Source organism: Lederbergia citrea, from assembly GCF_018343525.1.
Lineage (GTDB): Bacteria > Bacillota > Bacilli > Bacillales > Bacillaceae_C > Lederbergia > Lederbergia citrea.
The window spans coordinates 922,743-1,038,085 of the sequence record NZ_JAGYPH010000002.1; the positions used below are offsets into that span (position 1 = coordinate 922,743).

Here is a 115,343-nt window from a genome sequence, read left to right on the forward strand (position 1 = left end):
CAGGAACATTCGGTTGCAAGTCATTCGTTTAAGGTGACAAAAATTGCCCAGTTTCTTGGAACCGTAGAGGAACAGGGTGGAGAAAAGGTCGATTGGCGCCTTTTATACGAAAAAGCATTGAACCATGATTATGCTGAATTATTTACGGGCGATATCAAAACGCCGGTCAAGTATGCTTCAAAAGAATTAAAGCGGCTATTTAGTGAAGTTGAGGAAGAAATGACGAAGAAATTTATCGAAAAAGAATTCCCACCTGAATTTCGTGACGTATACTTAGAACGGTTCAAAGAGGGCAAAGATGAGACATTGGAAGGGCGAATCTTGGCTGTAGCGGACAAGATCGATTTGCTGTATGAATCATTCGGCGAAATTCAAAAGGAAAATCCTGAATCTTTGTTCCTTGAAATTTATGAGGAAGCACTTAGCACAATCTTACTTTTCAAAGATATGGTATGTGTAAAATATTTTCTCGAAAATATTTTACCAGATATGCTGCTTGAGCGGTTTATTGAACAAAGTGAACTGGCAGTGATTACGGAAAAAATGATCAATGAAAGTGGCGGGAATCTATGAAGTACTGGGTGGAAAAGCTTGCAATTTTCAAGCTTTTCGGAAAGACTATACATAGAGACTGGACCTGAGGTGGACTTAAAGTGATTGATAAAGTATTATCTGCGATATTTTTGCCAGCTTTGCTGATGGTTTTTTTCACAAGAATTACTTATAGCCGTATTGTTGGGTTCATCCTTACCGTCGCATTAATTATCGTTTCGGCGTATAAAGGGTATATACATATGTGGTGGCTCATTGTGATTGAGGCGGCATCACTTACGGTAGGTTTGTATTTCGCAAATCAAATGCGAAGGAAAAAAAACGAACAGAAAAGCGCTTCATGAGCCGGCGTATGCGGGTGGCATGAGGCGCTTTTTTTGCTTAGAAAAGTAATTTCCTGTAGCGAATTTTCAGAATCGGTAGTAAAGTGTTCATTATCGGTAATAAAGTATGAAAGATCGGTAGTAAAGCATCCGTAATCGGTTGTAATGGGGCCCTGATGCCTTCGCCCGTATCGTTAATTGGCATGTTCCTTGTTGTAGCGTGTATGATCTTGCATAGTTTTGTTTCCATTGAAAAGAAAGAAAGCAGTAACGAAATCCATATATAATTTTTATTAAAAAGGAGCTATCCAAATGTTAATGCCTAAACTATCTATCGAAAAAAAGCGTGAAATGATTCATGAAATCCAAGACTTTTTCCTAGAAGAGCGTGGAGAGGAAATTGGGGAATTGGCCGCGGAAATGTGTTTTGAATTCATTAAAGACCGTCTTGGCCCCGTATTTTATAATGCGGCTATCCGTGATGCAAGAGAAATTGCTGAACAAAGAATGCAGACGCTTGAAGAAGATTTATACGCTTTAGAAAAGCATCTTTAATAAGGGATTAGTTGAATTGTGCGATCTACAATTCAACTAATCCCTTATTTCTACTTTACCGAAAATACGTTCGCTTTTTACTGGTTATTAGCATAAAGTTTGTGGTAAAATCAAGTATACGGCAATTTTAGTATTAAAGTTGTCCATAATCGTAGTTGAAGAGAATTTTTATATAGATAGAATCACGATGAACGGGAGGGTGCACGCTTGAAAAATCAGTTTGATCTAGTTTCGAAATACAAGCCTGCTGGCGACCAGCCCAAGGCCATTGAACGACTGATCGATGGATTTCGATCAGGGAAAAAGTATCAGACACTGCTCGGTGCAACAGGAACGGGAAAAACATTCACCGTCTCCAACGTCATTACGGCGGTAAATAAACCTACGCTTGTCATTGCGCATAATAAAACACTTGCTGGTCAGCTGTACAGTGAGTTCAAGGATTTTTTCCCAAATAACGCCGTGGAGTATTTTGTCAGCTACTATGACTATTATCAGCCAGAAGCATATGTACCTCAGACAGATACATTTATCGAAAAAGACGCCAGTATTAATGATGAAATTGACAAGCTGCGGCACTCGGCGACATCGTCATTGTTTGAGCGGAAAGATGTCATCATTATTGCCAGTGTGTCGTGTATTTACGGTCTCGGTTCACCTGAGGAATATCGGGAGCATGTCCTTTCTCTTCGTGTAGGCATGGAAATTGAGAGAAATCAGCTTTTGCGGAAGCTTGTCGATATTCAATATGCTCGTAATGATATCGACTTTCAACGAGGGACTTTTCGCGTCCGTGGAGATGTAGTGGAGATTTTCCCTGTTTCACGCGATGAGCACTGTATTCGAGTCGAATTTTTTGGAGATGACATTGATCGAATTAGAGAAGTGGATGCTCTTACCGGTGAAATTATCGGTGATCGTGACCACGTAGCTATTTTCCCAGCTTCTCACTTCGTTACCGGTGAAGACAAAATGAAAATTGCCATAGAAAATATAGAAAAAGAACTGGAAGAGCGTCTCGCTATTTTGCATGAAAATGATAAGCTGCTCGAAGCCCAGCGCCTTGAACAACGAACCCGTTATGATCTTGAAATGATGAGAGAGATGGGCTTTTGTTCTGGGATTGAAAACTATTCGCGTCATTTAACCTTGAGGCCCCCTGGTGCAACGCCTTATACGTTGATTGATTACTTTCCAGACGATTTCCAAATCATCGTGGATGAGTCGCATGTAACATTGCCGCAAATCCGCGGAATGTATAATGGCGACCAGGCAAGAAAACAGGTGCTTGTCGACCACGGCTTCCGTCTGCCGTCTGCATTGGATAATCGTCCACTTAAATTTGAAGAATTCCAGAATCATATCAATCAGATTATCTTCGTATCAGCGACCCCGGGTCCATTTGAACTTGAACATACACCGGATATGGTAGAACAGATTATCAGGCCTACAGGTTTGCTTGACCCGACGATTGATGTTCGCCCAATTGAAGGCCAGATTGATGACCTATTGGGAGAAATCAATGAGCGGGTGGCTCGCAATGAACGGGTACTGATTACAACGCTTACGAAGAAGATGTCGGAGGATTTGACGGATTATTTAAAAGAAATTGGGGTAAAAGTCCAATATTTACACTCGGAAATAAAAACGCTAGAGCGAATCGAAATTATCAGGGATTTACGAGTGGGTACCTTTGATGTATTGGTCGGGATTAACCTTCTGAGGGAGGGACTAGATATCCCTGAAGTATCTCTTGTAGCGATTCTTGATGCTGACAAGGAAGGCTTCCTTCGCTCCGAACGCTCACTTATTCAAACGATGGGAAGGGCAGCACGGAATGCACACGGCCAAGTCATTATGTATGCCGATAAAATGACTGATTCGATGGAAAAGGCAATTAGTGAAACGAAGCGCCGTCGCTCGATTCAGGAAGAATATAATCGAAAACACGGTATTACACCTACAACCATTCAAAAAGATATTCGTGATGTGATTAGAGCAACGGTTGCAGCAGAAGAAACGAGTGAATACGAAACAAAATATAAGAAACTAACAAAAAAGGAAAAGGAAAAGCTAATTTCCTCAATGGAAAAAGAAATGAAAGAAGCTGCAAAAGCGCTTGATTTTGAAAGGGCGGCACAGCTTCGCGACGCCATTTTGGAGTTAAAAGCGGAAGGATGAGCAGTGATGGCACAGGATAAAATTATCGTACAGGGCGCAAGAGCCCATAATTTAAAAAATATTGACGTCACGATTCCAAGGGATCAGCTTGTCGTTATCACCGGCTTATCTGGTTCAGGTAAATCGTCACTCGCCTTTGATACGATCTATGCGGAAGGTCAGCGCAGGTATGTGGAATCACTTTCCGCTTATGCCCGCCAATTTCTCGGCCAAATGGATAAACCAGATGTAGACGCAATCGAAGGGCTTTCGCCTGCCATTTCAATTGATCAAAAAACTACGAGCAGAAACCCACGCTCGACAGTTGGAACGGTCACAGAAATATATGACTATTTGCGCTTACTCTTTGCACGGGTAGGCAGGCCAATCTGCCCTGTTCACGGCATTGAAATCACTTCCCAGACAATCGAACAGATGGTGGATAGAATTATGATTTATCCAGAACGTACGAAGCTGCAGGTGCTTGCACCGATTGTTTCAGGCAGAAAAGGAACACATGCAAAAGTGCTTGAAGATATAAAGAAGCAAGGCTTCGTCCGCGTACGTGTAGATGGAGAAATGCATGATCTTGGTGAGGAAATAAACTTAGAAAAAAATAAAAAACATTCAATTGAAGTGATCATTGACCGTATAGTTGTAAAAGCCGGCGGAGAAACAAGGCTTGCGGACTCACTGGAAACCGCACTAGGTCTTGGTGAAGGCAAAGTAATCATCGATGTGATTGGTGAAGAGGAACTATTATTCAGTCAAAATCATGCGTGTCCGCAATGCGGCTTTTCTATCGACAAATTGGAGCCGCGGATGTTTTCTTTCAATAGTCCATTTGGTGCTTGTTCAGACTGTGATGGATTAGGTTCTAAGCTGGAAGTTGATCCAGAGCTCGTCATCCCGGATTGGAGTCTATCACTCAATGAAAATGCGATTGCCCCTTGGACTCCGATTAGCTCTCAATATTATCCACAGCTTTTGAAAACGATATGTAAGCATCACAAAATTAATATGGATACACCAGTCCAAGATTTACCGAAAAAGGATATGGATATCATCCTTTACGGAAGTGGGGAATTAATAACATTCCGCTACCAAAATGATTTTGGCCAAGTGCGGGAAAGTAAAATCAAGTTTGAAGGTGTTATTCGTAATGTGGAACGCCGCTATCAAGAAACAAGTTCAGACTATATACGTGAACAAATGGAAAAATACATGGCGCAGCAACCGTGCCCGCGTTGCAAAGGGTATAGACTAAAGGAAGAAAGCTTAGCTGTAAAAGTCGACGGACGCCATATTAGCGAAATTACGGAGCTATCCGTCATTGAAGCCGATCAATTTTTTTCACAATTAAACTTATCAGAGAAAGAAATGACGATCGCAAAACTTATTTTGCGGGAAATTGGCGAGCGGCTTGGATTTCTCGTCAATGTAGGTTTAGATTATCTCACATTAAGCCGTGCTGCCGGTACATTATCCGGCGGTGAAGCGCAGCGAATTCGGCTTGCGACGCAAATCGGTTCGAGGCTGACAGGCGTTCTGTATATATTGGATGAGCCTTCCATTGGGTTGCATCAGCGGGACAATGACAGGCTGATCAGTACGTTAAAAAATATGCGTGATATTGGCAATACCTTGATCGTTGTCGAGCATGATGAAGATACAATGCTTGCTGCCGACTATTTAATTGATATGGGCCCAGGGGCAGGTGTCCATGGCGGGGAAGTCGTCGTGAGCGGAACACCGGAAGAAGTCGCGTACAATCCAGCCTCATTAACCGGACTTTATTTATCTGGGGAGAAATTTATCCCGCTTCCTTTGGAACGCCGGAAACCAGACGGCAGATATCTCGAAATTAAAGGGGCAAAAGAAAATAACTTAAAAAATGTCAATGTGAAATTACCATTAGGAATGTTTATCGCAGTTACTGGTGTATCAGGTTCAGGGAAAAGTACTTTGATCAATGAAGTTTTGCATAAATCCCTTGCCCAGAAACTTCAAAAAGCAAAGACAAAACCAGGGGCCCATAAGGAAATCAATGGTATCGAACAATTGGAAAAAGTGATAGATATCGATCAATCACCAATTGGGCGAACACCTAGATCCAACCCAGCAACATATACAGGTGTATTTGACGATGTTCGTGATGTGTATGCATCAACAAACGAAGCAAAAGTACGGGGCTACAAAAAAGGGCGTTTTAGTTTTAATGTGAAGGGCGGGCGCTGTGAAGCCTGCCGCGGCGATGGAATCATTAAAATCGAAATGCACTTTTTACCAGACGTTTACGTACCTTGTGAAGTATGTCACGGCAAAAGGTATAACCGCGAAACGCTTGAAGTAAGATATAAAGGGAAAAATATTGCTGATGTTTTAGATATGACGATTGAAGACGGATTGGAATTTTTTGAAAACATCCCAAAAATAAAACGCAAGCTGCAAACGATTGTCGATGTTGGTCTCGGGTATATAAAGCTTGGGCAGCCTGCAACAACATTATCTGGCGGTGAAGCACAGCGGGTAAAGCTTGCCTCCGAATTGCATCGCCGTTCCAATGGCCGTTCACTATATATTTTGGATGAGCCGACTACAGGCCTTCATGCCGATGATATTGCCCGGTTGCTGTTAGTATTGCAGCGCCTTGTTGAAAACGGCGATACAGTCCTCGTGATTGAACATAATCTTGATGTGATCAAAACAGCTGATTACCTAGTAGACCTTGGTCCAGAAGGTGGAGATAAAGGCGGAACGATCATTGCTAAGGGAACGCCGGAAAAAGTAGCGGAAAGCCCAATCTCATATACTGGGAAATATTTGAAGCCTATTTTGGAGCGTGACAAGGAACGAATGAAGAAACGGATCGCTGAACATGAGCGGGTGGAAGAAATGGTTGCGAAACATTAAAATTCTGTTTGTAGACAATATGATGAAACTTATGCTGACTTGAAAACGTAAACCTTTTTAGAATCAAAAAAGGAGGAAGTCGACATGAATCAAGAACGGAAACGAATACTTGAAATGGTACAGAACGGAAAACTCTCTGCCCAGGAAGCGATTATCCTATTAGAAGCACTCGAGGACGAATTAGTAGAGGAAACTTCAGCTGTTGAGAAAACAGATCTTAGCGCCAAACAGGACGCAGAAAAGGAAGAAACGAAAGAGAAATCTAAGGAGAAATCCGAGCAGCAGTCGTATGAAAAGAACGAAGATCAAAACGATGATTCGTTTTATTCACAGTTAGAGAGTGCAGGCGAAAAAATCTTTGATTTTGTTAACACTGCTCTTCGCAAAATCAAACATATCGATTTGCAATTTACTCAGTCTGTAGATATCCCCCATGTTTTCCAGCAAACAGATGCTGAATTTGAAAGAATCGATGTAGATATAGCTAACGGTCCTGTGAGGATTACCACTTGGGATCAGCCAGAAGTGCGAATTGAATGTCAAGCAAAGGTTTATCGTTCAGAAGATCGCGAAGATGCAAGAAATTATTTTATAGATAACACAGTATTCTCAATTGAAAATGGGCTTTGCATTTTCGCTACCCAGTCGAAATGGATGCGAGTGGAGACGGTTGTCTATGTTCCTAAAAAGCAATATAAAAAGATTGCCGTCCGCATCTTCAATGGCGGTCTAACAGGTGAACGGCTAAATAGTGATCATTTATCTGTAAAAACGACCAACGGAAAAGTAGAACTTGCAAACTTAGTAGGCGAAAATTTTAATCTTGAAACAGTTAATGGACAAATCAAATTAACAAATTCAAATGCCAATCAGCTAGAAGCGGAAACTGTGAATGGTGCAGTTGAAATTTCAGGGACTTATCAAAATGTCGAGCTACAGTCTTTTAACGGTAATATTACATGCACATTACCTGAGACGGGTACAAATAAAATTGAAGCGAAAGCAGTAACAGGAAACATTCATTTAAATCTTCCGGAAACGGCTACGATTGACGGGGATGTCCGTTCCAATTTAGGTAGCTATAAGCTTGATTTAGAAGGCATTGATGTCATGCATGAAAAGAAAGAAATCATTCAGAAACAAGTTAAGTTTAAAAGAACAGGAACCGATGAGCGTGTCATCTATCTCCTCGCAGACACAAAAACAGGTTCGGTTCATATAAGAAAAGCGATATCGCCGGGTGAATAATGTATGAAATGGTTAATAGGAATTTTAATCAATGCTCTCTTATTCATTGCTTTTGCGGGGTATTTTGAGGGATTTGTAGTATCTAGTTTCGGAGCGGCTGTTGGAGCTAGTATCGTTTTATCGATATTAAATATGCTTGTAAGGCCGATTCTTATCATTTTGACCTTGCCAGCAACCTTACTTACTTTAGGTTTGTTTTTGTTTGTCATTAATGCTATTACGTTATTAATGACAGATGCAATCATGGGCAGCAAATTTGAGATTTCTGGATTCGGGCTGGCTCTTCTCATTGCAGTCATCATGTCAATCGTTAATTTAATCATTCAAAAGACGGTATTAGAGCCTAAAAAGAAAAAATAGAAGCGAAAAGTCCGATCCCGATCATATAGGGGCGGACTCAGACTGTAGACAAACTCGAAAAAACGAGTTGTCTACAGTTTTTTATTTTTATTTAGGATAGAGCGGGTTTTCCGAAGCTTACCGCTCGCTTTCCGCGGGAGTCGAGCGGACGCTTCTCCAAACCACTAAAATTCTTCATTTTACTTTTGTAATAAAGGTATCAAAACCTTTTGCTCTAAGCTCATTTGCTAATTTTTCAGCTGATTCATAATGTGAAAATGCCCCTGTTTGAACTTTATAAATAACATTTTTACTAGAACCTTGAATTTTTGATTTCAATTTATAATAATCTTTGATACTTGAAGCAATCGATACCGCACATTTTTTTCGATATTCCATTGAACGGAGCAGAGCTGCTTCCTCCTTATTTGTCATAAAGCCGCATTCAATCAAAATCGCGGTCATTTTTGTTTCGCGAAGTACATGGAAATCAGCTGTTTTAACACCTCGATTTTTCCTCCCTGTTGTTTTAATCAGACTTGCTTGAATGATATTTGCAAGCTGATATGCCTCGTGAGGTTTGCTAGAATGAACAAACGTTTCAATACCTTCTGCAGAATTCCAGCTCGTTCCATATGCATTAGCATGAATGGAAAGATAGCAATCTACACGAAGTTCATTCGCCTTATCCGTCCGTTGTTTTAATGGTATATCTGACATATTCGAATGCACATGAAAAACGGAAACACCTGATAGTTTCTCTAGTTCTTCTGTTAAAAACACCGCAACAGCTGCATTAAATTCAAATTCCCTCATCCCGTCGGGTGTACGTTTTCCTTCCGTATTCGGACCATGGCCAGCATCAATCATAATCTTCAATTTATTTCCCTCCAATTCTTTTAATAGTTGAGCAAGATAAGTGATCTACATACAATGCGTCCGCCTGCCACCGTTGATTTCCGTTCCAGGCGGACGCGTTCCGGGGGGCGTGAGGTGAGCCTCCTCAGTCGCTTCGCGCCTTGCGGGGTCTCACCTGTCACGCTGATCCCCCAGGAGTCGCCGCCTTCCACTCCAATCAACTGGGATATTCTTTTGCTCATAGTAGAGAGACTGTTCATATCTTGCTCTCAAATGTCTCCTGGTGGGATCCCGAGTTGTCCCGCTGGTTTGAAAATGAAATCAAATGAATACGACAAATCCCAAAATAGGCAAAAATTGCGGTCCTCTAGCTTGCGGAAAAAAAAGCACTTGCGAGAACCTTCGCTCCGCTGCCAAATATGGAAGAACGTTTCATACATTTAGGAAGGAGAATCTGCGATTGTTACCAGAACTCCTAGAACGTCTGAAAAGTGGCAGCTCATATACAACATCGTACATCCGTAGAACGATCAAACAAAAGGGGAAAAGTGGATTACGACTTGGAGTCTGGTAGGCATCGCTCCACAAAAATGTGGTACATAAGGACATATCCCATCAGGATGGGTCAACACATTGACGTTTGGCATTTCTGGTTTTGAAAACAAATACCAAATATCCAATAAAGTTTAATCCTTGGTAGGTTTTCGGAAATTCGGCAGATTTACGTCTAGAAATTCCGAGAGTCTATTTTAATTTCATCTATAATGATATAAACTTTGTTCAAAATTAGACACCGTTATATGCAGATGTCCAATATAAAATAGTTTGAAAGGTAGAGTTTCCTCATATTAAAGTGCTAAAATAGAAAAATGAATGTTTTGTCAGCATACAGCTGGCATTGAGTGATATAGAAAACGAGGAGTGATTCAGTTGGCGAAAGTCCGTACAGAAGATATCATTAAGCAATTTGATTTAGAATTAATCAGCGGGGAGGAAGGAATACATAGACCAATCATTACGAGCGATATTTCTCGTCCGGCTCTGGAATTAGCGGGCTTTTTCAACTTCTACCCTGCAGAAAGGGTTCAGCTGCTTGGAAGAACAGAGGTTAGTTTTGGCGAACGACTACTTGAGCATGAAAGAAGAGAGCGGATGGAACTGTTATGCAATGATACAACTCCGGCGATTATCGTTTCTCGCGGTCTTGATATCCCTGAAGGATTAATCGAATCCGCGGAACGTAATAGTGTGCCCCTCCTTCGGACAACGATGAAAACTACGCGTTTTTCCAGTAAGCTGACGAATTACTTAGATGGCAGGCTAGCTCCAACAACGGCTGTTCACGGGGTGCTCGTAGATATATATGGAATCGGTGTCCTCATTACCGGTCAAAGTGGCGTCGGTAAAAGTGAAACCGCACTTGCACTTATTAAGAGAGGTCACCAGCTCGTCGCTGATGATTGCGTAGAAATTCGTCAAGAAGATGAAAATGTCCTTGTCGGAACAGCACCTGAATTACTCGAGCACTTATTGGAAATTCGTGGACTGGGCATCATTAATGTAATGACTTTACTTGGGGCAGGGGCTGTTAGACCGAGTAAAAAAATCACTCTATCTATTCATCTAGAGCTATGGGATGAGAATAAACATTATGACCGGGTAGGACTTGATGAAGAGAAATTGAAAATTATAGATACAGAAATTACAAAGTTGACGGTTCCTGTCCGCCCTGGCAGAAACTTGGCAGTTATTATCGAAGTGGCAGCGATGGACTACCGCCTGAAAAAAATGGGGGTAAATGCGGCACAACAATTTACAGAACGGCTTTCTCAGGTCATTCAAGGTGGTCAGGACGACGATATTTAATGAGGAAAAACTATGTAATTTTATAAAATTGCTACTGCTAATCACTTCAAAAAGGAGTTGCATTTATGGAATCCGGCATTCATCCAATTAATCCGGTTGCATTAAAGCTGGGCCCATTGGCCATCCACTGGTATGGAGTCATCATTGGGCTGGGCATCGCACTCGCACTATATTTAGCTATACGCGAGAGTGAAAAACATAAACTCGACAAGGACACGTTCACAGATCTCATGATTTGGGCCATTCCGATCGCTATTATTTCGGCCCGAATTTATTATGTTTTTTTTCAATGGGAATACTATGCACAAAATCCAGGTGATATTATTAAAATTTGGGAAGGCGGAATCGCCATCCATGGAGCCTTGATTGGTTCCGTTTTAACTGCCATCATTTATACGAAGCGAAAAGGAATTTCTTTTTGGAAAGTGGCTGATATTGCCGCACCTAGCCTTATACTCGGGCAGGCAATTGGCCGCTGGGGAAATTTTATTAATCAGGAAGCCCATGGTGGTGAGGTAACAAGGACTTTTCTTGAAAACTTACATTTACCTCAATTTATCATTGACCAAATGTACATAAAAGGTACTTATTACCACCCGACTTTTTTATACGAGTCTATTTGGGATATTCTTGGCTTTATCATTTTGATCCTTTTAAGAAAAACAAACCTTAGACGCGGAGAGATCTTTTTAAGCTATGTCATTTGGTATTCAATCGGGCGCTTCTTTATTGAAGGTCTGCGAACAGACAGTTTGATGTTGACGGAAAGTTTGAGGATGGCTCAAGTTATTTCTCTTGTTTTAATAGCCGGCGCTATTATTATGTGGACTTACCGTAGACTCACAGGTCAGGCTAAACAGAAGTATTACGAATAAATAATCAACCGTACGGGAGAGAATCAACATGTGGCAGTCTTCAATTAAGAATGGAGTAAAGACAGGGTTAAGAACTACTTGGACGCTAGGGAAAGTTATTTTTCCGATTACATTAATTGTTTCCATGTTGCAGCACACGCCCGTATTACCATGGATCATTAACATCATCGAACCATTTATGGGGCTTATTGGCTTATCCGGAGATGCAGCAATTCCCCTTGTATTCGGAAATTTTCTTAATTTATATGCCGGTATAGCGGGGATTTTATCGGTGGAGTTAACGGTAAAAGAAGTCTTTATCATTGCCGTCATGCTGAGCTTCTCTCATAATCTCTTCATAGAATCTGCTGTGGCCACAAAGGTCGGTGTAAAGATATGGATTATGTTTGTAGTCCGCATTGGATTGGCTATTACCTCGGCAATCATTATTAACCTCGTTTGGAACGGTGGTCAGGAAATAGCACAATATGGAGCGATTGGCGTTCAAGATGAACAGGTTTCAGGATATATGGCAATAGCTGTATTGGGGTTAAAAAAAGCAACCTTTGGAGTGGCGCAGCTTGCGCTCATCGTCATCCCATTGATGGTTGGCATCCAACTTCTGAAAGATTATCAATGGTTAGCCATATTTTCTCGGTGGATGGCTCCTTTTACACGTTTATTGGGAATGAAAGAAAATACATCTACGACTATGGCGGCTGGACTGATGTTTGGTCTTGCATACGGAGCGGGCGCGATGATCCAGGCCGTCAAAGAGGACGGAGTCAGTAAAAGAGATGTGACATTGGCATTTATTTTTCTCGTGGCCTGTCACGCTGTCGTTGAGGATACTTTAATCTTCATTCCTCTTGGCATTCCAGTACTCCCGTTGCTTATCATCCGATTAATTACAGCCGTCATCCTGACGTTAGTTGTGTCAGCTGTATGGAGACGATTGGAAATTAGAGAAGAAAGGGAAATAGCCTAATGAACAAAAAAATCACTACTTTATTGTTTGACTTAGACGGTACTTTAATTGATACGAATGATCTTATCGTTTCTTCCTATCTACACACACTTGGACAGTATTATCCGGGCAAATATGGAAAAGAAGATGTGTTACCGTTTATGGGACCTACACTTCATGAAGTTTTTACGGGCATTGATCCCGAAAAAGTAGAAGAAATGATTGCAATTTATCGAAAATACAATGTTGAGCATCATGATTTACTTGTAAAAGAATTTGACGGTGTATTCGAGACGATTCGGACGCTTCATGAAAATGGCTATAAAATGGCCATTGTGTCAACAAAAGTTCGGAATGTAGTATTAAAAGGTTTAGTCCTTACAAATTTAGATCAATTTTTTGACGTTGTCATATCCCTTGATGAGGTGGAACGTGCGAAGCCGGATCCTGAGCCACTGGAAAAAGCATTGGCGGCACTTGGCTCGACACCTGAAGAAGCAATGATGATTGGAGATAATCATCACGATATTTTAGGCGGGAAAAATGCAGGAACAGCCACTTGCGGTGTGGCCTGGTCATTAAAGGGAAGAGAATATTTGGAAGAATATCAACCTGATTATATTCTAGAGAACATGGCTGATTTATTGGATATTGTTGGAGTCGGAATAAAATGAGAAGAACGGAGCGGTTTCCGGTAGCAGGGGCAAACTCCCTTTGGCATGTATATAAAACGGTACCGTTCTGGAAGGTTGTCCGTAACTTTATCATCATCCAATTGGCGAGATATACGCCCTTTTTAGCTTTGAAAAGCTGGATGTATCGAGTGTTTTTGCGGATGAAGATTGGTGAAGAGACATCGGTTGCCCTCATGGTCATGCTCGATGTCATGTTTCCTGAAAAAATTTCCATTGGTCGCAACACAGTGATTGGCTATAACACGACAATTTTAGCCCATGAGTATTTAATTAAAGAATATCGGCTTGGGAATGTGGAGATTGGCAATGAAGTCATGATTGGTGCCAATTCGACCATTTTACCAGGAATCAAAATTGGCGATCATGCCATTGTATCTGCTGGCACACTTGTTCATAAAGATGTTCCAGCGGGCGCTTTTGTCGGGGGAAATCCGATGCGCATTATTTACACAAAAGACGAACTGAGTGAGCGATGGCAGGACGATCCCATATACGGAAAAAACCCCAAGAAACCTTGATGCCTAGAAATGGCGTCAAGGTTTCTTTTAATAGGGGATAAATTTTTATAAAAAATTCTTCTTTAAAATTTACCCTAGCTCCAGTGCCCAGCGACAACGTCGCTTAACGAGCGCCTTCCGCTTTTCGTGACCTCTTACAGATTTTGTCATTATTAAGATTAAGTGTTTCTACAAACCGGCTTTTGAGTATGATATACTACAAAAAGCGACAATGGAACACGACAACGGAGGATCTCGATGTTTAAAGAATCGAAAGCACTATATAAGAAGGCTAAAATATTCCCTTTTATACCGACTGGTGAATATTATTTTAATAAAGGCATTAAAGCGTATGATCGTTTTGATATAAATAAAGCAAAAAAATATTTAAAGAGAGCACTCGAATTAGAACCTCATGAACCAATGATTGCTTGCCAGCTTGCACTTGTTCATACGGAGGCAGCAGAATATGCTGAATCTAATAAGCTTTTATACGAGGTGCTGAACGAGCTAGATGACAGAATGACAGAATGCCATTATTTTCTGGCAAATAATTTTGCCTACCTTGGCTTGTTTACAGACGCTTATAAGCATGCCCGTCTTTATCTTGACTTAGATCAAACGGGAGAATTTCAAGAAGATGCCGAGGAATTATTAGAACTGATTGGTCTAGAAGACGATGAAAATATTGACGACTTAACAGAACAAGAAGAAATCATTAACCAACAAGATACAGCGAGAAAACTTCTTGAATCAGGTGACTTCGCGAATGCAATTGAAATGCTTGAAAAAGCGGTAGAAGACCATCCGAAGTTTTGGCCCGCACATAATAACTTAGCGCTGGCCTATTTCTATGAAGGTAAGACAGAAAAAGCCGCGGGAGTTTTAGAAAATGTTCTTGAAAAAAACCCGGGTAATTTACACGCATTATGCAACTTAGCGGTTTTCCTTTACTATGAACGACAAACCGAACAGCTTGAAACGCTCCTCACTGCGCTTGATAAGGTACAGCCTCTCCTTTTTGAACAGCGCTATAAATTAGGTGCCACATTTGCTTTAACAGGCAAATATGATCAAGCCTATTTTTGGCTGCGCCAAATTCAAAAATATGGCTTTGACGGGGATGCAGGCTATTATTATTGGCTTGCGAAATCAGCGTATTTTACCGGAAATGAAAAAGTAGCTCATCAAGCATGGAAACAGCTATCGAAAATTAATCCGGAAAAAGCCGTGGTTGAGCCTTGGAGTGAAAAGGAGCAACCAGATCCGCGTAATGGAGAAGATGATGTAGCCATTATGAAAATGCTCCGTAGTGACCGCTTGGAAGAAAGGCTTTATGGAATATTTTTAATCTCGGTATCTGGGCGCCAACAAGAGTTAATTACACACTCTGAATTTAAGCCTCTAGATGACTTTTCACTAACGGAAAAAATTTACTTAGCACATATATTACATTCTGGAAAGAAGGAAAAAATTGATCCGGACGGATTTGTTGAAAAAGGTCATGAAATCGCCCTTCTACTTTTTAACCGGTATAAGGCCCATGGAATGCCAACAAGACCATTACTTATAACATGGTTTTCCATTTTTTTGAAGGCTTTAAAGTCTGGCACAGCGTTTACGAATAAGTCTGCAATCGCTGCCGCTGCTGAGTATATTTGGCTGAGACAAAGTAATAATAAGAAAACCCAAAAAATATTAGCTGAAGAATATGGGATATCACAATCTACATTAAGAAAATATATTCGACTTTTGGAATTACATTCAGATTGAGCATATATTTGGACTCGGCGTCTGTTGTTTAATACGATAGTTATAAAGATTTATGATTAATTACCAACTCGAGTGTTGTCATGATCTCGAGCTGTTTCATTCATAAAAGGAGTGTTACAACTATGTCAGAAGAAAAATTATATGATGTCATTATCATTGGAGCGGGTCCTGCTGGTATGACTGCCGCTGTTTATACGTCAAGAGCCAATTTATCTACCTTGATGATTGAGCGCGGTGTTCCGGGCGGACAGATGGCCAATACCGAAGATGTGGAAAACTATCCAGGTTTCGATCATATTCTTGGGCCTGAGCTATCGACAAAAATGTTTGACCATGCAAAGAAATTTGGCGCAGAATATGCGTATGGTGATATAAAAGAAGTCGTTGATGGTGAAGAGTTCAAGACAGTTAAAGCAGGCAATAAAGAATATAAAGCACGTGCTGTCATTATTACGACTGGGGCTGAATATCGAAAAATGGGCATCCCGGGAGAAAATGATTTGACAGGCCGAGGTGTCTCTTATTGTGCGGTCTGTGATGGAGCATTCTTTAAAGGCAAAGAGATTGTTGTTGTCGGAGGCGGGGACTCTGCTGTTGAAGAGGGAGTGTTCTTAACGAGATTTGCCGAAAAAGTGACGATTGTCCATCGCCGTGATGAGCTGCGTGCGCAAAAGATTTTACAAGATCGCGCGTTTGCAAACGAAAAAGTGGATTTCATTTGGAACCATACTGTAAAAGAAATCAATGGGGAATCCGGAAAAGTTGGTTCTGTGACACTTGTATCAACTGAAAATGGGGAAGAAAAGAATTTTAAAACGGATGGTGTCTTTATTTATATTGGTATGGATCCATTAACTGAACCATTTGCTCAATTAGGTATCACAAACGAAGCTGGATATATTGAAACGAATGAAAATATGGAGACAAGAGTACCAGGTATTTTCGCTGCAGGAGATGTGCGAGACAAGTTGCTTCGTCAAATCGTAACCGCTACAGGTGATGGTAGTATTGCAGCCCAAAGTGCCCAAATTTATATTGAAAATTTGATGGAGCAATTGGCCGTTAAATAAGTAGTAAATAAGTACCGTTCCAAACGGTCTGAATGAACAAAAACGTAACGGGGTCTTAATGATTTTGTAACAGTGGTGAAATGATTTTCGGTTACATTAGATATATGAGATATTGACCCCCTTTTTATACAATATCCCTTTCTGGAAGCACGGGCTATGCCTGTGCTATTTTTTTGTTCTTTCTATGGGCTGTTATTTAAGAAGTGTAAATAGTATAATATTAGGAATAAGACACATGGGAAGAATTTTGCTAGTAATGAAATAGGGGTGGAATAAATGAATGCTATTGCAGCAGATGAAATACAATTAGTCATTATTACAGGAATGTCCGGAGCTGGAAAAACTGTAGCAATCCACAGCTTTGAAGATTTGGGCTTTTTTTGTGTGGATAATTTGCCCCCGGCTCTCATGCCCAAGTTCCTTGAATTAATGAAAGAATCTGGAAATAAAATGAATAAAGTTGCACTTGTTATGGATTTACGGGGCAGGGAGTTTTTTGACACACTTGTACGAATTATTGACGAACTTTCTGATTCAACCTGGGTAACGCCACAAATTCTTTTTCTTGACGCAGATGACGCTGCGCTCGTTCGAAGATATAAAGAAACACGCAGATCACATCCACTTGCACCTGCAAGTTTACCTTTAGAAGGCATTAAACAGGAGCGCATTCTTTTGGATGAATTAAAAGGGCGCGCGCAGTTGCTTTATAACACATCGAGCATGAAGCCAAAGGAACTTCGGGAAAAGATCATTGAGGAGTTTTCCGCTAATAAACAGACGATCTTTACAGTGAATATCATGTCATTTGGTTTTAAACACGGTATTCCGATTGATGCTGATCTTGTCTTTGATGTACGTTTTTTGCCCAATCCGCATTATATAGACCATATGCGCCCTAAAACAGGACTCGAAAAAGAAGTGTCCAGCTATGTTTTAAGATGGAATGATACGCAAAAGTTTCTTACAAAAACAATTGATTTACTTACATTTATGCTTCCTTTATATAAAAGGGAAGGGAAAAGTCAACTCGTTATTGCGATTGGCTGTACTGGCGGCCAGCACAGGTCTGTTGCACTCGCTGAGCATATTGGGAATTTTTACAAGAATGATTATCGGATTCAAGTTACACACCGAGATATTCAGAAGAGAAAGGAATTGGCCTGATGATACAGGAACCTTCAAAACCGAAAATCGTTGTCATTGGCGGAGGTACAGGGTTGCCGGTGCTTTTGCGGGGGCTTAAAAAGTATCCCGTTGATATTACCGCAATTGTAACGGTTGCTGATGACGGTGGAAGTTCGGGAAGAATAAGAACTGAGATGGAAATACCGCCTCCTGGCGATATAAGAAATGTGCTAGCAGCCTTATCCGATGTTGAGCCACTTGTAGAAGAAATGTTTCAGCACCGTTTTAACACAACAAATGAGCTTTCGGGCCATTCCTTGGGCAATTTGATTATTGCTGCTCTAACTTCAATTACCGGTGATTTTGTCCATGCGGTACAGGAAATGAGCCGGGTCCTAAATGTTCACGGAAAAGTTCTGCCGGCAGCCAATCAGAGCGTTGTCCTCCATGCTGAGATGGAAGACGGTACGATTGTAAGTGGGGAATCAAAAATTCCTTTTTCGGGGAAGAAAATTAAACAAGTGTTTTTAACGCCGGAAATTATTAAGCCACTTCCTGAGACAATCCGGGCTATTCGGGAAGCCGATTTAATCGTTGTAGGGCCTGGCAGCCTTTATACAAGTATCCTCCCTAATTTGCTCGTACCCGGCCTTGGTGATGAAGTATGCAAAGCAACAGCAAAGAAAGTGTATATTTGTAATTTGATGACTCAAGCTGGTGAAACACTCGGCTTTACGGCCAGCAACCACATAGAAGCACTTTATGATCATATGGATTGTAAGTTTATCGACGTTGTTCTAGTTAACAATGAACCTGTACCGGTGCATTTGCAAAATCGTTATCAAGCTGAGCTTGCTCAACCAGTACTATTTGATGTCGACCGGTTAATCGCACTCGGAATGGAAGTCATTTACGATCAAATTATTAGCTATGAAAATGGATTAATCCGACATGATACGGAAAAGGTAGCGAATATCATCTACTCCCTTTTGGGTGGAGAATCGAATCAAATTGCCCAAACATAAAAGTGATTATTAAAGGCTTGCGGAGGTGAAAGGGATGTCGTTTGCATCAGAAACGAAAAAAGAGCTCACCAATCTTGAAGTCAAAGATTGTTGTGCCCAGGCTGAACTTTCAGCTCTTATCAAAATGAATGGTTCTTTGTCTTTTTCCAACCGGATTCTAATCGTAAATATTCAAACTGAAAATGCGGCGATTGCTCGGAGGATTTATACATTAATTAAGAAGCTTTATAACGCGGAGGTAGAATTGCTCGTCAGGAAAAAAATGCGTTTAAAGAAAAATAATGTGTATATTGTCCGATTGAAGAAAAATGCGGAAAAAATACTGCGTAAATTAAAGATTCTCGGGGAAGGCTTCATCTTTATTCATGATATTGAAAAGGGTTTAATCAAAAAGAAATGCTGTAAACGATCTTATTTACGAGGTGCATTCCTAGCGGGCGGTTCCGTCAATAACCCTGAAACATCATCTTACCACCTGGAAGTATTCTCACTTTATAAGGAACATAATGACTCGCTTTGTGAACTAATGAACGATTTTGAATTGAATAGCAAAACACTAGAAAGAAAAAATGGGTTTATCACTTATTTAAAAGAGGCCGAGAAAATAACCGAATTTCTAAATGTAATCGGTGCTCATAACGCATTGCTTCGCTTTGAAGACGTGAGAATTGTCCGTGATATGCGTAACTCTGTGAATAGGCTCGTCAATTGTGAGACAGCTAATTTAAATAAGACGATCGGGGCTGCCCTTAAACAAGTGGAAAATATCCGCTATATTGAAGCGTCAGTTGGATTGGATATTTTACCCGATAAGCTGCGAGAAATAGCTGAACTCCGAGTTGCCCACCAAGATGTGACACTCAAAGAGTTAGGGGAAATGGTTTTAAGCGGACCGATCAGTAAATCTGGAATCAATCACCGCTTGCGGAAAATTAATGAGATTGCAGAAAAACTTCGCACCGGAGATAAAATAACATCAAAATAAAAATAAAGGAGTGAAAAATCTTTGGCACAAAAAGAAGTGGAAGTAAAATTAAAAGCTGGTTTGCAAGCACGTCCTGCTGCCCAATTCGTCCAAGAAGCAAGCCGGTTTTCATCGGATATTTTTCTTGAAAAAGACGGCAGGAAAGTAAATGCAAAAAGCATTATGGGACTAATGAGCCTCGCGGTTGCACCGGGATCGGTTATTACCCTTCACGCAGAAGGCAATGATGAAGACGAAGCTATTGCTACACTAGAGGATTTAGTAATAAGGGAACATTAAAAAAAGTTCCCGAATCGGAGTGTTAAATAAAAGTATTTAGCGCTCCTTTTTCATTTTGAAACAATTGTTTCGCGAAGGAGAATGTGGATGCTAAAACGATTTTTTTCATATTATAAGCCGCATAAGCGTCTATTTATTATTGACTTTTCAAGTGCTGTTGTTGTCGCCATTCTTGAATTGGCCTTCCCGGTAGCCGTCCAATGGTTTATTGATAAACTGCTGCCGAGCGGCGATTGGAATACGATTGTGACGATAGGCGTGCTATTGCTGATCGTTTATTTAGTCAGTACAGTGCTTCAATTTATCGTCAGCTATTTAGGTCATAAACTAGGAATTAATATTGAAACAGACATGCGTGAACAATTATTTACCCATGTACAGCGCCAGTCTTTCAGATTCTTTGATAATACGAAAACCGGCCATGTGATGAGCCGCATTACGAATGATTTATTTGACATCGGAGAGCTTGCACATCATGGTCCAGAAGACTTTTTTATCGCCATCATGACTTTCATCGGTGCATTTTTAATTATGTTCAATATCAATCCCGAACTTGCTATCATCGCAATTATTATGGTGCCGTTTCTTGTTTGGCTTGTGACGTTTTGTAACGTAAAAATGAATCATGCCTGGAAAAATATGTACAGTAAAATTGCCGATGTTAACGCAAGAGTTGAAGACAGTGTTTCAGGTGCTCGGGTTGTCCAGTCGTTTACGAATGAAGAGTTTGAAATTAACCGATTTAAAAAAGATAATGGTAGTTTTCGACTCGCAAAGCTTGTAGCTTATAAAGTAATGGCCGGAACCCATTCAAGCATTTATATGATGACTCGGCTCGTAACACTAGTAGTTTTAGTAGTCGGTGCGTGGTTCAGTTTTAATGGTAAGCTTACATATGGAGAGCTTGTCAGCTTTGTTTTATATGTAAATGTATTGATTAAACCTGTTGATAAAATCAGTGCACTTCTTGAGCTATACCCGAAAGGAATGGCTGGTTTCAGGCGTTTTCTTGATTTAATTGATCAAGAACCGGAAATTAAGGATCGCCCCGACGCTGAAGCTGTAAATGGCTTAATGGGGGATATTAGGTTTAATGATGTTCATTTCAGATATGATGAACATAAAGCAGTACTTGAAGGAATCAACTTAAATATCCGTGCTGGCGAAACGATTGCCTTTGTTGGTCCATCAGGTGCAGGAAAAACTACCATTTGTTCTTTAATTCCACGCTTTTATGATGTGAATGAAGGGGCTATTTCGATTGATGGCATTGATATTCGCGATATGACAAAGCATTCGCTTCGTTCTCATATCGGTATCGTCCAACAGGATGTGTTTTTGTTTACGGGAACAATTAAGGAAAATATCGCGTATGGAAAGAAAAATGCCAGTGAGGAAGAAATCTTTGAAGCTGCTCGAAAAGCCCATCTAGTAGATTTCATTGCCTCGCTTCCTGAAGGCTATGAAACACAAATTGGAGAGCGTGGTTTAAAATTATCCGGTGGGCAAAAGCAGAGACTTGCAATCGCCCGGATGTTCCTAAAAAATCCGCCGATCCTCATCTTGGATGAAGCCACTTCGGCACTTGATACGGCAACCGAAAAAATTATCCAGCAAGCATTAAACGAATTGGCTGCAAATCGGACAACCCTGGTGATTGCACACCGATTGGCGACCATCCGTAATGCAGATAGGGTAATCGTTGTGACAGAAGAGGGGATTGCGGAAGACGGGACATATTCAGAGCTGGTCAATCAAGGCGGCATCTTTGCAAAGCTACATCACATTCAATTTCAGGAAGTTTAAAAAATAAAAAACGCTTGGTGAATTTCATTCACCAAGCGTTAATTAATTATTTTTTAGATGCCATGTCATCGTTTCTGTTAATAATCTGGTCGATTAAGCCGTATTCTTTTGCTCTTTCAGCTGTCATGAAGTTATCGCGGTCAGTGTCGCGGCTGATCACTTCAATCGGTTGCCCAGTACGGTCTGCTAAAATTTGGTTTAGCTTTTCGCGCAAGAAGAGAATTCGTTTTGCAGCGATTTCAATCTCAGTCGCCTGACCTTGTGCCCCACCAAGTGGCTGGTGAATCATTACTTCACTGTTTGGCAGTGCATAGCGTTTACCTTTCGTACCTGCGGCAAGCAAGAATGCTCCCATTGATGCAGCCATCCCAATGCAGATTGTTTGAACGTCAGGCTTGATGAATTGCATCGTGTCATAGATTGCCATACCCGCTGTAATACTTCCGCCCGGGCTATTAATATAGATTGATATATCCTTTTCTGGATTCTCAGCTTCTAGGAATAAAAGCTGTGCAACAATCGAGTTAGCTACATTGTCGTCTATTCCGCTTCCAAGCATGATAATCCGGTCTTTCAATAACCGCGAATAAATATCGTATGCGCGCTCCCCACGGTTCGTTTGTTCAATAACTGTTGGAATTAAATTCATACTCTTTCTCCTCCTTTATTAACCGGCCTTTATGTAATGGCCGAATGCCTACTAATACTGTATGTAGTTTAATAATACAATGATGGTCAGTAAAGGTCAAATAACAAGCTATTATTTTATACATATTAACCATCTCACTTTATTTTAAACCATAAAAGGCTTGCAAAGGGTAATTAATTGTCTTATAATCATATATCGTACGGTAAAAAAAACGTGCCCTCGTAGTGTAACGGATAACACGTAAGATTCCGGTTCTTGAGATGTGGGTTCGATTCCTGCCGAGGGCGTAACTTAATCAAGGCATTAGCTGACCTAGAGAGAGCGTAAATTATATCAATAATTTACGCTCTCTTTTTATGTCACCAATAATACCTAGCCTCCCAAAGGTATTCTTCACTTTATATTCACAAGAACACAAATAAAAGAGCGCCCGGCGAAGCGCTCTTTCAGGTGAGGACAAATAAAAATGGACACAAGCAGAATTTGGTTACTTTACCTTTTAGATAAGGCGGGGAGACTAACTAATAAACAAATGCTGTGCCGACAATAATCAACAAAATGAACAGTACAACGATTAAAGCGAATGAAGTACCATAGCCACCACCATAGCCACCGCCATAGCCGCCATAACCACGACCACAGAAGCCCATAAATAACACCACCTTTCGAAAGGTTAATACATTTTATGCAAGTTACAGTGAAACGAGCTAGGGATTAGCGGACAAGAAAAAAAATGGTTGTATTTATTAATTAGAGTAGAAATGTTGGGCCAACGTTTATTTTTTTAATATTTGGGCTAAAAAGATGTTTACAAACTCTTCGTTCATGGATATAATTACCATTGAAGTGAAAATTCTTAAAGGAGGTCGAATGAAATGATCAAATCAATTAAAACAGTAAAAAATCAAACGCAATTAAATATTTTACCAATTCGACCTACAGGGAATGGATCGATTAATTTCTAACTATACAATATCCATGCCGCAGGGAGAATTGTGCCTCTGCGGCTTTTTTATGCCTATTTAAAGCCGCGGGAGCAGTGTCTCTTTGCGGCTTTTTTATGCCCATTTTTAGCCGCAGAAGGATTGTCTTTTTGCGGTTTTTGTGTTGGCTGGATGCAGACGCCCAGTGCACGGATATTAATTAATTTGAGGAGGTGATACAAATGACATTAAATATTTTATTTATGACGATTACGATTAAAAAACGTAAAATGACTGTTGAAGAAGCACTTCATCATCGAGAGGTACAGAAGATTTATGACGAAAATAGAGACCGTCAAATTTCTTTATATCGTCCATACTAATTTTTTAATAAAAACTTGAAAGGTGGTATTATATATGATTTTTCTTATCCAAGGTCGTCAATCAATTTATGGGGTCTATAAAGATACAACCTAACGAGGCATCGCTATCCCCCTTCACTGAAAAGGTGAAAAGGGGGATTTTGTTTGTCATTATTGATATAATAAATCAAAAGCATGAAGGAATGATGGTGTGGAAATTATAATCTATACACGCAAACAATGTCCGCTCTGTGAAGATGCGATAGCAATCATACAAATGCTTCAAAAAGACCATTCTTTTAAAATTATTGAAAAGGATATTGAGACAAATGATGAATGGACGGAGAAATATGGAATCATGATCCCTGTTGTTGAAATTAAGGGAGAGGTAATCCAATATGGGATCATTGACCCTGTTGCAATTGAAGAAAGATTGAGAAAACATATGAATTGAAAATTTTTTTTCTTCATGATAATATAAGGAAGTGTTGGGGATATTTTTTTTAGCGGCAACGGGACATATTTTGTCTTACTGGGACGCAAAGTGACCTACGGTTTTAGAGGAGCAATTATATGCACACTTTCTTGAAGACTCAATCTCAAATAGTACCTGATATGCTGGAAGTCATGCAGAAGCGCTATCAGATCCTTCGCTCCATTCGCTTAACAGAGCCCGTCGGAAGGCGAACGCTTGCAGAAATGCTCGGTACGACCGAACGGATCCTTAGAAGCGAAGCTGAGTTTTTAAAATCACGCCAGTTGATTGATATTAAAACTGCAGGGATGATGGTTACTTCAAAAGGGAATCGGCTACTGCTTGAACTAGATGAGATGATGAGGGAAATCACTGGCATTAAACAATTGGAACGCCGATTAAAGGAAATACTTCACATTGCTGAAGTCGTAATCGTACCGGGAGATAGTGATGAAACTCCGCTTGTCAAGGAAGAGATTGGAAAGGCTTGTGCTGAAAAATTATATAGCTCCTTTTCCGACGAGGATATCATTGCAGTGACCGGTGGGACAACGATGGCATGTACTGCCGAGATGCTTTCCGCTCATATGGGAGAAGAAAGAAATCTCCTCTTTGTACCGGCACGTGGCGGTATTGGAGAAGATGTCAAAAATCAGGCAAATGTTATTTGTGCAACAATGGCAGAAAAAACGGGTGGGTCTCATCGTGTCTTATATGTTCCGGATCAAGTTGGTCGAGAAGTGTACGAGTCACTTCTCAAAGAACCTGCCATCACGGAAATTTTGAGCATTATTAAATCAGCTAAAATCGTTCTTCATGGAATAGGGGATGCCATTACGATGGCAGGCAGACGAAGAACAAATGAGGCAACAATGAAAAAAATAATAGAAGAAAAAGCAGTTGGTGAAGCATTTGGCTATTATTTTAATGAAAATGGGGAAATAGTACATAAAGTCCCCACAATTGGCATTCAAATTTCCGATTTACATGATGGGCGAGTTGTAATTGCTGCAGCTGGAGGGAAATCTAAAGCTAAGGCAATAAAGTCTTATATGAAGAGTGCGCCACATTCAACCATTCTCATCACAGATGAAGGCGCAGCAAATGAGTTTTTAAAAGGACATCTATAAAGGATGCAACCTTTTAAATATAGATTTAATGTTTTATTAAAAGGAGGAAATTAACATGGCAGTAAAAGTTGGTATTAATGGTTTCGGAAGAATCGGAAGAAACGTTTTCCGTGCAGCACTAAATAATCCTGATGTGGAAATCGTGGCGGTCAATGACTTGACAGATGCTAACATGCTTGCACATTTGTTGCAACATGACACAGTTCACGGTTCACTACCAGAAAAAGTAACAGTAGACGGCGACACAATCGTTGTTGGCGAACACCGTATTAAAGTTCTTGCTGAGCGGGATCCTGCTGCACTTGGTTGGGGAGACTTAGGTGTTGAAGTTGTAGTTGAGTCGACTGGCCGTTTCACAAAACGTGAAGATGCTGCGAAACATATTGAAGCAGGTGCTAAAAAGGTTATTATTTCTGCTCCAGCTAATGGTGAAGACATCACAATTGTTATGGGTGTTAACGAAGACAAATATGAAGCTGCAAACCATCACGTACTTTCAAACGCATCTTGTACAACAAACTGTCTTGCTCCATTTGCTAAAGTATTAAATGATAAATTCGGCATTGTGCGCGGAATGATGACAACTGTTCACGCATATACGAATGATCAGCAAATCTTGGATCTTCCGCATTCAGATTATCGTCGTGCTCGTGCAGCAGCTGAAAATATCATCCCTACAACTACTGGTGCTGCAAAAGCAGTTGCGCTAGTATTGCCTGAATTGAAAGGTAAATTGAACGGGATGGCAATGCGCGTTCCTACGCCAAACGTTTCAGTTGTAGACCTTGTTGCTGAACTTGAGAAAGATGTTACGGCAGAAGAAGTAAACGCGGCGCTTAAAGAAGCTGCCGAAGGCGAATTGAAAGGCATTATGGCTTACACAGAGGAGCCGCTTGTATCTTGCGATTACAACGGTGACACTCATTCTTCAACAATCGATGCACTTTCTACAATGGTTCTTGAAGGAAACATGGTTAAAGTTCTTTCATGGTATGACAACGAAACTGGTTATTCAAACCGCGTTGTAGACCTAGCTGCATATATTGCTAAACAAGGTCTATAAGATTTAAAAAATGAGCACCCGCCTTTATTCGAGCAAATATTGGATAAATCACGGTGCGACATTTATAATAAAGGAATGAAGGGGGAGCGGGGAACAATCCCCCTCCCTTTATTTATATAAAAAAGGAGGCTTGCGCGATGGAAAAGCAATCAATTAAAGATGTGGATGTTAAAGGAAAGCGTGTTTTTTGCCGTGTCGACTTCAACGTTCCGATGAGTGAAGGGAAGGTAACGGATGACACGAGAATCCGTGCAGCATTGCCAACAATCCAATATTTGTCTGAACAAGGCGCCGTAGTTATTTTAGCGAGCCATCTCGGTAGGCCTAAAGGTGAAGTTAAGGAAGAATTAAGACTGACGCCTGTAGCTAAACGGCTTGGAGAATTACTTGGCAAGGATGTTAAAAAAGCAGATGAAGCATTTGGCGACACTGTAAAAGATCAAGTTTCATCACTTCAAGATGGGGACATTATCCTTCTGGAAAACGTTCGTTTTTATCCGGGCGAGGAAAAAAATGATCCGGATCTTGCGAAGGCATTTGCGGAATTAGCAGATTTATATGTTAATGATGCATTTGGAGCCGCTCACCGTGCACATGCATCCACGGAAGGCATTGCAAAATATCTTCCATCCGTAGCTGGATTTCTTATGGAAAAAGAGCTGGAGGTTCTTGGAAAGGCATTATCCAATCCGGAACGTCCGTTTACCGCAATCATTGGCGGAGCTAAAGTAAAAGATAAAATAGGCGTCATTGAACATCTTCTTGATAAAGTAGACAATCTCATTATAGGCGGCGGACTTGCTTATACGTTTATTAAGTCGCAAGGACATGAAGTTGGAAAATCTTTATTGGAAGAAGATAAAATAGAGCTTGCACAATCATTTATAGAAAAAGCAAAAGAAAAAGGCGTTAAATTCTATATGCCTGTAGATGTCACTATTGCCGATGACTTCTCCGAAAATGCCAATACAAAAACGGTCTCAGTCGAAGAAATTCCAGCAGACTGGGAAGCATTGGATATTGGCCCGAAAACAAGGGAAATCTACAAGAGTGTCATTCAAGATTCCAAGCTTGTCATTTGGAATGGACCGATGGGTGTATTCGAATTAAAACCATTTGCTCATGGAACAAAAGCAGTGGCAGATGCGCTTGCGGAAGCAAAAGATACATACTCTGTCATTGGCGGCGGCGACTCAGCTGCAGCAGTGGAACAGTTCGGGCTTGCAGATCAGATGAGTCACATTTCAACAGGTGGCGGTGCATCACTCGAGTTTATGGAAGGTAAAACCTTGCCGGGCGTTGCCGCGCTTGACGATAAATAAAATCCGCTTTTCTTATACGGATAATGGAAGGATGGATATTTAATGCGAAGACCAATTATCGCTGGTAACTGGAAAATGAACAAAACACTTCAGGAATCACTAGATTTTGCTAAAGAGGTAAAAGCTGCAGTTCCTGCCAAAGACAAAGTTGATGCGGTCATTTGTGCACCTGCATTATTTCTAGGACAACTGAGTGCAGAAGTCCAAGGGTCTGATGTAGCTATAGGAGCGCAAAATATGCACTACGAAGAAAGCGGTGCTTTTACAGGAGAAATTAGTCCTGCTGCGCTTCAAGATTTAAACGTATCATATGTTATTCTTGGCCATTCAGAGCGTCGGGAAATGTTCAATGAAACAGATGAAGGGGTCAATCAAAAAACACATGCTGCATTCAGTCATGGCTTGACGCCAATTGTTTGTGTGGGCGAAACGCTTGAACAAAGAGAAAACAATCAAACGACACAACTTGTAGGAGTTCAAGTTGAAAAGGCGTTGCAAGGACTTTCGGAAGAACAAGTAAAACAAACTGTCATTGCTTACGAACCAATCTGGGCGATTGGAACAGGCAAATCTTCCTCAGCAGCAGACGCAAATGAAGTTTGTGCACATATTCGTCAAGTAGTAGAAAAAAGCTTCTCTAAATCTGCTGCAGATGCAATTCGGATTCAATATGGTGGGAGCGTGAAACCGGAAAATATTAAAGAATATATGAATGAACCTGATATTGACGGTGCGCTTGTTGGCGGTGCCAGCTTAGAAGCTCAATCTTTCCTCCAGTTATTGGAGGCGGCTGCAAATGAGTAAAAAAGCACCAGTTGCCCTGATTATTCTGGACGGTTTCGGCTGTCGCAAAGAAAAACAAGGTAATGCTGTTGCCCAAGCAAAGAAACCTAATTTTGATCGATACTGGAATGAGTTTCCTCATAATCAGCTTACAGCTTGTGGTGAAGCTGTGGGTCTACCTGAAGGCCAAATGGGAAATTCAGAAGTAGGGCATTTGAATATTGGGGCAGGCAGAATTGTTTATCAAAGTTTAACCCGAGTAAATGTCGCCATTCGAAGCGGTGAATTTGAACGAAATGAAACCTTTCAATATGCCATTGACCATGTAAAGAAAACGGGCAAGAAACTTCACCTTTTCGGTTTGCTTTCAGATGGCGGTGTCCACAGTCATATTGATCATCTTTACGCTTTATTAAAGCTTGCAGCTGATCAAGGTGTAAAAGATGTTTTTGTCCATGCCTTTCTTGATGGTCGGGATGTTGGACCGAAAACAGCAGAAAAATATATTAAAGCTACACAAGAAAAGATGGAAGAATACGGTGTCGGACAGTTCGCAACAATTTCTGGGCGTTTTTATTCGATGGACCGTGATAAACGCTGGGATCGTGTTGAAAAAGCATACCGCGCGATGGCTTACGGTGATGGCCCGCTTTATACAGATCCATTGACAATGATCAGTGATTCTTATGATCACGGGATATTCGATGAATTCGCTATTCCTTCCGTGATGACAGATGAAGATGGACAGCCGATTGCAACTGTCGATAGTGAAGATGCAGTCATTTTCTATAATTTCCGTCCTGACCGGGCTATTCAAATTTCCAATGTATTTACTAATGAAGATTTTACGGCGTTTGACAGGGGCGAAAATCGTCCGAAGCATTTATATTTTGTTTGTATGACTCATTTTTCTGAGACTGTAGATGGCTATGTTGCCTTTAAAACGGTCAATTTGGATAAAACGCTTGGACAAGTGATTTCTGAAAATGATATGTCTCAGCTCCGAATTGCGGAAACAGAGAAATATCCGCATGTTACCTTCTTTATGAGTGGTGGCAGGGAAGAAACATTCCCTGGAGAACAACGAATTTTAATTAATTCGCCAAAAGTTGCCACATATGATTTAAAACCGGAAATGAGTGCTTACGAAGTAACGGAAGCTCTTTGTGAGCAAATCGCTGACGACAGGTTTGACGCGATTATCTTAAATTTCGCCAATCCTGATATGGTTGGTCACTCAGGTATGCTTGAGCCAACGATTCAAGCGATTGAAGCCGTTGATGAGTGTCTTGGCAAGGTTGTTGATTTGATTCTTGAAAAGGGCGGAACAGCAATTATTACGGCTGATCACGGAAACTCTGATGAGGTCGTTACGCCGGAAGGTACGCCAATGACAGCTCATACAACGAACCCAGTTCCTGTAATTATTACGAAAAAGGGTATAGAAATACGTGGTGGCGGCATTCTTGCTGATCTCGCACCAACCATGCTTCATTTATTGCGACTTAATAAGCCTGAGGAAATGACAGGTAATACATTGATTATAAGTGAATAATAGCGTGTAACTGATCGAAATAAAATTTTAAGGAGAGATTTTCATGCCATTCATTACACAAGTTTATGCACGTGAAGTACTTGATTCCCGCGGGAATCCAACAGTTGAGGTAGAAGTATACACAGAAACAGGAGCTTTTGGCCGCGCATTGGTGCCAAGTGGAGCATCGACAGGGGAGTACGAAGCAGTTGAGCTTCGTGACGGAGATAAAGACCGCTACCTTGGTAAAGGCGTAGAAAAAGCTGTTAGTAATGTAAATGACGTAATTGCTGAAGAAATCATTGGCTTTGATGTTACAGACCAAGTTGGCATTGATAAAATGATGATTGAACTTGATGGAACAGATAATAAAGGTAAACTTGGCGCTAACGCGATTCTAGGTGTATCCATGGCGGCAGCTCGTGCAGCAGCTGATTTCCTTGGATTAGAACTTTATCAATACTTAGGTGGCTTCAATGCGAAGCAACTTCCTGTTCCAATGATGAACATTTTGAATGGCGGCGAGCATGCTGATAATAACGTTGATATTCAAGAGTTTATGATCATGCCAGTTGGCGCTCCGAATTTCAAAGAAGCGCTACGCATGGGAACAGAAATTTTCCATAGCTTACGATCTGTTTTAAAAGAAAAAGGCTTAAATACGAGTGTTGGTGATGAGGGTGGGTTTGCTCCAAACTTGAAATCTAACGAAGAAGCACTTGAAACAATTATGGTTGCAATCGAAAAAGCGGGTTATAAAGCAGGCGAACAAGTTAAGCTTGCCATGGACGTTGCTTCTTCCGAATTCTACAGCAAAGATGACGGCAAATATCACCTAAGCGGTGAAGGAATCGTTAGAACGTCTGAAGAGATGGTTGATTGGTATCAGCAGTTAGTAGAAAAATACCCAATCGTTTCAATCGAAGACGGTTTGGATGAAAACGACTGGGCTGGCCATAAACTATTGACTGAGCGTATCGGTAAAAAAGTTCAACTCGTTGGAGACGACCTATTCGTAACAAATACGGAGAAACTCTCACGCGGAATCGAAGAAGGCGTTGGGAACTCAATCCTTATTAAAGTAAACCAAATTGGTACATTGACAGAAACATTTGATGCGATTGAAATGGCGAAGCGTGCAGGTTACACAGCTGTTATCTCCCACCGCTCTGGTGAAACGGAAGATAGTACAATTGCAGACATCGCGGTTGCGACAAATGCTGGGCAAATTAAGACTGGTGCTCCATCACGTACAGACCGTGTTGCGAAATACAACCAGCTTCTTCGTATCGAAGATCAACTCAATGACACTGCTCAATATTTGGGCGCTAAAACATTCTACAACATTAAACAGTAATATAAATTAACGGGGCGTGTTCCCCTGGGGTCAGACCCCAGGGAGGACACGTCCAATTTTCATCTTGTACAGAGTTTCGGTTTATGGTACATTTAGAGTACATATTTTGGACTTAGATTACTGGCTAGCTTCAGGCGCCATCGGCTCGAGGTCATAAGCTAATCTGTCAAGAAGGTAAAAACCAACCTTCCTGCCAGCTTGTCTTATGCTTGTCGCCTAAAACTGAGCGCCTTACGCTTTTCGTTATCAGGAGGTGTACTTCGGTGCATGCATTGGCTATTACATTATTGGTTATAGTTTCAATTGGTCTTATTATTGTCGTTTTATTGCAGTCAGGAAAAAGTGCGGGTCTTTCAGGCGCCATATCCGGTGGAGCTGAACAGCTATTCGGGAAGCAAAAAGCACGAGGAATGGATTTAATCCTACATCGTATTACAGTCGTATTAGCGGTGTTATTCTTCCTTTTAACAATTGCAGTTGCATTCTTTGCAGCATAAACAAACAACTTAACCTGGCCTCAAGGCCGGGTTTTTTTGTTGCCCTTCGACAAGTGACAGGCACCACCCGAATTTTGTCGAATGAAAATCTAATTTGTGGATTGTTATGCCGGTCTTTGTTAAAAATAGAAGTATAAGAAGTAAAGGAGTTATCATCTATGAAAATTAAACTTCCACAGCCGTTTACGTTTAAAGCGGGGGAGAGGGCGGTACTGCTTCTTCATGGCTTCACGGGAAATAGTGCTGATGTAAGGATGCTCGGAAGATTCTTAGAGAAAAACGGTTATACATGTCATGCACCTCAATATAAAGGACATGGTGTCCCACCTGAAAACCTTGTGCATACAGGGCCTGATGATTGGTGGAAAGATGTTATGGATGGCTATAATCATTTGAAAGAATTAGGACATGAAGAAATCGCTGTTGCAGGCCTATCTTTAGGCGGGGTATTTTCTTTGAAACTAGGTTACACTGTACCTGTAAAGGGAATTATACCAATGTGTGCACCGATGTTTATTAAAAGTGAAGAAATCATGTATCAGGGCATCCTTGATTATGCTCAAGAATTTAAAAAGTTCGAAGGTAAGTCTGACGAAGAAATTTCTCAGGAAATGCAGGAATTTAAAAAAACACCAATGAACACTTTAAAAGCACTTCAAGGATTAATTGCTGATGTTCGCAATGATGTCGATATGACCTACGCTCCACTCTTTGTCGTTCAAGCAAGGAATGACAGGATGATAAATACAGATAGTGCTAATATCATTTATGAACAAGCGGAGTCAGTACATAAAGATTTGAAATGGTATGAGAAGTCAGGTCATGTTATTACACTTGGCCCTGAAAAAGAAGAGCTTCACACTGATGTATACCATTTTCTTGAGAAACTAGACTGGTCGGTGTAAGCATTAAAGGAGGGAACAAATAGATGGATGAGAACATAAAAGCGCACGTAGACAAGGTTTTGGCCTATATGAAAGAGGAAGCATATAAGCCGTTGACCGTGAATGAATTAGAAGAGGCGTTTGAGATAAATGATGCATTAGAATTTAAGGACCTTGTCAAAACGCTTGTTCAGATGGAGGAGAAAGGGCTCGTAGTCAGAACAAGAAGCAATCGATATGGACTTCCCGAAAAGATGAATCTTGTACGTGGTACATTGTCAGGTCATGCAAAAGGCTTTGCTTTTCTACTTCCTGAAGAAGTTGGACTCGATGATATCTTCATCCCTCCACATGAAAAAAATGGCGCGATGCATGGCGATAAGGTTTTGGTCAGAGTTTCAGCTAATAGCTCAGGAACACGCCCTGAAGGTGCAGTCGTACGTATTTTGCAGCGTGGAGCGGAGCAAATTGTTGGAACTTATACAGAAAGCAAGCACTTTGGATTTGTCATTCCTGATGATAAGAAAATTGCCGATGATATCTTTATTCCGAAAAACGCGGATATGGGCGCGGTCGAAGGTCATAAAGTAGTTGTAAAAATTACTTCTTTTCCTGAGGATCGCAAAAATGCTGAAGGGGAAATTATTCAAATTCTTGGGCATAAAAATGATCCGGGGGTCGATATTCTTTCAGTTATTCATAAACACGGTTTGCCACTTGCTTTTCCTGATGAAGTAATGGACCAGGCAAATAGTGTTCCGGAAACGATAGATGAGTCCGAAATTCCAAACCGGAGAGATTTGCGCGGCGAAACAATTGTCACTATTGACGGCGCAGATGCAAAAGATTTGGATGATGCTGTAACGGTTACGAAGCTGGATAACGGAAACATCAAGCTTGGCGTCCATATCGCTGATGTGAGCCATTATGTAACTGAAGGTTCTCCGATAGACAGGGAAGCATATGAACGTGGAACTAGTGTTTATTTAGTAGACAGAGTGATTCCGATGATTCCTCATCGTTTATCGAACGGTATATGTTCCCTTAACCCGCAGGTAGATCGCTTTACTCTTTCCTGCGAAATGGAATTGAATGCACAAGGAGAAGTGGTTAATCACGAAATTTTCCAAAGTGTGATTAAGACAACCGAACGGATGACATATTCCGATGTTAATAAAATATTGATGGACAAAGACGAAGACTTGCGCAAAAAATATGAGAATCTTGTTCCAATGTTTGAATTGATGGAGGAATTACAAGGAATTCTGCAAAATAAGCGGATGAAACGCGGTGCCATTGATTTTGATTTTAAAGAAGCAAAAGTGATTGTAGATGAGGAAGGCAAGCCAACGGATGTCGTGATCAGGGAACGTTCAATGGGGGAACGGATAATTGAGGAGTTCATGCTTTGTGCAAACGAGACCATTGCAGAACATTTTCATTGGCTGGATGTACCATTCATCTATCGTATCCATGAAGATCCAAAGGAAGAAAAACTGCAGCGCTTCTTTGAATTTATTACGAATTTTGGGCTGATTGTCCGTGGTACGGCAAATTCCGTCCATCCCCGCGCATTACAGGAAATTATTGAAGCAGTGGAAGGCAAGCCTGAAGAAATGGTCATTTCCACATTGATGCTGCGATCAATGCAGCAGGCAAAGTATAATCCTGAAAGTCTTGGTCACTTCGGCCTATCGACAAAATACTATACTCATTTTACCTCGCCAATTCGTCGTTATCCTGACTTAATTGTGCATCGTCTAATTCGAACGTATTTGATTGAAGGCAAGCTAGATGATACGACACGTGAGAAATGGAATGCCAATCTTCAAGAAATCGCTGATCATACATCCAAACGTGAACGCCGCGCCGTTGATGCAGAGCGAGATACGGATGAGTTGAAAAAAGCGGAATTCATGGAAGACAAAATCGGCGAGGAATTCGATGGTATCGTCAGCTCAGTTACAAACTTCGGTATGTTTGTAGAACTACCTAACACGATTGAAGGTCTTGTTCATGTAAGCTATATGACGGATGATTATTACCGCTACGACGAACGCCACTTCGCCATGATTGGTGAGCGCACCGGAAATGTTTTCCGAATCGGTGACGAAATTACGGTACGGGTAATTAAAGTCAATAAAGAAGAACATGATATTGATTTTGAAATCGTCGGAATGAAAAATAATCGAAAGCGCAGAGAAGATGATACAAAACCAAGAATTGTGAAACTAAAAGATGCCGGAAAAGAAAATGGCCGCAAGAAGAACGGTGGACCACAAGGTTCCTCTGATGAAGAAGGCTGGTCAACGAGACCACCTAGAAAGAAGAAGAAAAAAACTTTTGAAAATAAACCATCTAATACGAGAAAAAAGCGGACTAGGAAAAAAAGCTGAACGACACGTAAGTAAAAAATCGCACCGTGCACCAAGGTTAGAGGGTTGTACTTCTAACCTTTTTTCCTTTCGTGTATAATAATGAAACAAATAGAATACAGCAAGGGGGTATAAACGAATGCCAAAAGGAGAAGGGAAATTAATTGCCCAAAATAAGAAAGCAGGCCATGATTATTTTATTGAAGAAACATATGAAGCCGGTATTGTCTTACAGGGGACTGAAATTAAATCAATTCGTGCCGGCCGTGTTAATTTAAGGGATTCCTTTGCGCGTATTCATCAAGGTGAAATATATTTGCATAATGCACATATTAGTCCATATGAACAGGGAAATCGTTATAATCACGACCCACTCCGTACAAGGAAGCTGCTTTTGCATCGGAAACAGATCAGTAAATTGATTGGTGAGTCAAAAGAGCAAGGATATTCCATCATTCCGCTAAAGATATATTTAAAAAATGGATTTGCAAAAGTATTGATCGGACTTGGAAAAGGAAAAAAGAAGTACGATAAACGTGAAGACCTGAAACAAAAAGAAGCAAAACGCGATATTGAAAGAGCATTTAGAGAACGCCAAAAAATATAATATAACTCTCTTATCGTTAGTAGCATGTTCGCCAACAATAAAGCGGATATGAAACTAACGCTTTTTTTTCGTCATATGACACATAATTGGTTATATTCTTTAAAATAGGTATTGACTATTTGTTACACCAAGTCTACAATGATATTACAAGTACTAGTCAATTAGTCATGTTGTTGTAAACAAAAAAGTAAACGCTGCCATTAATCAAAATTATAGAACTCTTTCAATTAAAAATAAATAACAATTTCATACTATTAGGTTGGTAAAATTACACATTGTTGAAAGCGCTTTATGATCTGAGTACTTCCTCTTAATCATTACTACAATTTATTGAGAAAGTTTGTGTAAACGAATACTATTTTTGTTCTGAATTACCCTAATATATCAATTATTAGGTGTTAATTCTTCAACGACATGAGAGATTAAAAAGAAAAAAATCGCAGACACAGCGAGAAGAAAAACGGGGGTACGATATGGAAAAGGCTGCGGTCAATCAAGGGGTCGTCGTAACGCCAAAAAAGAAATCATTATTTACTAGGCTTAGGAGTCAGTGGGATCTTCAATTAATGGTTATTCCGGCTATCATTTTTATCTTTATTTTTAGTTACATACCCATGTATGGAATTGTAATGGCTTTCAAAGATTACAACATATTTAAGGGCGTAATGGAAAGTCCTTGGGTCGGATTGAAACATTTTAAAATGTTCTTCGATGCCCCAGAGTTTTCGCAAGTAATGCGAAATACGCTCGTCATTAGTTTTCTGAAGTTTTTTATCGGCTTCCCTGCACCCATCATCCTTGCCCTGATGCTCAATGAAGTAAGGAATATGGCATTTAAGCGGGTTGTCCAAACAGTCAGCTATTTACCTCACTTTCTTTCTTGGGTGATTGTATCCGGCTTTGTCATGTCTCTATTATCGACGGACAATGGCAGCTTAAATATCGCCCTGGAAAAAATGAATGTCATCAATGAGCCGATTGGCTTTCTCAGTATTTCGAAGTATTTTTGGGCGATTTTAGTCACAACGAATGTCTGGAAAGATATCGGATTTGGTTCGATCGTCTATTTGGCAGCGATTGCAGGAATTGACCAGCAATTATATGAAGCAGCTGCGTTAGACGGAGCGAGTCGTTTTAAACAAATCTACTTAATTACCATTCCATCGATTATGCCAGTGATTTTGATCTTTATGATCTTGGCGATCGGCAACCTATTGAATGCTGGTTTTGAGGATATTCTCCTTCTCGGATCCAATCCAGTTGTCAGAGAAGTAGCTGATGTTCTAGACACCTATGTGTACCGAAGGGGTATCCAAAATTCGTTATTTTCTTATGCCACTGCTGTCGGTCTGTTTAAGGCAATCATCAGTGTCGGTTTACTGACAATGGCAAACTTCTTTGCACGCAGAGCGGGGAGCAGCTTATGGTAAAAATCAAAAGCGTAAGCGCCTTGGTCAGCCCCGACAAGCACAAGACGAAGCACGCAGGAAATCCTGATTTCTGGAGTGCTTTGGCTTGTGACCTCGAGGGGCTAGGCGCTGAAGCTAGACGTTTGGAAGAGGGGGATCCCATTGTTAAAAATGACGTTCAGTGATCGCGTTTTATCGATTACCATTTATATCTTGCTTTCTATTCTTGCTTTCGCAACTTTTTATCCGTTTTGGAACGCTTTAGTTATTTCATTCAATAGCGGAATCGATACGATGAAAGGCGGAATCACGTTTTGGCCAAGGGAGTTTTCTTTAGATAACTATAAAGTTGTGTTCCAGGATTCGCGGATATTAAATGGATTTTTCATCTCGGTATCCCGGACGGTTGTCGGAACATTTCTAGCTGTCATGTGTACGGCGATCTTCGCTTACGGAATGTCGCGAAAGGAATTGATTGGCCGTAACTACTATATGATTTTCTGTGTCGTTACGATGTTCTTTAGTGGTGGATTAATCCCGACCTTTATCCTGATCAGGGAACTACATTTATTCAATACGTTTTGGGTCATGGTTATTCCTGGATTGATTAGTGTATGGAACATGATTATTTTCCGGACATTCTTCCAAGCGCTGCCGTCCGGCCTTGAGGAACAAGCAAAAATTGACGGTTGCGGCTATTGGGGAACATTCTTCCGCATTGTCCTCCCGCTCTCAGGTCCGGTAATCGCTACCTTGTCCTTATTTACAGCAGTTTATCATTGGAATGATTGGTTCTCTCCAAGCATCTATATATCGGATCAAGGATTACTGCCTATTCAAACAATGTTACAACAAATTTTAAGTTCGAATATCATGACGGAGCAAATGGCTCAAGCTGATTCTGCGGCTGCAGGACGGATGGCGGCAATGAAATCGGTGTCAACAAAGTCGCTTTCTATGGCGACGATGATGGTTGCGACCATTCCAATCATTTGTGTGTATCCATTTGTACAGAAGTATTTCGTAAAAGGTGTTCTAGTAGGTTCTCTAAAGGAATAATCCTAATGGATTTAAAGCTTCATGCTTTGAATATAAAAAAAGTAACAAGGGGGAAAAGAAATGAGAATAACGAAAAAGTTATCCGCTCTATCTTTAGTAGCCATTCTGATGATTTTTACATTAATGGCGGGCTGTTCGAAAGAAAGTGCCGGCAGTGACAGCAAAGGTAAAACATCAGATTCCGGTAAGGAAAGCAGTGGCTTTAAATTAGGAGAAGATGAACTGGAATACACGATGTACGGTCATTATGACTGGTATACAATGCCGAACTGGGGCGAAGATGTTGCCACTAAGTGGATTAAAGAGAACATGAAAGTAAATGTTAAGCCAATTAGTTCGGGCGGAAATGCAGCACAAAAGTTTAATACAATGATTGTATCCAATGATCTTCCTGACGTAATGTGGTTAGATCGCGGACCAGATATGGACAAGCTGCGTGAAGCAGGAGCACTTGTTCCACTTGATGAGTATATTGAAAAATACCCTAACATTAAAGAATGGGTGGGTGAATCAACACTTAATATGCTTCGTGCTGAAGATGGAAAAGTGTACGGGATTCCTAACTGGTACACTTCACAGCCAAATGGAAATACAGGTTATGTAGTAAATGATAAAATTTATAAAGAGCTAGGTTCCCCAAAATTAGAAACAACAGATGATCTTTATAGTTATTTGAAACAAGTGAAAGAAAAATATCCAGATGTAATTCCTTATGAGCCAGGTCAAGGTGATGGCCTAGACGTTCTATATTCTGCATTTGCTGAAGAGCATCCATCAACATTTGTTGGGTTACGCGCAATACCAAACGGTGATAAGATGACTTCCGTTTTTACAGACCCTGTTTATAGAGAGTCTATGCAGTATATCAGCAAGCTTTTCCGTGAAAAGCTCATTTCACAAGATGCTTTGACGCAAACATTAGACCAAGTAAGAGAAAAAATTATGACTGGTAAGTTTGCTGTTTATGCAGCTTCAAGTCCAACTGAGATTTCTAACTTGGCTCATACAGTTCTAAGAGCGGAAGATCCTGATGCTGGCCTTAAAATGGTTTGGCCATTTCATAAAGAAGGTTTGGATAAAAACAATATCTTCCCTGGAACGTATTCACAGCTTGGCTGGAATGTAAGTGTTATTACGCAAAACGCAAAAAATCCCGAAGCTATCTTTGCTTTCCTTGACTGGATGGTAGGACCTGAAGGTCAACGTAATATTTTCTGGGGACCTGAAGGATTATACTGGGATGGAACAGATGCAGACGATGCACCAATTTTCACTGATAAATACGTAACAGACGTAGAAGAACGAGACAAACTAATGGAAACAACAAACAGCTTCCAATGGGTTGGAAATACAGTATATATTGATCAGTCTAAAACAAAATTTGAATTAACACTTCCTGAAGATCAACAAAACTGGGCAACTAGATACCAAACAGAAATTACTTGGAAGACACAATATAATGGTACGGAGTTCGCAAATCTTTCTCCTATGCCTGATTCTGAAGAAGGATTAACTGAGCAACGTGTCAACGATATTTACGATGAGGCACACGCAAAAGCACTTCATGCGAAGAGTGACGAAGAGGTTCTAAAAATCCTTGACGAAGCGGAAAAATCAGCTCAAGCAGTAGGATATGATAAGTTACTAGAATTTAAAACAAAGAAATGGCAAGATAACGTAGCTAGAATGGCTGGAAATTAATAAGGAAATAACTTTTTAAAAAGCTAAGAGTCTCTCCGGATAGCTCACTTACAATGTAAATGAGTCTGGAAAGACTCTTTGCTTTTTTAGTAATAAGTCTTTGGTATTGACTGTAAATATAGGTGGTGAACTTGCAAATTAGCACACGTATGATATAATAATATTTGTAACACATAGTGCTCAATATCTCCGAGTACCCTTTTATCATGGGGACGTTACGGATTCGACAGGGATAGTTCGAGCTCAGGTTGCGAGTCGAGGGGATCGTCCTCGTAAAAACGTCAAAGCCAATAATAACTGGCAAAGAAAACAACAACTTCGCTTTCGCTGCTTAATAACAGTCGATAGCGGTTCCTCCCTCCATCGCCCATGTGGTAGGGTAAGGGACTCACTTTAAGTGGGCTACGCCGGACGTCCTCCGCCTGAGGACCATGGAAGAGACCAATCAGGCTAGCGCTTCGGATGCCCGTCGATAGGCGGAAGAAGACGCGAAATAATAATATACCGACTACACTCGTAGACGCTTGAGTGCCGATGTTTCTGGACGTGGGTTCGATTAGTAAATAGTCGCCTTGTGTGGTAACACATAAGTGAAAACTCGGCTTTATCGGTGAAACCTAACTCGCGTAACTTGCGATACGGCAATGCCGAGCGGTATGTGGAGTAATCCAACAGCCGTGTATCGACTTATAGGCTGCCAGGACGGCTGGTAGTACTAGGATGCGGAAATCTGCCTGAAGGTCAGGTAAATATACTTTCGCATAATACGCCGAGGGGCCTGTGCAATGCAGGTTCAAGACATAGTCAGTGCCATGACGAAAGCATGGAATAGCACGTCCCACCGTCTCCACCAAATACATATTTGGTGGTTTTTTATTTTTATAATTGAAAAAACATCTCTTCAAATAATAACTTCTTTTTTAGTTTTTCCAAGTGATTATACTGTAAGAACAACTTTGCCTTGAGCGTGACCTTCCTGAAAATATTTGAATGCTTCAGATACTTCACTTAACTTATACCGCTTATCAATTACTGGTTTTACTTTGCCATCCTCAAGTAATTCTTTTACATAAATTAAATCTTTTTGGTTTGCTCTTTGTAAAAGGCTACTCATTTTCTTACTTCCAGTCATTGAAATAAAAGGCCCAAGAACTAAAGCTTGAAACAATTGGGATTCGGCTCCTCCTACATGAACAAAATTCCCATTTGGTTTTAATACACGTTTATAAGCTGAAATGGAATGAGACCCGTTCACACCAAGAATCAAATCATAACGCTCCTCTTTTTCGGTGAAATCCTCTTTTGTATAGTCAATGATTTGGTCTGCTCCTATCGATTGTAATATTTCTATATTTCTTGTACTACATACACCCGTTACTTCAGCCCCAAATGATTTGGCTATTTGTACGGCGAAAGTACCGACACCGCCAGATGCCCCATTAATTAAAACTTTCTTTCCCGACTTAATCTTACCTTTATTACGTAGTCCTTGTAAGGCTGTCACACTTGCCATAGGTGTGGCAGCAGCTTCTTCGAAGGAGATGTTGCTTGGCTTTAAAACTAAAGCATATTCCGGGACAGTTACATATTCAGCAAAACCACCCCAACCACAACCAGAGAGGTCGCCGAATACCTCATCACCTGGTTGGAATTGCTTAACCTCCTTGCCAACAGCTTCAACTATCCCGGCTATGTCACCACCGGGTATGGAATACTTTGGTCTCAGTAATCCGAAAGCAAAGCGAGCTAAAAACGGTTTGCCTTTTAAAAGAACCAAGTTACCAAAATTCAAAGATGCTGTATGAACTTTTACCAATACTTGATTCTCTAAAGGGGAAGGCTTTTCTATCTCTTTTAATTTAAGTACATCAGGTGAACCATATTTGTTACAAACTATAGCTTTCATAAAATGCCCCCAATTATCTTAGACTTTTTTGTATTTCCAAAGACATAAAAGACCCATAACAAAAGATACTGAAGTGTTATTTTTAATGATACGGAATAAAGGATGAAAAGATTCGAAATTTATTTGTCTTTTAAATGTCAAAGAGCGTTGTTGAATTGACGTAATATTCCGGTTTTTAAAAAATATATTCACTTTCCTTGCAAGAGAAAAGGATTTATTATACTTTAGGGACTAATTAAGTTAAAAACTAAGATAAGGAGGCTAAAAATGCCTACAAAAAATGAAAAACCCGTACTTGAAAATTTTGAAGTTGAAAAGGTGTTTGAGGGGCGCGTTCATGAGAGGCACGCATTCACTTTTAAGGTTCAGGGAGCTGAGTTTAAGGGGTATTTTCATGAGGACGAGATTCAATGGCTTCATCCTCACCCAAACCAAATAATCGATGAAAGTAAAGTGGAAACAATTGAATCAACCATATATGAATTAATGGGTAAATATGGCATTTCAAGTGGAATTAAAGATTTAAAAGTAGAAAAAGCATTCGAAGGCCGTATCCACGAACGCCAGCAATTTACTTTAAAGGTGCAAGGCGAGGAATACAAAGGATTTGTTCACCAAGGAGAAATTCAATGGTTCCATCCTCAGCCTCAGCAAAATCTAGAAGATAATCACGTTGAATCAATTGAATCAGAAATACATGAAAAAATATCGAAACAATAAGCTTAGGAAAAACGGCTCGAGTTTTATAAAAAGAAGGCCAACTACTTATGTAAGTTGTTCCGATTTTTATGGAATTCCAATAATAGTATATTAAATAAAAGACCAAATCGCATAGTGATTTGGTCTTTGTCTTTGTTGGTATATCAACAATCTCATTGATAATCGTCCGAATTATGTTCCATTTATCATTGTCAAAATGAAAATATCTCGAATTCGAGATATTTAACTTGATTTCATATCAATTGAGTGGTAAAGTGATGTCAAGGTTAGCGATGGGGAGGGTAACAAAATGCGCAATAATACGCTAGGATCTTTAATTTGGTTACGTTTAATGCGTTTTACGAACCAGAGTAACCAGCTGTCGAATGAGTTTTTAAAGCGGTTTGATTTAACAACAGCACAATTTGATGTGCTCATGCAAATTTATGTTTATCAGCCACTCACTCAAATCGAGTTAGCTAAAAAAGTAACCGTCACGCAAGGCGGTATTTCCCGTATGCTTGCACGGCTTGAGAAAGAAGGATATATTGTACGCAAGCAAGATTGGAAAACGAAAACGATCAGTCTAACTGAGAAGGGTGAAGGGATAATAGATACGGCCATGCCAGCTCAACTTGCATTTCAATCGTCATTTTTTGAAGATGTTTTAACAAAGGAAGAAACGAAAACATTGTATACGTTGATGACACGTGTACATAAACATAGCCAAAAAAAAGAATTGCCGCCTGAGTAATTTTTTTTACACTATCACTTGATTAATCAAGTTAAAAAAGGAGGAACCATTATGTTTAAAATCCCAGGGCATCATCATATTTCGATGATTACAAAAAATGCTCAAGCGAATAATCAATTTTATCAAAAAGTGTTAGGTATGAGGCGAGTTAAAAAGACCGTTAACCAAGATAACCCTTCTATGTATCACTTATTTTACGGAGATTTAACGGGAAGTGCGGGTACAGAGCTATCCTTTTTTGAAATGCCGTTAGCTGGAAGAACGTATCGTGGGACAAATGCCATTACGCAAATTGGCTTACTTGTACCATCCCTTGAAAGTCTAGAGTACTGGAAAAGGCGATTTGAGCTTTTAGATGTGACGCATGGAGAATTGACAACTTATGCAGGCCGAGCGGCACTTCCATTTGAGGATACGGAAGGGCTACGACTTATTTTACTAAATAATAATGGCGAAGAGATACCAGAATCCTGGTCAGCTTGGGAAGATTCCATCATAGGGAAAGACCATCGTATTTTAGGAATTGGCGCTGTGGAAATTACAGTGCGTTATTTGGAACGAACGGCTAGAACATTGCGGGATATATTTGGCTATGTAGAAGTAGCTCGTTCAGAAAACGAAGCCATTTATCAGTCAGTTGCAGGGCAAGCATTTGGTGAAATTGTTGTAAAGCAGCAGGAGGGGCCGAGTGAAAAGCCAGGGAAGGGAAGTATTCATCATTTAGCGATTCGTGTAAAAAACGAGGAAGAGTTACGCTATTGGGATAAAGCGGTGAAAGAACGTGGATTCCAATCATCAGGTATTGTCGATCGTTTCTACTTCCAAAGCTTATATTTCCGTGATTCCAATGGTATTTTATTTGAAATTGCGACAGATGGACCTGGATTTACAGCGGATTCAACTATTGAGGAGTTAGGGGGGAAATTAGATTTACCACCATTTTTAGAAGAACAACGTGCTGAAATTGAAGCGAAATTAGCACCGATCGATTAAAAAGGAGGGGGTAAACAGTTGAATATGATTTTTAATAGATAGAAAATATATTAAATCATCTCTTTTTTAGACCAATACTTTGAATTCAAAATATAATCAAAAGAACCAGGAGGAAAAAAACATGAACCATTTAAAAGGTATCCACCATGTTACTGCGATCACAAGTAGTGCTGAAAAGAACTATGAATTTTTCACATATGTGTTAGGGATGCGATTAGTGAAAAAGACGGTAAACCAAGACGATATTCAAACATATCACTTATTCTTTGCAGATGATAAGGGAAGTGCTGGAACGGATATGACCTTCTTTGATTTCCCTGGCATTCCAAAAGGGGTGCATGGCACAAATGAAATTTCTAAAACATCATTCCGAGTACCAACAGATGCGGCACTTGAGTATTGGGTAAAACGATTTGACCGACTTCATGTTGAACATACAGGTATAAAAGAGCAATTTGGTAAAAAGACGTTATCATTCGTTGATTTTGATGATCAAAAATATCAGTTGATTTCCGATGAGCAAAATGAAGGGGTAGCATCAGGAACACCTTGGCAAAATGGACCAATCCCAATAGAATTTGCAATTACAGGTTTAGGGCCGATTTTCGTGCGTATCGCAGATTTTAATTATTTTAAACAAGTTCTTGAGAAAGTAATGTTGTTTAAAGAAATTGACGCGGAAGGCGCAAATCATCTGTTTGAAGTTGGTGAAGGCGGCAACGGTGCCCATATTATTGTGGAACATAATGCAGTGTTACCAATTGCACGCCAAGGCTTTGGAACAGTTCATCACGCTGCATTCCGCGTTGAAAATCGTGCAGTATTAGATGAATGGACAGAGCGATTAGAGGGATTTGGTTTCCAAACATCTGGTTATGTGAATCGTCACTTCTTTGAATCGCTTTATGCACGTGTTGCACCACAAATTTTATTTGAATTTGCGACAGACGGTCCGGGCTTTATGGGTGATGAGCCATATGAAACACTCGGTGAAAAGTTATCATTGCCAACATTTTTAGAGCCGAAACGTGAACAAATCGAAAAACTAGTTCGTCCCATTGATACAGTAAGAAGCACCATTAAATATACGAAGGAATACGAGGTATAATCAAGGGATCTATTATCTCCGGTCATCGACGTAAGGAGTTATTACAGCAGTATAAAAAAGGGACGTAGTCTGATTTAGGCTCGTCCCTCTGTCATTTATTACTGCATTTCCAAATTTAAAACGTATCATTTTACTTGCTTGCAGCTTTCTGGGCTCCCATATAAATCCCAATCACATTTTCATAACCCGCCAGATGACAAGCAAGCAGAGCACCAAAACCTTCGGGTGTCGTTGCGCCAATCACGTTGCAGTTCGCTCGCCACGCTGCCTGTTGAACGGTATCTCAAGTTATTGATTTGTTAAAGTACATTACTTTCATTTTGATTATTTCTTTTCTTTTGTATGTGTGCTGTATGAGCAGTTCCCCACTCATGCATTATATCCAAGACAGGTTTCAAGCTTTTACCATATTCCGAAATAGAGTACTCAACTTTGGGTGGAATTTGCGGATAGACGACCCTGTCAATAATATCTTCCTCTTCCAACTCCCTTAATTGTTTGGTCAACATTTTTTGAGTAATATCTGGCATTAATCTTTTTAATTCACTAAATCGTTGAGTTCCTTCATTAAATAAATGCAGTAAAATGATCGGTTTCCATTTTCCTACTAAGATGCCTAAAGCTTCATCAACCTTACATCGTTCTGGATTCATCTCTATAACAACTCCTTATAGTATCATTTTTTATACTATACTACTTTATAGTGCGTACTACTATTTTCGTTTGGTTTAGTTCATAATAGCACATGTAGCAATTCATTACTATTCATGCTTAGTAATAGAAGCATTTTAATAAATTACAGAGGAGGAATTTGAAATGAGCAACGAATATGTTTGGTCTAGAGGAATTCGAAATGTTAGAGACGTCATATATCAAGAAAACTCGCCGACCCATAAAGTAGGATTGGTTCTTGAGCCGGGTAATTGGGAAGAATTTGATCCGTTTCTATTGATGGCGGAAGATTTTTTCCAGCGGGGAACATTCGGGATGCACCCGCATCGAGGCATTGAAACAGTAACATACGTGATTGATGGGAAGCTTGAACACTTGGACAATAAAACAGGGGGAGGGGAATTATTATCTGGAGACGTCCAATGGATGACAGCTGGTAAAGGTATTATTCATACTGAGGACCCAGCGATTGGAGAAACTGTACATTCACTGCAACTGTGGGTCAATCTTCCAAGTGATAAAAAAATGACCGAACCACGTTATCAGAATATGCGTGCACAGGATATGCCGGTTCGCCATGAAGATGGAGCAATAATACGTGTCTTTTCAGGATCTTCGAAAGGTGTCACTGCTGACACAAAAAATCATGTACCAGTTACAATGGTTCATTCTTGAACCGGGTACCACCGTTACGCAGGATCTTCCCGGTAGTTATAATGGATTCCTTTATATAATAGAAGGAGAAGGTACTTTCGGCAGTGGAAACACGAAAGGCAAGAAAGGGCAGGTTCTCTGGCTCGAGCGCGGAATAGGCGCTGAACAGAGTGAGGTGAAAATTCTCGCTAAAGAAAGACTACATGTCATGTTATATGCTGGGCAGCCTGTTGGAGAAAAAGTTGTAGCCCGTGGTCCATTTGTGATGAATTCGGAAGAAGAGATTGTACAGGCATACAAGGATTACAGAGAAGGTAAATTTGAATAAAAAGAGACGAAATTAATAGCTAGATAGTCTCTATTAGTATCTTTTTGTATACTATACCACTATAAAGTGCGTACTTCTCTATTTCTTTAATATGTATCATAATTATACTTGTAAGCCTCGAGCAAAACAAAATAAGAGTTACTACTTATAAAAAAAGGAGTTTTATATCATGGCAATTAAAGTTAAAGCAATTATCGGCAGTACAAGTTCAACTTCATTCAACCTAAAACTAGTTGAATATTTAAGGAATCAATATGCAGATCAATTAGACATTACACCCGTCTTTATTAATGACCTTGAAACTTTTTCAGTTGATATAGATAATAATCCACCAGCAAACGTGAAAGCATTCAAAGATGATGTGAAAGATTCAGACGCTGTTTTATTTGCAGTTCCTGAATATAACTTCTCCATTCCAGGTGCATTGAAAAATGCAATCGATTGGTTGTCACGTGGTGGAGATTTTACACTTAAAGAAAAACCCGCATTTATCATAGGGTCTTCCATGGGAGTATTGGGCAGTGTTCGTGCTCAAATCCACTTAAGAGAAATTCTATCAAACCCGGCATTAGCACCTGTTTTATTGCCAGGCAACGAAGTGTATATCGGTTCAGTTCACGAAAAAATAAACGAGGCTGGAGAGCTGACTGATCAAGGTACAATTGATTTCTTGGATCAGGTCGTTAAGAAATTCATTGAATTTTATAACAAAAATAAATCAGCTGTCCTCGTTTAATAAATTTTTCCTCCGAATAAAATATGGCCTTATTTAGTCAGCTGGCCTTGGTCCAGCTGACTTTCCAGTACTTTCTACTGTCATGATCGGGCGAACGGTTATATCACCATCCACACGAATTTGACAAGATAAGCGCAAACAATCTTCATACAAATTCTCATCAACGCCTTTATTTGCAAAGGCTTTTTTTTCTGTATTAGTTACCTCAAAAAAATTACCTGCTAATACTTCCACTCTACAAGTCGTACATTTTGCATTTCCCCCACAGCGATGGAGAATATTTACGCCGTTATCTTCTAGAGCCAATACTAATCTTTTTCCTTTTTCCACTTCAAAAGTTCCTCCATCGAATACTGTTACGTTAGGCATTTTTTATACCCTCCTCTATGATTGCAAACTCGCTAAAAGGCTTTTTTCAATACAATAGACGAATAAAAAATACTCATAAAGCCAAACTTTAAGTACCTTACTAAAATAGGGTGTGCACTAATGAATAATAATATTAATGCTAAGGCAGATATTTTGTTAAACAAGCATAAGCTGTAGAATCGCCAAGAAAAGGTAGTGGATCAAAAAAGGAGGTGCATCTCCGTGAATCGTGCGAATTGCGATTTTTCACCGATGAAACAAACATTAAAAGAGGAGATTCGCCAAGTAATAGCAGCGCTCCAGAATAATTTAGAATCCATGGACAATGAAGACTATTGTCTCCTTGGAAATTTTGAAAAAATCAAAGAAAGTTTTGCAGACATCGATATGAAAGCTGCTACGTTTTATCTGAATTGTTATTTGGCTCCATTTACGGATAAATATCCAGAGTTATCAATTTGCGTACAAAATATGTCTAATTTGAGACATGGTGGGCTAATTGTAATTCAACGGGAAGATTCTCTGGAATCTTTGATTAAACCGGGGATTTCAATCGGAGCGGAGTTAACCCATTCATTATTAGAATCCATTTTTTTTCCCGGAAACCCACTCCATGATGGCGCCGTAATGATAAGTTATAACCAGATCGTTTCCGCAGCGAATGTTCTTCCACTTTCAGGTAGATTTACAGGTGATAAAAAACTTGGTACACGTCATCGTGCTGCATTAGGTTTATCTGAACGAAGTGATGCACTCGTACTAGTAGTATCTGAGGAAACTGGCAGGGTTTCATTTTGCCTTAATGGAAATCTTTATCCAATTGCTACTCAAGGAGTTATATAAAACATAGGTATTACCCTATAAATAGACAAAAACCGTTCAAAAAGATGAACGGTTTTTTTGCACTAGGCAAACATTGTTCCTTGCCTTTTACTTATATAGAGCTATGAAACATGATTGCCGTAGACCCACTTGGGTATAGTTTGATAATATGTTCTAACAGCAATATGTGGAGGTAAGTAGATGGAACAAGCAAAATATCATGATTTAAAAATGGGAGAGCGCGGTGCAATTATCAGTATCTTCGCCTACATACTTCTATCCGTCTTAAAGATATTTATAGGCAACATGGCAAACTCAGAAGCCTTAAAAGCAGATGGATTTAACAATGCAACGGATATTATTGCCTCGATTGCGGTACTAATCGGGCTAAGATTATCCCAAAAACCCCCTGATGAAGATCATCCTTATGGTCATTGGAAAGCTGAAACAGTAGCTTCCTTGGTTGCCTCGTTTATTATGATAGCTGTTGGTATCCAAGTCTTATATGGAGCAATATCTTCCGTATTTAGTGTAAAGCAAGAATCTCCTAATTTAATTTCAGCTTGGACGGGGATGTTTAGTTCAGTAGTTATGTATATGGTTTATCGATATAATCGGAATTTAGGAAAGAAAATTAATAGCCAAGCCGTAATGGCAGCAGCTAAAGATAATTTGTCTGATGCATGGGTGAGTATTGGTGCGGTAATTGGAATTATCGGTTCGCAATTTAATCTTCCTTGGCTAGATCCAGTGACGGCTGTGATTGTAGGCCTGCTTATTTGTAAAACAGGCTGGGATATCTTTAGGAAAGCTTCTCATGATTTAACTGATGGTTATGATGAAGAACAATTAGGTATTTATCGAAAGTCCATTCTCAAAATACAAGGTGTCAAAGGAATAAAGGATATAAGAGCAAGGAAATATGGAAGTAATTCTGTTGTTGATGTTGTCATTATTGTAAATTCTAAATTGTTTATAGGTGCTGCCCATGATATTTCTGAACGTGTAGAAGAGGTATTAATGGAGGAGCATGATGTTTTTGAGGTGCACGTTCATGTAGAGCCAAATTAAAATGAATTTAAGAAAACTCGTCTCGGAATGAATGTTCATTTAGAGATGAGTTTTTATTTTTTGTTCAGAATATATTCAGTAGGTTGGACAATTGACTATCCAAATATCCCGGCAATACATACGATACAAAAGTTGTTCTAATTAAAAAAACTATTTGTAGGAGGAGTTTTCTTTTGAGAAAAATGGAAAAGAATCAATCTAAACTCTGTCGGGGATTTGCGAATATCCTTGGTTCCACTCCAAGTATTATTAATGGGGTTTGTACCGCGACGCGTTCAAGAACCAACTTTCACCCAATCGTTTTAGGAAGGAAAGCAGAATCCTTTATGTTTGTTCCCCAAGCTTTTTCGTTTGAAAATATGAATAGAGAGGGAAGGGCATTATGCCTCGGTGAGACTGTTCTTCTTCAAGAGGAAGTTAATCCATTTATGAGTAAGCTGAGAGAGCACGGTATTATTGTAACGGCTACACATAACCATTGGCTTTTTGATAAACCACGGCTTATGTATATGCATTTTGAAACGCTCGATGAACCACTTTCATTTGCTAGAAAAGTTAGAGATGCGATGACAGTGTTAGTTACACATAATGTCAGTGTTGAAACGAGTTTAAACAATGGTCAATCCGATTCGGATGAATCAAGTTCAGATGATATCAGTTTAATGACTGAAGAGAGTAATCCGACGAATCAGAATTTTGGCACGTCCAGCCTTTGTAATCAATTCAATCAAATTCTCGGTGGAACGATGCATACATTTGAAAACGGACAGTGCATAGTCATGAAATCCCGTTTAAATATCAAACCCGTCGTTCTTGGTAAACGTGGTCGGTCATTCCTACTTATCCCACAAATGTTTACGTTTGAATCGATGACAAGCGATGGTCGCGCACTATGTAGTGGAGAAACAGTGATCCTTCAATCTGAGCTTAATCCTTTTATCAGTAGGCTTCGTCAACATGGAATCATTGTGACAGCTTTTCACAACCATTGGTTATTCGAAAGACCACGCCTCATGTTTATACATTGGGAATCGATTGATAATCCACTTTCTTTTGCTAGGAAAACTAGGGACGCACTTAAAGTACTCACCACTAGAGAAATTCTTCCAAGAAGATAAAATTACTTTAAAAACTCTAAGCCAAAAATTAAAATTCATATCAGACTATTGGTCTGGTACGAATTTCTTTATAAAAAAATAGTTAATATTATAGCGCGAAAATGTGACTACAAGTGAACATTTTAATACAAATTGTCTATAAATGAAAAGTCGATATGACAACTGTAAAATTTTTCTTCCATCCTACCAAAATATGTGATAAAGTAAATAAAAATAAACTGAATATTTGAACGGTTACAAAATGTAAGCGTTATCTAGGGAGTTTGTTCCTATCCGATGAATAGGGAATTTTTTAAGGGGGTGGTGAAACAAAAAAATATAGAGGTAAGAAAACATAGTTATGAAAATCAACTGTTAAAATTTGAAAAGGGGGTAATTCGATTGAAAAGAGACTGGAAATTTCTAAAAGTCATCATGTTATTGCTCATTTTAACGTTATCAACTGCTTTGGCTGGATGTGGAGGATCAGAAACTGCTAATGGCGGTTCTGGAGGAAAAAAAGGCAAAACAACAGAGATTACATGGCTTGTTAGAACAGACCCGAATATGATCGAATGGGAAAAAGAAACAATTAGAAATTTCGAAGCGAAACACCCCGATATTAAAATTAAACTAGAAACGATTCCACAGGCTGAGATTGATCAGCGGTTATCGACAATGATTGCTAGTGGCAATGTTCCAGACGTATGGTCATCAAACTGGGCAGATTCTGGATTTGCTACTTATCGTCAAATGGGAGCATTGCTTGACTTAACGCCATATGTTGAAAATGACGCACAACAATTAAGCGGAATCCCTGAAAACTTAATGGATATTTATAAAATTGACGGAAAGATTTATGGAGTCCCAATGTTAAGTATTGGAAGCTTCCTGTTCTATAATAAAGATTTGTTGGACGAAGCAGGCTTGGAATATCCTCCAACTGATTGGAGCGACCATTCTTGGGATTGGGATAAAGCAATTGAATATGCACAGAAATTGACTAAAGATACAGGAAAAAGTAAAGACAAAATATACGGTATGCTAAATAACGTATCTCCGAACTTTAAAACTTGGAACTTTGGTGGAGACTTCTTCAAACCAGAAGCATATGAAACTGGCGATATGGGAGAACCCGCTGTTCTTGATAACCCGAGAAATGCTGAAGCCATTCAATTAAATGTTGATTTAGTTCATAAGTATAAAGTTTCTCCTAACCCTGCTGCACTCGATGCAGTTTCTCAACTTGGAGATCCATTTATGACTGGAAAAGTAGCGATGATAGTCAATGGTGGATGGGGCTTCTGGGCGTATAAACCCGCTGAATTTAATTGGGGAGTTGCTCCGATTCCTTATGCAGATGGTCGCCAAGTTCCACTATTTGTAGATCCTTGGAATATTAGTGCGAAAAGTAAACATCCAGATGAGTCTTGGGAATTTGTTAAATTCCTTGCGGATCCAGAGGGTGGAGCAAAATCATTTATGGAAGCAACAACAGCAACTCCGGCAGACACTACACTTTTAGAGGATTGGTATAAGCAAATGTCTGAGATCACTGGTATGCCTGTAGATGAAGTTAAACAAGTTAATGAAGGTGCTTTTGTAGAAGGACGTGAGGCAGATAATCACTTGATTAGTAAATTCTCAACGATTTCTACAACGATTAACCAAACAATGGATGCAGTAAATGAAGGGAAGAAAAGTGTAGAAGAAGGTTTGAAAGAAATCGATAAAAACCTCCGTTCACTTAAATAATAATAAGATACAAATCTAATATTATTATAAAGAGACTGTCCCCCAAGAGTGCTAGATCCTTCACAACTAGGGAAGAGAGGCTAGGCATTTGCGGGGGCAGCCTCTTTAATAAAACGGAGGGATTGAAATGAATACTGGTAACAATGTAGAAACCTCAATAAACCCAACGAAAATGGTTGGAAATAAAAGAAAACGATCCTCAGAAAAAATAAAGGAAGAAAGAGCCTTTTGGATTTTCATTTCCCCATGGGTAATTGGTTTTGTATTTTTTGTCGGGGGTCCAATTATAGCTTCCTTATTTTTAAGTTTTACTGAATATAATGTGATAGAGCCACCTTCATTCACAGGAATGAAAAACTTTTCTACACTTTTCAACGATAAGCTTTTTTATAAGTCTTTAACTGTAACAGCTTATTATGTTGTCCTTAATGTACCTTTTACGATTATTGCCGGACTTGCGTTTGCGGTTATGCTTAACCAAAAAGTAAAAGGACAAGCCTTTTTTAGAACGATGTATTATGCACCATCCGTTATTTCCGGCGTATCAGTTGCATTTCTTTGGTCATGGTTATTAAACCCGGATTTTGGAATCGTCAATGGATTCCTAAATGACTTTTTTGGAATTGATGGTCCGGGATGGTTTACTGATAGTAAAACAGTTATCCCTTCAATGGTCCTTATGCAGCTAACGGGTATTGGGGGAACGATGGTTATCTTTTTAGCTAGTTTGCAATCATTACCTACCGAGCTATATGAGGCCGCGGAAATAGATGGAGCCAGTAGATGGAAACAATTTATCAAAATTACTGTTCCTATCATCTCACCGGTCATTTTATTTAATTCGATAATGAGCATCATTGCTTCCTTTCAAATTTTCACACAGGCATATATCATTACAAAAGGTGGGCCTGATTGGATGTCCTATTTCTATGTACTCTATTTATTCGACACCGCCTTTGGGCAATTCAGAATGGGATATGCATCAGCTCAAGCATGGATATTATTTATCATCATCTTTAGCTTTACCATGCTATCCTTATGGGCTTCTAGAAAATTAGTACACTATGAATATGACGGAAAATAGATAGGAGGCGATCTTGATGCAATTAGCAAGGAGAAAAAGGACCTTTGGATTTGGTGAACTTAGTACGAGTGGAAAAATAGTTGTTTATGTTCTCTTGTTTCTTGGATTACTATTATTTGCATTTCCGGTTTTATGGATGTTGGCAACATCTGTAAAAACATTGGGTGGCGTACATAAACAAACACTTTTCCCCGAAACCTTTGAATGGCGAAATTACGTAGAAATATTCGATGTTGCTCCGATGGGGATGTATTTATGGAATACTTCCTGGTATACCCTCATATGTGTAATTGGTGCAGCATTCTCATCATCACTAGTTGCATTCGGTTTTGCCAGATTACGAGCTCGGGGAAGCTTAATCTTGTTTGGTATCGTTTTAAGCACGATGATGATACCTTCACAGGTAACGATGATTCCTCAATATTTATTGTTTACTAAACTAGGATGGGCAGATTCTTACTTGCCGTTAATCATTCCTTCTTTTGGAGGAAGCGCATTTCTAATCTTTTTATTAAGACAATTTTACATGGGCATCCCACGTGAACTAGATGAAGCAGTTAAAATTGATGGTGGTGGCTATTTCACCATGTATTTCCGAATCATTTTACCTTTATCAATTCCAGCGCTTGCAACGGCGGGGATTATGGAGTTTATGTACCGTTGGAATGACCTAATGGGACCATTAATTTACTTAAGTACCCAAACAAAATACCCGCTATCACTAGGGTTGGCAAACTTTCAGGCTGCGTACGCAGCCACACCATGGAATCTGTTAATGGCTGCATCGTTAGTGGCTGTATTGCCACCATTATTGTTATTCTTCTTCTGTCAAAAATACTTTATTCAAGGGATTGTCATTTCAGGTACAAAAGGATAACACGCGGGGCACAAAGATTATCTTTGTGTCCTAAATTGTGCAGTTGAAAAAATTCTAAAAATGGAGGTTTTTATTTTGAATAATAAAGTAAAAGTTGCCTTATTAGGATCGGGCTTTATTGCGGATATTCATATGGAATCGTATGCTAGATTCGTTCCAGATGCCGAGATTGTTGCCGTTTTTTCGCGTAATAGTGAAAATGCAGAAAAATTTGCATCGAAGCACGGAATTGCAAACTGGTATACCGATATTGATCTACTATTGTCTGAATCAGATTGCGATGTAGTCGATATTTGTTTGCCCAACTTTCTTCATGCTGAAACGACCATCAAGGCAGCAAAAGCTGGTAAACATATTATCATTGAAAAACCGCTCTGTGTAACGCTTGAAGAAGCCGATGAAATGATAAAAACGTGCAAGGAATATAATCGAAAGCTGATGTACGCAGAAGAATTATGCTTCGCTCCTAAATATGAGAGAGTCCGTAAGTTGGTCGAAAGTGGTGCAATCGGTGACGTATATATGCTGAAGAACAGTGAAAAACATTCCGGTCCACATAGTGATTGGTTTTGGGATGTAAATCTCTCTGGCGGCGGCGCACTGATGGATTTAGGCTGCCATGCTATGCAGTGGTTCCGCTGGATGCTTGGAGGAAAGCCAAAAGTAAAAAGTGTGTATGCTAATATGTCAACCGTGCTCCATAAAGATAAAACGGATGGCGAAGATAATGTTGTTGCAATTGTGGAATTCGAAAATGGCTGCATTGGAATCGCTGAAGATAGCTGGGCAAAGCATGGCGGGATGGATGATAAAATCGAAGTATATGGAACGGAAGGAGTTTCATATGCAGATCTATTTATCGGCAACTCTTCATTAACATATAGTAAGAATGGTTATGACTATGCATTGGAAAAAATGGACTCCACACAAGGCTGGACGTTCACTATTTTTGAAGAAGCATTCAACCAAGGTTATCCTCAAGAATTAAAACATTTTATCGAATGTGTGAAATACGATAAAGAACCATTGGTTACTGGAGAAGACGGGCGTGCTGTTTTAGAAATGATTCATGCTGCATATGAATCGGCACGTACAGGGGAAAAAGTCATGCTTCCATTTCATAAAAAAGTAGATAAGCCAATTGATTTATGGTTGAAAAAAGAGCAATCGGTCAATTAGTAGTAAAAACATCTCTCAATGGGGAGATGTTTTTTGATTTTATTATTTTTGACGACATCATCACCGGTTTGGACGTCGTCAGTTTTGATTTTATAATATTTGACGACGTCATTCCTGGTTTGGGCGTCGTCAATTTTGATTTTATAACATTTGACGACGTCATTCTTGGTTTGGGCGTCGTCAGTTTTGATTTTATAACATTTGACGACGTCATTCCTGGTTTGGACGTCGTCAATTTTGATTTTATAACATTTGACGACGTCATTCCTGGTTTGGACGTCGTCAGTTTTGATTTTATAAATATTTGACGACGTCATTCCTGGTTTGAACGTTTCTAGTTTTAATTCTCTTACATTTGATTAATAAATACACCTCGGGGTTTTTATCATCCGAGGCGATTTTCATGCTTTCAATAATCTTTTCTTTTGCGAAAATGGTTTTGTTAAGTAAAGTAATATCCCAATATTAATCATCAATGCGCAAATCATAACTATGAATGGGATTCTTGGATCCATCCTATAGGCTAAGCCTCCAATGATCCCTGCAGGAGAAATGAACAATAATAAGAAAACTTGTAAAATAGAAAACATATTTGCCCGATTTTCGTCTTCAATTGCATTAGCAATCGCTGTTTCCAAATAAGGGTTGGCCAAAAGCATTCCAGCCGCTGATAAGATTGCACTCACAATAAGCGTCAACATACTTTTGCCATTCGTCAAAATAAGAATTAAATTTGCACAAATAGAAAGTGAAAATCCAACCATCATATAATAATAATTGAACTCTTGCTTAAAACGCGGGATAACAAATATTAGTAAAATCAACATACAAACAGAAGAAATGGCCGGGAATAATGAAATAGTCGACTCGGGTACTGACAATGCCTCTACTAAATAAACAAACAGATACGTATTTTGCATAATAAGTTGGAAGTTAAATAGAATGTATACTGCAAAAATTAATAGTAGACCGTTATTTTTCGTTATCTTTTTTAGGATGGTGCCATATTCAGAAAATGTACTTTTTAAAGATAATTGCGCTGACTCTTGGCGCTTCATTATGCCAATTTCGGTTTCATGTGTCATATAATGGCGGCTAATAATCATCGTTAACATGCCAATAAAAGCCATGACATACATGATTCGAACGGCTGGGATTAAGGTGAAGTGACTGACTAATAATCCGCCAAGCGGCGCAAATAATCCGCCAACAACTCCGATAAATTGCAGAATGGTAAATACAATTGATCTTTTATTCGGTTCGGTGTCTTCGACTAATAAGCATGTCCATGCTGTGTGCGGTATTTTTTGAAATCCATTAAAAATAATTGCAAAAATAAAAAACCATATATTTTGAGAAACAGCCCAAATAAGTACGGCTAAAGGCCAACTAATCAAATCAAAGATGAGTAATGCCTTTCTTCTACCTAAACGATCGGTTAAAAATCCACTAATTAAAGACGTGAAAATTTGAACGATTAATCCGAGACTTGCGATAAAGCCAATCTGTGTTTCGGTCACTCCAAGCGCTAACATGTAAACGGATGCATAAGTGATAAACAAACTGTGCGGAATAATAAATAATGGCTCAACGATCATGCAAGCACGAGCGTTACCAGTAATTTTCTTGAACATAACGTATTTCCTCATTTCATATAAATAAAAGCCATCATAATAAAATAGTATATTCCCATTTTCGTATTTAGTATAGATACTAAGAGATAAATAGTTTGAATAGTGCCAAAAAAATTATACAAAAATGTGAAAAAATAGTGAAAAATTGAATAACTTTGCTATAATAGAAATTACTTTCCAAAAGATTGTTGAAGAAAGGGAGGGGAATTTGTCGGGATTCTAATTATTCACAGATTAAGGGGGATTTTATGAAAAGCGTTAAAGTGGGGATTATTGGTTGTGGAAATATTAGCAGTATTTATTGTCAGGCTGGACAAAAATTTGACATTCTAGATATTGTCGCTGTTGCAGACTTAGATTATGATCGAGCAAAAGCGCGTGCTGAAGAATATCAAATACCAAAGGCGTATACAGTTGAAGAACTTCTTGCTGATCCTACTATTGAAATCGTTATCAATCTGACAATTCCGAAAGCACATGCTGAGGTTTGTATTGCTGCACTTGAAGCTGGAAAACATGTATATGTTGAAAAACCATTGGCAGTCACAAGAGAAGATGGACAAAGACTCTTACATATAGCCGAGGAAAAGGGATTATTAGTTGGAGGGGCTCCTGATACCTTTTTAGGCGGAGGAATCCAAACTTGCAGGAAGATAATAGATGATGGAGTGATTGGTGAGGTTATTGGGGCAACTGCATTCATGCTGCACTCCGGGCATGAAAGCTGGCATCCTGATCCTGCATTTTTTTATCAAACAGGTGGAGGGCCAATGTTTGATATGGGACCCTACTATGTAACTGCACTCATAAATTTAATTGGGCCCATTCGTAGGGTTACAGGATCAGCGAGAATAACTCATGCTGAAAGGACCATCACGAGCAAACCGAAAAACGGCCAAAAAATTACTGTAGAAGTACCTACTCATATTACAGGGGTGCTCGATTTTGAAAACGGTGCCATTGGAACGATGATTACTAGTTTTGATGTAGCAGGGGGATCGAAGCTTCCAAATATCGAAATTTATGGCTCTAAAGGCACCATCATAGTGCCGGATCCAAATACATTTGGCGGTCCTGTTTTACTAAGGAAACATGGCAGTCAAGAATGGGAAGAAGTACCGTTGACACATGGGTATACAGATAATAGTAGAGGTGTTGGAGTGGCTGATATGGCCTATGCAATTAGAAGTGGCAGAAGTCATCGGGCAAACGGTCATTTGGCGTTTCACGTGCTGGATGTCATGCATGGGATTCATGATGCATCCGCTAGTAATACTCACTATGAATTAGCAAGTACTTGTGAACAGCCAAAGCCATTGCCAGTTGGACTTAAGGAATATACATTGGACGAGTAATGATCGTAATCTATGAAAATCAAATTCAACTTAAGGCTAAAAAAGGGGGAATAAAAATGGGGAAGAAAAAGTCATTTTTAAAAATGTTCTCATTAGTGCTTGCAAGTTTATTACTTCTAGTAGGGATAGCTGGATGCTCAAGCTCGAAAGAAAGCGGAGGAAAAGGTGGAAAAACTAAATTAACGATCTGGCTATGGCCTGGTATGGGTTTTGAAGAACAAATTAAAGAATATGCGAAGGAAAACGATATCGAGGTTGATATTCAACTTTCTGAATTTGCAGACGTTCACAGTAATTTAACAACAGCATTGGCTGCAGGATCAGGTGCACCAGATATTTCAGCCGTTGAAGTTAAAGGAATTGATAAAGTAAAAGGAACTCCCGATCATTTTCATAACCTATTAGATTTAGGTGCAGAAGAGGTAAAAGATAATTATTTGGATTGGAAATGGCAACAGGCTCTAACACCCGATGGTAAACATTTATTAGGTCTTCCAACAGACATAGGTCCAATGGCGATGGTCTATCGTACTGATGTATTCGCAGAAGCAGGCCTACCAACTGATCCAGAAGAAGTGACACAATTAATTCAAACTTGGGATGATTTTATTAATGTTGGTAAGGATATTCGTGCAAAAGCAGGTAAAGCAATGATTCCAAGTGCTGCAAGTCTATACTCAGTAATGGAAGGTCAAGACACGCAAAAATATTGGGATGATAAAGGAAACCTAATTGTTGAGACAAACCCGCAGATCAAAAAAGCATTCGACTATGCCGCTAAAGCAGTTGAAGCAAAAATTACTGCTGATGTCGAAGCTTTCTCAACAGAATGGGGAGCAGCAATGGAAAAGGGTGATTTTGCAGTACAATTAGCCCCTGCTTGGATGATTGGAAGAATTAAAGAAACAGATACGAGCGGAAAATGGAATATCGCATTAATGCCTGAAGGTTCAGGTAACTGGGGCGGTTCTTTCTTAACTATTCCAAAAGAGTCAAAAAATCAAGAAGAAGCGTACAAGCTAATTAAATGGTTGCTTTCACCTGAACAACAACTAGCGACGTTTAAACATTTTGGAAACTTCCCATCTACTCCTGGAATATATGATGATGCTGCTCTCCAAGACGAAACGGACGACTTCTTCAGTGGTGCACATGTAGGGAAAATTTATGCTGAGGCTGCTAAGAAAGTTACTCCAGTTATTGAAGGTCCAGATTCTATTCTCGTAGAAGAAATCATGACTGATGCAGTGACGAGGGTTGAAAAAGGACAGGAAGATGCTGAAAAGAGTTGGAAGACTGCAATGGAGGAGTTAGACAGACAGCTTAATAGATAATAGTAAACATTGAGAGACTGACCTAATGGTTAGTCTCTCAACAATATAATGATGTCAAAGGGGGCTGCTTTATGAGTGCGGGCGTGGAAGTGGGGAAAAATGTCAACCGAGTGACTAAAACAAAGAAAAGACATAAGCAAAGTGTAAAGGACACAATCTCTGCATACATATATATCGCTCCTTTTTTTATCTTATTTGGAGTGTTTGGCGTCTTTCCGATTATTTATACCGGCTTTATTTCTTTTCATAAATGGAATATTCTAGGTGAAAAAACATTCGTTGGCTTTAGAAACTATCAACTTTTATTTAGTGATCCATTATTTTTAAAGTCTCTCGTTAATACATTTAGTATTTGGATTTTGTCAACGTTGCCACAATTATTTCTTGCTTTAGTTCTAGCATTTATGCTCAACCAAGCCTTTTTGAAAGGTAAACAATTTTTTAGATTAGCTGTTTTCCTTCCGAATATTACTTCAGTTGTAGCGGTTGCTATTATTTTCTCGGCTATGTTCGGTCAACATTACGGTGTTTTAAACTACCTCCTTTCTTTCTTTGGTGTCAGTCCAATAGATTGGAAAGGATCCGTCATGGGGACTTATGTGGCTATTTCTGCAATGGTTATGTGGAGATGGACAGGCTATAACTCGATTATTTATCTTGCCGCATTACAAAGTATTCCAAAGGAATTATATGAGGCCGCTACGATTGATGGGGCGTCTAAAGTACAACAATTCTTTCACATAACAATTCCTATGGTACGCCCTATGATTATTTTTACCGTTATTTTATCTACAATCGGTGGTATGCAAATATTTGCTGAACCAATGATGTTTGCTGGATCAGGTGGGGGAAGTATCAATCAAGGTTTGACAATTACATTGTATTTATACGAAGAAGCATTTGTCCGGAACTCATTTGGATATGCATCTGCAATCGCTTGGATGCTATTTTTCATCATCGTAGCATTCTCTTTAGTTAACTTATTTATAACGAATAGAATTAAATCTGCAGAGTGAGGAGCCGGTAAAAATGAATGAAGCGAAGAAAAAGCGATACACCATCGGGGATATTCTTACGTATGTTTTTTTATCAATACTGACCATTTTTTCGGTCTTTCCATTCTATTGGATGTTTGTCATTGGTTCCAACCAAACAAATGCGATTAATAAATTCCCACCCAAAATGGTGCCAGGGATGAATTTTATTGAAAATGCATTGAAGGTTTTTGAAAAAATTGATTTTTTAAAGTCAGTATTTAATTCCTTTGTTGTTTCGGGTTTAATTACATTGTCTGTTTTATTCTTTTGTTCTTTGGCGGGTTTCGCCTTTGCAAAACTTCAGTTTAAAGGGCGAAAGCAACTCTTCATTTTCGTCATTGCTACAATGATGGTACCTGCACAATTAGGATTAATACCGATGTATATGATCATCAGTAAATTAGGATGGATCAATTCTCTTAATGCCGTCATTGTCCCTGGAATGGTGAATGCCTTTGGAGTCTTTTGGATGAGACAATATATTAGTGCAACTATACCAAATGAATTGATAGATGCTGGGAGGGTGGATGGCTGCTCTAACTTCCGCTTATATTGGAATGTTACGCTTCCAAGTATCCGTCCCGCAATGGCCACGCTTGGTTTAATCACATTCATGAACGTATGGAATGATTTCCTATGGCCATTGGTTGTTCTAAAAGATAAAAGTGTGCATACAATTCAAATTGCACTTAGAACTTTAAATGGTGCTTATTATCAAGATTATGCAATGATTTTGGCAGGTACTTTTATGGCGACTTTACCGATATTGGTTGTTTTCCTTCTATTTAGTAAACAATTTATCGCGGGTCTTACTGAAGGTGCTGTGAAGAGTTAATCATATAAAAACAATTATACGTACATATGAATAGTGCGTATAGAATCGAGAAAGCGAGTCCGTACGCGGAAGCTTTCTCCTTTTGTTGTCTAGAAAGGGCTATAGAGCTCTAGGAGTGTGTTTATGAAGTCATCTGGAAGAGTTTTATTTTATATCGTGACAATGATGTACTGGTTTTCGATGTATACATATGTTCCAATTCTTTCTCCGTATGTAGAACATCTTGGCGGGTCAATTTTTATGATTGGCCTTGTTGTTGGAAGTTACGGATTTACACAGCTGCTTGTCCGGATTCCTTTAGGGATTTGGTCGGACCGGATTGGTAAGCGCAAGCTGTTTATTATCGCGGGAATCGCCTGCGCTGTATTAAGCAGTTTAGGGCTGGCTTTGACTACAAATGTTTGGATGATTTTTGGTTTTCGCTCACTAGCGGGTGTTGCTGCTGCAAGTTGGGTAGCATTTACCGTTTTGTTTGCAAGCTATTTTGAGCCAGATGAAGCACCAAAAGCAATGGGACTTATTAGTTTTTATACAAGTATGGGACAAATGGCGGCAACAACGATTGGCGGCTTTTTAGCCGAATATATTAGTTGGAGTGCGCCATTCTATATGGGGGCTTTGGTTGGATTAATTGGTTTGATACTTGCTTTGAAACTCGTAGAAAAACCTGCCGAGGTTAAAAGGAAGCCAGTTGAAGTGAGTGAACTCCTAAAAATGGGCGGAGAAAAGTTATTACTGTCTGTTTCATTGCTCGCTATTATCGTGCAGTGTATCACATTTACCACCATGTTCGGCTTTACACCGCTCCATGCTGTAAGCTTAGGCGCGTCAAATGCCGATTTAAGTATTTTAACTTTATTATCTACCCTTCCCAATGCAATCGCTGGCTATATGAGTGGAAGTTTTTTTGTTCGAAAGTTCGGAGAAAGACGGACTATTTTGATTGGCTTTTTAGCTGCAGCCATCTGTACGATCATTCTACCTTTTACAAACAGCTTTATTGTATTAGTCATCACTCAGGCATTTAATGGATTTGGGCAAGGATTGATGCTTCCTGTTTTAATGGGACTTGCCATTCAGTCAGTGAATGAAGAAAGAAGAGCTTCGGCAATGGGATTTTTTCAGGCGCTATATTCACTTGGTATGTTCGGTGGTCCGTTTATCGCGGGCTGGATTGGCGAATGGGCAAGCCTTTCGAGCGGCTTTATCATGATTGGCGGGCTAAGTTTGGTTGGTGCCATATTAACCCTTAAGTGGATGCCAAATAGAAGTTTCAAACAAAAAATGGGGTAATTAAAGGAGTATTGGGTTTTCCGTAGAAAATTGTATAGGGAAGAGATAGGTCCGGATAGAGACTAAATACGATCGGTTAGAAGGATGTTATTTATGAAAATACAGCAATCTACTGAAAGAAATAGTGTCAGCTTTCGGACATTGTTCAATTTTTTTATTCCATTAGGAATCTCAGCCAGTCTGGTTACGATTTCACATGTAATCATTAATGGTACGCTGGCTCGAGCACCTAATCCAGCTGTTGTGATTGCAAGTTATTCTGTCGCAATGAGTCTTTTCGCCATTTTTGAGCGCTGTGCTGTCATATTACGGCAAACATGTGCAACATTGGCCCGTGACAAGCATTCTTTTAAACTTGTTTCCCGACTAACCGTTTATCTATTGTCGGCAATCTTACTGCTTAGCTTGATTATCGGTTATTCATCAATAGGCGAATTATTTTTTTCGCAAATTCTTGGTGTAAAAGAGCATATGCTTGGGCCCACGATGTCCGCGTATCGGGTATTAATGTTTGTAACGATTTTTTCGGGAATCCGCTGTCTTTTTCAAGGAGTAATCATATCTAACTTACGGACAAAATGGCTGACAATCGGTATGGCGGTCCGGTTAATTGTCATGGCGATCCTTTCTTGGGTGATCTTAAAAAACGGCTGGATGAATCATGGGTATGTTGGCGCTTATATTTTTTTATCAGGTATGGTCATTGAAGCATTAGTAAGTGTGGTAGAAGGGCGTCAAATTATTAAAAAAATGCCTACAAAAAACTCAGACCATCCTATTGTTCATCGCTCTCAAGTGAATAAATTTTACCTGCCATTATTATTAGCATCATTAATTGCCGTAATTATTTCACCAGCGATTAATGCTGTCCTTGGGTCGAGTGGCAAGGCTGAAATTGCGATTGCTTCATATGCTATTGCCTTTTCCGTGTTAAATTTACTACTCGGTTTTTCATCCTATATCCATCAAATTGTCATTAATTTTTATGAAAAAGATGCAAAAATAGTTCATCGTTTTACCTTGATATTCAGTCTGATACCAACATTTCTATTAGTTGGAATCGCATATTCGCCTTTAGGAGTCTGGGTTCTACAATCTATTATGGGTGTATCAGGTGAACTGTTAAATCAAAGTCTATTAGCTTTAAAATTTTTCATTATATTTACTCTCTTTTTTCCGTGGCTTGATTATGTAAATGGTGTATTAATGTTAAAGGGACAAACAAAAGTAATGTCGTTCTCGCAAGCTGGAAATGTAATCGTAACAATCATAGCCTTACTTTGTGTTATTTTCTTTTTGCCAAATGGTGGGGGTCTGATAGGAGCTTTAGCTCAATCAATTGGTGTGATGACTGAAACGCTGATTGCACTTATTTTTCTGAGGAGATTTTTAAATAAACCGATATTCGGGTTTAAAAAGAAAAAGATTTTTCAACAGGGAGCTTAAGCGAAAGGGGTTTTCACTATGGCTGAATTTAAAGTTGTCGTTGCCGGGTGCGGTGGGATGTCTCATTCCTGGATTGAATACGCGCTCACACGAAAAGATGCGGAAATCGTTGCATTGGTCGATTTATATGAAGAAACGGCTAAAAAAACTGCCGAGAAATATGAGTTGGATTGCCACACATATACAGATATTAAGACAGCGATAAAAGAGACAGGGGCAAATCTTGTATTTGATGTAACGGTTCCTGGTAGCCATAAAGAAATAACGGTTACAGCACTATCATTGGGCTGCAATGTTTTCGGGGAAAAGCCAATGGGTGAGTCAACAGTTGACGCAACTGAGATGCTTAAAGCCGCAAAAGAATCAGGAAAAAGTTATTCAGTCATGCAAAATAGACGCTATAACAAGCAAATTAGAGCATTCCGGGATTTAATTCAATCTGGTCAAATTGGCGCTCAAGGTTTAATAAGTGCAGATTTTTTCCTTGGACCGCATTTCGGCGGGTTTAGAGAAGAAATGGCTAGTCCACTGATTCTTGATATGGCGATCCACACTTTTGATCAGGCAAGATTTATTTCCAATGCGAACCCGGTATCTGTTTATTGTCATGAATTTAATCAGGCAGGTTCATGGTATAAAGGAAATGCTTCAGCAATCTGCATATTTGAAATGGATAACGGCGCTGTTTTTAATTATCGTGGTTCATGGAGTGCTGAAGGCGCACCGACATCGTGGGAATCGGCATGGCGAGTAACGGGAAGTAAAGGAACAGCCATCTGGGATGGAACAAATGCTCCATATGCAGAAATCGTCAAGCATACTGCCGAAACGCCATTTTTGAATGACTTTCAGAAAATAGAAGCAGACCTTACATGGGACGGCAAAGATGGACATTTTGGCTGCCTGGATGAAATGTTTGCAGCATTAATTGAGGGCCGAAAAGCTGAGACGGATTGCACAGATAATACTCATAGCGTTTCAATGGTATATAAAGCGATTGAAAGTGCACAAACAGGTAAAAAAGTTTTCTTCTAATATAGGTGAGTCTTATTTGGTTCTCAAATATTCTTAATTGGTAGTAAATTTCTAATAATCGGTAGTAAAAGGACGACAACCGGTAGTAAAGTGTTAATAATCGGTAGTAATTAGCCAAGGATCGGTAGTAAAGTCCTCATAATCGGTAGTAACTACTCCTACTCCATAACCCGGAGAAAAAATAAGGGAGTACAATCCCCCTTAATCTGTAACGATATGAGTAACTGGAACGGTATGTCTGCTTTGGCGAAATTGGCCGGGGGACATGCCGATTTTTTTATGAAAGACTTTGCTAAAATAATTTCCATTAGAGTATCCAACTTGAGTAGCAATTTCTTCAATGGATAGTTGGGATACGTGAAGTAATTCGATCGCTTTATCAATCCGAATCTTTGTTAAATACTTAAGCGGGGTCATCCCCGTTACTTTGTGAAACAGCCTTGTGAAATGATATTTTGATAATCCCGACGCTTCAACCATATCATCTAGGCCAATTGGTTGGTCATAATGTTTTTGAGCATAGAAAACGGCTTTGGAAATCTGCTCAGGCCACTTTTCGGAGGAAGCACCGATATTTTGAGCAAAGCGATATAGTTCCATGATAAAAGAGTACCCTAAGGCGGACGCATGATAAGCGTCGGTTATTTTTTTCTCATAAGCCTCTTGCAAGATGTTTAATAATAATCTTATAGGTGGAGATTCAGGAGGAAAAGATATTACATGGCCTATTTTGTCGTTCATAAACGTAAAGGCCTTTTGCGCTTCATAGCCAAATAAGGTTATGTGTACGAATTCCCAGTAGTTGCTTTCCTTAGGAAGAAAATATCGATGTTCACTTGGAATCTGAACAAGAAATGCTTGTCCTGCAGACAAAGGATGCATTTTTCCATCAACCTCTATCATTCCTTTACCAGATAGGGTGTACTGAAACACACATCTTCCAATCTCACTGCGCTTTAAACCATTCCAATCATATGAAGGAGAAGTTGTTTGCCCCCCGCCAATGGAATGCAGACCGACTATATGCTCTTGATGCTCTCCTTTAAAAAAGAAACCAAATGTTTCGTCCTTCTTATTTTGCTTGAGCAATAATTTACCCTTCTTTCATTTGTTTTTACCATTGCGAGACAACAATTTAACCCTTATGATTAATATATCAAGTAAAGCAGTTTTTTGCTAATTTGTATTATATGGCATTGAAAGAGCAATAAGTTGCTAAAAATTTATAACTGGAGGCAATTGAATATGTCAAAAATCACATTTCTCGGTGCAGGAAGTTCAGTTTTTGCCAAAAATGTACTTGGCGATTGTATGATGGTTCCAAGCTTACAGGGTTTTGAATTTGCCTTATTTGACATTGATCATGAGAGATTAAAAGACTCAGAAAATATGTTAAATAACTTAAAAAATAGTACTAAGTCTACTGTAAATGTAAAGGCATACACGGATCGTAAAGAAGCTTTACGTGGTGCTAAATATGTGATAAATGCGATTCAAGTGGGTGGATATGACCCTTGTACAATCACTGACTTTGAAATTCCAAAGAAATATGGCCTTCGTCAAACAATTGCCGATACAATCGGGATTGGAGGCATCTTCAGAAACCTTAGAACAATTCCAGTGATGTTGGATTTTGCTGAGGATATGCAAGAAGTTTGTCCAGATGCTTGGTTCTTAAACTATACGAATCCGATGGCTGTCTTGACTGGGACAATGCTTCGTTATGGCGGGATTAAAACAGTAGGACTTTGCCATAGTGTACAAGTTTGTGCGGATCATCTTCTGAAATCATTAGATATGCCAACAGATAACTTACATTGGAAAATTGCAGGAATTAACCATATGGCATGGTTACTTGAAATTGAGCGCAATGGTGAGGATCTATATCCTGAAATCAAGAGACGCGCATTAGAAAAACAAAAAACTAAGCATGATGACATGGTCCGTTTTGAGTTAATGAAGAATTTTGGCTACTACGTAACGGAATCTTCGGAGCATAACGCTGAATATCATCCGTATTTCATCAAGAGCCAATACCCTGAACTCATTGACAAGTTAAATATTCCACTTGATGAATATCCTCGTCGCTGCGTCAACCAAATCGAGGGTTGGAAAAAGATGAGAGATGACTTAGTCAACAATAAAAACCTGGAGCATCAACGTTCACATGAGTATGGTTCTTATATTATTGAGGCAATGGAAACAAACATACCTTATAAAATTGGCGGAAACGTCCTGAATACTGGCAGATTAATCAGCAACCTTCCTGAAAAAGCGGTTGTCGAAGTTCCATGTCTTGTTGACAGCAGTGGAGTAACACCAACATATGTCGGTGATCTTCCTGAACAATTGGCTGCTCTAAACCGTACGAACATAAATACACAATTGCTTACAATCGAAGCGGCAATGACAAGAAAGAAAGAACATATTTACCATGCAGCTATGCTAGACCCTCACACAGCAGCGGAATTATCACTAGACGACATCGTCTCGCTTTGTGATGATCTAATCGAAGCTCACGGTGACTGGTTGCCTAAGTTCAAGTAAGAAAAGCGTTAGAATTTGTCCGTAAAAAAGAGCCGCACATTTTACTAGAAATGTGCGGCTCTTTAGACTGTAGATAAACTCGGCAAAACGAGTTGTCTACAGTCTTTTTAAATTTGATAGATCAGGTTTTCCGAAGCTTACCGCTCGCTTTCCGCGGGGCGAGCGGTAAGCTTCGTCGCTGCGCTCCTGTAGGGTCTCGGCTGTCTCGCAGATCCCGCAGGAGTCGAGCGGACGCTTCTCCAAACCAATACCGCTTATCGTTGGTTTTTAGGTTTCGATTTTCATACAGAAGTGCCTTATTTCACTACCTTCGGAAAAAATACATTAAAAATTTAAAAAGAAAAAAATTGAGTGAAGCTTCGCATACCCAAAAGAGCTGCATCGGTTTCGCTACTGCCAGTTACCGGAATTCCAAGAATGCACGTGAACAGGCTCTCCTTACTGCAGACTCAAAATGTAAAAAAGATTGCAACACACTTAGCAGGCTGGAAAAAGTGTGTTGCAATACTTATGTTGGTACGCATCCCGGAGCGGAAATCAAAAGAGCCGCACATTTTACTAGAAATGTGCGGCTCTTTTGTTTATACGTTATCTTGGACCAATAATTCAATCTTCTTAAATGATTTATCACATAAGGCGTAGGTGAGGTAACCGCCAATACTCCATAATATGATCGAGCTAATAGGTATAACATAACTGATTAAAACTGTTAGCAGCAGGATCAAAATGCAACGAATCGTCACCCATAACTGACTAATAGAAAATAAAAAGGAATTCTTAATGATCAAGGTCCAACGCATTTTATAGTGGACCATAACCGGAAATAAATAAATCGTGGTCATTACGAAAAATAAACAGATAAATAATAAGGATGAAACCATAATGATTTTTGCTATTCCCGACATTTGCAAACTAATATTGATATTAAAATAGAATAATAGTGCAAAAACAAACCAAAGAAGGCCTAATAAAAAGCTTTGTTTAAAATTTTCTTTGAAATAAACAAAGAAGCTTTTGAAAACACCACTATCCTTTTTTTGCACCCACTGTCTGACAACACCGAACATAGCGGCTGTTGCTGGGAATATGGTAATGATCGGTATACACATCAAAAACCATAATAAATTTAACAAAAAGAAATTGGTAAACTTTTCTAAAAAACGGTAGAAACCGCTATCAATACTGAAAATATTCATTCGCCTCATCCTTACTTATCAAAGTCTATGTTATTAAAAAATACCATGAATATTCTAAAAAGGCAATATTCCGAATATCGAATCATTTTTTGTAATAGATTGGTTGCATAATAATCGTTTATATATTAATATGAATTTACAGTTATATGAAATCGATTTCAGATATCAGAATTTTTAGGAGGGTCAAAATGAAAAAGAAATGGATGTTTGCTAAATTAGCTCCAATGCTTCTTATTTTATTGCTTGTCATCTCAGGATGTGGCACGAGTGGAAGCAATTCAGGGAGTGGTTCAGGTGAAAAAAAGGTTAAATTAACGATGTCCGCTTGGGGCAATCCGACAGAACTTAAAGTATATCAGCGTGCACTTGATCAATATGAAAAAGAAAACCCTAACGTTGAAATCAAATTGATTCCAGTACCAGGTGATAACTATGAGCAAAAGTTAATGACTCAGCTTTCAGGTGGACAAGCTACCGATGTTTTTTATGTCGGTGATACATATATGTCCAAACTCATTGATACTGGTAAACTCGCTGAATTAAATCAGTTTTTAGAAGGATCAGAAAGCTATGTAAAAGCGGATGAGTTTCCTGACGGTATATGGGGCGCATCCAAAAAAGACGATAAAATATACGGCATAACGGTTGATAGTAACCCATTCCTCATGTACTACAACAAAAAGGTTTTGAAAGAAGCTGGTGTCGAAAAAACTCCTCAAGAATATTTTGATGAGGGGAAATGGAATTGGGACACTTTCGCTGAAGTGACTGGAAAGCTCCATGCTGCAGGGAAAAAAGGTTTTGTAGCTGAAAAAGCTGGGGTCCATACCCTTTCTTGGGTTTGGACTAATGGGGGACAACTGTTTGATGATGAAGGGAATTTCATCTTAGACAAAAATGAAAAAGCACAGGAAGCATTTAAATATGTAAATGATATGGTCGAAAAAGGAAACTTCACATATGCGGGATCTTTGCCTAAAGGTCAAGGTGGAGACGCTATGTTTATGTCCAATCAAGTGGGATTTGTAGCTGCTGGACGCTGGTTAACACCGATGTTCAGTGAAAATAAATCAATAGAATTCGATTATATTCCTTGGCCGACGAATACAGGAAATAAAATGGAGCCAGCGGCAATTGCCACTGCATTCATGTCAGTAAGTAAGGATTCCAAAAACTTGGAAGAAGCAATGAAGTTTTTATCTTTCTACACATCTAAAGAAGGACAAAAAACCCGTCTTGCTGATAACGGGAATGCGATTCCTTCTATTAATGGGATCGATGAAATTGTTACTGAAGCTGAAGTGCCGGAGCATTCTAGCTATTTAGTCGATACTCGAGATATTGGAATTGTTGATGATAAGCTAATGTCAGTTCCGGGATTAGAAAAAGAAATAGCTGACATTATGGATCTTATGTATCTTGGAAAACAAGATGCAACGAAGACAATGGACAAAGTTACTAAAAAAGCGAATGAAATGATCGACGAGTATAAAAAGAGGTAAAATAAACGACTAAATAAAAGAATGAAAGAAGTGGGAGAAGGGTCCAGGGGGGCCCCTCCCCGTTACTTTCACTAGTTTGAGAGGGTGACTTCATCATGAGAAAGAATAATACACTCTGGGGTTATATCTTTTTGACTCCGCAATTGCTGGGACTCATCGCCTTTGCCCTTATCCCACTTTGCTTCGCTTTTGTTCTAAGTTTTATGAACTGGGATGGTTTCGGTGCAAAAACGTTTATTGGACTAGATAACTTTATGGGACAATTTAAAAATCCTGTCTTTTGGAAAGCATTATGGAATACCGTTTTATACACAATTCTCTATATTCCTGTCGGCATTACTCTTTCTATGGTACTTGCCATCGCTTTAAATAAAATTAGAGGTAAAGAGCTATACAGGATATTCTTTTTCATGCCGGTCATCACTAGTTCCGTTTCAGTCGGTGTAATCTGGATGTGGATTTTAAATGGTGATTTCGGAATTTTAAATCAATTCCTTGCCAACTTTGGAATTGCTGGACCACAATGGCTTACAGATACGCGTTGGGTAATGGTTTCTATCGCAATCCTAAGTATTTGGTGGCAGCTAGGTTATAATATGGTTATTTTCTTAGCTGGACTACAAGGAATTTCATCCAGTTATTATGAAGCGGCCGAAATTGACGGTGCTTCCAAGTTTCAAAAATTTAGACATATTACGTTGCCGCTCCTATCGCCAACAACATTTTTCGTTACGATTATGGCGATAATCGGATCATTCCAAGTTTTCGACCAAGCATTCGTTATGACAAGTGGGGGACCAGCAAAGGCAAGTTATACCCTCGTTTATCACATATATGAGACGGCTTTTATTAACTTTAGAATGGGTGAAAGCTCTGCGGCGGCAATGATCTTGTTCGTCATCATCTTGATATTTACCCTCATTCAATTTAGAGTTTCGAAAAGGTGGGTTCATTATGAAGGCTAATACAGTTGTGACGAATAAGAGCGATATTAACCCAGCTCATCATCCAGGAAAAAAGAAGATTCAACTTTCAACACTACTCGTTCATTTATTGATCATTTTAGGTTCGGCAATTATGATTTTCCCTTTCCTGTGGTCAATAAGCAGTTCCTTAAAAGATATTTCGCAAATTTTTATCGTACCACCGGATTTTATTCCAAAGCCGTTTGTTTGGTCTAATTACCCAGCGTCTTTACAAGCGATGCCGTTTGGATTGGCGTACTGGAATAGCTTTTACATCACCGTTCTCGTAGTAGGTGTTCAGCTATTTACAGCATCAATGGCCGCTTATGCGTTTGCGAAAATTCGCTTTCGCGGATCCAACTTTTTGTTCATTTTCTTTTTGGCAACAATGATGATTCCAAAGCAGGTCACCATGATTCCAACCTTTATGATCATGGATTGGATCGGCTGGTTGGATACTCATTTAACTTTAATTGTCCCAGGAGCATTATTTAATGCGTTTGCCGTATTCCTATTACGACAATTTATTATGGGCATACCAAATGAATTGGAAGAAGCAGCGGTGATGGATGGGGCAGGTCCACTCAGAGTTTATTGGAGCGTTATTTTACCATTAGTCAAACCAGCATTAGCTGCAGTTGGTATCTTTATTTTCATGGGCTCTTGGAATAACTTCTTGGAGCCATTGATTTATTTGAGTACACCAGAGCTGTTTACAGTGCCGTTACTATTAAACTACTTCAAAGGACTTTATGTAACAGACTGGGCATTAATGATGGCGGGCTCAACGATCTCAATCATTCCAGTTCTGATTATCTATATCTTTGCACAGAAACATATAATTGAAGGTGTAGCGTTGACTGGAATTAAAGGATAAAATTTTAAAAAAAGCTAGTGATTTTTGATAAAAATCACTAGCTTTTTTTATAAGAAAAATCTTTTTTTTTGTCTATTACTATTGTGTATTCTGAAAATATAGACTATTATTTATTTTGAAAGCGCTTACGAATATAAAAAAGGGGGGTTTTTACAATGAAAAAGAAATGGTCATTTTTAAAAGTAACTGCTTTGCTTCTCACATTGCTGCTACTCATTTCAGGTTGTAATTCCAGTGGTGGGGAGAAGACATCTGGCAGTAAAGGAGGATCCAATTCGTCAGGATCATCCGATGGAAAGAAGGTCGAATTAACGATGGCCTCATGGGGAAACCCAGCAGAAATTAAGGTATTACAACGTGGTATAGATGCATATGAAAAGGATAATCCAAACGTTAAAATTAAGTTGATTCCTGTACCAGGCGACAATTATGAGCAAAAACTAATGACTGAGTTATCAGGCGGAAAAGCACATGATGTCTTTTATGTTGGGGCTGAGACTATTGCGAAACTTATTGAAACTGGTAAAATTGCTGATTTAACAGAATTTCTTGATAGCTCCGCAAGTCACGTAAAGGCGGATGATTTTGCTGATGGTTTATGGGGAGCAGCGAGAAAAGATGGAAAAATTTACGGAGTTTCCGTTGATAATAACCCATTATTAATGTACTACAACAAAACAGTTCTTAAAGAAGCTGGGGTCGAAAAAACCCCTCAAGATTACTATGATGAAGGCAACTGGAATTGGGATACTTTTGCAGAGATTACTGGTAAAATACATGCTGCTGGAAAACGGGGCTTTGTTGCAGATAAATGGAGTGCGCATTTATTCTCTTGGGTTTGGTCTAACGGTGGCCAATTATACGATGATGAAGGAAATTATATATTGGCAGAAAATGAAAAAGCTAAAGAAGCATTTGAATATATTGATAAAATGATTAAAGGCGGAAACTTTACTTTTGCTGGATCCTTACCTAAAGGACAAGGTGCTGATGCTATGTTCATGTCCAATCAGGTAGGCTTTGTCGCTGCTGGTCGTTGGTTAACGCCAATGTTTAGTGAAAATAAATCACTAGAATTCGATTACATTCCATGGCCAACGAATACTGGTAATAAAATGGAACCAGCGGCAATTGCGATCGCCTTTATGTCGGTGGCGAAGGATTCAAAAAATTTAGAAGAAGCAATGAAATTTATGTCTTTCTATGTTTCGGCTGAAGGTCAAAAGGCACGTCTCGCCGATAATGGAAATGCTGTACCATCCGTAAGTGGTGTAGATGAATTGATTACAGGGGATGCAATTCCAGAGCATGCAAGCTATTTAATCGATGCTCGTGAAATCGGGATTGTTGATGACAAACAAGTGCTAGTTCCAGGCTTGGATAAAGAACTAGCAGACATAATGGATTTGATGCTTCTAGGAAAACAGGATGCTGATAAGACAATTGATGCTATGTCTAAAAAAGCAAAAGAGATGATTGAGGATTATAAGAATAAGTAGAAGTTTATAAGAAATCTCATTGAAAATGAGAAACTATGAGGGCGGTGATTCACTGCCCTTTTTACATATCTCGTAAAATACCATTTTTTTACGACAAGATAATTAAATATACAGACTTTTTTCACATTACCTATTGCATATTTTAAAAGAATAGATTAATATTCTACTTGTAAGCGATTTATGAAACCGATTTCAACCCGATAGGGAGGGGGGGAATTTGCCTACTATCTCCGACGTGGCAAGTTTAGCTGGATTATCTAGAGCAACAGTTTCGAGAGTAATTAATAATCACCCTTATGTGACAAAAGAAAAAAAGGAACTAGTCATGGATGCAATGAAACAATTGGGGTATTTTCCAAACACCTCTGCGCAAAATCTTAGAAAACAAAAGACAGATACCATTGCTGTACTAGTTCCAAGATTGACCAATCCGTTTTTTACTCATTTAGTTGAAAGTTTAGAAGATAGGGCAGCGGAATATGGTCTCCAGATTTTAATCTGTAACACGAAGTATGACAAAAAAAGAGAATTGGAATTCTTGTATTTATTAAAAACAAAGCAAGTTGACGGAATTATTATGACTTCGATTGAAAATAATTGGAGTCAAATTGAAGAAATCACGATGAATGGCCCAATTGTTCTTTGCAATGAGTATATCACTGGTGCAAATGTCTCCTCTGTCCGCTTGAATCAACTAGAAGGGGGCTATATCGGAACCCATCATTTAATTCAAAAAGGGCATACGAAAATAGGGTATTGCTGGGGGGGAGTCCTAAGCGGTCTTTCTTATGATCGATTCGAAGGTTATAGAAAAGCGCTGGCGGGACAAGGGTTATCCATTAATGAGAATTGGTTATTTGAAGGCGTATTTAGCATTGACGATGGCCGCAGGGTATTGAATGAAATATCCGAAATGTATGATAGGCCGACTGCCCTTTTTACCGGCAGTGATGAAGTAGCTGCAGGAATCATTTCCGAAGCAAAGAAAAAGGGGTTACATGTACCAGGCGATATTGCTGTTATCGGTTTCGATGATCAGCCCATAGCAGAAGTGATAGAGCCGGCGCTTACAACGATTCGTCAACCTATTAGTGAAATAGGGAAAAAAACAATGGAAGTCATGATCGAATTGCTTTCAAAGAAAAATCAATCAGACGAGCATCAGATTTACGAGCTACCGTTACAACTTATTGCTAGAGAATCAAGTTGAAATTAAAGAGGGGGATATTTATGAAAAGGAAATGGTCGTTTTTAAAAGTTACTGCTTTGTTTCTGACGTTGCTGCTTGTCGTTACTGGATGTAGTTCTGGCGGTGGGAAGAAGACATCTAGCAATGAAGGAGGATCTGGATCCTCGGATGGCAAAAAGGTAGAATTGACAATGGCTGCATGGGGTAATCCGGCAGAAATTAAAGTGTATCAAAAAGGTCTTACTGAATATGAAAAACAAAATCCTAATGTCAAAATCAAGTTGATTCCTGTACCAGGCGACAACTATGAGCAAAAACTAATGACCGAGTTATCGGGTGGAAAAGCACATGATATCTTCTATGTTGGTGCTGAAACGATGCCTAAACTCGTAGAAACAGGTAAAATTGCAGATTTAACAGAATTCCTTGAAAGCTCAGCAAGTCATGTAAAAGCAGATGAGTTTGCTGATGGTTTATGGGGAGCTGCAAGAAAAGATGGAAAAATATACGGAGTTTCCGTTGATAATAACCCGTTATTAATGTACTACAACAAAAAAGTTCTTGCAGAAGCGGGAATAGATAAATCACCACAAGAATACTTCGACGAAGGTAACTGGAATTGGAAAACTTTCGAAGAAATGACTGGAAAACTTAAAGCTGCTGGAAAAAGAGGCTTTGTTGCAGATAAATGGAGTGCTCATTTATTCTCATGGGTTTGGTCTAACGGCGGCGATTTGTATGATGATGAAGCTAACTTTATTTTGGATGAGAACCCAAAAGCTCAAGAAGCATTTGAATTCCTTGATAAAAATATTAAAAGTGGAAACTTCACTTACACTGGATCCTTGCCTAAAGGACAAGGTGCGGATGCGATGTTCATGTCTAACCAAGTTGGATTTGTTGCCGCTGGTCGTTGGTTAACACCAATGTTTAGTGAAAATAAATCATTGGAATTCGACTATATTCCTTGGCCGACGAATACAGGTAATAAAATGGAGCCAGCTGCGATTGCAATCGCATATATGTCAGTCGCTAAAGATTCTAAGAATGTTGAAGAAGCAATGAAATTTATGTCTTACTATACATCAGCAGAAGGTCAGAAAGCTCGCCTTGCTGGTAACGGTAACGCGGTTCCATCTGTAAACGGTGTAGATGAATTGATTACGGATGATGCAATTCCAGAGCACGCAAAATATTTGATCGATGCTCGTGAAATCGGGGTTGTTGAGGACAAGCAAGTTCTAATCCCAGGCTTGGAAAAAGAACTTGGCGACATTATGGACCTTATGTATCTTGGAAAACAAGATGCAGCTAAAACAATGGATGCTGTATCCAAAAAAGCGAAAGAAATGATCGAAGACTATAAGAAGTAAAAAATAACATGAATAGAAAATTGAAAGAAGGGAGACTGTCTCCCTTTTTTTAATAGTTTTGGCTAGCGCAAGCGGCTGGCCCATCGAGGTCAAAAACCAGCAACCAACGAAGTCAAAGAGCAGACTTCATTGGTTAAAGAACATTTTTGCCTGAGGCTAATCAATGTGCTTGCGCTTTTCTATATGAGAGGGTGATTTCGTGAGAAAGAATAATAATCTTTGGGGTTATCTCTTTTTAACTCCGCAATTGCTGGGGCTTGTCGCATTTGCTCTTATCCCACTTGGCTTTGCCTTTGTGCTTAGTTTTACGAATTGGGATGGCTTTGGTGCAAAAACGTTTATTGGGCTCGAAAATTTCATTGGTCAATTTAAGAATCCAGTCTTTTGGAAGGCATTATGGAATACCGTCTTATACACGATTCTTTATGTTCCTTTTGGTATAGCTCTTTCACTGCTCCTCGCACTTGCCTTGAATAAAATTAAAGGTAAAGAGTTTTATCGGATTTTCTTTTTTATGCCAGTAATTACTAGCTCTGTTTCTGTCGGTGTAATCTGGATGTGGATTTTAAACGGTGACTTCGGAATTTTAAATCAATTTCTTGCCAACTTTGGAATTGCTGGACCACAATGGCTTACAGATACGAGTTGGGTAATGATTTCGATTGCCATCCTGAGTATTTGGTGGCAGGTAGGTTACAATATGGTTATTTTTCTAGCCGGACTTCAAGGAGTTTCGAATAGTTATTATGAAGCCGCTGAAATTGACGGGGCTTCCAGGTTTCAAAAATTCAGACATATTACTTTACCACTCATATCTCCGACAACATTTTTTGTCACGATTATGTCGATTATCGGTTCCTTCCAAGTCTTTGACCAAGCTTTCGTTATGACAGGCGGCGGACCGGCAAAAGCGAGCTATACGCTTGTGTTCCATATTTACGAATCGGCTTTTATGAACTTTAGGATGGGTGAAAGCTCTGCGGCAGCGATGATTTTATTTGTCATTATTTTGATATTTACACTCATTCAATTTAGTGTCTCAAAGAGGTGGGTTCATTATGAGGGCTAATACAGTTGAGACGAATAAAGCCAACCTTAACCCAGCGCATGTTCATACAGTAAAAAAGAAAATAAAGTTTTCAACTTTGCTTGTTCATCTATTGATCATTATTGGTTCTATGATTATGATTTTCCCTTTCCTGTGGTCAATTAGCAGTTCCTTGAAAGATATTTCGCAAATTTTTATCGTACCACCTGAATTTATTCCAAAGCCGTTTGTTTGGTCTAACTACCCAGCGTCTCTACAAGCGATGCCGTTTGGATTGGCGTACTGGAATAGCTTTTATATCACCGTACTCGTAGTAGGTGTTCAGCTATTTACAGCATCAATGGCCGCTTATGCGTTTGCGAAAATTCGCTTTCGCGGATCCAACTTTTTGTTCATTTTCTTTTTGGCAACAATGATGATTCCAAAGCAAGTAACAATGATTCCAACATTTATGATCATGGATTGGATTGGCTGGTTGGATACTCATTTAACCTTAATCGTACCTGGGGCATTATTTAATGCTTTTGCTGTCTTCTTATTAAGACAATTTATCATGGGCATACCAAATGAATTGGAAGAAGCGGCGGTAATGGATGGGGCAGGTCCACTCAGAGTTTATTGGAGCGTTATTTTGCCATTAGTCAAACCAGCATTAGCTGCAGTTGGTATCTTTATTTTCATGGGTTCATGGAATAACTTCTTGGAGCCATTGATTTATTTAAGTACTCCGGAACTCTTTACAGTACCTTTATTGTTAAACTATTTCAAAGGACTTTATGTAACGGATTGGGCCTTAATGATGGCAGGCTCAACGATTTCGATCATACCTGTCTTGATCATTTATATTATTGCACAAAAACACATTATTGAAGGTGTAGCATTGACTGGAATTAAAGGATAAGGTTTGGAGACCCTGGTATTTAACTAGGGCTCTTTTTTTGATTTTAGCAAAGAATAATAAATGCTATTCTGACGATACGATCATGATAAATGAGGGATGCTAATGGATCAGCTAAAAATATTAATTATCGAAGATGAAGAAAAAATAGCCCGTGTATTAGAGCTCGAATTAACCTATGAAGGCTACGTTATAGGAAAGGCCATGGATGGGCTCGATGGACTGCGGATGTTTCGCGAGCAAGAGTGGAATTTAATTCTATTAGACATTATGCTTCCGGGATTGAGCGGGATAGAGCTGCTTCGGCGTATTCGTTCCAGCAATTCAAGTATTCCTGTTATATTACTTACTGCAAAAGATTCTGTGGAAGATAAAGTATCTGGATTAGATTTAGGGGCGAATGATTATATAACAAAGCCGTTTCAAATTGAGGAACTGCTTGCTCGTGTCAGGACCTCATTAAGATTGAATAAACATCATGGAAATACTGCTGATAATGATCAAGCGTTGCTCCAGTTTTCTGATCTGAAATTGAGTGAAACGACAAGAGAAGTTTTTAGAGGAGAAGATTTGATTGAACTGACACCAAGAGAGTTTGATTTACTTGCCTATTTACTAAAAAATGCCCGACATGTGTTAAATAGGGAACAAATCCTTAACGGAGTCTGGGGCTATGATTATTATGGCGATACGAATGTGGTTGATGTTTATATCCGCTATTTACGTAATAAAATTGATAAACCATATGATACATCCCTCATCCATACCGTCCGTGGTGTCGGCTATGTGTTAAAGGATACACCATGAAGCTGCGGAGCAAAATCAATCTATATACAACGGTTTTGTTCATATGTCTTTTAGTCCTTATCAATGGATCAATTTATTTTACCTTTAGCCGTATGATTTTAAAGAGTGAATTACAAAGAACAGCGGCCGAATCAGTGCAAACCGTAAAAGGAATGAAAATGGCTAGATCAGCCATTCCTACGGGGGATTTACTTCGGGCTTATGTTCCAGTTAACGGCATGCTGAAAGTAGTCAGAGCTGACAGTTCTATTGATGCTGCGATTACTGCTCCAGGTCACCAAAATCTGATAGAAATTCCCAATCATTACTATCAACAGGAACAGCGAAAAATCATTAAACTTAATGGTGTTCCACATGCATTTGTATCTATTCCAATCATTTGGAAAAATGGTGAAATTGCGGAGCTACAAGCAACGGAAAGTTTAGCAACAACTGCGCAAAATTTACGGATCCTCATCTACGTCTTAATAGCCGTTACCCTGCTCGCCGCTATTCCGGCTTTTATCTCATCACGAATCTTAAGTAATCTTATTTCACAGCCGATCTCCTCTATGATTCGGACGATGCGTGAAATTCGTGGGAGCGGTCAATATAAACGAATTGAATTACCAAAACAATCCAAAGATGAGTTATATCAAATGGGTGAAACATTTAACGAGATGATTCGACAGCTTAAATTGAATTATGAGAAGCAGGAACAATTCGTCTCCAATGCCTCCCATGAATTAAAAACGCCTTTAACTGTCATCGAGTCTTATGCGAACTTATTGAAACGGAGAGGAAAGACGGCACCAGAATTATTTGATGAATCAGTTGAAGCCATTCATTCTGAAGCAATTAGAATGAAGGAACTCACCCAGCAATTATTATTATTAGCCAGGCATGACGAGCAGTGGAAAATAACGATGGAAATCATCTCTTTAAAGGGACTGGCCGAAGAATCCATCCGTTCATTTCGAACTGCCTTTCATAGAGAGATCGATTTAGTCATAGAGCAACCTGTAGTAGTTAAAGCAGACGTGCAAAAATTAAAACAGCTTATTTATATATTAATGGAAAACGCTCATAAATATAGCGATGCACCCATTACTGTCAAGGTACTTGTTGAAAATAATCGAGGTGTGCTCGAAATTATCGACAGGGGCATTGGAATACCTGCAAGTGAAATATCAAAAGTATTCGATCGTTTTTACCGGGTAGATAAGGCAAGGACGAGAAAGTCTGGGGGATTTGGATTAGGTTTATCGCTAGCAAGAGAAATAGCAGAGGCAATGAATGCGGAGCTACGTCTAGAAAGTGTTGAGGGGCAAGGTACATCTGCACAAATTTGGCTGAAACTGGCCGATTCTCATTAAATTCTCATATTTTTATTGTAAGCTTTGTTTTAAGAAATCAATGGAGGTATGGTGATGAGAAATAAAAAGATACGAAATATATTGGTTGCCATAGGTTCGGTTGTTTTGTTTGTTGTTGTTATTTGGCAAATTTTAGCATCAACAACTACCGCTGCGCCATTAACAGAAACAGATGCAAAAAAGCTGACACAAGAAATGTACAGTGGTGAAATTGTCGATATTCATTTAATTAATAATGTATATCAAATCACCTTAGCACTGGATAGTAAAATATATGAAATAAAAATCGACCGTAAAACGGGTGAGGTATTTGGTATCTCAGATAAAAATCCAGAACAGAAAGTAAAGGAAATGCCTGAAGCGGAAATAAAGAACGTTATTTTACAGCATTATCCTGGAAAAATAAATAAACTAGAAAGAACAGTGGAAAGGGAGCAAGTTTTTTATAATGCAATGATTCAAACGAATGAAAAGCAGACGATCTTGAAGATTAGTGCCACTACGGGTGCAATTGTTGATAAAGAAATAAAAGTATTGAAGCAGCCTCAAGAAACAGCCAAAAGAATGTCAGAAGAGGAAGCAATAAAGCTAGCTCTAAAAACCGTTAGTGGAGAAGTAGATGATGTTGAGTTAGAGCGATCTGATGGTTTAGTTTATTATTTAATCGAAATCGACCGGGCAAATGATCAGGAAGCGACTGTTCAAATCAATGCGATAACGGGGGAAGTGATGTCCGTTTCATGGGGTGATTAATGATAATCATTAAATTCTCATCAATTTCTCATCTTATTATCTGAGTGTCCTCATTTTAGAAGCTTATGATGAAATCAAGATAAAAAAGGAGGACAAAACAGATGAAAAAGAGTGTAATAATCGCAGGTGTTGCTGGAATGGTCATTTTAGGAGGGGCAGTAGGAGCGGGTGCTGTTTCGAATTCAGCACCTAATGTTGAGAAATCCGCTGCTATTTCAGAGGAAAAAGCGAAGGAAATTGCGATTAAAGAAACGGGTGCAACATTTAAAAGTATTGAACTAGATAAAGAAGATGGTCGCTTAATTTATGAAATCGACTTGGTTAACGGAAATGAAGAGGTTGATGTCGATATCGATGCAACAACTGGTAATGTGATTAAAGCAGAACGGGACCTTCATGATGACGATGATGAAAGCATCATCCAAAGTGATAGCACTCCTGTAAAAGTTACGGAGAAAGAAGCTGTGGCGATTGCAATAAAGGATACTCCTGGAACAGTGACAGACACCGAGTTTGATGCTGATGATCATTCCTATGAAATTGAAATCAAAACGGCTCAAGCTGAAGTTGAAATAAAAGTTGATGCAAATAGCGGGAAGATTGTTGAGAAAGAATTAGATCAAGACAAAAAATAAGGAGAACCTATCGACGATAGGTTCTCTTTATTTTTTGGTAAAAAAAGTAATTATTTAATCGGTGAAATTTATAATAAAAATGTATTGACTACCTTGTTTGTATGTGTTATATTTTAATATTTGCTTAAAATTGTATAAAGTGATATACTATATATATAACAAACTTAGGAGTGGATATTTTGTTTCAGGTTGGCGATAAAGTATTTTATCCAATGCACGGTGCAGGTGTCATTAAAGCCATTGAAGAAAGAAAAGTCCAAGGAAAATCACTGGAATACTGTGTGATTACCATTCCAATCAACAATATGGATATTATGATTCCAATGCAAACAGTTGCTAACTCTAGAATGCGACTCGTTGAAGATAGGGATACAACGAAAAATATTTTGTTTGATTATCACAATGAAGAGTCAAATTGTACTCTTCCATGGAAAGAAAGATATAAACAAAATATGGAGAAGTTGAAAACCGGGGAAATGCTTGATTGTACGGAAGTCGTTCGCGATTTGTTAAGTCGTCAAAAAGAAAAGGCGCTTAATTCAAGCGAAAAACAAATGTTAAATGAAGCACATAAAATCTTAGTAAGTGAGCTAAGCATTATCAAAGGGATCAGCGAAAACCAAGCAGCTGAATTATTAATAATCTAGCTTGATATGAACTCTCTAAATTGGAGGGTTCTTTTTTTTGTTAAGGATACTGAGTTATTGATAAACGTGATCCGTTCACGAGGGTTATGAAGACAGACTTTTCGTAATTGGTCAAAATGTGTCTTCATGCACGCTTTATGGACCACTATATAAGTTAGAAAGCGGTATTCTTCGAAGCCTCTTCTAAGGATAGTTCGCCTCTTTTTAATTTTCATCTAATCGACAACTTCTATATATGTATAAGTGAGGGATTCGGGGTATAGTATATATATACTATTTTAACGAAGGGACATGGTCCATCATGAGGAAACTTTTTATCGCAATTCTTTTATTAGGAGTCATTGTGTCGCCTTTTTTTACGGATGCACATGTGAAATGGTTCACAGAGGTAGCGCCAGAAAAAGAAACAATTGAAAATATACTTTCTCCATTATTTATTTTTCTTACATTGCTAGCTGCACTTGTTTTAGCTTTTCTAGCGATTCTTATCCCGAAAACAGGTCAGTGGTCAATCATTAAAAAGTGGGATGATAAACTGTCTAGCTTGAGAAAATATTCCCGGACGATATTAAAATATGGGACAGCTATTGCTCTGATTATCCAAGTAACGAGTGGAACTTTGTTTGCGCCTGAGTTTCACTTGCATCATACAATTGCGACCATCGCGGTCTGGTTGGTCATTGGGTTCCTGCTAATCCCACACCATTTAGCAACAAAGATAGGGGCACTCATATTATTAGGATTATTTATTTATATTACCGCAGAGAACGGCATTTTTCATATGCTCGATTACGGCTTTTATGTAGCGATTATTGGGGTCCTTTTAGTTGGCAATACAAAATGGGAAAAAGTCGGTTTTCCATTTTTGTATTTAGGAACTGGGCTTTCCCTATGCTGGGTAGCAGTTGAAAAATGGGTATACCCAGGAATGTCATTGGATATCGTAGCAAATCATCACGTTCCAACATTCGGTTTCGCACCTGCAGTTTTTATTGTTATGGCTGCTTTCATAGAGTTTGTTGTCGGATACCTATTGGTTGTCGGTATTCTGAACCGGGTACTGGGCTTTGTCGTGACAGTGATCTTCATCATGACGACAATGCTGTTTGGTTTTACAGAAATCATCGGCCATTTTATGATTCATATCGTGCTGATCATCTTTATCATCGAAGGTGTTTCATTTTATAACCCGCCGATTAAAATGCATAAAACGAAAGTTGATCAGTTCATTTTCGTCTTCCTGAATTTCCTTTTCGTCATATCTACTTTCGTATTAATATATTATCGCTTCGCGTAAAAGAAGCTGTCTCGAATTTGCTATTCGAGACAGCTTTTGTTAGCTTTTGGTGTAATTTAAATCCCAAACCACGCCGAAGGAATCTTTCACTTTAGCATATTTTGCTCCCCAAAATGTATCCTGCAACTCCATGAATACTGTACCTTTTAAACTTAAGCGATCATATATTTTTTGTATTTCTTCCTCACGATCAAAATCGAGAACTAAAGAAATATGATTTCCAGTCGTGACGGAACTGCCAGGAAAGTTATCTGACACCATAATAAACAAGTCATCTTTTTTAAACTGTGCATGCATAATTCTGTCATCGGCTTCTGGTGGAGTTGGATAATCTGCCTCTCCAAACGTTTTAACTCCCAAAATCTCCCCATCAAATATTTTTTTGTAATATTCTAAAGCTTCTCTGGCATTTCCATTAAAGGTAAAATACGGTGTGGCCTGTTTCATTGCTAACACTCCCATCATTTTTATTCGTACAACTATTATAATCATAAAAAATGAAAACAAAAAAACATTTTTTTCAAACCGTTCGTCTAGTTCTTCCGTTACTTAGAGTAATAAAAGGTTTTTAAAGGAGAGGAACCAGAAATGAAAAAGAAGATTTTTTTTTGTTTTTCGTTAATGTCAATTATGGTTTTCTTGTTAGGTCTTTCAGTGGGAACAGATTCTAAACGAGGGAAGTCCTCAACCCTAGCTAATGATGTGGTTAATGTTTATGGCCCAGGAGGACCGCTCGGACCCATCAAAGAGATGGCTGAACAATTCACAAAGGATACAGGAATAAAAGTGGAGGTTACTGCAGGGCCAGAAGCGAACTGGATTGATCAAGCTAAACAAGATGCTGACATTATTTATGGCGGTTCAGAATATATGCTGACTGATTTTATGCTCAAATATCCCGGAATAATCAATGAAAAAAAGCGTACAGAATTATACCCGCGGGCTGTCGGGATTTTAGTGAGAAAAGGAAATCCGAAAAAAATTCACTCACTAGAGGATTTAACAAAAAGCGGCGTTAAAATTGTAGATGTAAATGGGGCTGGTCAGCTTGGTTTATGGGAGGATTTAGCAGGAAGGAAAGGGCTTATACCGGGTATCAGCAAAAATATTACTATTTCAGTAAAATCTAGTGCTGATGCTATTGATTTATGGAAGGCGAATTCTAAATACGATGCGTGGATCACATATGAATCTTGGCATTACCGATTAAATGATGTGACAGAACTCATTCAGCTCCCGGAGGAAGATAAGCTGTATAGAGGGACTCCTATAAGCCTTACAAATAGGTCTGATAATAAGAAAGAAGCGAAACAATTTATCGCTTATTTAAAAACAGAAAAGTCCCATCATGTGTTTCAAAAATGGGGATGGAAATAAATTTTAGAAGGAGTGAGATTAAATGAAAAAGTGGATGTTAATAGTTTTCTCATCAATATTGTTATTGGCTGCCTGTGGAAATAAAGCGACAAATACTTCAACACAATCGGCAAGTCTACAAGTGTTAGAGAGCGAAAAAACGGGTGACTATCTGGCAGATTCTAAAGGAATGACACTATATTACTTTAAAAAGGATGAATCAGGTAAAAGCAATTGTGCTGGAGAATGTTTAGACAATTGGCCGCCCTTTACAGAAAAAGATTTTAATGTGCCGAGTGGCTTTGATAAAAAAGACTTTAATACTATTAAAAGAGAAGATACAGGAGAAGAGCAGGTTACGTACAACGGATATCCACTTTACTATTTTGTGAATGATAAGCAAAAAGGTGATGTTAATGGTGAAGGTGTCAAGGATGTTTGGTATATTGTTAATGATGAAACTGCTTTTCCATAAGAAATGAAAATTCCAATTGTTGATTTTGTAAAATTGACATGGTGAGGAGTGCAGGTGCGATTGAAAGAAAAACTTGACGAAGAATTAATGGCGCTAGTAAATAAAAAGCATCGTCCTGCCTTGGAAGAAATTTATGACAGATATATTAAGTTGATTTATAGTTTTATATATAAATTTACAAATGGAAATGAAGAAAAAGCGAAAGAAATTGTTCAATTAGTATTTTTAAAACTTTGGACGACAAAAAGCAGCTATAGCTCTGAAAAAGGAAGCTTCATTAATTGGCTATTAACTGTTACACGAAATGTATGCGTAGACTATATTCGTAAAGATAGTGTTCACGTACAGAATAATAAACAAATTGATGCGCCAATTGATATCGCGGATCCGAAAAATGAAATCGAAGATAGCCTTATCTTTAGTGAAATTACTACTGCAAAAAATCAGTTAAGTAAACCGCAAAAAAGATTAATTGATTTATTATATTGGAAGGGCTATTCGCTCTCAGAAATTGCCAAAATGGAAAATGAACCGCTCGGAACGATTAAAAGCAGGCTTCATCAATCTCTTAAAAAGTTAAAGAAGTATTTGGAAGTAGGTGATTTGTAAATGGACAAGGAATGTAATAACCTACTTTCATTTATTGCGGACGAGTTGAGTTTGGAAGGGAAAAAGACATTCGCGGAGCATTTGAAACATTGCCGTGAATGTACCAGGGAGTATGAGCAAATGACAGAAGCCTGGGATTCATTAAAATGGGATTTTGCAGAGGTTGAACCTCCTGAATTATTAAAAACGGAGGTAATGAATTTTATTTTCGAGAAAGAAAAAAAGAGCCGTAAAGCAAAGCTTAGGGATTGGATTGGAAATTTCAGAAGGCAGTTTACACCAGTAACGATTGTAATTGCAGCATTATCTTTCATCCTATTATTTTCCAATGTTCAATTGAAAAATGAACTTGATCTGCCGATTGAGGTTTCTTCCACACTATTTTTAAAGTCTGCTGATGAAACGACAGCAAGTGGACAGGCGTTCATCTTACAACAAGGTGAGGCAAGACGCTTAGTCGTTCAGCTGAGTAATTTGCCACCGTTACAAGGCTCTGAAGTTTATCAAGTATGGCTGTTACATGACGGAGAACGGGCAAACGCAGGGATTTTCAAACCAAATGAAACCGGTGAAGGAGTGTTGACATTTAATCTTGCGCAAAATGATCAATTTGACCAAATCGGCATCACGAAAGAACCAGATGAATTCAGTACCCAACCAAGAGGGAAAAAGATAGTGGGATCATCTTAATGAATGAAGACTTGTCCGGCATGGGCAAGTCTTTTTACATTTGGCGAGATTAACTGAAAATCGGCTGGATTGAGCACACGTTTGGCGGGATTAACTAGAAATCGGCGGGATTAAGTACACATTTGGCGGGATTATTTCTATTTGAGTCGAATATCCGGCATCCAGCAGGATTATATCCCATTCTTATCAAAAAAATAATCAAAATAAGTGCAAGTAATTGTTGATTTGACATTAATTCAGCAGAAGAGTCTCTTTTTTCGCTCATCAGCGGGAATAAGTATACATTTGGCGGGATTAACCCCTGGTTTGGCGGGATTATGATTCAAATCCGCGGCATTATTCTTAAGTGAGTCGAATTAGGTAAATTAAGAAGGAGTTTTGGTCTTGCATATCGAATGTAGAGTTTAAAATAATGAAAAGAGTTGATGAATTGATTATTAAACAACGAAAAATCCCAATAAAGATAAAAAAACTGGAAGCATTATTGAGGAGACTTCCGATGAGTCACTCCAAATGGAAAGAAGTCGTAGCAGAAGCTGCTAGAAGTTGGGCTGGATACAGAGGCGAGGAGTCTTTGGATTATTATTTGAGTTTTTTGCCTGATAAAGAGTACTTCATTTTCCACGATCTTAGGATTCCTTACAAAACCCATCACTTTCAAATGGATTTTTTAATCCAGACAAACTATTTCCTTCTAATCCTAGAAGTGAAAAACATTTCTGGCACGATAACATTTGATCCGGACTTAAATCAAATGATTAGGACTTTAAATGGAATTGAGGAAGCTTTTCCTGATCCCGTTCAACAGGTTAAACATCAACAATTTCAATTATCAAGTTTGCTGCAACAAAAGAAATACAAGAACGTTCCGATTGAATCTCTAGTGGTAATGGCAAATCCTTATTCATTGTTAAAAATGCCTGCTAAGAGGCCCGATTATTTACAAAAAGTAATTCGCAGCACACGTCTTCTTGAGAAGATACAATTCTTTCATAAAAAGCATAAAGACGAAAAATTGACGAGGTCTGAACTTCGTAAGATTTCTAAACTCCTTTTAATAAACGACACTCCGCACAATCCGAATATGCTTCAACGTTTCGAACTCTCCAAATCCGATATCCTCCCAGGCGTTTTCTGCGAAAAATGTTCCACTATGACAATGAGTAGAAGTAAAGGATCATGGGTTTGCAACCGTTGTTCTTATTCTTACAAAAACGCTCACCTGAATGCTCTCGAGGATTACTCTTTCTTAATAAACTCCACAATCTCCAATTCTGAAACAAGAAAATTTTTACAGCTATCCTCCAGTTCAGTAGCACAAAAGTTATTAAAAACATCGAATTTCACACCAACTGGTACTACAAAAGATAGGAGGTATCATCTATACTGTTAAACAGGATGGAAATATGAACCAATGATTAGGACGTGATTACAGATGAGGAGTACAATGAAATATTTGAAACCGTATTCACTGCAAATCGGAATGGTCGTCATACTAACGCTTGCAGGCATTATGCTTGAGTTACTTTTGCCGACGTTGATGGCGAATGTTGTGGATGTGGGAATTATGAACGGGGATATGCCCTATATAGTAAAAACTGGCGGTTGGATGGTTATCAGTGCCATAGCTGCGGTCCTTCTTACGGTGGCGGTCTCGTTTTTTGCATCGAAAGTGGCTTTAGGTTTTGGAAGAGATGTGAGGCGCAGTTTATTTGTTCACGTAGAAAATTTTTCCTTACAAACATTCGATAAAATAGGGACAGCCTCTCTTATTACGAGAACAACGAATGATGTTAAACAAGTGCAAGATGTTCTGAATATGATGCTTAGAATGATGACACGTGCGCCATTAATGCTAGTCGGCGGCATCATTTTGGCGGTTTCAAGAGATCCAGGCCTGTCACTAATATTTCTTGGTGCACTCCCAATTTTAGCACTACTCATTTTCCTTATTTCAAGAAAAGCAATCCCGCTTTTTGGCGCTTTGCAAAAAAAGACTGACCGATTGAATTTACTTGTCCGTGAAAATTTAACAGGCATTCGGGTAGTAAGGGCATTTAATCGGGTTGGATATGAAAAAGACCGCTTTAATATAGCAAATGAAGATTTCCGTGATACGGGCATAAAAGTGAATAAAATGATGGCTTTGCTTTTCCCCGTCATGATTATTGTTATGAACTTCACGAATATTGCCATTGTTTGGTTCGGAGCTGTAAGAATTGACCAAGGTTTGATGCAAGTCGGTAATTTAATGGCCTTTCTTCAGTACGCGATGATGATCTTATTCTCTTTAATTATGCTTTCAATGGGCTTTATTATGATTCCACGTGCGCAGGCATCTGTGAAAAGGATTAATGAAGTGCTGATGATGGAGCAGATCATAAAGGATCCGGAAAAAACGGAGAACGCAGTGGATAAGTATGGATTTGTCGAATTCCAAAACGTTACTTTTCGATATGAAGGTGCTGAAAAACCTGTTCTTACGAATATTTCTTTTCAGGCAAAGCCCGGTGAGACGACTGCAGTTATTGGCAGTACGGGTGCTGGAAAATCCACGCTGGTAAAGTTAATTCCACGTTTTTATGACGTAGAATCTGGAGCTGTTCTAATCGATGGAGTCGATGTCAGAACGATGTCCCAAAAAGCACTTAGAAACAAGATTGGTTATGTTCCACAAAAAGCTTCATTATTTAGTGGGACAATCGCTGAAAATATCCAATATGGAAAACAGACGGCAGGGGAAGATGAGATTTTGAAAGCTCTTGAAACTGCCCAAGCTATTGATTTTGTTTCTGAAAAAGAAGACGGGCTGCAGTCGAATATCGATCAAGGAGGCGCAAATTTATCTGGTGGCCAGAAGCAGAGGCTTGCTATTGCTCGTGCCCTCGTTAGAAAACCTGAAATCTATATTTTCGATGATAGTTTTTCAGCCCTTGATTATAAGACGGATGCAAGATTAAGATCAGCATTAAAACAGGAAACAGGCAATTCAACCATTATTATCGTGGCGCAGCGTGTCAACACCGTTATCCATGCTGACCAAATCATTGTTTTGAATGAAGGGACAATCGCAGGAGTTGGAACACACCGAGAATTATTGAGTGAAAATCGAATTTATCAGGAAATTGTTTCATCTCAAGCGACAGAGGAGGAAGGCGCATGAGTAAACAAAATCATCAAAGAAATAGGCCTTCTGCAAGGCGTGGAGGCGGTATGGGTGGGGGTGGGCCCCATGGAATGCATGGTGAGAAACCAAAAGAGTTCAAAAAAACGCTCTGGAGGCTGCTTGGATACTTAAAGCCACGTAAATATCAATTGATATTCGTTGCCATAGCAGCCATTTTCTCTACTTTATTCAATGTGATTACACCAAAATTATTAGGAAATGCAACAACATCGATTTTTTCCAGTGTTACATCAGGGTCAAATATCGACTTTCAATTTTTAAGCAAGCTTCTGATGATGCTTATTGGTTTATACGTGATCTCATCACTGTTTGCCTATATACAACAATACATAATGGCAGGAGTATCACAAAAAACAACTGCTGAAATTCGCAGTGCTGTAAACAATAAATTAACCCGTCTACCTTTACGATATTATGATCGGCACCCGCATGGCGACGTATTAAGCCGGGTTATCAATGATATCGATAATATTAACAACTCTTTGCAGCAAGCATTATCACAGTTGATTACATCTGTCATTTCGATTATAGGGACGATCGTCATGATGCTGATTATCAGTCCACTATTGACGCTTGTTGTATTGATTACTTTCCCATTAAGTGCCTTTGCAATTAAATTTGTCGCTTCTTTTTCACAAAAGCATTTTATTAATCAGCAGAGGGAATTGGGTGAAGTTAACGGCCATATTGAAGAAATGTTTTCCGGTCATCAAGTCATTAAAGCATTTGGACAGGAAGATGAAGCGATTGAAAAATTTGATGCCATCAATGACCGTCTTTATTATTCAGGTTGGAAAGCTCAATTTATTTCGGGAATCATGATGCCTTTGATGACATTTGTTGGTAACTTAGGCTTTGTATTTGTAAGTATCGGTGGCGGTATTCTCGTACTAAATGGCACAATTCGAATTGGTGATGTTCAGGCGTTCATTCAATATTCACAGCAACTTACTCATCCAATGGCTCAAGCGGCTGGAATTGCCAACATGATTCAAACAGCACTAGCTTCAGCAGAACGAGTTTTTGCATTGCTCGATGAAGAGGAAGAAATGCACGAAACACCAGCATCATTAGATGCGAAGCAGCTACAAGGTGGAATCACTTTTGAGCATGTCCGCTTCGGCTATAAACAAGGTGAGCCCGTGATCAAAGACTTAAATCTCGAAGTAAGCCCCGGGCAAACGATTGCCATTGTTGGTCCGACTGGGGCAGGAAAAACAACGATCATCAATTTGCTAATGAGGTTTTACGAGCTGGATGGCGGGAAGATTTTTATCGACGGAACAGATCTTACTGATTTATCCCGTGAACAGGTGCGATCGCTGTTTGCCATGGTACTTCAGGACACATGGCTCTTCAACGGCACTATCCGTGACAATATCGCATACGGTCGAGAAGGTGCAAGTGAAGAGGAGATTATTAAGGCAGCGAAAAGCGCTTTTGCCGATGACTTTATACGCACATTGCCCGACGGCTATGACACGATTTTAGGTGAAGATGCATCCAATATTTCGCAAGGACAGCGCCAATTGATGACGATTGCTAGAGCGATATTAGCTGATCCTAAAATTTTAATTTTGGACGAAGCAACGAGCAGCGTTGATACCCGGACAGAAATGAAAATTCAGCGTGCGATGAAAGTACTGATGGCAGGGCGTACAAGCTTTGTGATTGCACATAGGCTATCGACTATTCGGGATGCGGATGCGATTTTAGTCATGAATGACGGTGATATTATAGAAAAAGGTACACACGAGGAACTGATTAGGAAAAATGGATTTTATGCCGACTTGTATCAAAGTCAATTTTCGGCAAATGTTGGATAACGATTAAAAGCTGTTTATTCGGTTTAACATAGGGAACGATATTTGTATAAAAGTTAGGGGAGGTTCACATGGAAGATTTTATAGTGACGAGGGAAGTATTTGAACATTTGCCCCATGGTAAAATTCATTTTGAGCTGACGATTGAAGGAAAAGATTATGAAGGTCAATATCATTACGCTAATGGCAAGATAACTTGGTTCAATCCACAGCCAAAATCCGAAGATCATGATGCGTCAATAGACGCAGTTGAAAAAAAGATCAAAAAAATTATGATTAAACAAGATTATCCTCATTAATATTAAAGGGACAGGGTCATTTGAACCTGTCCCTTTTCTATGTGGGTTGTAAAGTATAATCTACCATCTCTAGCTCCAGCGCCTAGCCCTCGAGTCCTTCACTTTGCCGTTCTTCCATCCCAAGGCGTTTGTGCTTTTCTATAGATCAGGCAGCATTCGCCTTGCACTAATGAATAACCATGAACAAAGAACGAAAGGCATTGAGAGTGTCGGCAGTCCAAACGGCAATAGCCATGTATCAATACTAGCTGTAACAGGAACGGTAATAACTGCGGCAAGCAATCCAGCAAAAGGAATAGTTCGCTTATGTGGACTATATGTGAATCCAACAGCAATCACGGTTAGGATGGCATTATAACTATATAAACCCATATTAACCAATTTAATGTCAGCTCCAAGGCTATATGCAATTAGCCAAGCAGTCCCTGTTCCTAAAACTGTAAAGAGACCATATCTCCATCCCGCCCAAAATATCCCCGCTAAAATAAACACACCCGACCAAAAATAATCAAATAAGAACACTTCACTAATCCCTTTAAACAAGCCTTCAAACACTTCTGGCTGACCTTCAATCTCGAAATGCCAACTAGATAGGGATTGTGGAGATAAGTCAGGACTCAAATTGAAAGCTTTCAGACGGTAAGAAGATAGCAGTAAAAACCATGTAATCATAATAAAAGGAAAAGTAAGGACAGGTAAATTAAACGCCTTTCCTATTTCAATCAAACCAGCTGTAAGAATTGCTGCAGCTACGGCTCCTGTTATGGCGAGAAGCCAGCGAAGGTCGCCTTGCATAAATACCAATACGGCTACGCCGGTTAAAACAGAATTAAAGCCAAATATCCCTTTCCTCACCAAGATTTCATCGGCTCCTCCATAATAACCGATTAGTGTTCCAAGTAATGAAGATGCAAAGGCTATTAATGCTAGCTCTGGAGAATAAATCGCAATCCCAAATAAAATAATCATTCCGGAAACAGCATTTTCGATAAAGAGTACTTGGGAGATGCCTTTTAAGGCAGTGATTATAAATGAGGAATAATAATTACGTCCTAAAAAGGTTTCTAACGCATTCTGCAAACAAAACATCTCCTTATTTTTTCACTATCAACTCGATTTATAATTAATGTACCCCATTATCACATCAAAATATCATAAAGTCACTATTGACTTTTACTACCCGACGTGTACCAAAGATGCGTTAACATTGACAGAACGTGATTGAGCATTTAAAACTAGTAGTAGAAGACCTTTTGTTATCTTCTAATTTCATGTCTTTTCGCCAAGAATAATGCAGGGACCGCATATTTTTTAGTTGTTTAATTCCTTTGAAAATGGGAACACTTCTAAAGGTGCGCTTCGTGTATATTTTTAATTGGTTGAAATGACAAAAAATGGATAAAAGTTAGGAGGAACCAGTATGCATTTATTGCCACGCGAACAGGAAAAACTGATGATCGTCGTAGCAGCGGATTTGGCAAGGCGCCGGAAGGAAAGAGGGCTTAAGCTCAATCATCCGGAATCAGTCGCCCTTATTACATACGAACTCTTGGAAGGTGCAAGAGACGGGAAATCAGTTGCAGAACTGATGGAATATGGAGGAACGATTTTATCTGTAGATGATGTGATGGAAGGCGTAGCAGATATGATTGATGATATTCAAGTAGAGGCAACATTCCCGGATGGGGTCAAACTCGTAACGGTTCATAATCCGATTAGATGATGGGAGGTATATTGTACGATGAAACCTGGTGAGTATGTTTTGATGGATGAAGATATTATTTGTAATGAAGGAAAAGATGTAAAGAAGATATCAGTCATCAATAAAGGAGATCGTCCTGTTCAGGTCGGGTCTCATTTCCACTTTTATGAAGTAAATGAGGCTCTTGATTTTACCCGTGAGGATGCTTTCGGATTTCGCTTAAATGTTCCTGCAGGTTCAGCCGTCCGGTTCGAACCGGGTGACCCAAAGGAAGTTGAACTAGTGGCACTTGGCGGGGAGCGTAAAGTATACGGACTAAACGAAAAGACAGAAGGATCAGTTGATCGGAGGAATAAATAATGAGCTTTCGCATGTCTAGAAAACAATATACAGATTTGTACGGGCCAACAAAAGGAGATGCGGTTCGTCTTGCTGATACAGATCTTTTTATTGAAATAGAAGAAGACTATACATTGTATGGAGAAGAAGTATTGTTCGGAGGAGGAAAGGTGATCCGTGAAGGGATGGGGCAGCATCCACTCGCTACTCGCGGTGATGATATTCCTGATTTAGTTATTACAAATATTATCATTGTTGATTATACGGGGATTTATAAAGCTGACCTTGCTATTAGAGATGGGAAAATCTTCAAAATTGGCAAGGCTGGAAACCCTCTCATCATGGACAACATTGATATCGTCATTGGTGCTTCTACTGAAGTTATTGCAGGAGAAGGAAAAATCATAACGGCTGGGGCGATTGATACCCATGTCCATTTTATTAATCCTGATCAAGTCGAAACTGCATTGACAGCGGGAACGACAACATTAATAGGCGGCGGAACAGGTCCTGCTGAAGGATCTAAAGCAACAACGGTAACACCTGGTCCTTATCATATGCACCGCATGCTTGAAGCAGTTGAAGGTTTGCCAATTAACGTTGGTTTATTAGGAAAAGGTCATGCAGCTAATGAAGAACCTCTTGCTGAACAAATCGAAGCTGGTGCTATTGGATTGAAAGTCCATGAAGACTGGGGAGCAACTTACTCTTCCATTGATCGCTCTTTGGATGTTGCTGATAAATACGATGTTCAAGTTGCCTTGCATGCGGATACATTAAACGAGGGCGGATTTGTTGAAAATACAATGGCTGCATTGAAAGACAGGGTTATTCATTCCTTCCATACGGAGGGAGCTGGAGGAGGACATGCTCCAGACATCATTAAAGTTGCTAGTTATATGAATGTACTTCCAGCATCGACGAATCCTACGCTTCCATTTACTGTCAATACGGTAGACGAGCATTTGGACATGCTGATGGTGTGCCATCATTTAAATCCTGATATTCCTGAGGATGTAGCATTTGCCGATTCGCGGATTCGTTCAGAAACAATTGCCGCTGAAGACATTCTACAAGATATGGGCATTTTCAGTATGACGAGCTCTGATGCGCAAGCGATGGGCCGCGTTGGGGAAGTAACCATCCGAACTTGGCAAGTTGCTGACAAAATGAAGAAACAGCGCGGGAAATTGGCCGGTGACAATGGTGTCGGCGATAATAACCGTGTGAAACGCTACGTTGCCAAATTTACAATCAATCCTGCGATAGCGCACGGAATTGGTCATTATGTCGGATCGATTGAAGTTGGAAAAATTGCTGACCTTGTTATTTGGAGCCCGAAATTCTTTGGTGTAAAACCAGATATGGTGCTGAAAAGTGGAATGGTTGTAAATAGCGTTATGGGAGATCCGAATGCTTCCATACCAACACCGCAGCCATATATTTATCGCCCAATGTATGCTACCACTGGAAAAGCATTGTTTAAACATTCGATTACTTTCGTATCACAAGCTGCTTATAACGCTGGTATCAAGGAGAAACTTGGATTGGAAAAAGTAATTCTACCAGTACACGGCATCCGTAACTTGACGAAAAAAGATATGAAGCTTAATTCGGAAACGCCAGAAATTACGGTTGATCCACAAACATATGAAGTAAGGGTAAACGGAGAATTACTTACTTGTGATCCTGTCGAGACCGTACCTATGGCCCAGCGATACTTTTTATTTTAAGGAGTCAGATGAATGATTATTGAAGAAATCGTTACACATATAGATGAAATGGATAAGGATGTGCTTTCCAAATATCACAAGGAAAAAGTATATTTGGAAAGCAGTGACCTAGTAAAAAGAATTCAAAGAGTCACCACTGACCACGGCAAAGAGCTAGGTATTAGGTTAAAGGAAGCGCGTGACTTAGTTGCTGGTGACGTTTTATTTATGGATGATCATAATATGATCATTGTTGATGTTATGCCGGATGACCTTCTAATAATAAAGCCTCGGACAATCCAAGAAATGGGGAATATTGCCCATCAGCTTGGTAACCGCCATTTGCCTGCACAATTTGAAGGCAATGAAATGTTTGTTCAATACGATTATCTTGTTGAAGAACTCCTTCAAGAGCTTGGCATTCCATTTGAACGGGAAGAAAGAAAAGTAAAACAGGCATTCCGCCATATCGGGCATAGTCATGAATAACTATTTGCTAGCCCTATTCCAACTGACTGATTCGCAGCTGCCAACTGGAGCGTTCAGCCATTCCTATGGTTTGGAAACGTATATTCAAGAAGATAAAGTTGTGGATCCGGAAACGTTTAAGGCGTGGCTAAATATTTACTTGGAGGAACAGTTGAAATATACAGACGGCTTAGTAAGCCGTCTCGTATATGAAGCTATGGAGCGGGAGGATGTTGAAGAAATCTGGAAGCTGGACCGCATGATTACCGTGCAGAATCTTCCACGGGAAGTAAGGGAAGGCAGTTATAAAATGGGAGAACGAATGTTGAGTTTAGGATTATCACTCTATGATTTCCCTATACTTGCCAAATACAAGAATCGGATTGAGGACAATCAGTCGTTCGGACACCCAGCTATCGTTTTCACCATGATTGCATTTTGCTTGAAAGTGCCTAAAACAAGTGCTATTTCTGCCTATTTGTATTCCTGTGTGTCGGGGATTGTCCAAAACGCAGTTAGGGGAATTCCGCTTGGTCAGACGGCAGGTCAAAGAATTCTCAGAGATATTCAACCTTGGCTGTTAGAAACAGCAAAAGCCACGGAACAATTGTCGAAAGATGATTTTGGCATTACTGCACCTGGTATTGAAATATCACAAATGAAGCATGAACGATTAAATATTAGAATTTTTATGTCTTAATTAAAGGAGTGTTTACTATATGGAACCAATTAAAATTGGCGTAGGGGGACCCGTCGGAGCTGGTAAAACAATGCTCGTTGAAAAGCTTACCCGGGCTATGAAAGATGAGATTAGTATGGCGGTCGTAACAAATGATATTTATACAAAAGAGGATGCGAAGTACTTAATGAATCATGGTGTACTTCCTTCTGATAGAATCATTGGCGTTGAAACCGGTGGTTGCCCGCATACTGCCATCAGAGAAGATACTTCGATGAACACAGCTGCCATTGAAGATTTAAAAAAGCAGCATCAAGATCTTGAATTGATTTTTGTGGAAAGCGGCGGAGACAATCTAGCCGCGACGTTTAGCCCGGAACTTGTTGATTTTTCCATTTACATTATCGATGTTGCCCAAGGTGAAAAAATACCGCGAAAAGGCGGACAAGGTATGATCAAATCGGATCTATTCGTCATCAATAAAATTGATTTGGCCCCTTATGTTGGTGCAAGCCTTGATGTAATGGAATCAGACACAAAAGTTTTCCGCGGCAATAAACCATTTGTCTTCACCAATTTACAAGATAATACCGGCCTTGATGAAGTAATAGATTGGATTAAGAAGAACGCCCTGTTGGCAGGTCTCAATTAAGATGAATAATTGGACGGGGATTTTACGGTTATCCGTAGAAAATAAACAAGGTAAAACCGTACCGAAAAACGTCTTTTTCCAAGGGGCATTTAAAGTGATGCGCCCTCATTATCTTGATCAATCAGGACAGGCTACTTATTTTCTTATTAATCCTGGCGGTGGCTATGTGGACGGCGATACATACTGCATGGATATTACGGTTGAAGAAGAGGCAGAGCTGCTGCTAACAACCCAGTCATCTGCTAAAGTATATAGAACCCCACATGTCCCAGTAGTCCAAGAGACAGAATTTATTTTGAAAAAGAATAGTGTGCTTGAATACATCCCTGACCCGTTAATCGGCTATCAAGATGCACGTTATCTGCAGAAAAATATTATCCGTATGGAAAGTGGGGCAACGCTTGTCTATTGTGACATGTTGACCCCCGGGTGGTCACCAGAAGGAGACCTATTTAGCTATGAATTACTGCAGCTAAAAAATGAAATCTATTTGGATGATGAGCTAGTCGTATTTGATCATTTAAAACTAGCACCAGGCAGACAGAAAATAGAAGCTATCGGATTAATGGAAGGCTATACGCATTTGGGATCCATGATTGTTATTAGTGAGAAAATGACAGCTAGCTTCCTTGACGAACTGCATGCTGCACTGAAAGAAGTTTCTGGAGATAGCAAAATCGGTATCTCTGAGCTTTCCGTTCCCGGTTTTACTTTGAGAGTACTTGCTAATTCGACGCAAGCGATTGAGAAAATAATGATGGAGGCCCATCGACTAATTCGTGAGAAATGGTTGAATAAACAAGCTGTTTTCCTAAGAAAATATTAAATAACATTACAAACCCGTCGTGAAATGAAAATTTCCCGACGGGTTTTTCTATTTTAAAATGAATGGCTAAAATCCGGTAAAAACAACTAAAATCCATCAAAAACATTCACATCTTGATCACTATTGATTGTTTTTGACCTTTTATGATTGAAAACTTTTAATCTTCCACTTAAAATAGAGGTAAGAAGATAATTGCAGGGGTGATAACATTTGCTGACACCAGAGCGACATCGTTTAATTCTTCAAATATTAAAAGAAAAAGATACTGTTAAAATACACGAGCTTGTGGAAGTAACAAAGTCATCGGAATCAACCATTCGCCGCGACCTGACCCAGCTAGAAGAGGAGAATCAATTGAAGAGGGTGCACGGCGGGGCATCACACTTACAAGGAAAATTGTCTGAACCAAGTATGATGGAGAAATCAACTAAAAACCTCCATGCAAAACAGTTAATTGCCAGGTACGCTGCGAGTTTAGTGGATGCGGGCGATTGTATTTATCTTGATGCAGGTTCTACCACAACTGAAATGATCAAATTCCTCAATCATAGCAATTTAGTCGTTGTCACAAATGGTCTGATGCATATTGGAGCATTACTTGAAAAGGGGATATCAACCTTTATCATTGGCGGGCAAGCTAAGCCGGGAACAAATGCAGTCATCGGAAGAGGCGCATTGGTGAGTCTAGAACAATATCGTTTCGATAAATGTTTCTTAGGTGTGAACGGCATCCATCATGAAGCTGGATATACAACGCCAGATCAGGAAGAAGCCATGGTGAAGGTAAAAGCAGCTGCACTTTCTAATCGAAAATATGTGCTTGCTGACGAATCAAAGTTTGGTGAAATATCTTTTGCTAAAATGATCGATCTCCAGAAAGCGGTCATCATTACGAACAATCTTGAACAGGAAACTTTGCAACAATATCAAAATAAAACAACGATAAAGGTCGTGAACGGATGATTTATACACTTACCTTAAATCCATCAATAGACTACGTGGTGCAACTGGAGCCATTTCATATAGGAGAGTTAAACCGAATTCAATCAGAAACAAAGTTCCCAGGGGGAAAAGGAATTAATGTTTCAAGAGTTTTAAAAAGACTGGGCATAGATACCACCGCACTTGGATTTATTGGCGGTTTTACAGGATGTTACATCGAAGAGTATTTGCAAATCGAACATAACCAAACTGATTTTGTCAAAATCAAAGAGGATACACGCATCAATATTAAGTTAAATACGGGAAAAGAAACAGAGATAAATGCAAAGGGGCCGGAAATTACAACAGAAGAATATGAAGAGTTAAAAGCTAAAATTCGAGGATTGGAAAGCGGGGACTTTCTTATTTTATCTGGAAGTATACCAGCTTCGCTCCCCAATACAACGTATGAGGAACTTGTGCAAATTTGCAGTGAAAATGATGTTCAATTCATTGCCGATGCAGAAGGGGACTTGTTGAAAAATGTTCTGCCACATAAGCCGTTCTTGATCAAACCGAATCATCATGAACTTGGGGCACTATTTAATATTGAAATTCACTCTCCTGAGGAAGCGATTCCGTATGGCAAAAAGTTGATAGAAATGGGTGCTCAAAATGTGGTCGTTTCTATGGCTGACATGGGTGCAGTATTTATTAACAAGAAAAATGTCCTCGTTGCGACTGTCCCGTCTGGAGTATTAAAAAGCTCGGTTGGAGCAGGTGATTCTCTTGTGGCGGGCTTCCTAGCGCAGTTTTTGAAGACAGGAAAATATGAAGAAGCCTTTCGGTATGGTGTCGCATCAGGAAGTGCCACTGCTTTTTCAATCGAACTTTGTACAAAGGATCAAATAGAGGCACTCCTGCCGCAAGTAGTCATTAAACGAAAGGAAAATGGAGCATGAGAATTACACAACTATTAACTAAAGAGACAATCGTTCTATCAATGAAAAGTACGGATAAGCATGAGGCAATTGATGAACTTGTCAACCAGCTTGACCACGCTGGAAAATTGGCTGATCGCCACGAGTTTAAAAATAGCATTTTAAAAAGGGAAGAGCAAAGCACGACAGGAATCGGTGAAGGAATTGCGATTCCGCATGCTAAAACTACTGCGGTTCAAGAACCAGCGATTGCTTTTGGCAAGTCTGTCACTGGCATAGATTATGAATCATTGGATGGAAATCCTGCTCACTTATTTTTTATGATAGCAGCTACTGAAGGTGCCAATAACACCCACTTGGAAGCACTCGCACGTCTATCGACAATTTTAATGAAAGAAGAAGTTCGGGATATGCTTTTAAAAGCGGCATCTGAAGATGAAATCCTGCAGATTATAAATAACTATGATGAAGATGACGATCAAGAGGAAGTGGAAACGCCACCTATTAGCAAACGAGGCATCGTGGCTGTTACTGCCTGTCCGACAGGAATCGCTCATACGTATATGGCCGCTGATTCACTAAAAGCAAAAGCTGGGGAAATGGGCATTTCAATTAAAGTAGAAACAAATGGCTCTGGTGGTGCGAAAAACGTATTAACCGATGAAGATATTCAAAACGCAGCTTCCGTAATTATTTCTGCCGATACAAAGGTGGATACAAATCGTTTCATCGGTAAACATGTGATCAAAGTACCTGTTGCGGATGGAATTCGTCGACCACAGGAATTAATAGAAAAAGCTGTAAACCAAGATGCACCTGTATTTCAGGGAGATGGAGCTACTAAAGATGAATCGAAAGCGAATAGCGGTAAGAAATCTTATTTCTACCAGCATTTAATGAATGGTGTTTCTAATATGCTTCCGTTTGTTGTCGGAGGCGGAATCCTCATCGCCATTTCATTCATGTTCGGGATTCAATCATCTAATCCGGCAGATTCTTCCTACAATCAATTCGCTGCAGCCCTCAACACAATTGGCGGTGGAAATGCATTTGGCTTAATGATCCCAGTTCTTGCCGGATTCATTGCTATGAGCATTGCAGATCGGCCTGGGCTTGCCCCTGGAATGGTCGGCGGATTGATGGCATCGACAGGCCAGGCAGGTTTTCTAGGCGGATTAATTGCCGGGTTCCTTGCCGGATATATCGTATTACTGCTGAAAAAAATATTCTCAGGTTTACCTTCTTCACTTGAAGGCATTAAACCGGTTCTACTGTTTCCGCTTTTTGGTATCTTTTTTACGGGCATCATTATGATGTTTTTAATTATCGACCCTGTTAAAGCATTGAATACCGGTCTGACAAATTGGTTGAATGGATTTGGAACAAGCAATCTTGTATTAATGGGCTTAATCCTTGGAGGAATGATGGCTATTGATATGGGCGGTCCTATTAACAAAGCGGCTTTCACATTTGGGATTGCGATGATTGATGCGGGGAATTATGCGCCGCATGCCGCCATTATGGCAGGGGGAATGGTCCCACCGCTGGGGCTGGCATTAGCCACGACAATCTTTAAAAATAAATTTACGAAATCTGAAAAAGAAGCAGGGAAAACGAATTATATAATGGGTGCTACATTTATAACAGAAGGTGCCATTCCATTTGCTGCCGCAGATCCAGCGAGGGTGATTCCCTCCTTAGTGGCGGGGTCGGCTGTTGCCGGAGCATTATCTATGGTATTTAAAATTGGATTACCTGCGCCACACGGTGGCATCTTTGTCATACCAGTCATAGAAGGGAACATCATCCTTTATATTTTAGCCATTTTGGTAGGAGCAATAGTGACCGCCGTCATGGTCGGATTATTAAAAAAACCAGTTAAATAAAAACCAACAAACCCAGCAAGCATCGGTTTTAGCACCGGTGCTTTTTATCTTTGCTTTAACGTTAAATAGCTTTGTGAGCATATCCTCTAAAATTATGATGAATGAATATTTTATCTGAAAAAAACAAGAATTTTATGTTAAAATTTAACTAATACTAAATTTTCTAAATATAATTAAATAGTACTATCATCTTAGGGGGGAATGAGATGGAAAGAAATTACGAGACGAGACACATCTTTATGGCGATTGGGATATGTATAGCGCTCGCCTCACCATTTTTACTTATCTTTCTGCCCAATACGATCGCAAATATCGCACATCATACACCAGGAGTTTGGGACGTTTTTGTACCGAGAGAAAATTATATTGTCTATGGGATTGGCTTCCTGCTTCTATTTATAGCTGCGATGTTACTCTTTATATTAGATATTAGGAAGGTTCCCATCATCATAAGTACCGTTTTTGTATTATTAAGTGTTATTACTTTTTTCATAGCGTCACAATCTTATAAATCCTTATCAGATGATGCAATTTCATATAGTCCTCTTTTTTCAATAAGCGATCATATTTATTCTTGGGAGGAATTAGATAGAGTCATTTATCATCAAAATAAAGGATTTCCGGAATATGAATTTTTGTTTAATGATGGCAACCATATGAGGCTTTATCGAAATGCTTATTTCAATGAAATACAATCACTTTTTTATTATAAGTTGAAAGAAATAAACGTAAATATAGAGAGAAATGAATAAGATAATAAGTCGGAAAAATAAATGACTTTTACAACCCATGATACAAAAAAAGACCGGGAATTAAATCCCGGCCCTCAGTCACCCTTCGGATCAAGTGCATCACGCAAACCATCACCGACAAAGTTAAAGCAAAGTACTGTAATTAATATAAGCAATCCTGGAAAAGCAGGGTACCAAGGTGCTTTCTTCATAACTGTGAAGCTTTGTGCATCCTCAAGCATATTTCCCCAGCTTGGTGTAGGGGGTTGAATCCCAAGGCCTAAGTAGCTAAGTGCAGCTTCAGAAAGGATAACTCCGCCAATCAGCAAGGTTGCAGCAACGATAATTGGCCCCATAGCGTTCGGTAAAATATGACTGAAAATTATTTTTGACGGCCTCGTACCAATCGTTCGGGAAGCAAGAACAAATTCCCTGGACCTTAATGTCAAAAACTCTCCGCGTACAAGTCTGGCAGTACCTGTCCAAGAAGTGACAGCAAAAATAATGATTAGCTTATCAACACTTGGCTGAAAAATCGTAACGATTGTAATGAGCAAGAACAACGTAGGAATCGAAATGACTATATCAACAAATCGCATTAATATTGCATCAATAATTCCTCCGTAATAACCTGCTAGGGCACCAATCGTCGTTCCAATTACAAGTGCTCCTGCGACAGAAGCAAAGCCAACTAATAAAGAAATTCGTCCACCATATAGAAGGCGGGCAAAAATATCACGACCAAAGCGGTCGCTCCCCAACCAAAATTCTTTTCCAGGGGCGGCAAGCTTTTTTGCTAAACTCGTTTTATCAGGGTCCATTGGAGCAACCCATGGTGCAAAAACGCATAATAATATAATTATAATTAAGACAATTGCCCCAATAAGAGCAAGTTTATTCTTTGTGAATTTGCGGAAAAATATTTTTGTAAGAGTATCCGGTTTTTTTTGTAGATTGGGGTTTAATTCCAACTCATCAATTGTTGCATTTGAATTTATTTGTGCCATCTTAATCCCCCTTAATACTCAATCCGCGGATCAAAGATTGCATATAGAATATCCGCAAGTAAATTTCCAATTACAACGAAAATCGCTGAAATCACAGTCAACGCCATGATTACCGGATAATCACGAGTAAAGGCTGATTCAATAAACAGACGACCTATTCCAGGCCAAGTAAACACTGTTTCGGTAATAGCTGCTCCGCCAATGAAAGATGGAAGCATCAGTCCGAAAATCGTGATGATTGGAATCAATCCGTTTCGAAGTCCATGTTTTAAAACTACTTTGCCTTCTTTAAACCCTTTTGATTTTGCTGTCCTAATATAGTCTTGGTGAAGGACATCAAGCATACTTGAACGTGTATACCGTGTTAATGCAGCCATATCGGCAGTTGCAAGCACGAATGCGGGCATAATTAGATGATGTATTCGGTCCATAATACTAAATGGTGCATTAAGGGTGGCAACTCCACCTGTTGGGAACCAGCCGAGCTTTACACCGAAAAACATGATCATCATGAGACCAAGCCAAAAACTCGGGGTAGCAACACCAAGGAAAGATCCAACTGTAACCGTATAATCGAGTTTAGAATACGGACGCATGGAAGAAATGATACCTAAAGGTACCGCAATGAGGATGGCGAATAGTGTTGAAACACCCATAAGTAATAATGTATTCGGAAGACGATTCATAATCATTTCACTAACCGGTACACCACGTCTAATGAGCGAAGTTCCAAAGTCCCCTTTTGCCATTTGTCCAAGCCATTTTCCATACTGAACATGAATAGGGTCATTTAAGCCATATTTTTCTTCAAGTGCAATTTTATCCTCAGGCTTCATCTTAGGATCTATTAATAATGCTGTTGGTCCTCCGGGGGCCGCTTTAATTATGAAAAAAGATATAATTGTAATCCCAAGTAGTAGAGGGATGGCCATGAGTGACCGACGAATAATATATGAAATCATAGCCTTTTCTCCTTCCGTTCTTCCTAATCTATCGTCAATATGCGACATAAAGTGACATATTATCTTTCGGAGTTCATTAAAACTGACATGAAAAAAGGGGAAGCGGGTAACCCATTCCCCTTTTTCAATTACAAATTATTCTTTGTCTAACCACCATTTACTTGCATGGTAATTCGGATCTTTTGCATGGAACTCATATCCTTTAAGCTCAGCAGGCATAGCGCGGAACTCTGTTGGATAGTATAGGAACGTATACGGCTGATCTTCAGCCAAGCCTTGTTGGATCTTACCAATCATTTCTTTACGTTTGTCTTTGTCTCTTTCTTTCAGTTGCTCATCCATCAATTTATCTAGTTCAGGATTAGAATAACCGATGAAGTTTAAGCCTTCTTCAATTTCATTTGTGTGGAAAATACCACTTGGATCTGGGTCAATTCCCAAGCTCCAACCAAGTACAATTGCGTCAAAATTCCAAACGCCAGGGTCGATATCAGCGATTAAAGAACTGAACTCAACAATTTGTGGTTTTACTTCAATGCCAACTTCTTTAAGTTGTTCTTGAATAAGAACTGTGATGTCTTCACGAATTTTGTTACCTTGGTTTGTTTTTACTTCAAATGAGAATTTTTTGCCGTCTTTTTCAAGAATGCCATCAGCGCCTGGCTTCCATCCTGCATCAGCAAGCATTTTCTTCGCTTTTTCTACGTCATACTCAAATTTAGGTACATCAGGGTTATAAGCCCAGCTTAATGGACTTTCAGGCACGTCAGCAACTTCTCCGTTACCATCCATGATGTTCGCAACAATAGATTCACGATCGATTGCGTGTGTTAATGCTTGTCGAACTTCTTTGTCTTTGAATAAGTCATTTCTTAAGTTGTAACCGAAGAACGTGTAAGAAAGTGCGAGTCCTTCTTCAATTTTAATACCTGCAGCGTCAGAGAAATCTTTAACAGACTCAATTTCAGATCCTGGAATACCAGCCCAAAAATCGATGTCACGGTTTTGTAGTTGTGTCATCATTGCATCATTATCAGGAACAATTTTCATTGTAATTGAATCTAAATGTGGACGTCCACCGTAATAATCGTCAAAAGCTTCTACTTTAACATATTCTCCGTCTTTCCACTCAACAAATTTAAATGGACCAGAACCGATTGGGTTTTTCGTATTGAACTTATGCTCACCTAGGTCTTTAATAGGTACTTCGCCAAGAATATGTTTAGGAAGGATACCATAGCCAAATCCTTCAACAGGGAACTGAGCGTCAACTTGTTTCATATTGAATTGAATTGTTAAGTCATCAACTTTTTCAACACTTTTTAAATTTGCAAAAGTAGATTTACGTACTCCGTCATAATCTTTGCTCAACGGAATATTATAAGTGAATACAACGTCATCAGCAGTTAAAGGCTCGCCATCATGGAACTTGATGCCTTCACGAAGTTTGACAGTATAAGTTAGACCATCTTCAGACTCTTCGAATGTTTCAGCCATTCCATTGTCTGTTGTTGGATTAAATTCTAGATCAGAGCTTAGAAGGCTGTCATAAATAAAACCTTCGATTTCAGAGCTTGTTGCGTCACTTGAATAAAGACTGTTAAACATTGTAGGTGAACCTGATGAACCGATGATTAAATCTCCGCCATCGACTGGTTCACTGTTTTTTGCTGGTTCTTCTTCTTTTTTACCTGTGTCATTGTTCTTAGGCGTTTCATTCGCTGTTTCTTTCCCACCGCATGCAGCAAGGAACATAGACAGAACGAGCATCATGCTCACCAAAAGCCAAGCTGGTTTCTTCATTGTTTTCCCCCCATTAATTGTTTTCCATGGAAAAATTGTATACCTTCAAATGCTGAAAACATGAATCACCCCTTTCAAGTAATATATTTATGTTTAGCTTCAGCGCCTTAGGACTAGCAAACGGGGTGCTAAAGCTTTTCCTATGTCTTAATTAGATTGATATAAATGACAGGCAACATAATGTTCAGGTTTTACTTCTTGGAAAATTGGAACCTGCTTGCGGCAAATATCCATTGCAGCAGGGCAGCGTGTATGGAATACACAGCCTGTTGGCGGGTTAGCCGGGCTTGGAAGTTCACCTTTTAGAACGATTCGTTCCCGTTTAGCGGTACCTTTTTTCCTTGGAACCGGTACGGCGGAAAGTAATGCTTGTGTATATGGATGAAGCGGGTCGTCATACAAATCAGACTTTTTAGCCAATTCCATCATTTTTCCTAAGTACATTACACCGACACGATCACTAATATGGCGAACGATACTGAGGTCATGAGAGATGAAAATATAAGTTAAACCGAACTCTTCCTGCAAATCTTCCATCAAGTTGACGATTTGCGCTTGAATAGATACATCCAGTGCTGATACAGCTTCGTCTGCAATGATGAGTTCTGGATTTAATGCAAGTGCGCGAGCAATACCGATCCGTTGGCGCTGCCCCCCGGAAAATTCATGCGGATAACGATTAATAAAAGATGGATTAAATCCAACCCGATCCAAGAGGTCGGCCAATTTTTCCTCTCGGGTTTTACGATCATACATATTATGAGTAATCATTGGTTCACTTAAAATAGATTTCAATGTTTTCCGCGGATTCATCGATGCGTATGGATCTTGGAAAATCATTTGAATGTTTTTTCTTACTGAACGGCTTAATTCCCGCTCAGACATACGGGAAATGTCTCTACCTTTGAAAATAATATTTCCGTCCGTTGGTTCGTAAAGACGGATGAGCGTTCTGCCTGCAGTTGACTTTCCGCAACCAGATTCGCCAACGATCCCAAGTGTTTCGCCCTTTTTTACATGAAGAGAGATACCATCGACAGCTTTAACGTGACCAACGGTTTTTTGAAATATGCCTGCTTTAATTGGAAAGTGTTTTTTTAAATTATTTACCTCTAGCAAATATTCTGAATCTTTAGCGGTGACGAAATTATGTTGTTTCTCCATTGTTGTCGTCATGCTTTCGCCTCCTCTTTATCGTATAAAAAGCAGCGCACTGAACGTTCTCCGTCTACCGCCATTAAGCTTGGCACTTCCTCGAGACAGCGACCAAAAGCATGTGGACAACGAGGAGCAAAGCGACAACCTTTAGGAAAGTTTTCCGGTGATGGTACATTTCCTTGAATAGGTATTAAGCGGTCAGCATCTCCTTCAACGGAAGGAATAGATTCCATTAAGCCGACAGTATACGGATGAAGAGGTTCGTCGAAAAGCTGATCGACAGGCGCTTCTTCTACGACTTGTCCGCAATACATCACGAGTACTTTATCAGCAATGTCCGAAACGACACCCAAATCATGCGTAATAATAAGAATCGATGTGTCAAACTTATCACTAAGTTCTTTCATTAAATCCAATATTTGCGCTTGGATTGTAACGTCGAGTGCAGTTGTCGGTTCATCGGCAATCAGCAGCTTTGGATCACAGCTCATTGCCATTGCAATCATGACCCGCTGTCTCATTCCACCAGATAAACGGTGAGGGTAATCATTAATAATTTCCTCTGCGCGCGAAAAACCGACCATTTTTAATAAGTCAATTGCTTTTCTGGTCGCTTCTTTTTTAGACATTTTTTTATGATACATAAGCACTTCTCTAATTTGTTCCCCTATCGTCAACACAGGGTTTAGAGATGTCATTGGTTCTTGGAAAATCATTGAAATATCATTTCCGCGAACATGGCACATTTCCTCTTCCGATAATTTTACCAAATCGGTACCGTCAAATAATATTTCACCATCGACAATTTTTCCCGGTGGGCTCGGAATCAATTTCATGAGAGAGAGAGAAGTGATACTCTTTCCAGAGCCAGATTCACCAACAAGCGCGACAGTTTCACCTTTATTGATCTTAATATCAACGCCATCTACAGCGGGGATAACTTTTTTTCTATTGAAAAAATGCGTTTTTAAATTTTTGACTTCCAGCAAAGTTGCCAATCTATAGTCACCATCCTTGTTTCTAAACTATCTAAATAATTACGATATTAATAGATTGTATATTAAAAAAACGAAAATGTAAGCCTTTTAAAAGAAAAAGTACTATTTCAATATATTAAAATTTTCTGTAAAGGGGTCCATCTATATGTATAATATTACAGATTAATTACGAAAACAATAGCTTTTTTTGGCACTATTGGTATGACTTATACCTCTATTTGAACTTTTCTAATAAATTTTAATCGTGAATATTGAGAAAAAATAGTTGCTTAAATGTTTGCTTTTTTCGAATTGACTAAAATTTAGTGTGAAATCCAGCATTTCTTCCTAGATTATCATAATATTCAATAATATACTAATAAAATAACGAGTCTTTATTAGTATATTTGAATTAAAGTTTATAGTTAAAAGGATGGAGAACGATATGAATTGGATTTTGAAAACCTTTGATGAATTATCAACGACTGAATTATATGAAATTTGCCAGGAAAGAGTAAATGTTTTTGTTGTGGAACAGAATGGTCCTTATCCTGAATTAGATGGATATTGATATGATTTTACATTTAGAAAAGGCCGCTCTCGATTGAGAGCGGCCTTTCTTTATCCCGTACGTCTGCCTGATATGAGGTTGAAAATAAATACGATTACTGCTGCTACGAGCAAGATATGGATTAATCCACCGCCAACTTTAGTAATAAAGCCAAGCAACCATAGAACAACTAAAATACCAATTATCGTCCAAAGCATAATCAAAGTCCTTTCTTTTGCTGTATTTATTGCTTAACTATAAATTACCCATTAAGAAATAATTGAAACCTCTATCTTTTAAAAAGGTGAAACTTGGAAGGGGATTAACGAGAGTTTTTGATGAAAAGAAAAGGGGAATAGCAAGGTATTGAGGACGAAGCTTGGGGGTTAATGGATGATCAACTGGTATAAAAATAAACTCGGCATGAAAGGGAAAGTTTTAGTTATTGCATTTAGTTTATTTTTTCTTATCTATATTGGGACAATTATTTATCATGAGAATAAAACGCTGCCTGAGGGTACTTCATATGAAGGGGAAATTCACTATTTACCAGCTGATGAAGTTCGCTTTTTATACGATTTGACATATAAAGATGGAAAGCAATTGAAAAAAGAGCAGCAGATTTTCAAAAGTGTATTTCAAGCAATTGATGAAGCGGATCAATTTATTGTTTTGGACTTTTTTCTATACAATGACTATTACGATCATGAGCTGAGTTTTCCAAAGTTAAGTTCTACCTTAACGGAAAAATTAATTCATAAGAAGCTGGAAAATCCTGAAATAGAGATTGTAGTCATAACAGATGAAATAAATACATCATATGGTTCGCATCATAATTGGCAGTTTGAAAAACTTAAGGAAAATGATATAGATGTATTAATTACAAATGTAAATACGTTGAGAGATTCGAATCCTCTATATTCTGCTATTTGGAGGATGTTCATTCAATGGTTTGGAGAACAAGGAAAAGGAAGTATTCCGAATTTAATGGCTGACCAAGCACCTGACATGACGATTCGCTCGTATTTAAAGTTATTGAATGTTAAAGCGAATCATCGTAAAACAGTTGCAACAGATAAAACAGCGCTCGTTTTATCTGGCAACCCTCATGATGCGAGTGCCAATCATTCTAATATTGGTTTCCAAGTAAATGGTCCGATTATTGGCGATCTACTTAAGTCAGAACAAGCTGCAGCTAATTTAGCTGGCGGACGAAAATTGCCAGATTATCAAAAAAATCGCGAACCATCTGAATCTGGTGACATTCGTGTACAGCTTATTACCGAAGGGAAGGTTTCGCGAGCCGTTATCGAGGCAATTGAAAGCACTAATGCAAATGATGAGATTTGGATGGCCATGTTCTACTTAGCTGAACGACAAGTGATTGAAGCACTCTTGGCTGCAAATGAAAGGGGGGTAAATATAAAACTAATTTTGGATCCGAACGAAAATGCTTTTGGCGCGAAAAAAACGGGATTGCCGAACAGACCAGTTGCCAGGGAGTTGAACGAAAAAACAGAGGGGCAGATTGGCATCCGCTGGTATAATACGACGGAGGAACAATATCATCCAAAGCTGTTGTATATAAAAAAGAATGATGAATCTGTGATCATTGGTGGATCAACAAATTTCACAACAAGAAATATGGATGATTTTAATCTTGAGACGAATCTTTTAATAAAAACACCTGCCGATTCTGAAATGGTGGAAGGTCTCGACCATTATTTCAAACGGCAGTGGGAAAATATGGACGGCGAGTTTACCTTGGACTTTGAAGCATATCAAGATGTTCTCACGCCGATGCAACGGCTCGTCTATACACTTCAAAAATGGCTTTATTTTACTACTTACTGAGAGGGGACTCTCAATGGAAGGAAAAGTAGGAGGGACAGGTTCATTTGAACCTGTCCACATTTTATTTAACGCTGTCTAGAAATTCGTTTACTTGTTCAGGGGATTTTGCTTTGGCACTATGCAAGTGTGCTGTTTTTTCGCCGTTTTGGAAAATCAACAAGCTTGGAATGCCCATCACTGAATATTTTTCAGCGATTTCCGGGAATTGGTCTCTGTCCATTTCAAACCATGTATATTGCTTGTTCGCTTCAACAATATCTCCGATAAACATGTCCATTCGCTTGCAGTCAGGACACCAGTCCGCTTCAAACTTTACGATGACAGGTTCATTGCTTGAAATAATTTCTTCAAACTGCTCATTACTTTTAATTGCTTCCATTGATAAACCTCCTTTTTTCTCATTGTAAAAGTTATGTCTACTTGATTCAATTTTTATGACTTTGTTCTCCTATACAATTGTTCTTTAATTTGTTCCTTTTTATGTTTCCTCAGATTCGGTATAATGTTAAGATGACATGTATACATTTTTTTATGTATGCAATTTATAGATAAAGAGGAGACGAAGTGATGACTTCTCAAAACAAACTAATCCCGAAAATTGATTATGGAATTATTTTATCATTAATGCTAATGGCGATCGTTAGCTTCGCAGCTATATATAGTTCACAGTCAACAGGTCAATATGTAGCGAATTTTCTTTTGCAACAAGTCATGTGGTATGTAATCGGCACGATTGTGATTATTGTCATGATTCAGTTTGATTCTGAACAACTACAAAAAATCACTTGGTATATGTATGGATTTGGCTTATTATTATTAATTGTTTTATTTCTCGCCCCTAATACAACGTTTACTCCTATTAGGAATGGAGCGCAAAGCTGGTTTGTCATCAAGGGAGTTGGGGCAATTCAGCCATCTGAGCTGATGAAAGTCTTTACCATTCTCGCTCTAGCCAAAGTTGCAGCGGACCATCATCAGAAGTTTATTGTGAAGTCAGTTAAAACAGATTTTTGGCTGATGATTAAAATTGGCGTGGTTGTCGCTTTGCCGGTAGCTTTCATCATGAAACAACCTGACCTTGGTACGTCACTCGTTTTTCTCGCCATTTTCCTAGGAATTGTATTAGTATCAGGGATTACTTGGAAGCTTTTGGTGCCTATATTTACTATCGTCTCTTTAGTAGGTGGAACGGTCATGTATTTCGCAATAGCGAAACCGCATCTACTGAAATACATTGGCGTTCAGCAATACCAGTTTAAACGGATCTATTCGTGGCTTGATCCATACACATATCAATCTAATGAAGGATTTCAACTTGTAAAATCTTTACTTGCGATTGGTTCGGGTCAAACGAGTGGAAAAGGTTTTAGAAACAGGGAAGTGTATATGCCAGAAAGTCATTCCGACTTCATATTCAGTACGATTGGCGAGGAGTTTGGATTTATTGGCGGAAGTATTGTTGTCAGCTTGTTTTTTATGTTAATCTATCAAATCACCAGAACAGGCTTGAATACTAAAAATCCGTTTTATTCCTACATTTGTGTAGGAGTGATTTGCATGATTGCCTTTCATGTGTTCCAAAATATTGGAATGACTATTGGCTTGTTGCCAATCACAGGAATTCCACTTCCTTTTATTAGCTACGGAGGAAGTTCTTTACTCGGCAATATGCTTGCAATGGGCATCATCTTATCCATTCAGTACCATTATAAGAAATATATGTTTTCTTCTGAGGAAGAATGAGAGAAGGCTGTCCCAAAGTAGGGGCAACCTTCTCTTTTCGTATCGGAAGATATACGTCTAGCTATGAAACGTCGCTAAATGGGCGCTAGCGCTTTTCTATTCCACAGTACCAGATTCGGTAATGATTACCTTTGAATGAATTTTGAACGTTACATTTGCATATTGATCCTTCCACTTCTTGTCGTCAAAATCTCTGTTTTGCTGCATAAATTTGCGCTGTATGCCAACAGGGTCAATCTTCCTTTCTTGAAAATCCTTAAGTAATTGTAAACATTCGGCTTCAACCTTTTTTTCAAATCCCTTTTTAATTTTTTCAATCGTTTTAGGATCCACTCTTTTGCCTGTATATCTTTCAACGACTCCTCTCAATTTATAGTCTATATGAACAGTTAACGTATCATAATCTGTGGAAATAGACGTTTTTGTTTTAACATCGTGCACGATTGCACTATTTTTGCCAATCTTTACATTAATGCTGCTTTTATTATGTTGATCGACTAAAAGTTTAAAATAAAACATCTGATCTGCAGGTATTGAGTGAACAAGCTTTTTATCGTCGAAAATACCAAGCCCGATAATTTGAAGCTTGTCTTCCCCCTTTTTCCTCAAAATCGGTAAGTAAGCGCCCTTTCCTTTCTGAAAAAAATCAGAGGCAAACAAATGTAAATTCGTTTTCGGGATGTCACGATAGTCCACATTATGTTCGATCAATTTGGAAATGTACTGGCCATTTCCCTTATTTTCGTAATTTCCCGAGAGCAGTTCCCTAACCGGCTCTTCCGTCAGTACTATATATAGCCTGGCACCCATATCCGCTCTTCTTTGCAATGTATCGATGACAGGATACATTCCCTTCCCAGCGACTGTTTTACCGATGACAATTACATCTATGTCACCAAGCATGACGGGTCTGTTTGCTTCCCGGTCCAAATGATCGCTAATATCCTCATCTTTGTTTAAGGTCATTTCTAACCTTTTATTCTCTACTTTTTTATCTGGTGTGTAATAGTGATAAATAGCTGTTATCTGCATTTTATCATCAATAAAGTCAATGCCGACAATAGTTACTAAGTCTAATTCATCAATGATTTTTGTATGAACACATCCAAATAAAAAAGGTAGCAGCAAAAGATACATGATGTATTTATTTTTCACCTTTTTTCACCTTCCTTGCGATTAAAACGAGCAGTAATAAAAGGGGAATATAAATAAAATTAATAATGACCCCTACATTCCCGAGCAGTTGAAGGAATGCACTAATTTGTTTTCTTGTTTGGAATAGTGAGGAAGTAAGGACTAGTACTACAAT

General features: G+C 39.1%; 110 protein-coding genes, 1 tRNA gene, 1 other RNA gene and 4 pseudogenes (2 of these 116 cut by a window edge). 95 read left to right on the forward strand and 21 right to left on the reverse strand.

The genetic code is table 11. The features are described 5' to 3' along the window. The 7 genes from KHA88_RS13440 to KHA88_RS13470 form a co-directional block, all read left to right on the forward strand. Nucleotides 1-573, forward strand: the 3' portion of a protein-coding gene (locus KHA88_RS13440) for an HD domain-containing protein (RefSeq protein WP_213098117.1). Its footprint begins 75 nt before the window's first position; 573 of the gene's 648 nt are visible here — the last part of the coding sequence; its start codon lies beyond the left edge, outside the window; its stop codon occupies nt 571-573. An 80-nt stretch (nt 574-653) separates the two neighbouring features. Further along, nucleotides 654-896, forward strand: a complete 243-nt coding sequence (locus KHA88_RS13445; protein ID WP_213098116.1) for a DUF2198 family protein — start codon at nt 654-656, stop codon at nt 894-896. Between the two features lie 291 nt (nt 897-1,187). Then, nucleotides 1,188-1,430: a DUF2164 domain-containing protein gene (locus tag KHA88_RS13450; RefSeq protein WP_430413653.1), complete on the forward strand. Its 243-nt coding sequence runs from the start codon at nt 1,188-1,190 to the stop codon at nt 1,428-1,430. 207 nt (nt 1,431-1,637) lie between these two features. Further along, nucleotides 1,638-3,611: an excinuclease ABC subunit UvrB gene (gene uvrB / locus KHA88_RS13455; RefSeq protein WP_213098115.1), complete on the forward strand. Its 1,974-nt coding sequence runs from the start codon at nt 1,638-1,640 to the stop codon at nt 3,609-3,611. A 6-nt stretch (nt 3,612-3,617) separates the two neighbouring features. Next, nucleotides 3,618-6,503: an excinuclease ABC subunit UvrA gene (uvrA, locus tag KHA88_RS13460; protein ID WP_213122211.1), complete on the forward strand. Its 2,886-nt coding sequence runs from the start codon at nt 3,618-3,620 to the stop codon at nt 6,501-6,503. Nucleotides 6,504-6,587: 84 nt separating this feature from the next. Beyond that, nucleotides 6,588-7,751: a DUF4097 family beta strand repeat-containing protein gene (locus KHA88_RS13465; protein ID WP_213107990.1), complete on the forward strand. Its 1,164-nt coding sequence runs from the start codon at nt 6,588-6,590 to the stop codon at nt 7,749-7,751. A gap of 3 nt (nt 7,752-7,754) precedes the next feature. Beyond that, nucleotides 7,755-8,111, forward strand: a complete 357-nt coding sequence (locus KHA88_RS13470) for a phage holin family protein (protein ID WP_213098112.1) — start codon at nt 7,755-7,757, stop codon at nt 8,109-8,111. Nucleotides 8,112-8,285: 174 nt separating this feature from the next. Here the strand turns inward: KHA88_RS13470 and KHA88_RS13475 are convergent, their stop codons facing one another. Beyond that, the gene (locus KHA88_RS13475; RefSeq protein WP_249313214.1) at nt 8,286-8,960 is read right to left on the reverse strand and encodes an N-acetylmuramoyl-L-alanine amidase; all 675 of its coding nucleotides are present in this window, start codon (nt 8,958-8,960) and stop codon (nt 8,286-8,288) included. Between the two features lie 918 nt (nt 8,961-9,878). On the opposite strand from KHA88_RS13475, the gene hprK reads away from it, so the two are divergent. From hprK to KHA88_RS13535, 12 genes are all read left to right on the forward strand, one after another. Next, on the forward strand, nt 9,879-10,814 hold the full coding sequence (hprK, locus tag KHA88_RS13480) for an HPr(Ser) kinase/phosphatase (protein ID WP_213098109.1): 936 nt from the start codon (nt 9,879-9,881) through the stop codon (nt 10,812-10,814). A 65-nt stretch (nt 10,815-10,879) separates the two neighbouring features. After that, nucleotides 10,880-11,689 (forward strand): prolipoprotein diacylglyceryl transferase, encoded by an 810-nt coding sequence (gene lgt, locus KHA88_RS13485; protein ID WP_213122213.1) that lies wholly within the window; start codon nt 10,880-10,882, stop codon nt 11,687-11,689. A 28-nt stretch (nt 11,690-11,717) separates the two neighbouring features. Further along, the gene (locus tag KHA88_RS13490) at nt 11,718-12,656 is read left to right on the forward strand and encodes a nucleoside recognition domain-containing protein (protein WP_213122214.1); all 939 of its coding nucleotides are present in this window, start codon (nt 11,718-11,720) and stop codon (nt 12,654-12,656) included. After that, nucleotides 12,656-13,309, forward strand: coding sequence for a pyrophosphatase PpaX (ppaX, locus tag KHA88_RS13495; protein ID WP_213098106.1), 654 nt, complete (start codon nt 12,656-12,658; stop codon nt 13,307-13,309). Before KHA88_RS13490 ends, ppaX begins: the two co-directional genes overlap by 1 nt. Further along, a complete protein-coding gene (locus KHA88_RS13500) occupies nt 13,306-13,848 on the forward strand; it encodes an acyltransferase (RefSeq protein ID WP_213107993.1) in 543 nt (180 codons plus the stop codon). Before ppaX ends, KHA88_RS13500 begins: the two co-directional genes overlap by 4 nt. Before the next feature lie 237 nt (nt 13,849-14,085). After that, nucleotides 14,086-15,600, forward strand: coding sequence for a tetratricopeptide repeat protein (locus tag KHA88_RS13505; protein ID WP_213122215.1), 1,515 nt, complete (start codon nt 14,086-14,088; stop codon nt 15,598-15,600). A gap of 80 nt (nt 15,601-15,680) precedes the next feature. Next, nucleotides 15,681-16,670: a thioredoxin-disulfide reductase gene (gene trxB / locus KHA88_RS13510; RefSeq protein ID WP_213122216.1), complete on the forward strand. Its 990-nt coding sequence runs from the start codon at nt 15,681-15,683 to the stop codon at nt 16,668-16,670. A 276-nt stretch (nt 16,671-16,946) separates the two neighbouring features. Next, nucleotides 16,947-17,837, forward strand: a complete 891-nt coding sequence (gene rapZ, locus KHA88_RS13515) for an RNase adapter RapZ (RefSeq protein WP_213098102.1) — start codon at nt 16,947-16,949, stop codon at nt 17,835-17,837. Next, on the forward strand, nt 17,837-18,823 hold the full coding sequence (locus KHA88_RS13520; protein ID WP_213107996.1) for a gluconeogenesis factor YvcK family protein: 987 nt from the start codon (nt 17,837-17,839) through the stop codon (nt 18,821-18,823). Before rapZ ends, KHA88_RS13520 begins: the two co-directional genes overlap by 1 nt. A gap of 34 nt (nt 18,824-18,857) precedes the next feature. Next, a complete protein-coding gene (gene whiA, locus KHA88_RS13525; protein WP_213122217.1) occupies nt 18,858-19,808 on the forward strand; it encodes a DNA-binding protein WhiA in 951 nt (316 codons plus the stop codon). Nucleotides 19,809-19,829: 21 nt separating this feature from the next. Further along, complete coding sequence (locus tag KHA88_RS13530) at nt 19,830-20,087, forward strand: HPr family phosphocarrier protein (RefSeq protein WP_213098099.1); 258 nt, start codon at nt 19,830-19,832, stop codon at nt 20,085-20,087. Between the two features lie 87 nt (nt 20,088-20,174). After that, nucleotides 20,175-21,893: an ABC transporter ATP-binding protein gene (locus KHA88_RS13535; RefSeq protein WP_213122218.1), complete on the forward strand. Its 1,719-nt coding sequence runs from the start codon at nt 20,175-20,177 to the stop codon at nt 21,891-21,893. A gap of 46 nt (nt 21,894-21,939) precedes the next feature. On the opposite strand, the gene clpP is transcribed toward KHA88_RS13535, so the two are convergent. Beyond that, the gene (clpP, locus tag KHA88_RS13540) at nt 21,940-22,542 is read right to left on the reverse strand and encodes an ATP-dependent Clp endopeptidase proteolytic subunit ClpP (protein ID WP_213098097.1); all 603 of its coding nucleotides are present in this window, start codon (nt 22,540-22,542) and stop codon (nt 21,940-21,942) included. A gap of 215 nt (nt 22,543-22,757) precedes the next feature. Between clpP and KHA88_RS13545 the strand changes: the two genes are divergently transcribed. Then, nucleotides 22,758-22,829, forward strand: a tRNA-Arg gene (locus KHA88_RS13545). 234 nt (nt 22,830-23,063) lie between these two features. Here the strand turns inward: KHA88_RS13545 and KHA88_RS21475 are convergent. Next, nucleotides 23,064-23,135, reverse strand: a pseudogene (locus tag KHA88_RS21475) (YjcZ family sporulation protein); the annotation flags it as partial. Nucleotides 23,136-23,707: 572 nt separating this feature from the next. Between KHA88_RS21475 and KHA88_RS13555 the strand changes: the two are divergent. The 16 genes from KHA88_RS13555 to ssrA all read left to right on the forward strand — a co-directional run bounded on the left by KHA88_RS13555 (nt 23,708) and on the right by ssrA (nt 40,582). Beyond that, nucleotides 23,708-23,848, forward strand: coding sequence for a YrzI family small protein (locus KHA88_RS13555; RefSeq protein WP_213098095.1), 141 nt, complete (start codon nt 23,708-23,710; stop codon nt 23,846-23,848). 190 nt (nt 23,849-24,038) lie between these two features. Then, nucleotides 24,039-24,281, forward strand: coding sequence for a glutaredoxin family protein (locus tag KHA88_RS13560; RefSeq protein ID WP_213098094.1), 243 nt, complete (start codon nt 24,039-24,041; stop codon nt 24,279-24,281). A gap of 119 nt (nt 24,282-24,400) precedes the next feature. Beyond that, the gene (locus KHA88_RS13565; RefSeq protein ID WP_213122220.1) at nt 24,401-25,432 is read left to right on the forward strand and encodes a sugar-binding transcriptional regulator; all 1,032 of its coding nucleotides are present in this window, start codon (nt 24,401-24,403) and stop codon (nt 25,430-25,432) included. Between the two features lie 55 nt (nt 25,433-25,487). Next, nucleotides 25,488-26,495, forward strand: coding sequence for a type I glyceraldehyde-3-phosphate dehydrogenase (gene gap / locus KHA88_RS13570; RefSeq protein ID WP_213098092.1), 1,008 nt, complete (start codon nt 25,488-25,490; stop codon nt 26,493-26,495). Between the two features lie 137 nt (nt 26,496-26,632). Next, entirely contained in the window at nt 26,633-27,817 is a 1,185-nt protein-coding gene (locus KHA88_RS13575) for a phosphoglycerate kinase (RefSeq protein ID WP_213098091.1), read from the forward strand. A 42-nt stretch (nt 27,818-27,859) separates the two neighbouring features. Beyond that, nucleotides 27,860-28,621 carry a triose-phosphate isomerase gene (tpiA, locus tag KHA88_RS13580; protein WP_213098090.1) on the forward strand — a complete coding sequence of 254 codons (762 nt, stop codon included), beginning with the start codon at nt 27,860-27,862 and terminating at the stop codon, nt 28,619-28,621. Beyond that, entirely contained in the window at nt 28,614-30,155 is a 1,542-nt protein-coding gene (gene gpmI, locus KHA88_RS13585; RefSeq protein WP_213122221.1) for a 2,3-bisphosphoglycerate-independent phosphoglycerate mutase, read from the forward strand. Before tpiA ends, gpmI begins: the two co-directional genes overlap by 8 nt. A gap of 43 nt (nt 30,156-30,198) precedes the next feature. Further along, nucleotides 30,199-31,491 (forward strand): phosphopyruvate hydratase, encoded by a 1,293-nt coding sequence (gene eno / locus KHA88_RS13590; RefSeq protein ID WP_213098088.1) that lies wholly within the window; start codon nt 30,199-30,201, stop codon nt 31,489-31,491. A 263-nt stretch (nt 31,492-31,754) separates the two neighbouring features. Then, nucleotides 31,755-31,988, forward strand: a complete 234-nt coding sequence (gene secG, locus KHA88_RS13595) for a preprotein translocase subunit SecG (RefSeq protein WP_213098087.1) — start codon at nt 31,755-31,757, stop codon at nt 31,986-31,988. Between the two features lie 158 nt (nt 31,989-32,146). Next, nucleotides 32,147-32,893 carry an alpha/beta hydrolase gene (locus KHA88_RS13600; RefSeq protein WP_213098086.1) on the forward strand — a complete coding sequence of 249 codons (747 nt, stop codon included), beginning with the start codon at nt 32,147-32,149 and terminating at the stop codon, nt 32,891-32,893. A 23-nt stretch (nt 32,894-32,916) separates the two neighbouring features. Further along, nucleotides 32,917-35,268 carry a ribonuclease R gene (gene rnr, locus KHA88_RS13605; protein WP_213122222.1) on the forward strand — a complete coding sequence of 784 codons (2,352 nt, stop codon included), beginning with the start codon at nt 32,917-32,919 and terminating at the stop codon, nt 35,266-35,268. Nucleotides 35,269-35,386: 118 nt separating this feature from the next. Beyond that, nucleotides 35,387-35,854 (forward strand): SsrA-binding protein SmpB, encoded by a 468-nt coding sequence (gene smpB, locus KHA88_RS13610; RefSeq protein WP_213098084.1) that lies wholly within the window; start codon nt 35,387-35,389, stop codon nt 35,852-35,854. Between the two features lie 473 nt (nt 35,855-36,327). Next, nucleotides 36,328-37,284, forward strand: a complete 957-nt coding sequence (locus KHA88_RS13615) for an ABC transporter permease (protein ID WP_213108004.1) — start codon at nt 36,328-36,330, stop codon at nt 37,282-37,284. 150 nt (nt 37,285-37,434) lie between these two features. Then, nucleotides 37,435-38,322: a carbohydrate ABC transporter permease gene (locus tag KHA88_RS13620; protein WP_430413668.1), complete on the forward strand. Its 888-nt coding sequence runs from the start codon at nt 37,435-37,437 to the stop codon at nt 38,320-38,322. Between the two features lie 60 nt (nt 38,323-38,382). Continuing rightward, on the forward strand, nt 38,383-40,023 hold the full coding sequence (locus KHA88_RS13625) for an extracellular solute-binding protein (protein ID WP_213108007.1): 1,641 nt from the start codon (nt 38,383-38,385) through the stop codon (nt 40,021-40,023). 216 nt (nt 40,024-40,239) lie between these two features. Then, nucleotides 40,240-40,582: a transfer-messenger RNA gene (gene ssrA, locus KHA88_RS13630) on the forward strand. Between the two features lie 378 nt (nt 40,583-40,960). Here the strand turns inward: ssrA and KHA88_RS13635 are convergent. After that, nucleotides 40,961-41,929, reverse strand: coding sequence for an NAD(P)-dependent alcohol dehydrogenase (locus KHA88_RS13635; RefSeq protein ID WP_213098080.1), 969 nt, complete (start codon nt 41,927-41,929; stop codon nt 40,961-40,963). 267 nt (nt 41,930-42,196) lie between these two features. On the opposite strand from KHA88_RS13635, the gene KHA88_RS13640 reads away from it, so the two are divergent. From KHA88_RS13640 to KHA88_RS13655, 4 genes are all read left to right on the forward strand, one after another. Continuing rightward, nucleotides 42,197-42,649, forward strand: coding sequence for a hypothetical protein (locus tag KHA88_RS13640; RefSeq protein WP_213098079.1), 453 nt, complete (start codon nt 42,197-42,199; stop codon nt 42,647-42,649). Nucleotides 42,650-42,938: 289 nt separating this feature from the next. After that, complete coding sequence (locus tag KHA88_RS13645) at nt 42,939-43,382, forward strand: MarR family winged helix-turn-helix transcriptional regulator (protein WP_213098078.1); 444 nt, start codon at nt 42,939-42,941, stop codon at nt 43,380-43,382. 51 nt (nt 43,383-43,433) lie between these two features. Beyond that, entirely contained in the window at nt 43,434-44,375 is a 942-nt protein-coding gene (locus KHA88_RS13650) for a ring-cleaving dioxygenase (protein WP_213098077.1), read from the forward strand. Nucleotides 44,376-44,496: 121 nt separating this feature from the next. Next, nucleotides 44,497-45,483 carry a ring-cleaving dioxygenase gene (locus tag KHA88_RS13655; protein WP_213122223.1) on the forward strand — a complete coding sequence of 329 codons (987 nt, stop codon included), beginning with the start codon at nt 44,497-44,499 and terminating at the stop codon, nt 45,481-45,483. Between the two features lie 130 nt (nt 45,484-45,613). Here KHA88_RS13655 and KHA88_RS21010 read toward each other — a convergent pair. Both KHA88_RS21010 and KHA88_RS13660 read right to left on the reverse strand, forming a co-directional pair. Continuing rightward, nucleotides 45,614-45,749 (reverse strand): annotated as a pseudogene (locus KHA88_RS21010) (isochorismate family cysteine hydrolase YcaC); the annotation flags it as partial. 33 nt (nt 45,750-45,782) lie between these two features. Then, nucleotides 45,783-46,136 carry a winged helix-turn-helix transcriptional regulator gene (locus KHA88_RS13660; protein WP_213122224.1) on the reverse strand — a complete coding sequence of 118 codons (354 nt, stop codon included), beginning with the start codon at nt 46,134-46,136 and terminating at the stop codon, nt 45,783-45,785. A gap of 163 nt (nt 46,137-46,299) precedes the next feature. Between KHA88_RS13660 and KHA88_RS13665 the strand changes: the two are divergent. Continuing rightward, nucleotides 46,300-47,137 (forward strand): annotated as a pseudogene (locus tag KHA88_RS13665) (pirin family protein). A 169-nt stretch (nt 47,138-47,306) separates the two neighbouring features. After that, nucleotides 47,307-47,873 carry an NADPH-dependent FMN reductase gene (locus KHA88_RS13670; RefSeq protein ID WP_213122225.1) on the forward strand — a complete coding sequence of 189 codons (567 nt, stop codon included), beginning with the start codon at nt 47,307-47,309 and terminating at the stop codon, nt 47,871-47,873. 33 nt (nt 47,874-47,906) lie between these two features. On the opposite strand, the gene KHA88_RS13675 is transcribed toward KHA88_RS13670, so the two are convergent. Further along, complete coding sequence (locus tag KHA88_RS13675) at nt 47,907-48,242, reverse strand: 2Fe-2S iron-sulfur cluster-binding protein (RefSeq protein ID WP_213122226.1); 336 nt, start codon at nt 48,240-48,242, stop codon at nt 47,907-47,909. A gap of 222 nt (nt 48,243-48,464) precedes the next feature. Between KHA88_RS13675 and cdaS the strand changes: the two genes are divergently transcribed. The 8 genes from cdaS (at nt 48,465) to KHA88_RS13715 (ending at nt 56,435) form a co-directional block, all read left to right on the forward strand. Next, a complete protein-coding gene (cdaS, locus tag KHA88_RS13680; protein ID WP_213122227.1) occupies nt 48,465-49,085 on the forward strand; it encodes a sporulation-specific diadenylate cyclase CdaS in 621 nt (206 codons plus the stop codon). Between the two features lie 180 nt (nt 49,086-49,265). Next, a complete protein-coding gene (locus KHA88_RS13685) occupies nt 49,266-50,135 on the forward strand; it encodes a cation diffusion facilitator family transporter (protein ID WP_213108017.1) in 870 nt (289 codons plus the stop codon). Nucleotides 50,136-50,317: 182 nt separating this feature from the next. Continuing rightward, entirely contained in the window at nt 50,318-51,253 is a 936-nt protein-coding gene (locus KHA88_RS13690; RefSeq protein WP_213098888.1) for a DUF1259 domain-containing protein, read from the forward strand. Between the two features lie 381 nt (nt 51,254-51,634). Next, nucleotides 51,635-52,987, forward strand: a complete 1,353-nt coding sequence (locus KHA88_RS13695) for an ABC transporter substrate-binding protein (protein ID WP_213098064.1) — start codon at nt 51,635-51,637, stop codon at nt 52,985-52,987. A gap of 127 nt (nt 52,988-53,114) precedes the next feature. Further along, a complete protein-coding gene (locus KHA88_RS13700; protein WP_249306041.1) occupies nt 53,115-54,071 on the forward strand; it encodes a carbohydrate ABC transporter permease in 957 nt (318 codons plus the stop codon). A 16-nt stretch (nt 54,072-54,087) separates the two neighbouring features. After that, nucleotides 54,088-54,948, forward strand: coding sequence for a carbohydrate ABC transporter permease (locus KHA88_RS13705; RefSeq protein ID WP_213098063.1), 861 nt, complete (start codon nt 54,088-54,090; stop codon nt 54,946-54,948). A 75-nt stretch (nt 54,949-55,023) separates the two neighbouring features. Continuing rightward, a complete protein-coding gene (locus KHA88_RS13710) occupies nt 55,024-56,127 on the forward strand; it encodes a Gfo/Idh/MocA family protein (RefSeq protein WP_249313119.1) in 1,104 nt (367 codons plus the stop codon). Further along, nucleotides 56,097-56,435 (forward strand): hypothetical protein, encoded by a 339-nt coding sequence (locus KHA88_RS13715; RefSeq protein WP_213098062.1) that lies wholly within the window; start codon nt 56,097-56,099, stop codon nt 56,433-56,435. The genes KHA88_RS13710 and KHA88_RS13715 overlap by 31 nt, the downstream gene beginning before the upstream one ends. A gap of 93 nt (nt 56,436-56,528) precedes the next feature. Here KHA88_RS13715 and KHA88_RS13720 read toward each other — a convergent pair whose 3' ends face one another. Further along, the gene (locus KHA88_RS13720) at nt 56,529-57,761 is read right to left on the reverse strand and encodes an MFS transporter (protein ID WP_249313121.1); all 1,233 of its coding nucleotides are present in this window, start codon (nt 57,759-57,761) and stop codon (nt 56,529-56,531) included. Nucleotides 57,762-58,009: 248 nt separating this feature from the next. Here KHA88_RS13720 and KHA88_RS13725 point away from each other — a divergent pair, with 248 nt between their 5' ends. The 7 genes from KHA88_RS13725 (at nt 58,010) to KHA88_RS13755 (ending at nt 66,096) form a co-directional block, all read left to right on the forward strand. After that, a complete protein-coding gene (locus tag KHA88_RS13725; protein ID WP_213122229.1) occupies nt 58,010-59,116 on the forward strand; it encodes a Gfo/Idh/MocA family protein in 1,107 nt (368 codons plus the stop codon). Between the two features lie 56 nt (nt 59,117-59,172). After that, complete coding sequence (locus KHA88_RS13730) at nt 59,173-60,450, forward strand: extracellular solute-binding protein (RefSeq protein ID WP_213098059.1); 1,278 nt, start codon at nt 59,173-59,175, stop codon at nt 60,448-60,450. A 71-nt stretch (nt 60,451-60,521) separates the two neighbouring features. After that, nucleotides 60,522-61,466, forward strand: a complete 945-nt coding sequence (locus KHA88_RS13735; RefSeq protein WP_213098058.1) for a carbohydrate ABC transporter permease — start codon at nt 60,522-60,524, stop codon at nt 61,464-61,466. A 13-nt stretch (nt 61,467-61,479) separates the two neighbouring features. Beyond that, the gene (locus KHA88_RS13740; RefSeq protein WP_213098057.1) at nt 61,480-62,322 is read left to right on the forward strand and encodes a carbohydrate ABC transporter permease; all 843 of its coding nucleotides are present in this window, start codon (nt 61,480-61,482) and stop codon (nt 62,320-62,322) included. Between the two features lie 162 nt (nt 62,323-62,484). Beyond that, nucleotides 62,485-63,615 carry an MFS transporter gene (locus KHA88_RS13745; RefSeq protein ID WP_213122230.1) on the forward strand — a complete coding sequence of 377 codons (1,131 nt, stop codon included), beginning with the start codon at nt 62,485-62,487 and terminating at the stop codon, nt 63,613-63,615. Between the two features lie 93 nt (nt 63,616-63,708). Then, complete coding sequence (locus KHA88_RS13750) at nt 63,709-65,061, forward strand: MATE family efflux transporter (RefSeq protein WP_213098055.1); 1,353 nt, start codon at nt 63,709-63,711, stop codon at nt 65,059-65,061. 18 nt (nt 65,062-65,079) lie between these two features. After that, nucleotides 65,080-66,096, forward strand: coding sequence for a Gfo/Idh/MocA family protein (locus tag KHA88_RS13755; protein ID WP_213098054.1), 1,017 nt, complete (start codon nt 65,080-65,082; stop codon nt 66,094-66,096). 201 nt (nt 66,097-66,297) lie between these two features. On the opposite strand, the gene KHA88_RS13760 is transcribed toward KHA88_RS13755, so the two are convergent. Beyond that, entirely contained in the window at nt 66,298-67,185 is an 888-nt protein-coding gene (locus tag KHA88_RS13760) for an AraC family transcriptional regulator (RefSeq protein WP_213098053.1), read from the reverse strand. 156 nt (nt 67,186-67,341) lie between these two features. On the opposite strand from KHA88_RS13760, the gene melA reads away from it, so the two are divergent. Further along, nucleotides 67,342-68,643, forward strand: coding sequence for an alpha-glucosidase/alpha-galactosidase (gene melA, locus KHA88_RS13765; RefSeq protein WP_213098052.1), 1,302 nt, complete (start codon nt 67,342-67,344; stop codon nt 68,641-68,643). A gap of 237 nt (nt 68,644-68,880) precedes the next feature. Continuing rightward, nucleotides 68,881-68,973, forward strand: a pseudogene (locus tag KHA88_RS21015) (transposase); the annotation flags it as partial. A gap of 251 nt (nt 68,974-69,224) precedes the next feature. Here the strand turns inward: KHA88_RS21015 and KHA88_RS13775 are convergent. After that, a complete protein-coding gene (locus KHA88_RS13775; protein ID WP_213122231.1) occupies nt 69,225-69,839 on the reverse strand; it encodes a YesL family protein in 615 nt (204 codons plus the stop codon). 188 nt (nt 69,840-70,027) lie between these two features. Between KHA88_RS13775 and KHA88_RS13780 the strand changes: the two genes are divergently transcribed. The 14 genes from KHA88_RS13780 to KHA88_RS13845 all read left to right on the forward strand — a co-directional run bounded on the left by KHA88_RS13780 (nt 70,028) and on the right by KHA88_RS13845 (nt 84,684). Then, nucleotides 70,028-71,341 carry an ABC transporter substrate-binding protein gene (locus KHA88_RS13780; RefSeq protein ID WP_213122232.1) on the forward strand — a complete coding sequence of 438 codons (1,314 nt, stop codon included), beginning with the start codon at nt 70,028-70,030 and terminating at the stop codon, nt 71,339-71,341. A gap of 95 nt (nt 71,342-71,436) precedes the next feature. Continuing rightward, nucleotides 71,437-72,306 (forward strand): carbohydrate ABC transporter permease, encoded by an 870-nt coding sequence (locus KHA88_RS13785; RefSeq protein WP_213122233.1) that lies wholly within the window; start codon nt 71,437-71,439, stop codon nt 72,304-72,306. Continuing rightward, the gene (locus tag KHA88_RS13790) at nt 72,296-73,183 is read left to right on the forward strand and encodes a carbohydrate ABC transporter permease (RefSeq protein WP_430413706.1); all 888 of its coding nucleotides are present in this window, start codon (nt 72,296-72,298) and stop codon (nt 73,181-73,183) included. The genes KHA88_RS13785 and KHA88_RS13790 overlap by 11 nt, the downstream gene beginning before the upstream one ends. Before the next feature lie 155 nt (nt 73,184-73,338). Next, nucleotides 73,339-74,682, forward strand: coding sequence for an ABC transporter substrate-binding protein (locus KHA88_RS13795; protein ID WP_213098048.1), 1,344 nt, complete (start codon nt 73,339-73,341; stop codon nt 74,680-74,682). Between the two features lie 217 nt (nt 74,683-74,899). Beyond that, nucleotides 74,900-75,892, forward strand: coding sequence for a LacI family DNA-binding transcriptional regulator (locus KHA88_RS13800; protein WP_213108025.1), 993 nt, complete (start codon nt 74,900-74,902; stop codon nt 75,890-75,892). A gap of 20 nt (nt 75,893-75,912) precedes the next feature. Further along, nucleotides 75,913-77,244 carry an ABC transporter substrate-binding protein gene (locus tag KHA88_RS13805; protein ID WP_213098046.1) on the forward strand — a complete coding sequence of 444 codons (1,332 nt, stop codon included), beginning with the start codon at nt 75,913-75,915 and terminating at the stop codon, nt 77,242-77,244. Nucleotides 77,245-77,443: 199 nt separating this feature from the next. Next, a complete protein-coding gene (locus tag KHA88_RS13810) occupies nt 77,444-78,313 on the forward strand; it encodes a carbohydrate ABC transporter permease (protein WP_213098045.1) in 870 nt (289 codons plus the stop codon). A gap of 109 nt (nt 78,314-78,422) precedes the next feature. Next, a complete protein-coding gene (locus tag KHA88_RS13815; RefSeq protein ID WP_249306102.1) occupies nt 78,423-79,193 on the forward strand; it encodes a carbohydrate ABC transporter permease in 771 nt (256 codons plus the stop codon). 102 nt (nt 79,194-79,295) lie between these two features. Next, nucleotides 79,296-79,997 carry a response regulator transcription factor gene (locus tag KHA88_RS13820; RefSeq protein ID WP_213098043.1) on the forward strand — a complete coding sequence of 234 codons (702 nt, stop codon included), beginning with the start codon at nt 79,296-79,298 and terminating at the stop codon, nt 79,995-79,997. Between the two features lie 92 nt (nt 79,998-80,089). After that, nucleotides 80,090-81,352: a sensor histidine kinase gene (locus KHA88_RS13825; protein WP_346728980.1), complete on the forward strand. Its 1,263-nt coding sequence runs from the start codon at nt 80,090-80,092 to the stop codon at nt 81,350-81,352. 54 nt (nt 81,353-81,406) lie between these two features. Further along, nucleotides 81,407-82,105, forward strand: a complete 699-nt coding sequence (locus tag KHA88_RS13830) for a PepSY domain-containing protein (protein ID WP_213122234.1) — start codon at nt 81,407-81,409, stop codon at nt 82,103-82,105. A gap of 101 nt (nt 82,106-82,206) precedes the next feature. After that, on the forward strand, nt 82,207-82,740 hold the full coding sequence (locus tag KHA88_RS13835) for a PepSY domain-containing protein (RefSeq protein ID WP_213122235.1): 534 nt from the start codon (nt 82,207-82,209) through the stop codon (nt 82,738-82,740). Nucleotides 82,741-82,919: 179 nt separating this feature from the next. Then, on the forward strand, nt 82,920-83,387 hold the full coding sequence (locus KHA88_RS13840) for a CarD family transcriptional regulator (protein ID WP_213098039.1): 468 nt from the start codon (nt 82,920-82,922) through the stop codon (nt 83,385-83,387). Between the two features lie 301 nt (nt 83,388-83,688). Further along, nucleotides 83,689-84,684 (forward strand): hypothetical protein, encoded by a 996-nt coding sequence (locus KHA88_RS13845; RefSeq protein WP_213122236.1) that lies wholly within the window; start codon nt 83,689-83,691, stop codon nt 84,682-84,684. Between the two features lie 39 nt (nt 84,685-84,723). On the opposite strand, the gene KHA88_RS13850 is transcribed toward KHA88_RS13845, so the two are convergent. Then, nucleotides 84,724-85,176 carry a VOC family protein gene (locus tag KHA88_RS13850; protein WP_430413707.1) on the reverse strand — a complete coding sequence of 151 codons (453 nt, stop codon included), beginning with the start codon at nt 85,174-85,176 and terminating at the stop codon, nt 84,724-84,726. Nucleotides 85,177-85,272: 96 nt separating this feature from the next. On the opposite strand from KHA88_RS13850, the gene KHA88_RS13855 reads away from it, so the two are divergent. The 8 genes from KHA88_RS13855 to KHA88_RS13890 all read left to right on the forward strand — a co-directional run bounded on the left by KHA88_RS13855 (nt 85,273) and on the right by KHA88_RS13890 (nt 93,123). Then, a complete protein-coding gene (locus tag KHA88_RS13855; protein ID WP_213098036.1) occupies nt 85,273-86,061 on the forward strand; it encodes an extracellular solute-binding protein in 789 nt (262 codons plus the stop codon). Between the two features lie 22 nt (nt 86,062-86,083). Further along, a complete protein-coding gene (locus KHA88_RS13860; RefSeq protein WP_213098035.1) occupies nt 86,084-86,515 on the forward strand; it encodes a COG4315 family predicted lipoprotein in 432 nt (143 codons plus the stop codon). A gap of 60 nt (nt 86,516-86,575) precedes the next feature. Beyond that, entirely contained in the window at nt 86,576-87,124 is a 549-nt protein-coding gene (locus tag KHA88_RS13865; RefSeq protein WP_213098034.1) for an RNA polymerase sigma factor, read from the forward strand. Further along, the gene (locus KHA88_RS13870; RefSeq protein ID WP_213098033.1) at nt 87,125-87,814 is read left to right on the forward strand and encodes an anti-sigma factor; all 690 of its coding nucleotides are present in this window, start codon (nt 87,125-87,127) and stop codon (nt 87,812-87,814) included. A 412-nt stretch (nt 87,815-88,226) separates the two neighbouring features. Beyond that, the gene (locus tag KHA88_RS13875) at nt 88,227-89,207 is read left to right on the forward strand and encodes a nuclease-related domain-containing protein (RefSeq protein ID WP_213108032.1); all 981 of its coding nucleotides are present in this window, start codon (nt 88,227-88,229) and stop codon (nt 89,205-89,207) included. Nucleotides 89,208-89,249: 42 nt separating this feature from the next. Beyond that, nucleotides 89,250-90,977 carry an ABC transporter ATP-binding protein gene (locus KHA88_RS13880; RefSeq protein ID WP_213098031.1) on the forward strand — a complete coding sequence of 576 codons (1,728 nt, stop codon included), beginning with the start codon at nt 89,250-89,252 and terminating at the stop codon, nt 90,975-90,977. Then, a complete protein-coding gene (locus KHA88_RS13885; protein ID WP_213122237.1) occupies nt 90,974-92,827 on the forward strand; it encodes an ABC transporter ATP-binding protein in 1,854 nt (617 codons plus the stop codon). Before KHA88_RS13880 ends, KHA88_RS13885 begins: the two co-directional genes overlap by 4 nt. A 68-nt stretch (nt 92,828-92,895) precedes the next feature. After that, nucleotides 92,896-93,123 (forward strand): hypothetical protein, encoded by a 228-nt coding sequence (locus KHA88_RS13890; RefSeq protein ID WP_213098029.1) that lies wholly within the window; start codon nt 92,896-92,898, stop codon nt 93,121-93,123. Nucleotides 93,124-93,261: 138 nt separating this feature from the next. On the opposite strand, the gene KHA88_RS13895 is transcribed toward KHA88_RS13890, so the two are convergent. After that, complete coding sequence (locus KHA88_RS13895) at nt 93,262-94,203, reverse strand: urea transporter (protein ID WP_213098028.1); 942 nt, start codon at nt 94,201-94,203, stop codon at nt 93,262-93,264. Nucleotides 94,204-94,543: 340 nt separating this feature from the next. On the opposite strand from KHA88_RS13895, the gene KHA88_RS13900 reads away from it, so the two are divergent. The 11 genes from KHA88_RS13900 to KHA88_RS13950 all read left to right on the forward strand — a co-directional run bounded on the left by KHA88_RS13900 (nt 94,544) and on the right by KHA88_RS13950 (nt 104,001). After that, nucleotides 94,544-94,846 carry an urease subunit gamma gene (locus KHA88_RS13900; protein WP_213098027.1) on the forward strand — a complete coding sequence of 101 codons (303 nt, stop codon included), beginning with the start codon at nt 94,544-94,546 and terminating at the stop codon, nt 94,844-94,846. Nucleotides 94,847-94,864: 18 nt separating this feature from the next. After that, a complete protein-coding gene (locus KHA88_RS13905) occupies nt 94,865-95,185 on the forward strand; it encodes an urease subunit beta (protein ID WP_213098026.1) in 321 nt (106 codons plus the stop codon). Next, a complete protein-coding gene (ureC, locus tag KHA88_RS13910; RefSeq protein WP_213098025.1) occupies nt 95,185-96,897 on the forward strand; it encodes an urease subunit alpha in 1,713 nt (570 codons plus the stop codon). Before KHA88_RS13905 ends, ureC begins: the two co-directional genes overlap by 1 nt. Before the next feature lie 12 nt (nt 96,898-96,909). Then, the gene (gene ureE / locus KHA88_RS13915; protein WP_213098024.1) at nt 96,910-97,365 is read left to right on the forward strand and encodes an urease accessory protein UreE; all 456 of its coding nucleotides are present in this window, start codon (nt 96,910-96,912) and stop codon (nt 97,363-97,365) included. Continuing rightward, entirely contained in the window at nt 97,358-98,044 is a 687-nt protein-coding gene (locus KHA88_RS13920) for an urease accessory protein UreF (RefSeq protein WP_213098023.1), read from the forward strand. Before ureE ends, KHA88_RS13920 begins: the two co-directional genes overlap by 8 nt. A 19-nt stretch (nt 98,045-98,063) precedes the next feature. Continuing rightward, nucleotides 98,064-98,675 carry an urease accessory protein UreG gene (gene ureG / locus KHA88_RS13925; protein ID WP_213108034.1) on the forward strand — a complete coding sequence of 204 codons (612 nt, stop codon included), beginning with the start codon at nt 98,064-98,066 and terminating at the stop codon, nt 98,673-98,675. A gap of 1 nt (nt 98,676) precedes the next feature. Further along, nucleotides 98,677-99,501, forward strand: coding sequence for an urease accessory protein UreD (locus KHA88_RS13930; RefSeq protein ID WP_213122238.1), 825 nt, complete (start codon nt 98,677-98,679; stop codon nt 99,499-99,501). Nucleotides 99,502-99,711: 210 nt separating this feature from the next. After that, entirely contained in the window at nt 99,712-100,464 is a 753-nt protein-coding gene (locus tag KHA88_RS13935; RefSeq protein WP_213098020.1) for a DeoR/GlpR family DNA-binding transcription regulator, read from the forward strand. Then, the gene (gene pfkB / locus KHA88_RS13940; protein ID WP_213122239.1) at nt 100,461-101,384 is read left to right on the forward strand and encodes a 1-phosphofructokinase; all 924 of its coding nucleotides are present in this window, start codon (nt 100,461-100,463) and stop codon (nt 101,382-101,384) included. The genes KHA88_RS13935 and pfkB overlap by 4 nt, the downstream gene beginning before the upstream one ends. Next, complete coding sequence (locus KHA88_RS13945) at nt 101,381-103,249, forward strand: PTS fructose transporter subunit IIABC (protein WP_213122240.1); 1,869 nt, start codon at nt 101,381-101,383, stop codon at nt 103,247-103,249. The genes pfkB and KHA88_RS13945 overlap by 4 nt, the downstream gene beginning before the upstream one ends. Before the next feature lie 206 nt (nt 103,250-103,455). Next, the gene (locus KHA88_RS13950; RefSeq protein ID WP_213098017.1) at nt 103,456-104,001 is read left to right on the forward strand and encodes a hypothetical protein; all 546 of its coding nucleotides are present in this window, start codon (nt 103,456-103,458) and stop codon (nt 103,999-104,001) included. Between the two features lie 74 nt (nt 104,002-104,075). On the opposite strand, the gene opp4C is transcribed toward KHA88_RS13950, so the two are convergent. The 5 genes from opp4C to KHA88_RS13975 form a co-directional block, all read right to left on the reverse strand. Continuing rightward, a complete protein-coding gene (gene opp4C, locus KHA88_RS13955; RefSeq protein WP_213098016.1) occupies nt 104,076-104,987 on the reverse strand; it encodes an oligopeptide ABC transporter permease in 912 nt (303 codons plus the stop codon). Nucleotides 104,988-104,998: 11 nt separating this feature from the next. Next, a complete protein-coding gene (locus KHA88_RS13960; protein ID WP_213098015.1) occupies nt 104,999-105,949 on the reverse strand; it encodes an ABC transporter permease in 951 nt (316 codons plus the stop codon). Nucleotides 105,950-106,084: 135 nt separating this feature from the next. Then, complete coding sequence (locus tag KHA88_RS13965) at nt 106,085-107,752, reverse strand: peptide-binding protein (protein WP_213098014.1); 1,668 nt, start codon at nt 107,750-107,752, stop codon at nt 106,085-106,087. 147 nt (nt 107,753-107,899) lie between these two features. Further along, nucleotides 107,900-108,928 carry an ABC transporter ATP-binding protein gene (locus KHA88_RS13970; protein ID WP_213098013.1) on the reverse strand — a complete coding sequence of 343 codons (1,029 nt, stop codon included), beginning with the start codon at nt 108,926-108,928 and terminating at the stop codon, nt 107,900-107,902. Beyond that, nucleotides 108,925-109,908 carry an ABC transporter ATP-binding protein gene (locus KHA88_RS13975; RefSeq protein ID WP_213122241.1) on the reverse strand — a complete coding sequence of 328 codons (984 nt, stop codon included), beginning with the start codon at nt 109,906-109,908 and terminating at the stop codon, nt 108,925-108,927. The genes KHA88_RS13970 and KHA88_RS13975 overlap by 4 nt, the downstream gene beginning before the upstream one ends. A 424-nt stretch (nt 109,909-110,332) precedes the next feature. On the opposite strand from KHA88_RS13975, the gene KHA88_RS21020 reads away from it, so the two are divergent. Beyond that, the gene (locus KHA88_RS21020; protein ID WP_430413708.1) at nt 110,333-110,458 is read left to right on the forward strand and encodes a GNAT family N-acetyltransferase; all 126 of its coding nucleotides are present in this window, start codon (nt 110,333-110,335) and stop codon (nt 110,456-110,458) included. A 50-nt stretch (nt 110,459-110,508) separates the two neighbouring features. Here KHA88_RS21020 and KHA88_RS13980 read toward each other — a convergent pair whose 3' ends face one another. Continuing rightward, the gene (locus KHA88_RS13980; protein WP_213098011.1) at nt 110,509-110,655 is read right to left on the reverse strand and encodes a lmo0937 family membrane protein; all 147 of its coding nucleotides are present in this window, start codon (nt 110,653-110,655) and stop codon (nt 110,509-110,511) included. Nucleotides 110,656-110,830: 175 nt separating this feature from the next. On the opposite strand from KHA88_RS13980, the gene KHA88_RS13985 reads away from it, so the two are divergent. Then, nucleotides 110,831-112,291 (forward strand): phospholipase D family protein, encoded by a 1,461-nt coding sequence (locus KHA88_RS13985; RefSeq protein ID WP_249313124.1) that lies wholly within the window; start codon nt 110,831-110,833, stop codon nt 112,289-112,291. Nucleotides 112,292-112,352: 61 nt separating this feature from the next. On the opposite strand, the gene KHA88_RS13990 is transcribed toward KHA88_RS13985, so the two are convergent. Next, nucleotides 112,353-112,670, reverse strand: coding sequence for a thioredoxin family protein (locus KHA88_RS13990; RefSeq protein WP_213108042.1), 318 nt, complete (start codon nt 112,668-112,670; stop codon nt 112,353-112,355). A 188-nt stretch (nt 112,671-112,858) separates the two neighbouring features. Here KHA88_RS13990 and KHA88_RS13995 point away from each other — a divergent pair, with 188 nt between their 5' ends. After that, nucleotides 112,859-114,034, forward strand: coding sequence for an FtsW/RodA/SpoVE family cell cycle protein (locus KHA88_RS13995; protein WP_213108043.1), 1,176 nt, complete (start codon nt 112,859-112,861; stop codon nt 114,032-114,034). A 96-nt stretch (nt 114,035-114,130) separates the two neighbouring features. Here KHA88_RS13995 and KHA88_RS14000 read toward each other — a convergent pair whose 3' ends face one another. Beyond that, nucleotides 114,131-115,189, reverse strand: coding sequence for a Ger(x)C family spore germination protein (locus tag KHA88_RS14000; RefSeq protein WP_213098008.1), 1,059 nt, complete (start codon nt 115,187-115,189; stop codon nt 114,131-114,133). Next, a protein-coding gene (locus KHA88_RS14005; protein WP_213098007.1) for a GerAB/ArcD/ProY family transporter crosses the window boundary here: on the reverse strand, nt 115,179-115,343 show its final stretch. 930 nt of this gene lie beyond the right edge of the window; the window shows 165 of its 1,095 coding nt (coding positions 931-1,095); its start codon lies beyond the right edge, outside the window — the gene reads right to left on this strand; the stop codon is at nt 115,179-115,181. The genes KHA88_RS14000 and KHA88_RS14005 overlap by 11 nt, the downstream gene beginning before the upstream one ends.

Excerpts from the sequence above, each read along its gene's own strand:
- KHA88_RS13450 (WP_430413653.1), top strand. The coding sequence starts at position 1,188 with ATGTTAATGCCTAAACTATCTATCGAAAAAAAGCGTGAAATGATTCAT.
- uvrA (WP_213122211.1), top strand. The coding sequence starts at position 3,618 with ATGGCACAGGATAAAATTATCGTACAGGGCGCAAGAGCCCATAATTTA.
- KHA88_RS13465 (WP_213107990.1), top strand. The coding sequence starts at position 6,588 with ATGAATCAAGAACGGAAACGAATACTTGAAATGGTACAGAACGGAAAA.
- KHA88_RS13470 (WP_213098112.1), top strand. The coding sequence starts at position 7,755 with ATGAAATGGTTAATAGGAATTTTAATCAATGCTCTCTTATTCATTGCT.
- KHA88_RS13475 (WP_249313214.1), bottom strand. The coding sequence starts at position 8,960 with ATGATTGATGCTGGCCATGGTCCGAATACGGAAGGAAAACGTACACCC.
- lgt (WP_213122213.1), top strand. The coding sequence starts at position 10,880 with ATGGAATCCGGCATTCATCCAATTAATCCGGTTGCATTAAAGCTGGGC.
- KHA88_RS13490 (WP_213122214.1), top strand. The coding sequence starts at position 11,718 with ATGTGGCAGTCTTCAATTAAGAATGGAGTAAAGACAGGGTTAAGAACT.
- ppaX (WP_213098106.1), top strand. The coding sequence starts at position 12,656 with ATGAACAAAAAAATCACTACTTTATTGTTTGACTTAGACGGTACTTTA.
- KHA88_RS13500 (WP_213107993.1), top strand. The coding sequence starts at position 13,306 with ATGAGAAGAACGGAGCGGTTTCCGGTAGCAGGGGCAAACTCCCTTTGG.
- KHA88_RS13505 (WP_213122215.1), top strand. The coding sequence starts at position 14,086 with ATGTTTAAAGAATCGAAAGCACTATATAAGAAGGCTAAAATATTCCCT.
- trxB (WP_213122216.1), top strand. The coding sequence starts at position 15,681 with ATGATCTCGAGCTGTTTCATTCATAAAAGGAGTGTTACAACTATGTCA.
- rapZ (WP_213098102.1), top strand. The coding sequence starts at position 16,947 with ATGAATGCTATTGCAGCAGATGAAATACAATTAGTCATTATTACAGGA.
- KHA88_RS13520 (WP_213107996.1), top strand. The coding sequence starts at position 17,837 with ATGATACAGGAACCTTCAAAACCGAAAATCGTTGTCATTGGCGGAGGT.
- whiA (WP_213122217.1), top strand. The coding sequence starts at position 18,858 with ATGTCGTTTGCATCAGAAACGAAAAAAGAGCTCACCAATCTTGAAGTC.
- KHA88_RS13535 (WP_213122218.1), top strand. The coding sequence starts at position 20,175 with ATGCTAAAACGATTTTTTTCATATTATAAGCCGCATAAGCGTCTATTT.
- clpP (WP_213098097.1), bottom strand. The coding sequence starts at position 22,542 with ATGAATTTAATTCCAACAGTTATTGAACAAACGAACCGTGGGGAGCGC.
- KHA88_RS13555 (WP_213098095.1), top strand. The coding sequence starts at position 23,708 with ATGACATTAAATATTTTATTTATGACGATTACGATTAAAAAACGTAAA.
- KHA88_RS13565 (WP_213122220.1), top strand. The coding sequence starts at position 24,401 with ATGCACACTTTCTTGAAGACTCAATCTCAAATAGTACCTGATATGCTG.
- gap (WP_213098092.1), top strand. The coding sequence starts at position 25,488 with ATGGCAGTAAAAGTTGGTATTAATGGTTTCGGAAGAATCGGAAGAAAC.
- KHA88_RS13575 (WP_213098091.1), top strand. The coding sequence starts at position 26,633 with ATGGAAAAGCAATCAATTAAAGATGTGGATGTTAAAGGAAAGCGTGTT.
- tpiA (WP_213098090.1), top strand. The coding sequence starts at position 27,860 with ATGCGAAGACCAATTATCGCTGGTAACTGGAAAATGAACAAAACACTT.
- gpmI (WP_213122221.1), top strand. The coding sequence starts at position 28,614 with ATGAGTAAAAAAGCACCAGTTGCCCTGATTATTCTGGACGGTTTCGGC.
- eno (WP_213098088.1), top strand. The coding sequence starts at position 30,199 with ATGCCATTCATTACACAAGTTTATGCACGTGAAGTACTTGATTCCCGC.
- KHA88_RS13600 (WP_213098086.1), top strand. The coding sequence starts at position 32,147 with ATGAAAATTAAACTTCCACAGCCGTTTACGTTTAAAGCGGGGGAGAGG.
- rnr (WP_213122222.1), top strand. The coding sequence starts at position 32,917 with ATGGATGAGAACATAAAAGCGCACGTAGACAAGGTTTTGGCCTATATG.
- smpB (WP_213098084.1), top strand. The coding sequence starts at position 35,387 with ATGCCAAAAGGAGAAGGGAAATTAATTGCCCAAAATAAGAAAGCAGGC.
- KHA88_RS13615 (WP_213108004.1), top strand. The coding sequence starts at position 36,328 with ATGGAAAAGGCTGCGGTCAATCAAGGGGTCGTCGTAACGCCAAAAAAG.
- KHA88_RS13620 (WP_430413668.1), top strand. The coding sequence starts at position 37,435 with ATGACGTTCAGTGATCGCGTTTTATCGATTACCATTTATATCTTGCTT.
- KHA88_RS13625 (WP_213108007.1), top strand. The coding sequence starts at position 38,383 with ATGAGAATAACGAAAAAGTTATCCGCTCTATCTTTAGTAGCCATTCTG.
- KHA88_RS13635 (WP_213098080.1), bottom strand. The coding sequence starts at position 41,929 with ATGAAAGCTATAGTTTGTAACAAATATGGTTCACCTGATGTACTTAAA.
- KHA88_RS13640 (WP_213098079.1), top strand. The coding sequence starts at position 42,197 with ATGCCTACAAAAAATGAAAAACCCGTACTTGAAAATTTTGAAGTTGAA.
- KHA88_RS13645 (WP_213098078.1), top strand. The coding sequence starts at position 42,939 with ATGCGCAATAATACGCTAGGATCTTTAATTTGGTTACGTTTAATGCGT.
- KHA88_RS13650 (WP_213098077.1), top strand. The coding sequence starts at position 43,434 with ATGTTTAAAATCCCAGGGCATCATCATATTTCGATGATTACAAAAAAT.
- KHA88_RS13655 (WP_213122223.1), top strand. The coding sequence starts at position 44,497 with ATGAACCATTTAAAAGGTATCCACCATGTTACTGCGATCACAAGTAGT.
- KHA88_RS13660 (WP_213122224.1), bottom strand. The coding sequence starts at position 46,136 with ATGAATCCAGAACGATGTAAGGTTGATGAAGCTTTAGGCATCTTAGTA.
- KHA88_RS13670 (WP_213122225.1), top strand. The coding sequence starts at position 47,307 with ATGGCAATTAAAGTTAAAGCAATTATCGGCAGTACAAGTTCAACTTCA.
- KHA88_RS13675 (WP_213122226.1), bottom strand. The coding sequence starts at position 48,242 with ATGCCTAACGTAACAGTATTCGATGGAGGAACTTTTGAAGTGGAAAAA.
- KHA88_RS13685 (WP_213108017.1), top strand. The coding sequence starts at position 49,266 with ATGGAACAAGCAAAATATCATGATTTAAAAATGGGAGAGCGCGGTGCA.
- KHA88_RS13690 (WP_213098888.1), top strand. The coding sequence starts at position 50,318 with ATGGAAAAGAATCAATCTAAACTCTGTCGGGGATTTGCGAATATCCTT.
- KHA88_RS13700 (WP_249306041.1), top strand. The coding sequence starts at position 53,115 with ATGAATACTGGTAACAATGTAGAAACCTCAATAAACCCAACGAAAATG.
- KHA88_RS13705 (WP_213098063.1), top strand. The coding sequence starts at position 54,088 with ATGCAATTAGCAAGGAGAAAAAGGACCTTTGGATTTGGTGAACTTAGT.
- KHA88_RS13715 (WP_213098062.1), top strand. The coding sequence starts at position 56,097 with ATGGTTGAAAAAAGAGCAATCGGTCAATTAGTAGTAAAAACATCTCTC.
- KHA88_RS13720 (WP_249313121.1), bottom strand. The coding sequence starts at position 57,761 with ATGTTCAAGAAAATTACTGGTAACGCTCGTGCTTGCATGATCGTTGAG.
- KHA88_RS13725 (WP_213122229.1), top strand. The coding sequence starts at position 58,010 with ATGAAAAGCGTTAAAGTGGGGATTATTGGTTGTGGAAATATTAGCAGT.
- KHA88_RS13730 (WP_213098059.1), top strand. The coding sequence starts at position 59,173 with ATGGGGAAGAAAAAGTCATTTTTAAAAATGTTCTCATTAGTGCTTGCA.
- KHA88_RS13735 (WP_213098058.1), top strand. The coding sequence starts at position 60,522 with ATGAGTGCGGGCGTGGAAGTGGGGAAAAATGTCAACCGAGTGACTAAA.
- KHA88_RS13740 (WP_213098057.1), top strand. The coding sequence starts at position 61,480 with ATGAATGAAGCGAAGAAAAAGCGATACACCATCGGGGATATTCTTACG.
- KHA88_RS13745 (WP_213122230.1), top strand. The coding sequence starts at position 62,485 with ATGATGTACTGGTTTTCGATGTATACATATGTTCCAATTCTTTCTCCG.
- KHA88_RS13750 (WP_213098055.1), top strand. The coding sequence starts at position 63,709 with ATGAAAATACAGCAATCTACTGAAAGAAATAGTGTCAGCTTTCGGACA.
- KHA88_RS13755 (WP_213098054.1), top strand. The coding sequence starts at position 65,080 with ATGGCTGAATTTAAAGTTGTCGTTGCCGGGTGCGGTGGGATGTCTCAT.
- melA (WP_213098052.1), top strand. The coding sequence starts at position 67,342 with ATGTCAAAAATCACATTTCTCGGTGCAGGAAGTTCAGTTTTTGCCAAA.
- KHA88_RS13775 (WP_213122231.1), bottom strand. The coding sequence starts at position 69,839 with ATGAATATTTTCAGTATTGATAGCGGTTTCTACCGTTTTTTAGAAAAG.
- KHA88_RS13780 (WP_213122232.1), top strand. The coding sequence starts at position 70,028 with ATGAAAAAGAAATGGATGTTTGCTAAATTAGCTCCAATGCTTCTTATT.
- KHA88_RS13785 (WP_213122233.1), top strand. The coding sequence starts at position 71,437 with ATGAGAAAGAATAATACACTCTGGGGTTATATCTTTTTGACTCCGCAA.
- KHA88_RS13790 (WP_430413706.1), top strand. The coding sequence starts at position 72,296 with ATGAAGGCTAATACAGTTGTGACGAATAAGAGCGATATTAACCCAGCT.
- KHA88_RS13795 (WP_213098048.1), top strand. The coding sequence starts at position 73,339 with ATGAAAAAGAAATGGTCATTTTTAAAAGTAACTGCTTTGCTTCTCACA.
- KHA88_RS13805 (WP_213098046.1), top strand. The coding sequence starts at position 75,913 with ATGAAAAGGAAATGGTCGTTTTTAAAAGTTACTGCTTTGTTTCTGACG.
- KHA88_RS13815 (WP_249306102.1), top strand. The coding sequence starts at position 78,423 with ATGATTATGATTTTCCCTTTCCTGTGGTCAATTAGCAGTTCCTTGAAA.
- KHA88_RS13820 (WP_213098043.1), top strand. The coding sequence starts at position 79,296 with ATGGATCAGCTAAAAATATTAATTATCGAAGATGAAGAAAAAATAGCC.
- KHA88_RS13825 (WP_346728980.1), top strand. The coding sequence starts at position 80,090 with ATGATTTTAAAGAGTGAATTACAAAGAACAGCGGCCGAATCAGTGCAA.
- KHA88_RS13830 (WP_213122234.1), top strand. The coding sequence starts at position 81,407 with ATGAGAAATAAAAAGATACGAAATATATTGGTTGCCATAGGTTCGGTT.
- KHA88_RS13835 (WP_213122235.1), top strand. The coding sequence starts at position 82,207 with ATGAAAAAGAGTGTAATAATCGCAGGTGTTGCTGGAATGGTCATTTTA.
- KHA88_RS13845 (WP_213122236.1), top strand. The coding sequence starts at position 83,689 with ATGAGGAAACTTTTTATCGCAATTCTTTTATTAGGAGTCATTGTGTCG.
- KHA88_RS13850 (WP_430413707.1), bottom strand. The coding sequence starts at position 85,176 with ATGATTATAATAGTTGTACGAATAAAAATGATGGGAGTGTTAGCAATG.
- KHA88_RS13855 (WP_213098036.1), top strand. The coding sequence starts at position 85,273 with ATGAAAAAGAAGATTTTTTTTTGTTTTTCGTTAATGTCAATTATGGTT.
- KHA88_RS13860 (WP_213098035.1), top strand. The coding sequence starts at position 86,084 with ATGAAAAAGTGGATGTTAATAGTTTTCTCATCAATATTGTTATTGGCT.
- KHA88_RS13870 (WP_213098033.1), top strand. The coding sequence starts at position 87,125 with ATGGACAAGGAATGTAATAACCTACTTTCATTTATTGCGGACGAGTTG.
- KHA88_RS13875 (WP_213108032.1), top strand. The coding sequence starts at position 88,227 with ATGAAAAGAGTTGATGAATTGATTATTAAACAACGAAAAATCCCAATA.
- KHA88_RS13880 (WP_213098031.1), top strand. The coding sequence starts at position 89,250 with ATGAGGAGTACAATGAAATATTTGAAACCGTATTCACTGCAAATCGGA.
- KHA88_RS13885 (WP_213122237.1), top strand. The coding sequence starts at position 90,974 with ATGAGTAAACAAAATCATCAAAGAAATAGGCCTTCTGCAAGGCGTGGA.
- KHA88_RS13890 (WP_213098029.1), top strand. The coding sequence starts at position 92,896 with ATGGAAGATTTTATAGTGACGAGGGAAGTATTTGAACATTTGCCCCAT.
- KHA88_RS13900 (WP_213098027.1), top strand. The coding sequence starts at position 94,544 with ATGCATTTATTGCCACGCGAACAGGAAAAACTGATGATCGTCGTAGCA.
- KHA88_RS13905 (WP_213098026.1), top strand. The coding sequence starts at position 94,865 with ATGAAACCTGGTGAGTATGTTTTGATGGATGAAGATATTATTTGTAAT.
- ureC (WP_213098025.1), top strand. The coding sequence starts at position 95,185 with ATGAGCTTTCGCATGTCTAGAAAACAATATACAGATTTGTACGGGCCA.
- ureE (WP_213098024.1), top strand. The coding sequence starts at position 96,910 with ATGATTATTGAAGAAATCGTTACACATATAGATGAAATGGATAAGGAT.
- KHA88_RS13920 (WP_213098023.1), top strand. The coding sequence starts at position 97,358 with ATGAATAACTATTTGCTAGCCCTATTCCAACTGACTGATTCGCAGCTG.
- ureG (WP_213108034.1), top strand. The coding sequence starts at position 98,064 with ATGGAACCAATTAAAATTGGCGTAGGGGGACCCGTCGGAGCTGGTAAA.
- KHA88_RS13930 (WP_213122238.1), top strand. The coding sequence starts at position 98,677 with ATGAATAATTGGACGGGGATTTTACGGTTATCCGTAGAAAATAAACAA.
- pfkB (WP_213122239.1), top strand. The coding sequence starts at position 100,461 with ATGATTTATACACTTACCTTAAATCCATCAATAGACTACGTGGTGCAA.
- KHA88_RS13945 (WP_213122240.1), top strand. The coding sequence starts at position 101,381 with ATGAGAATTACACAACTATTAACTAAAGAGACAATCGTTCTATCAATG.
- KHA88_RS13950 (WP_213098017.1), top strand. The coding sequence starts at position 103,456 with ATGGAAAGAAATTACGAGACGAGACACATCTTTATGGCGATTGGGATA.
- opp4C (WP_213098016.1), bottom strand. The coding sequence starts at position 104,987 with ATGGCACAAATAAATTCAAATGCAACAATTGATGAGTTGGAATTAAAC.
- KHA88_RS13960 (WP_213098015.1), bottom strand. The coding sequence starts at position 105,949 with ATGATTTCATATATTATTCGTCGGTCACTCATGGCCATCCCTCTACTA.
- KHA88_RS13965 (WP_213098014.1), bottom strand. The coding sequence starts at position 107,752 with ATGAAGAAACCAGCTTGGCTTTTGGTGAGCATGATGCTCGTTCTGTCT.
- KHA88_RS13970 (WP_213098013.1), bottom strand. The coding sequence starts at position 108,928 with ATGACGACAACAATGGAGAAACAACATAATTTCGTCACCGCTAAAGAT.
- KHA88_RS21020 (WP_430413708.1), top strand. The coding sequence starts at position 110,333 with ATGAATTGGATTTTGAAAACCTTTGATGAATTATCAACGACTGAATTA.
- KHA88_RS13980 (WP_213098011.1), bottom strand. The coding sequence starts at position 110,655 with ATGCTTTGGACGATAATTGGTATTTTAGTTGTTCTATGGTTGCTTGGC.
- KHA88_RS13985 (WP_249313124.1), top strand. The coding sequence starts at position 110,831 with ATGATCAACTGGTATAAAAATAAACTCGGCATGAAAGGGAAAGTTTTA.
- KHA88_RS13990 (WP_213108042.1), bottom strand. The coding sequence starts at position 112,670 with ATGGAAGCAATTAAAAGTAATGAGCAGTTTGAAGAAATTATTTCAAGC.
- KHA88_RS13995 (WP_213108043.1), top strand. The coding sequence starts at position 112,859 with ATGACTTCTCAAAACAAACTAATCCCGAAAATTGATTATGGAATTATT.